The sequence below is a fragment of the Afipia felis ATCC 53690 genome, assembly GCF_000314735.2.
In the GTDB taxonomy this organism is placed as follows: Bacteria; Pseudomonadota; Alphaproteobacteria; order Rhizobiales; family Xanthobacteraceae; genus Afipia; species Afipia felis.
Map to the genome: position 1 here is coordinate 3,651,242 of NZ_KB375270.1, position 112,964 is coordinate 3,764,205.

At 59.1% G+C, this 112,964-nt stretch carries 106 protein-coding genes and 2 pseudogenes (2 of these 108 running past the window's edge); 64 read left to right on the forward strand and 44 right to left on the reverse strand.

Annotated elements, in window-relative coordinates:
• A protein-coding gene (locus HMPREF9697_RS17460; RefSeq protein WP_002718570.1) for a tellurite resistance/C4-dicarboxylate transporter family protein crosses the window boundary here: on the reverse strand, positions 1-662 show its 5' portion. It extends 388 nt beyond the left edge of the window; the window shows 662 of its 1,050 coding nt (coding positions 1-662); the start codon lies at positions 660-662; its stop codon lies beyond the left edge, outside the window.
• A 214-nt stretch (positions 663-876) separates the two neighbouring features.
• Here HMPREF9697_RS17460 and HMPREF9697_RS17465 point away from each other — a divergent pair, with 214 nt between their 5' ends.
• Complete coding sequence (locus tag HMPREF9697_RS17465; RefSeq protein ID WP_002718571.1) at positions 877-1,923, forward strand: FAD-dependent oxidoreductase; 1,047 nt, start codon at positions 877-879, stop codon at positions 1,921-1,923.
• A 29-nt stretch (positions 1,924-1,952) separates the two neighbouring features.
• On the opposite strand, the gene HMPREF9697_RS17470 is transcribed toward HMPREF9697_RS17465, so the two are convergent.
• Positions 1,953-3,452 carry a UbiD family decarboxylase gene (locus HMPREF9697_RS17470; RefSeq protein ID WP_081602598.1) on the reverse strand — a complete coding sequence of 500 codons (1,500 nt, stop codon included), beginning with the start codon at positions 3,450-3,452 and terminating at the stop codon, positions 1,953-1,955.
• Between the two features lie 135 nt (positions 3,453-3,587).
• Between HMPREF9697_RS17470 and ubiT the strand changes: the two genes are divergently transcribed.
• From ubiT to HMPREF9697_RS17490, 4 genes are read left to right on the forward strand one after another with little or no spacing between them, the layout of a single operon-like run.
• On the forward strand, positions 3,588-4,142 hold the full coding sequence (gene ubiT, locus HMPREF9697_RS17475) for a ubiquinone anaerobic biosynthesis accessory factor UbiT (protein ID WP_002718573.1): 555 nt from the start codon (positions 3,588-3,590) through the stop codon (positions 4,140-4,142).
• A complete protein-coding gene (ubiU, locus tag HMPREF9697_RS17480) occupies positions 4,133-5,110 on the forward strand; it encodes a ubiquinone anaerobic biosynthesis protein UbiU (RefSeq protein ID WP_040308006.1) in 978 nt (325 codons plus the stop codon). The genes ubiT and ubiU overlap by 10 nt, the downstream gene beginning before the upstream one ends.
• A gap of 49 nt (positions 5,111-5,159) precedes the next feature.
• Positions 5,160-6,095 carry a ubiquinone anaerobic biosynthesis protein UbiV gene (ubiV, locus tag HMPREF9697_RS17485; protein WP_002718575.1) on the forward strand — a complete coding sequence of 312 codons (936 nt, stop codon included), beginning with the start codon at positions 5,160-5,162 and terminating at the stop codon, positions 6,093-6,095.
• A gap of 17 nt (positions 6,096-6,112) precedes the next feature.
• Positions 6,113-6,517: a hypothetical protein gene (locus HMPREF9697_RS17490; protein ID WP_002718576.1), complete on the forward strand. Its 405-nt coding sequence runs from the start codon at positions 6,113-6,115 to the stop codon at positions 6,515-6,517.
• Positions 6,518-6,526: 9 nt separating this feature from the next.
• Here the strand turns inward: HMPREF9697_RS17490 and hemN are convergent, their stop codons facing one another.
• The 3 genes from hemN to HMPREF9697_RS17505 form a co-directional block, all read right to left on the reverse strand.
• Entirely contained in the window at positions 6,527-7,876 is a 1,350-nt protein-coding gene (gene hemN, locus HMPREF9697_RS17495; protein WP_040308007.1) for an oxygen-independent coproporphyrinogen III oxidase, read from the reverse strand.
• A gap of 52 nt (positions 7,877-7,928) precedes the next feature.
• Positions 7,929-9,245, reverse strand: a complete 1,317-nt coding sequence (locus tag HMPREF9697_RS17500) for a molybdopterin molybdotransferase MoeA (RefSeq protein WP_002718578.1) — start codon at positions 9,243-9,245, stop codon at positions 7,929-7,931.
• A gap of 221 nt (positions 9,246-9,466) precedes the next feature.
• Complete coding sequence (locus HMPREF9697_RS17505; protein ID WP_002718579.1) at positions 9,467-10,165, reverse strand: cyclic nucleotide-binding domain-containing protein; 699 nt, start codon at positions 10,163-10,165, stop codon at positions 9,467-9,469.
• Between the two features lie 204 nt (positions 10,166-10,369).
• Here HMPREF9697_RS17505 and HMPREF9697_RS17510 point away from each other — a divergent pair, with 204 nt between their 5' ends.
• The 11 genes from HMPREF9697_RS17510 (at position 10,370) to HMPREF9697_RS17560 (ending at position 24,309) form a co-directional block, all read left to right on the forward strand.
• Positions 10,370-13,111, forward strand: a complete 2,742-nt coding sequence (locus tag HMPREF9697_RS17510; RefSeq protein WP_002718580.1) for a nitrate/nitrite transporter — start codon at positions 10,370-10,372, stop codon at positions 13,109-13,111.
• 10 nt (positions 13,112-13,121) lie between these two features.
• Positions 13,122-16,865: a nitrate reductase subunit alpha gene (locus HMPREF9697_RS17515; protein ID WP_002718581.1), complete on the forward strand. Its 3,744-nt coding sequence runs from the start codon at positions 13,122-13,124 to the stop codon at positions 16,863-16,865.
• The gene (gene narH / locus HMPREF9697_RS17520; protein ID WP_002718582.1) at positions 16,862-18,382 is read left to right on the forward strand and encodes a nitrate reductase subunit beta; all 1,521 of its coding nucleotides are present in this window, start codon (positions 16,862-16,864) and stop codon (positions 18,380-18,382) included. The genes HMPREF9697_RS17515 and narH overlap by 4 nt, the downstream gene beginning before the upstream one ends.
• A complete protein-coding gene (gene narJ, locus HMPREF9697_RS17525) occupies positions 18,382-19,083 on the forward strand; it encodes a nitrate reductase molybdenum cofactor assembly chaperone (RefSeq protein ID WP_040308008.1) in 702 nt (233 codons plus the stop codon). The genes narH and narJ overlap by 1 nt, the downstream gene beginning before the upstream one ends.
• A gap of 13 nt (positions 19,084-19,096) precedes the next feature.
• Complete coding sequence (gene narI / locus HMPREF9697_RS17530; RefSeq protein WP_002718584.1) at positions 19,097-19,849, forward strand: respiratory nitrate reductase subunit gamma; 753 nt, start codon at positions 19,097-19,099, stop codon at positions 19,847-19,849.
• Positions 19,850-19,854: 5 nt separating this feature from the next.
• On the forward strand, positions 19,855-20,679 hold the full coding sequence (locus HMPREF9697_RS17535) for a peptidylprolyl isomerase (protein WP_002718585.1): 825 nt from the start codon (positions 19,855-19,857) through the stop codon (positions 20,677-20,679).
• Between the two features lie 14 nt (positions 20,680-20,693).
• The gene (locus HMPREF9697_RS17540) at positions 20,694-21,050 is read left to right on the forward strand and encodes a hypothetical protein (RefSeq protein ID WP_002718586.1); all 357 of its coding nucleotides are present in this window, start codon (positions 20,694-20,696) and stop codon (positions 21,048-21,050) included.
• Entirely contained in the window at positions 21,047-21,619 is a 573-nt protein-coding gene (gene mog, locus HMPREF9697_RS17545) for a molybdopterin adenylyltransferase (RefSeq protein WP_002718587.1), read from the forward strand. The genes HMPREF9697_RS17540 and mog overlap by 4 nt, the downstream gene beginning before the upstream one ends.
• Positions 21,588-22,154, forward strand: coding sequence for a DUF2478 domain-containing protein (locus HMPREF9697_RS17550; protein WP_002718588.1), 567 nt, complete (start codon positions 21,588-21,590; stop codon positions 22,152-22,154). The genes mog and HMPREF9697_RS17550 overlap by 32 nt, the downstream gene beginning before the upstream one ends.
• Before the next feature lie 72 nt (positions 22,155-22,226).
• Positions 22,227-22,949: a Crp/Fnr family transcriptional regulator gene (locus HMPREF9697_RS17555; RefSeq protein WP_040308009.1), complete on the forward strand. Its 723-nt coding sequence runs from the start codon at positions 22,227-22,229 to the stop codon at positions 22,947-22,949.
• A gap of 178 nt (positions 22,950-23,127) precedes the next feature.
• Complete coding sequence (locus HMPREF9697_RS17560; RefSeq protein ID WP_002718590.1) at positions 23,128-24,309, forward strand: NnrS family protein; 1,182 nt, start codon at positions 23,128-23,130, stop codon at positions 24,307-24,309.
• Positions 24,310-24,327: 18 nt separating this feature from the next.
• Here HMPREF9697_RS17560 and HMPREF9697_RS20205 read toward each other — a convergent pair whose 3' ends face one another.
• A complete protein-coding gene (locus HMPREF9697_RS20205; RefSeq protein ID WP_002718591.1) occupies positions 24,328-25,137 on the reverse strand; it encodes a GntR family transcriptional regulator in 810 nt (269 codons plus the stop codon).
• A gap of 177 nt (positions 25,138-25,314) precedes the next feature.
• Here HMPREF9697_RS20205 and dctP point away from each other — a divergent pair, with 177 nt between their 5' ends.
• Genes dctP through HMPREF9697_RS17590 form a run of 5 tightly spaced genes read left to right on the forward strand, consistent with a single transcriptional unit; the run spans position 25,315 to position 29,776 of the window.
• Positions 25,315-26,310, forward strand: a complete 996-nt coding sequence (dctP, locus tag HMPREF9697_RS17570; protein WP_002718592.1) for a TRAP transporter substrate-binding protein DctP — start codon at positions 25,315-25,317, stop codon at positions 26,308-26,310.
• A 48-nt stretch (positions 26,311-26,358) separates the two neighbouring features.
• Positions 26,359-26,844, forward strand: coding sequence for a TRAP transporter small permease subunit (locus HMPREF9697_RS17575; protein WP_002718593.1), 486 nt, complete (start codon positions 26,359-26,361; stop codon positions 26,842-26,844).
• Between the two features lie 3 nt (positions 26,845-26,847).
• Complete coding sequence (locus HMPREF9697_RS17580; protein WP_002718594.1) at positions 26,848-28,122, forward strand: TRAP transporter large permease; 1,275 nt, start codon at positions 26,848-26,850, stop codon at positions 28,120-28,122.
• The gene (locus tag HMPREF9697_RS17585; RefSeq protein WP_002718595.1) at positions 28,119-29,366 is read left to right on the forward strand and encodes an aconitase X; all 1,248 of its coding nucleotides are present in this window, start codon (positions 28,119-28,121) and stop codon (positions 29,364-29,366) included. The genes HMPREF9697_RS17580 and HMPREF9697_RS17585 overlap by 4 nt, the downstream gene beginning before the upstream one ends.
• Positions 29,363-29,776: an aconitase X swivel domain-containing protein gene (locus HMPREF9697_RS17590; RefSeq protein ID WP_002718596.1), complete on the forward strand. Its 414-nt coding sequence runs from the start codon at positions 29,363-29,365 to the stop codon at positions 29,774-29,776. The genes HMPREF9697_RS17585 and HMPREF9697_RS17590 overlap by 4 nt, the downstream gene beginning before the upstream one ends.
• Before the next feature lie 175 nt (positions 29,777-29,951).
• Here the strand turns inward: HMPREF9697_RS17590 and HMPREF9697_RS20610 are convergent, their stop codons facing one another.
• Positions 29,952-30,272: a hypothetical protein gene (locus tag HMPREF9697_RS20610; protein WP_002718597.1), complete on the reverse strand. Its 321-nt coding sequence runs from the start codon at positions 30,270-30,272 to the stop codon at positions 29,952-29,954.
• A 91-nt stretch (positions 30,273-30,363) separates the two neighbouring features.
• Entirely contained in the window at positions 30,364-32,124 is a 1,761-nt protein-coding gene (locus HMPREF9697_RS17605; protein WP_002718598.1) for an ABC transporter ATP-binding protein, read from the reverse strand.
• A 162-nt stretch (positions 32,125-32,286) separates the two neighbouring features.
• Between HMPREF9697_RS17605 and HMPREF9697_RS17610 the strand changes: the two genes are divergently transcribed.
• Complete coding sequence (locus tag HMPREF9697_RS17610) at positions 32,287-33,351, forward strand: glycosyltransferase family 4 protein (protein ID WP_002718599.1); 1,065 nt, start codon at positions 32,287-32,289, stop codon at positions 33,349-33,351.
• A 5-nt stretch (positions 33,352-33,356) separates the two neighbouring features.
• On the opposite strand, the gene HMPREF9697_RS17615 is transcribed toward HMPREF9697_RS17610, so the two are convergent.
• Both HMPREF9697_RS17615 and HMPREF9697_RS20615 read right to left on the reverse strand, forming a co-directional pair.
• Positions 33,357-34,613, reverse strand: coding sequence for an MFS transporter (locus HMPREF9697_RS17615; protein WP_002718600.1), 1,257 nt, complete (start codon positions 34,611-34,613; stop codon positions 33,357-33,359).
• A gap of 18 nt (positions 34,614-34,631) precedes the next feature.
• Positions 34,632-35,249 (reverse strand): PRC-barrel domain-containing protein, encoded by a 618-nt coding sequence (locus tag HMPREF9697_RS20615; RefSeq protein WP_002718601.1) that lies wholly within the window; start codon positions 35,247-35,249, stop codon positions 34,632-34,634.
• 128 nt (positions 35,250-35,377) lie between these two features.
• Here HMPREF9697_RS20615 and HMPREF9697_RS17625 point away from each other — a divergent pair, with 128 nt between their 5' ends.
• Positions 35,378-37,564: an amylo-alpha-1,6-glucosidase gene (locus HMPREF9697_RS17625; protein WP_002718602.1), complete on the forward strand. Its 2,187-nt coding sequence runs from the start codon at positions 35,378-35,380 to the stop codon at positions 37,562-37,564.
• 55 nt (positions 37,565-37,619) lie between these two features.
• Here the strand turns inward: HMPREF9697_RS17625 and HMPREF9697_RS17630 are convergent, their stop codons facing one another.
• On the reverse strand, positions 37,620-39,488 hold the full coding sequence (locus HMPREF9697_RS17630) for a mechanosensitive ion channel domain-containing protein (RefSeq protein WP_430644712.1): 1,869 nt from the start codon (positions 39,486-39,488) through the stop codon (positions 37,620-37,622).
• Positions 39,489-39,678: 190 nt separating this feature from the next.
• Between HMPREF9697_RS17630 and HMPREF9697_RS21745 the strand changes: the two genes are divergently transcribed.
• On the forward strand, positions 39,679-40,038 hold the full coding sequence (locus HMPREF9697_RS21745) for a hypothetical protein (protein ID WP_430644713.1): 360 nt from the start codon (positions 39,679-39,681) through the stop codon (positions 40,036-40,038).
• Between the two features lie 283 nt (positions 40,039-40,321).
• Here the strand turns inward: HMPREF9697_RS21745 and HMPREF9697_RS17635 are convergent, their stop codons facing one another.
• On the reverse strand, positions 40,322-41,845 hold the full coding sequence (locus HMPREF9697_RS17635; RefSeq protein WP_002718604.1) for a UxaA family hydrolase: 1,524 nt from the start codon (positions 41,843-41,845) through the stop codon (positions 40,322-40,324).
• Between the two features lie 193 nt (positions 41,846-42,038).
• On the opposite strand from HMPREF9697_RS17635, the gene HMPREF9697_RS17640 reads away from it, so the two are divergent.
• Positions 42,039-42,911, forward strand: a complete 873-nt coding sequence (locus tag HMPREF9697_RS17640) for a LysR substrate-binding domain-containing protein (RefSeq protein ID WP_002718605.1) — start codon at positions 42,039-42,041, stop codon at positions 42,909-42,911.
• Between the two features lie 33 nt (positions 42,912-42,944).
• On the opposite strand, the gene HMPREF9697_RS17645 is transcribed toward HMPREF9697_RS17640, so the two are convergent.
• A complete protein-coding gene (locus tag HMPREF9697_RS17645) occupies positions 42,945-43,871 on the reverse strand; it encodes a LysR family transcriptional regulator (RefSeq protein WP_002718606.1) in 927 nt (308 codons plus the stop codon).
• Between the two features lie 332 nt (positions 43,872-44,203).
• Between HMPREF9697_RS17645 and HMPREF9697_RS17650 the strand changes: the two genes are divergently transcribed.
• From HMPREF9697_RS17650 to HMPREF9697_RS17685, 8 genes are all read left to right on the forward strand, one after another.
• Positions 44,204-45,397, forward strand: coding sequence for an ABC transporter substrate-binding protein (locus tag HMPREF9697_RS17650; protein WP_002718607.1), 1,194 nt, complete (start codon positions 44,204-44,206; stop codon positions 45,395-45,397).
• A 111-nt stretch (positions 45,398-45,508) separates the two neighbouring features.
• The gene (locus HMPREF9697_RS17655) at positions 45,509-46,384 is read left to right on the forward strand and encodes a branched-chain amino acid ABC transporter permease (RefSeq protein ID WP_002718608.1); all 876 of its coding nucleotides are present in this window, start codon (positions 45,509-45,511) and stop codon (positions 46,382-46,384) included.
• Positions 46,381-48,180 carry a branched-chain amino acid ABC transporter ATP-binding protein/permease gene (locus HMPREF9697_RS17660; RefSeq protein ID WP_002718609.1) on the forward strand — a complete coding sequence of 600 codons (1,800 nt, stop codon included), beginning with the start codon at positions 46,381-46,383 and terminating at the stop codon, positions 48,178-48,180. The genes HMPREF9697_RS17655 and HMPREF9697_RS17660 overlap by 4 nt, the downstream gene beginning before the upstream one ends.
• 2 nt (positions 48,181-48,182) lie before the next feature.
• Positions 48,183-48,935: an ABC transporter ATP-binding protein gene (locus HMPREF9697_RS17665; RefSeq protein ID WP_002718610.1), complete on the forward strand. Its 753-nt coding sequence runs from the start codon at positions 48,183-48,185 to the stop codon at positions 48,933-48,935.
• Between the two features lie 17 nt (positions 48,936-48,952).
• On the forward strand, positions 48,953-49,651 hold the full coding sequence (locus tag HMPREF9697_RS17670) for a cyclase family protein (protein ID WP_002718611.1): 699 nt from the start codon (positions 48,953-48,955) through the stop codon (positions 49,649-49,651).
• A 114-nt stretch (positions 49,652-49,765) separates the two neighbouring features.
• On the forward strand, positions 49,766-51,184 hold the full coding sequence (locus HMPREF9697_RS17675) for an amidase (RefSeq protein ID WP_002718612.1): 1,419 nt from the start codon (positions 49,766-49,768) through the stop codon (positions 51,182-51,184).
• Between the two features lie 320 nt (positions 51,185-51,504).
• Positions 51,505-51,936: a CBS domain-containing protein gene (locus tag HMPREF9697_RS17680; RefSeq protein ID WP_002718613.1), complete on the forward strand. Its 432-nt coding sequence runs from the start codon at positions 51,505-51,507 to the stop codon at positions 51,934-51,936.
• An 82-nt stretch (positions 51,937-52,018) separates the two neighbouring features.
• Positions 52,019-52,219, forward strand: coding sequence for a hypothetical protein (locus HMPREF9697_RS17685; RefSeq protein WP_002718614.1), 201 nt, complete (start codon positions 52,019-52,021; stop codon positions 52,217-52,219).
• Between the two features lie 62 nt (positions 52,220-52,281).
• On the opposite strand, the gene HMPREF9697_RS17690 is transcribed toward HMPREF9697_RS17685, so the two are convergent.
• From HMPREF9697_RS17690 to HMPREF9697_RS17700, 3 genes are read right to left on the reverse strand one after another with little or no spacing between them, the layout of a single operon-like run.
• Positions 52,282-53,304: an ABC transporter substrate-binding protein gene (locus tag HMPREF9697_RS17690; protein ID WP_347329797.1), complete on the reverse strand. Its 1,023-nt coding sequence runs from the start codon at positions 53,302-53,304 to the stop codon at positions 52,282-52,284.
• A 28-nt stretch (positions 53,305-53,332) separates the two neighbouring features.
• Entirely contained in the window at positions 53,333-54,232 is a 900-nt protein-coding gene (locus HMPREF9697_RS17695) for an NAD(P)-dependent oxidoreductase (protein ID WP_002718616.1), read from the reverse strand.
• A 17-nt stretch (positions 54,233-54,249) separates the two neighbouring features.
• Positions 54,250-54,663 carry a carboxymuconolactone decarboxylase family protein gene (locus HMPREF9697_RS17700; protein WP_002718617.1) on the reverse strand — a complete coding sequence of 138 codons (414 nt, stop codon included), beginning with the start codon at positions 54,661-54,663 and terminating at the stop codon, positions 54,250-54,252.
• 135 nt (positions 54,664-54,798) lie between these two features.
• Here HMPREF9697_RS17700 and HMPREF9697_RS17705 point away from each other — a divergent pair, with 135 nt between their 5' ends.
• The 3 genes from HMPREF9697_RS17705 to HMPREF9697_RS17715 all read left to right on the forward strand — a co-directional run bounded on the left by HMPREF9697_RS17705 (position 54,799) and on the right by HMPREF9697_RS17715 (position 57,637).
• Positions 54,799-55,548, forward strand: a complete 750-nt coding sequence (locus HMPREF9697_RS17705; protein ID WP_169333036.1) for a GntR family transcriptional regulator — start codon at positions 54,799-54,801, stop codon at positions 55,546-55,548.
• Positions 55,549-55,654: 106 nt separating this feature from the next.
• Positions 55,655-56,566 (forward strand): ketopantoate reductase family protein, encoded by a 912-nt coding sequence (locus HMPREF9697_RS17710; protein WP_002718619.1) that lies wholly within the window; start codon positions 55,655-55,657, stop codon positions 56,564-56,566.
• Between the two features lie 57 nt (positions 56,567-56,623).
• Complete coding sequence (locus HMPREF9697_RS17715; protein WP_040308014.1) at positions 56,624-57,637, forward strand: LLM class flavin-dependent oxidoreductase; 1,014 nt, start codon at positions 56,624-56,626, stop codon at positions 57,635-57,637.
• A 10-nt stretch (positions 57,638-57,647) separates the two neighbouring features.
• Here the strand turns inward: HMPREF9697_RS17715 and HMPREF9697_RS17720 are convergent, their stop codons facing one another.
• Positions 57,648-58,484, reverse strand: coding sequence for an alpha/beta hydrolase (locus HMPREF9697_RS17720; protein ID WP_002718621.1), 837 nt, complete (start codon positions 58,482-58,484; stop codon positions 57,648-57,650).
• A gap of 106 nt (positions 58,485-58,590) precedes the next feature.
• Here HMPREF9697_RS17720 and HMPREF9697_RS17725 point away from each other — a divergent pair, with 106 nt between their 5' ends.
• The 3 genes from HMPREF9697_RS17725 (at position 58,591) to HMPREF9697_RS17735 (ending at position 60,546) form a co-directional block, all read left to right on the forward strand.
• Positions 58,591-59,349 carry an N-acetylmuramoyl-L-alanine amidase gene (locus HMPREF9697_RS17725; protein ID WP_002718622.1) on the forward strand — a complete coding sequence of 253 codons (759 nt, stop codon included), beginning with the start codon at positions 58,591-58,593 and terminating at the stop codon, positions 59,347-59,349.
• A 58-nt stretch (positions 59,350-59,407) separates the two neighbouring features.
• Positions 59,408-60,184: a hypothetical protein gene (locus tag HMPREF9697_RS17730; protein WP_002718623.1), complete on the forward strand. Its 777-nt coding sequence runs from the start codon at positions 59,408-59,410 to the stop codon at positions 60,182-60,184.
• A gap of 122 nt (positions 60,185-60,306) precedes the next feature.
• The gene (locus HMPREF9697_RS17735) at positions 60,307-60,546 is read left to right on the forward strand and encodes a hypothetical protein (protein WP_002718624.1); all 240 of its coding nucleotides are present in this window, start codon (positions 60,307-60,309) and stop codon (positions 60,544-60,546) included.
• Positions 60,547-60,719: 173 nt separating this feature from the next.
• Here HMPREF9697_RS17735 and HMPREF9697_RS17740 read toward each other — a convergent pair whose 3' ends face one another.
• The 4 genes from HMPREF9697_RS17740 to HMPREF9697_RS17755 form a co-directional block, all read right to left on the reverse strand.
• Positions 60,720-60,920 carry a cold-shock protein gene (locus tag HMPREF9697_RS17740; RefSeq protein ID WP_002718625.1) on the reverse strand — a complete coding sequence of 67 codons (201 nt, stop codon included), beginning with the start codon at positions 60,918-60,920 and terminating at the stop codon, positions 60,720-60,722.
• Between the two features lie 212 nt (positions 60,921-61,132).
• Positions 61,133-61,372: a hypothetical protein gene (locus HMPREF9697_RS17745; RefSeq protein ID WP_002718626.1), complete on the reverse strand. Its 240-nt coding sequence runs from the start codon at positions 61,370-61,372 to the stop codon at positions 61,133-61,135.
• Positions 61,373-61,439: 67 nt separating this feature from the next.
• Complete coding sequence (locus HMPREF9697_RS17750; protein WP_002718627.1) at positions 61,440-62,510, reverse strand: YcjF family protein; 1,071 nt, start codon at positions 62,508-62,510, stop codon at positions 61,440-61,442.
• A complete protein-coding gene (locus tag HMPREF9697_RS17755; RefSeq protein WP_002718628.1) occupies positions 62,507-63,970 on the reverse strand; it encodes a YcjX family GTP-binding protein in 1,464 nt (487 codons plus the stop codon). Before HMPREF9697_RS17755 ends, HMPREF9697_RS17750 begins: the two co-directional genes overlap by 4 nt.
• 175 nt (positions 63,971-64,145) lie before the next feature.
• On the opposite strand from HMPREF9697_RS17755, the gene trhA reads away from it, so the two are divergent.
• Together trhA and HMPREF9697_RS17765 are read left to right on the forward strand one after the other, a co-directional pair.
• Complete coding sequence (gene trhA, locus HMPREF9697_RS17760) at positions 64,146-64,847, forward strand: PAQR family membrane homeostasis protein TrhA (protein WP_040308016.1); 702 nt, start codon at positions 64,146-64,148, stop codon at positions 64,845-64,847.
• 130 nt (positions 64,848-64,977) lie between these two features.
• On the forward strand, positions 64,978-66,786 hold the full coding sequence (locus HMPREF9697_RS17765; RefSeq protein ID WP_002718630.1) for a glycoside hydrolase family 15 protein: 1,809 nt from the start codon (positions 64,978-64,980) through the stop codon (positions 66,784-66,786).
• Here the strand turns inward: HMPREF9697_RS17765 and HMPREF9697_RS17770 are convergent.
• From HMPREF9697_RS17770 to tkt, 7 genes are read right to left on the reverse strand one after another with little or no spacing between them, the layout of a single operon-like run.
• A complete protein-coding gene (locus HMPREF9697_RS17770) occupies positions 66,783-67,586 on the reverse strand; it encodes a Cof-type HAD-IIB family hydrolase (RefSeq protein WP_002718631.1) in 804 nt (267 codons plus the stop codon). The two genes, HMPREF9697_RS17765 and HMPREF9697_RS17770, sit on opposite strands and share 4 nt — an antisense overlap.
• Positions 67,583-68,125, reverse strand: coding sequence for a gluconokinase (locus tag HMPREF9697_RS17775; RefSeq protein WP_002718632.1), 543 nt, complete (start codon positions 68,123-68,125; stop codon positions 67,583-67,585). The genes HMPREF9697_RS17770 and HMPREF9697_RS17775 overlap by 4 nt, the downstream gene beginning before the upstream one ends.
• Positions 68,125-68,859: a 6-phosphogluconolactonase gene (pgl, locus tag HMPREF9697_RS17780; protein ID WP_040308017.1), complete on the reverse strand. Its 735-nt coding sequence runs from the start codon at positions 68,857-68,859 to the stop codon at positions 68,125-68,127. The genes HMPREF9697_RS17775 and pgl overlap by 1 nt, the downstream gene beginning before the upstream one ends.
• 2 nt (positions 68,860-68,861) lie before the next feature.
• Complete coding sequence (gene zwf, locus HMPREF9697_RS17785) at positions 68,862-70,388, reverse strand: glucose-6-phosphate dehydrogenase (protein WP_002718634.1); 1,527 nt, start codon at positions 70,386-70,388, stop codon at positions 68,862-68,864.
• Between the two features lie 14 nt (positions 70,389-70,402).
• Positions 70,403-71,437, reverse strand: a complete 1,035-nt coding sequence (gene gnd / locus HMPREF9697_RS17790) for a phosphogluconate dehydrogenase (NAD(+)-dependent, decarboxylating) (protein ID WP_002718635.1) — start codon at positions 71,435-71,437, stop codon at positions 70,403-70,405.
• Between the two features lie 9 nt (positions 71,438-71,446).
• Positions 71,447-74,290 carry a bifunctional transaldolase/phosoglucose isomerase gene (locus HMPREF9697_RS17795; RefSeq protein WP_002718636.1) on the reverse strand — a complete coding sequence of 948 codons (2,844 nt, stop codon included), beginning with the start codon at positions 74,288-74,290 and terminating at the stop codon, positions 71,447-71,449.
• Entirely contained in the window at positions 74,287-76,380 is a 2,094-nt protein-coding gene (tkt, locus tag HMPREF9697_RS17800; protein ID WP_002718637.1) for a transketolase, read from the reverse strand. Before tkt ends, HMPREF9697_RS17795 begins: the two co-directional genes overlap by 4 nt.
• A 342-nt stretch (positions 76,381-76,722) precedes the next feature.
• On the opposite strand from tkt, the gene HMPREF9697_RS17805 reads away from it, so the two are divergent.
• On the forward strand, positions 76,723-76,959 hold the full coding sequence (locus tag HMPREF9697_RS17805) for a DUF3297 family protein (RefSeq protein ID WP_002718638.1): 237 nt from the start codon (positions 76,723-76,725) through the stop codon (positions 76,957-76,959).
• Here HMPREF9697_RS17805 and HMPREF9697_RS17810 read toward each other — a convergent pair whose 3' ends face one another.
• Positions 76,960-77,697 carry a haloacid dehalogenase type II gene (locus HMPREF9697_RS17810; protein WP_002718639.1) on the reverse strand — a complete coding sequence of 246 codons (738 nt, stop codon included), beginning with the start codon at positions 77,695-77,697 and terminating at the stop codon, positions 76,960-76,962.
• An 87-nt stretch (positions 77,698-77,784) separates the two neighbouring features.
• On the opposite strand from HMPREF9697_RS17810, the gene HMPREF9697_RS17815 reads away from it, so the two are divergent.
• Positions 77,785-78,204 carry a DUF3175 domain-containing protein gene (locus HMPREF9697_RS17815; RefSeq protein WP_002718640.1) on the forward strand — a complete coding sequence of 140 codons (420 nt, stop codon included), beginning with the start codon at positions 77,785-77,787 and terminating at the stop codon, positions 78,202-78,204.
• 32 nt (positions 78,205-78,236) lie between these two features.
• Here the strand turns inward: HMPREF9697_RS17815 and wrbA are convergent, their stop codons facing one another.
• Positions 78,237-78,836 carry an NAD(P)H:quinone oxidoreductase gene (gene wrbA / locus HMPREF9697_RS17820; RefSeq protein ID WP_002718641.1) on the reverse strand — a complete coding sequence of 200 codons (600 nt, stop codon included), beginning with the start codon at positions 78,834-78,836 and terminating at the stop codon, positions 78,237-78,239.
• A gap of 147 nt (positions 78,837-78,983) precedes the next feature.
• Entirely contained in the window at positions 78,984-79,685 is a 702-nt protein-coding gene (locus HMPREF9697_RS17825; protein WP_002718643.1) for a pirin family protein, read from the reverse strand.
• Between the two features lie 151 nt (positions 79,686-79,836).
• Here HMPREF9697_RS17825 and HMPREF9697_RS17830 point away from each other — a divergent pair, with 151 nt between their 5' ends.
• From HMPREF9697_RS17830 to HMPREF9697_RS17855, 6 genes are all read left to right on the forward strand, one after another.
• Positions 79,837-80,766, forward strand: a complete 930-nt coding sequence (locus tag HMPREF9697_RS17830; RefSeq protein ID WP_002718644.1) for a LysR family transcriptional regulator — start codon at positions 79,837-79,839, stop codon at positions 80,764-80,766.
• A 233-nt stretch (positions 80,767-80,999) separates the two neighbouring features.
• Positions 81,000-81,125: a type B 50S ribosomal protein L36 gene (ykgO, locus tag HMPREF9697_RS17835; protein WP_002718645.1), complete on the forward strand. Its 126-nt coding sequence runs from the start codon at positions 81,000-81,002 to the stop codon at positions 81,123-81,125.
• 110 nt (positions 81,126-81,235) lie between these two features.
• Positions 81,236-81,865, forward strand: coding sequence for a tetratricopeptide repeat protein (locus tag HMPREF9697_RS17840; RefSeq protein WP_002718646.1), 630 nt, complete (start codon positions 81,236-81,238; stop codon positions 81,863-81,865).
• Positions 81,866-82,073: 208 nt separating this feature from the next.
• On the forward strand, positions 82,074-83,543 hold the full coding sequence (locus HMPREF9697_RS17845) for an MmgE/PrpD family protein (RefSeq protein ID WP_002718647.1): 1,470 nt from the start codon (positions 82,074-82,076) through the stop codon (positions 83,541-83,543).
• Positions 83,544-83,553: 10 nt separating this feature from the next.
• Positions 83,554-85,047, forward strand: a complete 1,494-nt coding sequence (locus HMPREF9697_RS17850) for an MmgE/PrpD family protein (RefSeq protein ID WP_002718648.1) — start codon at positions 83,554-83,556, stop codon at positions 85,045-85,047.
• A gap of 102 nt (positions 85,048-85,149) precedes the next feature.
• Positions 85,150-85,530 carry a hypothetical protein gene (locus HMPREF9697_RS17855; RefSeq protein WP_002718649.1) on the forward strand — a complete coding sequence of 127 codons (381 nt, stop codon included), beginning with the start codon at positions 85,150-85,152 and terminating at the stop codon, positions 85,528-85,530.
• A gap of 2 nt (positions 85,531-85,532) precedes the next feature.
• Here HMPREF9697_RS17855 and pyk read toward each other — a convergent pair whose 3' ends face one another.
• Positions 85,533-86,969, reverse strand: coding sequence for a pyruvate kinase (pyk, locus tag HMPREF9697_RS17860; RefSeq protein ID WP_002718650.1), 1,437 nt, complete (start codon positions 86,967-86,969; stop codon positions 85,533-85,535).
• Positions 86,966-87,538 (reverse strand): DUF1036 domain-containing protein, encoded by a 573-nt coding sequence (locus HMPREF9697_RS17865; protein WP_002718651.1) that lies wholly within the window; start codon positions 87,536-87,538, stop codon positions 86,966-86,968. The genes pyk and HMPREF9697_RS17865 overlap by 4 nt, the downstream gene beginning before the upstream one ends.
• 133 nt (positions 87,539-87,671) lie before the next feature.
• On the opposite strand from HMPREF9697_RS17865, the gene HMPREF9697_RS17870 reads away from it, so the two are divergent.
• From HMPREF9697_RS17870 to HMPREF9697_RS17880, 3 genes and pseudogenes are all read left to right on the forward strand, one after another.
• A complete protein-coding gene (locus HMPREF9697_RS17870) occupies positions 87,672-87,974 on the forward strand; it encodes a DUF1244 domain-containing protein (RefSeq protein WP_002718652.1) in 303 nt (100 codons plus the stop codon).
• A 179-nt stretch (positions 87,975-88,153) separates the two neighbouring features.
• A pseudogene (locus HMPREF9697_RS17875) lies at positions 88,154-88,312 on the forward strand (GapR family DNA-binding domain-containing protein); the annotation flags it as partial.
• A gap of 100 nt (positions 88,313-88,412) precedes the next feature.
• Positions 88,413-88,694: a DUF2312 domain-containing protein gene (locus tag HMPREF9697_RS17880; RefSeq protein ID WP_002718654.1), complete on the forward strand. Its 282-nt coding sequence runs from the start codon at positions 88,413-88,415 to the stop codon at positions 88,692-88,694.
• 102 nt (positions 88,695-88,796) lie between these two features.
• On the opposite strand, the gene HMPREF9697_RS21080 is transcribed toward HMPREF9697_RS17880, so the two are convergent.
• The 7 genes from HMPREF9697_RS21080 to HMPREF9697_RS17915 all read right to left on the reverse strand — a co-directional run bounded on the left by HMPREF9697_RS21080 (position 88,797) and on the right by HMPREF9697_RS17915 (position 99,123).
• The gene (locus HMPREF9697_RS21080; RefSeq protein WP_002718655.1) at positions 88,797-89,585 is read right to left on the reverse strand and encodes a hypothetical protein; all 789 of its coding nucleotides are present in this window, start codon (positions 89,583-89,585) and stop codon (positions 88,797-88,799) included.
• Complete coding sequence (locus HMPREF9697_RS17890) at positions 89,572-92,997, reverse strand: VPA1269 family protein (RefSeq protein WP_002718656.1); 3,426 nt, start codon at positions 92,995-92,997, stop codon at positions 89,572-89,574. The genes HMPREF9697_RS21080 and HMPREF9697_RS17890 overlap by 14 nt, the downstream gene beginning before the upstream one ends.
• Entirely contained in the window at positions 92,994-94,445 is a 1,452-nt protein-coding gene (locus HMPREF9697_RS21085; protein WP_002718657.1) for a site-specific integrase, read from the reverse strand. The genes HMPREF9697_RS17890 and HMPREF9697_RS21085 overlap by 4 nt, the downstream gene beginning before the upstream one ends.
• Positions 94,446-94,990: 545 nt before the next feature.
• Positions 94,991-96,430: a T6SS phospholipase effector Tle1-like catalytic domain-containing protein gene (locus HMPREF9697_RS17900; protein ID WP_002718658.1), complete on the reverse strand. Its 1,440-nt coding sequence runs from the start codon at positions 96,428-96,430 to the stop codon at positions 94,991-94,993.
• A 14-nt stretch (positions 96,431-96,444) separates the two neighbouring features.
• A complete protein-coding gene (locus HMPREF9697_RS17905) occupies positions 96,445-97,428 on the reverse strand; it encodes a CBASS cGAMP-activated phospholipase (RefSeq protein WP_002718659.1) in 984 nt (327 codons plus the stop codon).
• Positions 97,425-97,919, reverse strand: a complete 495-nt coding sequence (locus HMPREF9697_RS21770) for a type II CBASS E2 protein (RefSeq protein WP_002718660.1) — start codon at positions 97,917-97,919, stop codon at positions 97,425-97,427. The genes HMPREF9697_RS17905 and HMPREF9697_RS21770 overlap by 4 nt, the downstream gene beginning before the upstream one ends.
• Positions 97,920-97,923: 4 nt before the next feature.
• Positions 97,924-99,123, reverse strand: a complete 1,200-nt coding sequence (locus tag HMPREF9697_RS17915) for a nucleotidyltransferase domain-containing protein (protein WP_040308022.1) — start codon at positions 99,121-99,123, stop codon at positions 97,924-97,926.
• Between the two features lie 147 nt (positions 99,124-99,270).
• Here HMPREF9697_RS17915 and HMPREF9697_RS17920 point away from each other — a divergent pair, with 147 nt between their 5' ends.
• The 3 genes from HMPREF9697_RS17920 to HMPREF9697_RS17930 are packed head-to-tail and all read left to right on the forward strand — an operon-like array spanning position 99,271 to position 101,071.
• Positions 99,271-99,885, forward strand: coding sequence for a sigma-70 RNA polymerase sigma factor region 4 domain-containing protein (locus tag HMPREF9697_RS17920; RefSeq protein ID WP_002718662.1), 615 nt, complete (start codon positions 99,271-99,273; stop codon positions 99,883-99,885).
• On the forward strand, positions 99,882-100,307 hold the full coding sequence (locus HMPREF9697_RS17925) for a hypothetical protein (protein ID WP_002718663.1): 426 nt from the start codon (positions 99,882-99,884) through the stop codon (positions 100,305-100,307). Before HMPREF9697_RS17920 ends, HMPREF9697_RS17925 begins: the two co-directional genes overlap by 4 nt.
• The gene (locus HMPREF9697_RS17930) at positions 100,304-101,071 is read left to right on the forward strand and encodes an ImmA/IrrE family metallo-endopeptidase (RefSeq protein ID WP_002718664.1); all 768 of its coding nucleotides are present in this window, start codon (positions 100,304-100,306) and stop codon (positions 101,069-101,071) included. The genes HMPREF9697_RS17925 and HMPREF9697_RS17930 overlap by 4 nt, the downstream gene beginning before the upstream one ends.
• Positions 101,072-101,634: 563 nt before the next feature.
• Here the strand turns inward: HMPREF9697_RS17930 and irrA are convergent.
• Positions 101,635-102,138, reverse strand: a complete 504-nt coding sequence (irrA, locus tag HMPREF9697_RS17935; protein ID WP_051054000.1) for an iron response transcriptional regulator IrrA — start codon at positions 102,136-102,138, stop codon at positions 101,635-101,637.
• A gap of 322 nt (positions 102,139-102,460) precedes the next feature.
• On the opposite strand from irrA, the pseudogene HMPREF9697_RS21595 reads away from it, so the two are divergent.
• Positions 102,461-102,580 (forward strand): annotated as a pseudogene (locus HMPREF9697_RS21595) (S-formylglutathione hydrolase); the annotation flags it as partial.
• Positions 102,581-102,725: 145 nt separating this feature from the next.
• On the opposite strand, the gene HMPREF9697_RS17940 reads toward HMPREF9697_RS21595, so the two are convergent.
• The gene (locus HMPREF9697_RS17940) at positions 102,726-103,172 is read right to left on the reverse strand and encodes a VOC family protein (protein ID WP_002718666.1); all 447 of its coding nucleotides are present in this window, start codon (positions 103,170-103,172) and stop codon (positions 102,726-102,728) included.
• Between the two features lie 406 nt (positions 103,173-103,578).
• Between HMPREF9697_RS17940 and HMPREF9697_RS17945 the strand changes: the two genes are divergently transcribed.
• From HMPREF9697_RS17945 to HMPREF9697_RS17955, 3 genes are all read left to right on the forward strand, one after another.
• On the forward strand, positions 103,579-104,661 hold the full coding sequence (locus HMPREF9697_RS17945; protein WP_002718667.1) for an aromatic ring-hydroxylating oxygenase subunit alpha: 1,083 nt from the start codon (positions 103,579-103,581) through the stop codon (positions 104,659-104,661).
• Between the two features lie 126 nt (positions 104,662-104,787).
• Positions 104,788-105,138: a hypothetical protein gene (locus tag HMPREF9697_RS17950; RefSeq protein WP_002718668.1), complete on the forward strand. Its 351-nt coding sequence runs from the start codon at positions 104,788-104,790 to the stop codon at positions 105,136-105,138.
• Positions 105,139-105,185: 47 nt separating this feature from the next.
• The gene (locus HMPREF9697_RS17955) at positions 105,186-105,536 is read left to right on the forward strand and encodes a hypothetical protein (protein WP_002718669.1); all 351 of its coding nucleotides are present in this window, start codon (positions 105,186-105,188) and stop codon (positions 105,534-105,536) included.
• A 309-nt stretch (positions 105,537-105,845) separates the two neighbouring features.
• Here the strand turns inward: HMPREF9697_RS17955 and HMPREF9697_RS17960 are convergent, their stop codons facing one another.
• Both HMPREF9697_RS17960 and HMPREF9697_RS17965 read right to left on the reverse strand, forming a co-directional pair.
• Positions 105,846-106,355 (reverse strand): DUF1643 domain-containing protein, encoded by a 510-nt coding sequence (locus tag HMPREF9697_RS17960; RefSeq protein ID WP_051053954.1) that lies wholly within the window; start codon positions 106,353-106,355, stop codon positions 105,846-105,848.
• A gap of 52 nt (positions 106,356-106,407) precedes the next feature.
• Positions 106,408-107,943 carry an MFS transporter gene (locus tag HMPREF9697_RS17965; protein WP_002718672.1) on the reverse strand — a complete coding sequence of 512 codons (1,536 nt, stop codon included), beginning with the start codon at positions 107,941-107,943 and terminating at the stop codon, positions 106,408-106,410.
• 1,150 nt (positions 107,944-109,093) lie between these two features.
• Between HMPREF9697_RS17965 and HMPREF9697_RS17975 the strand changes: the two genes are divergently transcribed.
• The 5 genes in view from HMPREF9697_RS17975 to HMPREF9697_RS17995 are tightly spaced (at most 2 nt apart) and all read left to right on the forward strand, a layout consistent with a single transcriptional unit that may run on beyond the window.
• Positions 109,094-110,158, forward strand: coding sequence for an aromatic ring-hydroxylating oxygenase subunit alpha (locus HMPREF9697_RS17975; protein WP_002718674.1), 1,065 nt, complete (start codon positions 109,094-109,096; stop codon positions 110,156-110,158).
• Positions 110,155-110,994 (forward strand): hypothetical protein, encoded by an 840-nt coding sequence (locus HMPREF9697_RS17980; RefSeq protein ID WP_002718675.1) that lies wholly within the window; start codon positions 110,155-110,157, stop codon positions 110,992-110,994. The genes HMPREF9697_RS17975 and HMPREF9697_RS17980 overlap by 4 nt, the downstream gene beginning before the upstream one ends.
• Positions 110,991-111,605, forward strand: a complete 615-nt coding sequence (locus HMPREF9697_RS20625) for a Rieske 2Fe-2S domain-containing protein (protein ID WP_002718676.1) — start codon at positions 110,991-110,993, stop codon at positions 111,603-111,605. The genes HMPREF9697_RS17980 and HMPREF9697_RS20625 overlap by 4 nt, the downstream gene beginning before the upstream one ends.
• Positions 111,602-112,258, forward strand: coding sequence for a glutathione S-transferase family protein (locus HMPREF9697_RS17990; RefSeq protein WP_002718677.1), 657 nt, complete (start codon positions 111,602-111,604; stop codon positions 112,256-112,258). Before HMPREF9697_RS20625 ends, HMPREF9697_RS17990 begins: the two co-directional genes overlap by 4 nt.
• Before the next feature lie 2 nt (positions 112,259-112,260).
• A protein-coding gene (locus HMPREF9697_RS17995) for a PDR/VanB family oxidoreductase (protein ID WP_002718678.1) crosses the window boundary here: on the forward strand, positions 112,261-112,964 show its 5' portion. It continues 238 nt past the right edge of the window; the window shows 704 of its 942 coding nt (coding positions 1-704); it begins with the start codon at positions 112,261-112,263; its stop codon lies off the right edge, out of view.

A 112,964-nucleotide genomic window follows, 5' to 3' on the forward strand; every position in this document is an offset into this window, starting at 1 on the left:
TTGATCCAGTAGGGTGGCGCGAGATCTCCGGGTGAAAATTCGAAGAACGCATAGCGATAGAAGATCAGCGACATCATCCAGATGTACAGCATGCCGCCCCATAGCCACATCGACAGAGCCATCAGATTGAGCTCAAGCCGATAGGGCTGACCCATGCGCGCGGCAAGCAATGCGCTGGATATGGAAAGAGCTTGTGTCGCGACGACTGCCAGCAGCCAGCCGCCATTGATGCCCTTGTCGAGCGTCGGCTTGCTGCGCTTCACGGTGAAGGCGGTAAAGATGGTGTAGGTCAGGCCGACCCAAAGCAGGATGGCGAACATCCATAATATCAAGCCAGCTGTGGTGTTCTCGTGGAGCACCATGAATTGGCTGGCCAGAATACCGGTGCCGGCAACTGTTGTGAAATAGCCGGGTCCGCGGAGATGGGCGACCATGTCGCCGAAGAAGCGACGCGGATAACGCCACGCCCTCAGGCCATAGAGCAAGCACAGGACGATGTATTGCGCGATGTTCAGATAAAACAGCGCGGTGGCGATGCTCGGATGCTCCATCATGAAGGCAGCCAGGGACACGATGCCTGTGGCCATCACCAGCCCGAAATAGGCGGGAGACAAATCTTCAAGATTTAAGACCAAGCCCCCTTTGCGAGGGGTGACGGTCATTGACGATCTCCTGGCTTTCGACGGATGGGTCCGCGCCCGCTGTTGGGTAGTATGAACTATACGACAATGGCATCGATGGGAATTTGTGTATGCGCAAAGAACGGTTTGTCGTCGTGATGTAGGTTGGACCAATGTTCGTGATCCGGTCGGATGAAAAAAGCGATCACCAATGCGAAGTGGAGGCGGTAACCGAGGTATCCGGTTCGGGACAGAGATGACGTTGAAAGAACCGCCTTCCCCGAAGGGAGTGTCTTCCGTCACCGTGATCGGCGCCGGTGTCGCGGGGAGCTGGCAGGCGCTGCTGTTTGCGTGTGCAGGCTATGATGTCACGCTGCTTGATCGCGACGACATCAAGATGACCTATGCGACCAGTCACTGGGCGGGGGGCATGCTGGCGCCGTGGTGTGAAGGCGAGGTATCCGAGCCGCTCATTACGGATCTCGGGACACGCTCGCTGGAGCTCTGGCGCCAGCATCTTCCCGACACGTCGTTTAATGGCTCGCTTGTCGTGGCACAGCCGCGTGATCGCTCGGATTTCGAGCGCTTCGCGCGACTGACGACAGGACATGATCGTCTCGACGCGAATGGCGTCGGCGAGCTTGAACCGGCGCTGTACGGACGGTTTCACGCGGGTCTGTTTTTTGCGGGGGAGGGGCATGTGGAGCCACGTGCCGTGCTGCCGCAACTGCATGCAAGGTTCGTGGCGGCTGGCGGTATCATCCGGTTTCAGTCGGAATGCGATCTCGATGAGCTTGCCCTTGAAACCGAAGGTATCGTGATTGACTGTCGCGGTCTTTCCGCCAGAGACAAGTTTTCAGATCTGCGCGGCGTCAAGGGCGAGATGGTTGTCGTCGAGGTGCAGGACTTCACGCTGTCGCGCCCAGTGCGCCTGCTTCATCCGCGCTGGCCGATTTATGTCATTCCGCGCGAAAATAACTGTTTCATGATCGGTGCGACCAGCATCGAAAGCGAAGATACGGCCGTCAGCTTGCGCTCAGTCGTTGAACTTCTGACGGCAGCCTCCACCGTTCATCCTGCGTTCGGGGACGCTTATATCCTTGAGATCGGTGCGGGGCTTCGGCCTGCGTTTCCGGATCATCTGCCGCGCATCGTCGTGAGCCGCCGAAAGATATCGGTGAATGGACTCTACCGCCACGGCTTCCTGTTAGCGCCAGCTCTTGCAGAGATGACGCTTTCTTATGTGCAGCGCGGATTCATCCATAACGAGGTGATGCGGTCTTCCTTCGAGGTGATATCGTGATGGGAAAGAGGTCCGTTCGCGCCTGAGGGTCAGTTAAGGCCGAGACGCTGCCAAAGCTCGTTCACGCGGGCGACGACGGCTTCATCTATGTCGAGGGCCCGTCCCCATTCGCGGTCCGTTTCGGGAGGCATTTTCGTGGTTGCATCGATGCCGACCTTGCCGCCGAGGCCAGGCTTGGGCGATGCGAAGTCGAGATAATCGATCGGCGTATCAGTCAGCGTGACGAGGTCGCGCGAGGGATCGGAGCGCGTGGCAACCGCCCACATCACATCGGACCAGTTGCGGACATTGATGTCCGGATCGACGAGGATCAGAAATTTTGTGTAAGTGAGCTGTGGCAGCATCGACCACAATGCGAGCATGACCCGACGCGCCTGCCCCGGATAGCGCTTTGAGATGGATGCAATGGCGATCCGGTACGAGCATGCTTCGGGAGGAAGCCACAGGTCCACGATCTCCGGAATCTTCTTCCTGAGCAGCGGGACAAGGAGCTCGTTAAAGACTTCGCCGATCCGGGATGGCTCGTCCGGCGGACGTCCAGTGAACGTCGAAATATAGATTGGCTTCCATCGCATGGTGATGGCGGACACGCGCATCACCGGGAAATTCTCGACGGCATTATAATAGCCGGTGTGGTCGCCGAACGGTCCTTCGGGAGCCGTTTCGTCGGGAGAGACGGTGCCTTCGATGACGATCTCGGCCTCCGCAGGAACCATCAGCGGAACGCTGATGCAGCGCGCGAGCGGCAGGCGCGCTCCACGCAGGAGACCCGCAAAACGAAATTCCGAGAGCGTTTCCGGCAGCGGAAGCGCCGCCGTAAGCATGGCAGCCGGATCGGCACCGATGGCGATCGCGACCGGCATGTCGAGACCGCGTGACTTCCACAGATGATGATGCCGGGCGCCGCCGCGATGAGCAAGCCAGCGCAGGATCAGACGATTGCGGTCAAGCACCTGCATTCTGTAGATGCCGACATTGATGTTGGCGTCCGTCTCATCATCGGGCGGTCTGGTGATGACCATCGGCCATGTGACGAGCGGAGCCGGTTCGCGTGGCCAGCAGATCTGGATCGGCAGCCGGCTGAGGTCGACTGAATCGTCCCGCCATACGATGTCGTGTATGGGTGCGGCTTCGACATGCCTGGGGCGCATTGCCATGATTCCGCGAGCAAGCGGCAGTTTAGCCATTGCGTCTGCGAGGCTGCGCGGAGGCTCTGGCTCGCTCAATTCTGCGAGCGCCTGACCGAGGTTCGGCAAATTCTCAGGATCGACACCGAGTCCCCAGGCAACGCGCTCCCGCGTACCGAACAGATTTACGAGGACAGGTATCTCTGTGGCCGCACCGTCGGCTTTGATAGGCGTTTCAAACAGCAGCGCCGGGCCATTATTCTGAAGAACGCGTCTGTGAATCTCGGTCATTTCATGGACAACCGAGACCGGCTCGCGGATGCGGACAAGTTGGTCTTTTTTCTCAAGGTAGGAGAGAAAGCTGCGCAGGCTTTTGAAAAGTGGCTGGTCTCGGCGCAACAGAGGCGTGATCTCCAAAAACTGTCTTTATGAGAGGCTTCCTGCGCCTTTCCTGAAGCAGAAGCTGCAAACATTCATTGTCCTCGAACAAGGAATTCACTTGATGCCGATGATATGAACACTTCAGAGGAGACTCTGATGCCGGCGTCTGGTCCGTTCATTTCGAGAGTGCCGCCGGTGCTGGCCTTTGTCGGGCAATACCTGCCGCTTTTGCCGTTGCAGCCGCTGCTTGGCTCATGCCTCCACGGTGTTCAGAAGCGTCATCCGCAGATCTTTGACCGCCTGGGCTCGCACGCTACGAAACGATTTGGGCTTGATCCGACGGACTTGCCTTTTGTCTTCGTGCTCGAGCCCGCGCGCGTGAATCCGAAAATCGTCGCGCTCAGGTCCTTGCCGCAACAGATCGATGTCAGGATTACGGGGACCATCGCAACGCTGATCGGCCTCGTCGATGGCTCCTGCGATGGCGACGCACTGTTTTTTTCCCGGAATATTCAGGTCGAGGGCGACATGGAGGCGGCAATCGCATTGCGTAATGCAATTGACGAAGCCGGGATCGACCTCGTCGCGGAATCCGTCGCATGGCTGGGGCCGTTGTCGCCTGTTGCCGCGCAGCTTCTGCAAGGAATCATCGGCAGGCCGCCCGGTCGGCAACGGAACGGCCTGGAGCGCGAGAGCCGATCATGGAATTGATCTGCCCTGCCGGGACGCCTGCTGCACTCAGGGCTGCTGTCGACGCGGGAGCAGATGCAGTGTATTGCGGGTTTCGCGACGAAACCAACGCGCGCAACTTCCCCGGCCTGAATTTTAGCCACGAAGAGTTGACGGCTGGAATTGCCTATGCCCATCGACACGGCGTCAAGGTTCTCATTGCGATCAATACATTCGCGCGGGCGGGTGCGGTGGATGTGTGGAAACGAGCGGTGGATGCTGCTGCGGAGGCTGGTGCGGATGCGCTGATCGTTGCCGATATCGGAGTTCTTGATTACGCGGTCCTGCACCACCCCGGTCAGCGCCTGCATCTGTCGGTCCAGGCGGCTGCTGCCAATCCGGATGCGATCGAGTTTTACGTGGAAGAGTTTGGGGTCCGCCGGGTTGTTCTGCCCCGGGTGCTGAGTGTGCCTGAGATCGCGGCAATCACGAAGGAGATCAGTTGCGAGACGGAAGTCTTCGTCTTTGGCGGCCTTTGCGTCATGGAGGAGGGGCGCTGTTCGCTCTCCTCCTACGCCACGGGAGAATCTCCGAACATGAACGGCGTCTGCTCGCCCGCAAGCCATGTTCATTATCGCGAGCTGGATGGGCATCTCATTTCGCGGCTTGGTGCCTTCACGGTCAACAGATTCTCCGCTGGAGAGTCCGCGGGATATCCGACCCTCTGCAAGGGCCGCTTCCAGACGGAGCACGGTGTTGGCTACCTTTTCGAGGATCCAGTGAGTCTTGATGCAACCGCCATGTTGCCGGAATTGCAAAGGGCTGGCGTAACGGCGCTCAAAATCGAGGGGCGCCAACGTGGACGTGCTTATATCGAGCGCGTGGTCCGCAGCTTTCGCCAGACCCTTACCGGACTGAAAGAGGATATTGCCGCTCCAGCCAACGATCTTGTCGCTCTCACCGAGGGCCAGTCGACAACGGCCGGAGCCTATCGCAAGAGCTGGCGATGATATCGTGTCTCCCAACAGTTGACGGCTTATCCCATGAAAGGCCGTGCCTATGCAGTTGACCCTCGGGCCTGTGCTCTACAACTGGCAAGCTGAGCAATGGCGGGATTTCTATTTCCGCATTGCCGAAGAGGCCCCGGTGGATGTGGTCATCGTCGGCGAAATTGTCTGTTCGAAACGTACGCCATTTTTCACAGAGCATATGCCTGCGGTGATCGAGCGGCTGGCAGCCTGCGGGAAGCAGGTTGTGCTCGGGTCCCTCATTCTTGTGTCGCTGCAACGGGAACGCCGGCAGATGGCGGACCTTGCTGCAAATACGGATTTCATGGTGGAGGCAAACGATGTCACTTGCCTTGGGTCGATTGGGGATCGTCCTCATGCGATCGGGCCGTTCGTGAACGTCTACAACGAGGAGACTGCGGCTTACTTCGCGGGACGAGGAGCTAAACGGATTTGCTTGCCGCCGGAATTGCCGATGGAATCGATTCGGACCATTGCAGCCGCTTTGCCTGGCGTGACGACGGAGATATTTGCCTTCGGCCGCGTGCCGCTTGCAATTTCCGCGCGCTGTTATCATGCCCGCCTTCACAAACTCTCCAAGGATAATTGCCGGTTCGTCTGTGAGAAAGATCCGGACGGGCTGCCCGTGGCAACGCTCGACGGCGAACCGTTCCTTGCCATGAACGGTGTTCAGACGATGTCCCATGCTTGCGTGAATTTGCTGGGAGATGTTGACGATCTCGATATGGCCAGGGTCGGCGCGCTTCGTCTGTCGCCGCAGCGATGCGACATGGTTGCCGTAGCCCGGATTTTTAGGGATGTGCTCGACGGGTGCCGGACCTACGAAGACGGTATGAGCGAACTCTTGCGCATCTATCCGGATGTGCCGTTCGCAAATGGATTTGTGCACGGACGGCCGGGGGCGGTGCTGTGTCCGCCAGTTGCGGGTAGAGGGCACAACGCAGAAGACAGGACATTATTATTTTAATGTAATTCGGAAGGGAGATGGCTGTGGTTGAGGATAACCATGTCGGAGAAACGCTGGATTTGATGGGACGGTTACAGGTTGTCCTGACGCGGATGGATCTCGATTGCAACTGTCGCGAAATTCTAAGCGAGGCTCTGGAGCGTTTCTCGGATCTTGAGTCGCGGCGTCTTTCGAGGCGATCACTGCTTCGTGCGCGCGACCACAAGGATCGTATCGACGCCCTTCTCATGCTGCTCTCGGATCTCGATCAGCTGACCGAGAACGAGAAGGATCGCACGGTTTTCGTGGAAATGGCGCTTTTATTTGAAGAGATTGGCCGTTCTGCAGAGGCTGGCGCGGCTGCCTTGCGCAGCATCGATCCGCAGAATCTGAATTGCCGACGCGATGATCTCGCCCGTGCAGTCAGCGTGCTCCGGCGATAGTCGTCGGGTTCAGACTGCCCGGCTATAGACCGGGCCGGACGGCCCGAGATGAGCGTCGAAGGCAGAAGCGACGCTGCGCACGAGATGCCGTGCGTCATCCTTGACCGAAAGCACCGGTCCCTCGAGGCAAGCGACACCGTCGTCGATCAACATGTGCAGGCGCTCTGAGTGAAGCACAGTCTCCGGCATCGTGCCGTATTTTGTGCAAACCTGTTTCAGATCGACACGAAAATCGCACATGATCCGCTCAATGATCTCTGCGCGCAGGCGATCGTCGGCGGTCAGCGTATAACCTTTCCGGATAGCCAGGTTGCCTTCACGGATTTGCGCACAATAGGCCCGCGGTGCAACCTCGTTCTGGACGTAACCTTGATTCAATCGTCCGATGGCGCTTGCGCCAAAGCCAATCAGGATATCGCTGCTGTCGGTCGTGTAGCCCTGAAAGTTTCGATGGAGATGCCCCTCCGCCTGTGCCGTTGCAAGGCTGTCGTTCGGAAGGGCAAAATGGTCAAGGCCAATCTGTCGATAGCCCGCGTTGGTCAAGCAATAGGCAATCATGTTCGCCTGAAGGTAGCGCTTCGTTCCGTCCGGAAGTGCGGCTTCGTCTATCTTGCGCTGATGCTTCTTGAACGTCGGGACGTGAGCATAACCGAAGACGGAAAGACGATTGGGACGGAGCTGCAGGCATTTTTGGGCGGTATCGAAGCACGATGCGACTGTTTGAAGGGGTAAGCCATATATCAGATCGAAATTGATGCTGCGGATGCCGGCTGCTCGCAATCCATCGGTCACTGCGGCGGTGTCTTCGAAGCTCTGAATGCGGTTGATGGCTAGCTGTACTGCGGGGTCGAAACTCTGAACACCGAGGCTGGCCCGCGTGATGCCGCTCGCGCTGAGTTCGAGTGACATTTCGCGGGTGAGCCTGCGCGGGTCGATCTCGATGGCGATTTCGGCGCCGGACAGAAAACTGAACTTCTGTCTCAGAAAATCAACGAGTCCTGAGAATTGAGCCGGCGTCATGATCGTCGGTGTTCCGCCGCCGAAATGGACTGAACCGACCTTCGGTGTCTGTCCGATATGGCTCGCCACCATATCGATTTCTTGCCGCAGCGCTGCGAGATATTCGGCGACGGGCTCATTGCGCCGAACGATGGTGGTGTTGCAACCGCAATACCAGCACATGGATTGGCAGAACGGGATATGCAGATAGAGCGATATCGTTTTCCCGTGAGGAATTTCTGCCAGCCAGCGGCCGTAAGTGTGCCGGGTGATCGAATCGGAGAAATGCGGTGCGGTTGGATAGCTCGTATAACGCGGCAGGCGCTCCTCGCCATACCGGCTATTCAGGTCGGGTCGCATATGGATGATGGAGGGAAGGGTCACGTGCGGGCCTCGCCATGCACAACTGAAATCAGTGTTTTGTGAGGGGAAACCATTCGACGGCATCGCCGCGCTTGATGTCTGCGCGATGAGGACCGATCACGACAAATCCTTCGGCCCTGCTCAGAAGAGCGAGTTTTCCGGAATTGGCTTTTGGCAGCAAATCCACGATTGGGGCTCCATTGGCACTGTAGCCGGTGAGAATGGCGGGCAGATAGGTTGACCGGCCAGGATGCGATGGCCAGACAAAATTCGCGATCGCAGGAGATGCAGGTTCTATCGGCTGCCTCAGGCCGGCCCACGTTCCCAACAGTCCCTCAACCACGGCACAAAACGTGGTGAAGACCGCGCCGGGATTGCCCGGGAGGCCGATATAAGCGGCTTGGCCGACCCGGCCGAGCGTGAGTGGTTTTCCTGGTTTGATCGCAACGCCGGAGACTACGATAGCCCCTTCGCACTGGCGAACAACGTCAGCCATATGGTCTTCGTCACCGACAGAAACGCCGCCCGTGGTAATCACCACGTCGGCATTCGCAATTGCATCACGCATGCGGGCGGACAAGGCTTTCGGGTCGTCATGGCAGGACCCAAGGTCGACAACGCTGATCCAGGCTTTATCCAACAGGCCGCGCAGAATGTAGCGATTGGAATTATAGATTTCGCCCAACGCGATGGTTTCACCGGGCTGGCGCAATTCTGACCCCGTCGAAAAGATGGCGACGCGGAGTTTCCTGAACACCTCGATCTTTGCTAGTCCAGCTGATGCAGTGACGCCCATTGCGCGCGGGTCCATCAGGCTGCCGCGAGTTATCAATGTAGCGCCAGCTTGAACGTCCTCGCCGCGAAGCCTGATATTTTCACCGCGCTGCGGAAGCCGAGAGATGACGATTGTATCACCCTCACGCTTGATCTCCTCCTGAGCGATAACAGTGTTCGCCCCGGGCGGAATTGGTGCTCCGGTTAGAATCCGGATCGCAGTGCCAGCCTGCACGGCAATTTCTTTTTCCGTTCGGCTGGCGGCGACCCGTCCGATGACAGTCAGTCGGACTGGCAGAAAGCCATTGAGATCGTCGACGTTGACTGCATAGCCATCCATCGCGCTGTGATCGAAACGGGGCAGCGGCGTCGGGGCCGTGAGAGGTTGCGCAAGAACCCGTCCGGAGGCGTCCTGCAAATCCACGGTTTCCACCTCTATCGGAAGCCTCAGCCTCATTCCTTTCTGGATCGCGAGATCCACCGGAATCAACCTGTCGTTCTTTCGATCGGCCGGCTGAGTAAGGCTTTCGTGCGGGTCAGAGCGGCGCTGTGGAGCGGCCGAAATCTCCGGCGATTCGTAAGGATGCTCCATCTGCACGCTCCATATGTCTTGCAGAGAGCGTAGCTCGATCCCGCAAGAGACTGCCGCGGGACAGCATTTAGCAGGCCTCCCGCCGCGTGCCTTGCGTTAGCGCAAAATCGTCCTGCCATTTCGCAATGGCCGGGCGACCGGATATCAATTCAGGCGCCGTTCGGAGGAGGCAGTGTCATGACGCAGGAATTGCCCCGAATTTCTCGAGGATTCTCGGCGGTTCATGATGTTGGATCGTCGATGAGCCGTTGAGGGCGCGCGAAGAGAATGAGTTGTTCTTTATCGTCGATGACGATTTCACGCCCTCTAATTCGCACGCCGTGTTCCGTCAGACAGGCAAGGCTTCGCGACAGATTTTCCCGCGTGGTGCCGATATGCGATGCCAGCGTGCTGCGGTCGAAGGGGACGACGACGTTTTTCTGCGGAGTATTTTTTTGGGCTTCAGTCAGGATCCAATTGGCCAGCCGCTCGACGCTGGACCTTGCCATATATCCTTTGAGCTTCTTGACGGAGCCGCGGTAGGCGAGTGCAAGTTCGGTAGCGATCATGCGGGCGAAGGCGACATCCTGATCGAAAACCTCGCGGATGCGCTTCGCCGGAATCAGCAAAACGCGCGATTCGACCAGCGTTCTTACCGAACTCAAATAGGGCTGTTCGCTGACAATGGCTGCGGGAATGAACGTGGAGACCGGGTGGACTAATGAGATTCCACATTCGCCGCCATCCTGTTCGGTATAGATTTCGGCGAGGCCATCGATCAGCACATGCAGGAAGTCAGCCTGGGTACCTTCATGTGTCAAAACGACCCCGGCTGGAAACTTCTGCAGCAAAGCAGCATCCAGCAATCGCTCCAGGTTCTCCGGACGCATTCCGGAAAACAGCGATAGCTCTTTCAGCTGTTCGATATCTTGATGGCGCAACGCCAGTGCTCCGCTTCATGATGGATGAAGTGTGATTTTTATCAATTTCAAGTACGGCAAGCGTCACGTTTCTAAGAGTATAGGATCACACAAGGGTGTGTACTTTCATATAAGTCAGGGCCGATGATCTTGGCTTGATCCAACGCAAATCAATTCCATGGCCCGGAAAGCAATCTCCGATCGAAACTGATTTGGAGATGCTCTGTGGGTGGACCCAGTCAAGGTAGCGCAACGCGAGGGCGGGCGCTTTGGCTTTCAACGATCTCGTTCACGATCTGCTTTGCGGTCTGGACGATCTTTTCCATCATCGGCATCAGCATCAAGCAGAAGCTCGGTCTCAACGAGACTGAGTTCGGCCTGTTGGTTGGCTTGCCGATCCTGAGCGGATCGCTTATTCGCCTCGTCCTCGGAGCGTGGACCGATCAGTATGGCGGGCGCCGCGTCAATACCATCGTGATGCTTGCGGCTGCGGTGGCGACTTACTTCCTCACCTGGGCGCACACCTATCCGCAATTTTTGATCGCCGCGTTCTTCGTCGGTATTGCGGGCGGCTCGTTCGCGGTCGGCGTCGCCTATGTCTCCCGGTTCTATCCGGCTGGGAAGCAGGGCACTGCGCTTGGCATTTTTGGCGCAGGCAATGTTGGTTCCGCGGTCACCAAGCTCCTTGCGCCGTTCGTCATGGTCGCGTTCGGCTGGCAGGCGGTCGCGCAGGTCTGGGCTGTGGTTCTTGCGGTGATGGCGGTCATCTTCTGGATCTTCGCGGAGGAAGATCCGGTGATGCGCGAACGGCGCGCGCGCGGCGAAAAGCCGAAGAGCATGTGGCTCGAATTCGCCCCGCTCAAGAATATTCAGGTCTGGCGCTTCTCGCTCTATTACTTCTTCGTGTTCGGTGCATTCGTGGCGCTCGCACTGTGGCTGCCGCAGTACCTCATCAATGTTTACGGCGTCGATCTCAAGGCCGCCGGCATGATCGCGGCGATGTTTTCGATCCCGGCGTCGATCTTTCGTGCCTATGGCGGCCATCTCGCTGACCGCTACGGCGCGCGGCGGGTGATGTACTGGTCGCTTCTGGTTGGCGTCGCCTGCACCTTCATCCTGTCCTATCCGCCGACGGATTACGTGGTGCGGACCGTGACCGGCTCGATGGGCTTCCATCTCGAAATGGGCGTGGTGCCGTTCACGGTGACGGTGTTCGTGCTCGGTTTCTTCATGGCGCTGGGCAAGGCGGCGGTGTTCAGGCACATCCCGGTTTATTACCCCAACAATGTTGGCGTGGTCGGCGGCCTTGTCGGCATGATCGGCGGCCTCGGTGGTTTCGTGCTGCCGATAGCTTTCGGCGCGCTGAATGATCTGACCGGGTTGTGGACCAGCTGCTTTATGCTGCTGTTCCTTATCGTCACCGTCTCGCTGCTCTGGATGCATCTGGCTGTGCGGCAGATGGAGCGCGGCCTCGCCGGCGAGGCGCTGAGGAAGCTGCCGCAATTCCCCGAAATGGAGGAGATCCACAAGCCCGAGCACATCGGCGCTTTGGCTGGCGTCGTGCTCACCGACTGGCGGCCGGAGGATCGCGAGTTCTGGGAAACCAAGGGGCGCGCTATCGCGCGGCGCAATCTGTGGATTTCAATTCCGGCGCTGCTGCTGTCGTTCGCCATCTGGCAGGTCTGGTCGGTGGTGGTGGCGAAGCTGCCTTCGGTCGGGTTCAAGTTCACCACGGCGGAGTTGTTCTGGCTGGCGGCGCTGCCGGGTATCTCCGGCGCGGTGCTGCGCGTGTTCTACTCGTTCATGGTGCCGATTTTCGGCGGGCGACTATGGACGACGCTGGCGACATGGTCGCTGATGATCCCGGCGGTCGGCATCGGCTATGCGGTGCAGAACCCTTCGACACCTTACGTCGTGTTCCTGGCACTGGCGCTGTTATGCGGCTTCGGCGGCGGCAACTTTGCGTCCTCGATGGCCAATATCTCCTTTTTCTTCCCGCGTGCCGAGAAAGGCAACGCGCTCGCGCTGAATGCCGGCCTCGGCAATCTGGGCGTCAGCGTGGTGCAGTTCGTGGTGCCGCTCGTCATTACGGTTGGCGTACTCGGCTGGTTCGGCGGCGACCCGGTGATGGTGGCGGACGGCCCACGTCAGGTGCCGATGTGGCTGCAGAACGCCGGGTTCGTCTGGGTGCCCTTCATCGCCGCCAGCGCATTCGCTGCGTGGTTCGGCATGAACGATATCGCCTCAGCCAAGGCTTCGTTCTCCGATCAGGCGGTGATCTTCCAGCGCAAGCATAACTGGGTGATGTGCTGGCTCTACACCGGCACGTTCGGCTCCTTCATCGGTTACTCCGCGGGCTTCCCGCTGCTGGCGAAGGTTCTGTTCCCGAACATCAATGTGTTGCCGTTCGTCTTCCTCGGGCCGCTGGTCGGCGCGCTGTCGCGCTCGGCGACCGGCTGGATCGCGGACAAGTGGGGCGGCGGCCGCGTCACGCTGTGGGTGTTCGTGACGATGATGGCGGGCGTACTCGGGATTCTCTACTTCACCGGCATCAGGGAGCAGCCCGGCGCGTTCTGGGGATTCTTCGCGATGTTCCTCCTGATGTTCTTCGCCACCGGCGTCGGCAATGCGTCGACCTTCCAGATGATCCCGAACATCATGCGCAAAGAGATGGATCGCCTGATGCCGGAAGCCGACGCTGTCGCTCGCGCACGTCAGACGGAGAAGGAATCCGCCGCGATTACCGGATTTACCTCGGCGATCGCCGCATTCGGCGCGTTCTTCATCCCGAAGTCGTTCGGTACGTCGATCGACATGACCGGCGGCGTGGAAGCGGCGCTGTGGGGATTCTTCATCTTCTACGTCACCTGCGTAGCGATCACCTGGGCTGTCTACACTCGCAAGGGCGGCCTGCTTCATGACATCGAGCGGCGTGGTGCAACGGCGGTTGCCCAGCCGGCGCAGTAAGGAGAGGCTGATGAGCCATTTTCTAGACAGGCTTTCGTTCTTCACGAAAACCAGAACCGAGTTCGCCGGCGGTCACGGCATCACCACGACGGAAGACAGGTCGTGGGAGGACGGCTACCGCAAGCGCTGGCAGCACGACAAGATCGTGCGTTCCACGCATGGCGTGAACTGCACGGGCTCCTGCTCGTGGAAGGTCTATGTCAAGGGCGGCATCGTCACCTGGGAAACCCAGCAGACCGACTATCCGCGCACGCGGCCCGATCTGCCGAACCACGAACCCCGCGGCTGTCCGCGCGGTGCGAGCTATAGCTGGTACCTGTATTCCGGTAACCGCGTGAAATATCCGCTGGTGCGCTCACGCCTGCTCAAGCTGTGGCGCGCGGCGCGTGCGACGCTGACGCCGGTGGCGGCGTGGAAGTCGATTGTCGAGAATCCAGAAAAACGCGCCGCCTACACCAAGCGGCGCGGCCTCGGCGGTTTCGTGCGGGCAAACTGGGATGAGGTCAACGAGATCATCGGTGCGGCGAATGCCTACACGGTGAAGGCTCATGGTCCGGATCGCGTGTTCGGCTTCTCGCCGATCCCGGCGATGTCGATGGTGAGCTACGCCTCAGGCGCGCGTTACCTGTCGCTGCTCGGCGGCGTCTGCATGTCATTCTATGACTGGTACTGCGACCTGCCGCCGGCTTCGCCACAGACCTGGGGCGAGCAGACCGACGTTCCGGAAAGCGCCGACTGGTACAATGCGGGCTTCCTGATCCTGTGGGGCTCCAACGTGCCGCAGACGCGCACGCCGGATGCGCACTTCTACACCGAGGCGCGTTACAAGGGCGCCAAGAGCGTGGTGATCTGCCCGGACTATTCCGAGGCGTCGAAATTTGCCGACATGTGGATGTCGCCGAAGCAGGGTACCGATGCGGCGGTGGCGATGGCGATGGGCCATGTCATCCTGCGCGAATTCCATATCGACAAGAAGACCGCATATTTTGACGACTATATGCGCCGCTACAGCGACATGCCGATGCTGGTGCGTCTGGTGAAGCAGGGCGATCATTACATTCCGGATCGCTTCGTGCGCGCGTCGGATTTTGTCGACGGCCTCAACGAGGCCAATAATCCGGAGTGGAAGACAGTCGCCTATGACGAGGCCAGTGGCGGCATCGTTGCGCCGAATGGCTCGATTGGTTTCCGCTGGGGCGAGAAGGGCAACTGGAATCTCGAGGAGAAGGCAGCGGGCGGCGATACCAGGCTGCGAATGTCACTGATGGATATTCAGGACGATGTCGCCAAGGTCGGATTCCCGTATTTCGGTAATCGCGAGCATGACCATTTTCGCGGCACGGATCATCCGGGCGTGCTGACCCGCAACATTCCGGTGAAGATGCTGCAACTTGCCGATGGCGAGACGCCGGTTGCTTCGGTGTTTGATCTGTTCGTCGCCAATTACGGTATCGATCGCGGGCTCGGCGGCGAGAACATCGCCAAGGGTTACGACGAGATCGAGCCCTATACGCCGGCCTGGGCGGAGCAGATCAGCGGCGTGCCGCGCGAGCAGATCATCACGGTGGCGCGCGAGTTCGCGCGCAATGCCGAGAAGACCAACGGCCGTTCGATGGTGATCGTCGGCGCCGGGCTTAATCACTGGTACCACATGGACATGAACTACCGCGGCATCATCAATATGCTGGTGATGTGCGGTTGTGTCGGCCAGTCCGGCGGCGGCTGGTCGCATTATGTCGGTCAGGAAAAGCTGCGGCCGCAGTCCGGCTGGGTGCCGCTGACTTTCGGTCTCGACTGGAGCAGGCCGCCGCGTCAGATGAACTCGACCTCGGCTTTCTACGCGCATACCGATCAGTGGCGTTACGAGACGCTCGACGTCAAGGACGTGCTGTCGCCGACCGCGCCGATGGGGCCGTGGGATGGTGCGCTGATCGACTACAACGTGCGCGCCGAGCGCATGGGCTGGTTGCCGTCCGCGCCGCAGCTTCAGACCAACCCGCTTGAAGTCGCCAAGCAGGCGGCGGCATCGGGACTGGAAGCCAAGGACTATGTTGCCAAGGCGCTGAAGTCCGGCGAGTTGAAGATGTCCTGCGAAGACCCGGACAATCCGAAGAACTGGCCGCGCAATCTGTTCGTCTGGCGCTCCAACCTGCTCGGCGCGTCGGGCAAGGGGCACGAATATTTCCTCAAGCATTTGCTCGGCACCAGTCATGGCGTGATCGGCAAGGATCTCGGCGATGTCGGCGGCCGCAAGCCGTCCGAGGTTGCCTGGCACGAGGAGGCGCCGGAAGGAAAGCTCGACCTGCTCGTCACGCTCGACTTCCGCATGTCCACCACCTGCATGTACTCGGACATCGTGTTGCCGACCGCGACTTGGTACGAGAAGAACGATCTCAACACCTCGGACATGCATCCCTTCATCCACCCGTTGACCGCTGCGGTCGATCCGGTGTGGGAGTCGCGTAGCGACTGGGAGATCTACAAGGGCATCGCGAAGTCATTCTCGAAGGTCGCCCCCGAGGTACTCGGCGTCGAGAAGGACGTGGTGCTCACGCCGATCATGCACGACTCGCCGGGCGAGATCGCGCAGCCGCTTGACGTCAAGGATTGGAAGAAAGGCGAGATCGATCCGATCCCCGGCAAGACTATGCCGGCGGTCGTCGTGGTCGAGCGCGACTATCCGAATCTCTACAAGCAGTTCACCTCGCTCGGTCCGCTGATGAGCAAGCTCGGCAATGGCGGCAAGGGTATGAACTGGAACACCGAGCATGAGGTCGAACTGCTCAAGCGCCTCAACGGCGTCGTGACCGAGGAGGGTCTGAGCAAGGGGCTACCGAAGATCGAGACGGACATCGACGCCTGCGAGGTGCTGCTATCGCTTGCGCCGGAGACCAATGGTGAGGTTGCCGTGAAGGCGTGGAGTTCGCTGGGGACCTTCACCGGCCGCGACCATACCCATCTCGCGATCCCGAAGGAGGACGAGAAGATTCGCTTCCGCGACGTGGTCGCGCAACCGCGCAAGATCATCTCGTCGCCGATATGGTCAGGACTCGAGTCGGAAAGCGTCTGCTACAACGCCTGCTACACCAATGTCCACGAGTTGATCCCGTGGCGCACGCTGACCGGCCGTCAGCAGCTCTATCAGGATCATCTGTGGATGCGGGCATTCGGTGAGGGGTTCTGCGTCTACCGTCCGCCAATCGACACTAGATCAGTGCGGCCGGTGATCGATCGCAAGCCGAACGGCAACAAATCGGTGGTGCTGAACTTCCTGACGCCGCACCAGAAGTGGGGCATCCACTCGACCTACACCGACAATCTTCTGATGCTGACGCTGTCGCGCGGCGGGCCGATCGTCTGGATCAGCGAGGCCGACGCGAAGAACGCCGGCATCGTCGATAACGACTGGATCGAGGTGTTCAACACCAACGGTGCGCTGGTCGCGCGCGCGGTGGTGTCGCAGCGTGTCCGTCAGGGCATGTGCATGATGTATCACGCGCAGGAGAAGATCGTGAACATGCCGGGCTCCGAGCAGACCGGCCAGCGAGGCGGCATCCATAATTCGGTGACGCGGGTCGTGCTCAAGCCGACCCACATGATCGGTGGGTATGCGCAGCAGGCTTACGGCTTCAATTATTACGGCACCGTCGGCTCCAACCGCGATGAATTCGTGATCGTCCGCAAGATGACAAAGGTGGACTGGCTGGACGAGCCGGTCGCCACATCGGGCACAAGCCTGGAGGCCGCAGAATGAAAATCCGTGCCCAGATCGCAATGGTGCTCAATCTCGACAAGTGCATCGGGTGCCACACCTGTAGCGTGACCTGCAAGAACGTCTGGACCAGCCGCGAAGGCATGGAATACGCTTGGTTCAACAACGTCGAAACCAAGCCCGGCATCGGTTATCCGAAAGACTGGGAAAACCAGAAACGCTGGAAGGGCGGTTGGGTGCGCCGGCGCGACGGTTCGATCGCACCGCGCATCGGTGGGAAATGGCGCGTGCTGGCGAACATCTTCGCCAACCCCGATCTGCCGGAGATCGACGACTACTACGAGCCCTTTACCTACGATTACGAGCATCTGCAGTCCGCGCCGGACATGAAGGCGATGCCGACCGCGCGGCCGCGTTCGCTGGTTTCCGGTGAGCGGCTGGAGAAAATCCAGTGGGGGCCGAACTGGGAGGAAATCCTTGGCGGCGAGTTCGCCAAGCGCTCGAAGGACTACAATTTTGATGGCGTGCAGAAGGACATCTACGGCCAGTTCGAAAACACCTTCATGATGTATCTGCCGCGGTTGTGCGAGCATTGCCTCAACCCGACCTGCGTTGCATCATGTCCGTCCGGCGCGATCTATAAGCGCGAGGAGGATGGCATCGTCCTGATCGATCAGGATAAGTGCCGCGGTTGGCGCATGTGCGTCTCCGGGTGTCCCTACAAGAAGATTTATTACAACTGGTCGTCAGGAAAATCCGAGAAGTGCATCTTCTGCTATCCTCGCATCGAGGCGGGGCAGCCGACGGTATGCTCGGAGACCTGCGTTGGTCGTATCCGCTACCTCGGCGTCGTGCTCTATGATGCCGACCGCATCGCGGAGGCTGCCAGCAAACCGGATGAGCGCGATCTCTATCAGGCGCAGCTCGACGTGTTTCTCGATCCCAACGATCCCTCGGTGATTGCGGAAGCGGAGCGTCAGGGCATTCCGCATGCCTGGCTGGAGGCGGCCAAGGCATCGCCGATCTGGAAGATGGCGATGGAATGGAAGGTCGCGTTCCCGCTGCACCCGGAATACCGCACGCTGCCGATGGTCTGGTATGTACCGCCGCTGTCGCCGATCACCTCAGCAGCATCGGCTGGCAAGATCGGTCTCGATGGTGAAATGCCGGATGTCCGCTCGCTGCGTATTCCGATGCGGTATCTCGCCAACCTCTTGACCGCAGGCAACGAGGAGCCGGTGGCGCTGGCCCTCGAGCGCATGCTGGCTATGCGCGCCTACATGCGCGCCAAGACGGTAGACGGCGTGATCGATGAGGCCATTGCGGCGCGCGTCGGCCTCAAGGGCGCGCAGATCGACGAGATGTACAAGATCATGGCGCTCGCCAATTACGAGGACCGCTTCGTGATTCCGACCGCGCATCGCGAACTTGGCGCCGATGCCTACGACATGCGCGGCTCGTGCGGTTTTTCGTTTGGCAATGGCTGCGGTGGCGGTGAAACCGAGGTCAACCTGTTCGGCTCGCCTCGCAAGCCCAAGACTCCGATGGAGGTGGCATGATGAAAACATTCAAGGTGTTGTCTGCTCTTCTGACCTATCCTTCGGACGAGCTCGTCGCAGCCGCACCGCTGTTTGGCACCGTGCTGGATGATGAGGCGCTGGTGCCACTCGCCGCGCGCGAGAAGCTCGATGTGCTGATCGATGAGCTTGCGACCGGCGATCTCTACGATCTTCAGGAGCGCTATGGCCTGCTGTTCGACCGCAGTCGCTCGCTGGCGCTGCATCTGTTCGAGCATGTCCATGGCGAAAGCCGCGACCGTGGCCAGGCGATGGTCGATCTGAAAACGCTGTATGAGAACGCGGGCTTCTTCATCACCGCGAATGACCTGCCGGATTTCGTTCCGCTGTTCCTTGAATTTCTGTCGACCCAGCCGATTGCGACAGCGCGCGAACTCTTAGGGCAACCCGCGCACATTCTCGCTGCCATTGCCGAGCGCCTGGAGCGCCGGGAGTCGAACTACAAGGCTGTCTTCGATGCAATGGTTGCGATTGCCGAAGAACAGCCTGAGCGCGAAGCGGTCGAGGAGCTTTTGAAAGGACCGGACCCCGATCCGATGGACTTCGCCGCGCTCGACGCCGCGTGGGAAGAAGAGGAAGTCAAGTTTGGGCCGACCGCGCAGAGCGCTTCGTCATGCGGCCGCGACGGATTGCAGTCGCGGTTGCGACATGCCTCGCGCGCCATCAAGTCGCCGGCAGCCTGAGAAGGAGGGACAGATGTACACCACGCTCAATTCCATCGCCTTCGGCTGGTATCCGTATCTGTGCGCGTTTGTCTGCCTGTTCGGCAGTCTGTTTCGCTTTGACCGCGAGCAATATACCTGGCGCAGCGGTTCAAGCCAGCTTCTGCGCCGCCGTCAGTTGATGTGGGGCTCCAACCTGTTCCACGTCGGCATTCTGGTGATCTTCGGCGGCCATTTCGTCGGCCTGCTGACGCCGATCTGGGTGTTCGACATGATGGGCATCTCGCACAGCTTCAAGCAGATGCTGGCGATGGGCGCCGGTGGTATCGCCGGTCTGATGTGCCTTGTCGGCATTTCCCTTCTGACCCATCGCCGGTTGTTCGATCCGCGAATCCGCGCCAACTCGTCGTTCGGCGACACCGCGATCCTGCTGATTTTGTTCGCGCAGCTTTTGCTCGGCCTTGCCACCATTCCGGTGTCGGCCGGTCATCTCGACGGTCATGAAATGGTGAAGTTCATGAACTGGGCGCAGGCGATCGTCACGCTGCAGCCGGATGCTGCGAACTATGTTCTCGACGTGCATCCGATCTTCAAGGCGCACCTGATGCTCGGCATGACGATTTTCCTCGTCTTCCCGTTCACTCGCCTTGTGCACATCTGGAGCGCGCCAATTTGGTATCTCGGTCGTCGCGGCTATCAGGTTGTGCGCGCTCGTCCGGGTAATATTCCGGCGCCGGTCGCAGCAACCCGTATGCCCGCCCCACCGCCGATCCAGCCTGCGGAGTAGGGAGCATGGATTGTTCTGTCTCAAATGCCTTGCCGAAGCCAAAGGCAATCAGCGTCAACGGTGTGGTGATTTCCCGCGAGACCATCGCGCAGGAGGTACAGAACCATCCGGCGGATAAACCGATCCATGCCTGGCAGGCGGCGGCGCGCGCGCTCGTGGTGCGCGAACTGCTGTTGCAGGAAGCCACACGACTCGGAATCGCTACCGAGGCGCTGTCCGATCCGGATGGGCGCCGGGAAACCGCCGAGGAAGCCGCGATGCGCGCGCTGGTCGAGCGCGAGGTCAAAACGCCGGAGCCGGATGAGGCGGCCTGCCAGCGTTTCTACGAACAGAACATTCAGCGTTTCCGGCTCGGTGATCTTTACGAAGTCGCCCATATCCTCATCGCCGCGCCGCGTGGCGATCAGACGGCACGAGCATCAGCACGTGAGAGCGCCGAAACCATTCTTGCGGCGGTGAAGGCCGATCCGGCCGCCTTTGCTGACATGGCATCGAACCATTCGGCGTGTTCCACTTCGGCGGTGAATGGTGGCCGCCTCGGCCAGATCGCACGCGGCCAGACCGTGACCGAATTCGAGGCGGCGCTGGAGCGGATGCAACCGGGCGAGATGGCGATCGTCGAAACGCGTTATGGCTATCACGTGGTGCGACTGGATCGCCATGCGGTAGGGAAGACGTTGCCGTTCGAGCTCGCGAAAGAACGGATCGCGGGTTATCTCGCCGCCAGTGTCCAGCATCGTTCACTCGCGCAATACATCTCGATTCTTGCAGGCCAGGCCGAGATCACGGGTTTCTCGCTTGTCGGGACGGGCACGCCATTGGTGCAATAGAGGGAGCGCGGCACATGCAACTCGGTGAGGTGATACGCGGCTTTGAGGACGAAGCTAATGCCGCCGAAGCGCTGATTGCTTGTGGTGATGTGGCCTTGCTGGCCCGAGTCGATGCCATGACAAACCGGTTTGGCGAGACCGTCGGTGAGTATGCGTCCGGAGCGGTGCGCCGCTTTGCGAACCTTGCGGGCAGCGAGGACTGGCTTGGCTTGATGAACATCCTGGAGCGCGCCAGCGACCCGGGCAGCGGGTGCCTGACCTACATGGTTGGCTGGTCGCTGAAGCAGGATGAAGCGATGTCAGCCGTGTCGGACGAGGGTAGTCCTTCTCATGAAGGATGTACGTGCGGCGGACATGGAGGCTGCTCATGAGTCTTGACGGCGACAGGCCGGAAAATCTTGCCGGATCGAAAACACTGGCGCGGATCGGTGTCCTTGTCGTCTCGGATCGCGCAAGCGAGGGTGTTTACGAAGACAAGAGCGGAAAGGCGATTGGTGATTTTCTGAAGAAAGTAGTTCGTTCGAACTGGATCATCATCTTCAAGATTGTGCCCGACGGCGCCGAAAGCGTGGCCAGCGCATTGATCGAGCTATCGGACCGCGAAGACTGCGATCTGGTTTTGACGACGGGCGGTACCGGTCCGGCTCCACGCGATCTTACGCCTGAGGGAACACGAATGGTCATCAGCCGCGAGTTGGCCGGTTTTGGCGAATTGATGCGGCGGGTCAGTCTGGAGCATGTTCCAACCGCGATCCTGTCACGGCAGTTGGCTGGGACACGCAACCGCTCTTTGATTGTCAACCTGCCTGGCCGCCCAGCCGCCATTGAAGTCTGCCTCAATGCGATTTTTCCAGCCATCCCATATTGCCTCGAACTGATTGGGGCGCGCCGAATCGAGGTCGATTCCGATGTTTGCATTGCATTCCACCCGGGGAATTGAGCCAGTCCGGAAAAGTGCGTCCGATATTGGTGCGATCGTCTACGAGAACGACAGATATCCGGATGAGGTTTTCAAATGGATCGTCGGCGAATGCCGAGCCCGCGGTCTGGTACTGTCAGGCGTTCTGCAATACCCGGCGTTTGAGGGGGCGGACCAGAGTTGCGATGTTGTGCTCGAAGATATTGTAAGCGGGCGCCGTACTCTGTTGTTCGACGACCGTGGCCCGGGCGCGAGGGGATGTCGTCTCGATGTTGCGGCTTTGCTCGAAGCCGCAATGGAAATCGAGCGGAGCTTCGAGAATAACCCCTCGCTTCTTGTCCTGAACAAGTTCGGAAAAGTGGAGGCTGAGGGAGGAGGCATGTGCGGGCTGATCGCAAAGGCGCTTGAGCTCGGCATTCCTGTCGCGATCGGCGTTCCCGAACGTAACCTGGAGATTTGGCGAAGTTTCGCTGATGAGTTCTCGACCGAGTTGCCGGGAGACATCGATCAAATTGAGGGGTGGCTGGCGAGCCTCGGATATTGCTGTCCGCGATAGTAGAGAGGCTTTCTCGAAGAGTGAAGTGCGAGAACAAGAATGCAGAACGAACGTTCGTCACGGCAGAGATTGATGGCGCAATCGACCCGTTCGGAATCTTCCGGCGACTCTCATCGCCGATGCCTGCACTGCCAGGCGCGCTCACTCAGCATATGTGCCGCACTCAATGCCACCGAGCTTCATGATCTGGAAAACCTCGGTCCGGAAATCAGTTTTGCATCCAAGGATATTTTGTTCTCGGAAGATGATAAGGCGCGTAACGTATTTAATCTGACGCAGGGTGTCGCTCGACTATATAAAATCATGCCGGATGGACGACGTCAGATCGTCGGCTTCGCGTTGCCGGGAGATTTTCTGGGAGCGACACATTCTGAACGATACAATTTTTCGGCCGATGCTGTTACCCCCATTGCTGCCTGCCGATTTTCCAGAAGCAAGTTTTTACGGTTCGTCGAGGACAAACCAAACATCCTGCGTCGAATGCACGAATTCGAGACGCGGGAGCTTCATTTGGCCAGAAACCAGATGCTGCTGCTCGGAAGCAATTCGGCGGAGCAGAGAATTGCGCTGTTTCTCATCGGCTGGCGCGACCGGCTTGCGCGGTTAGGGGAAGTTCAAGAGACGATGCCGCTTCCGATGAGGAGACGGGATATCGCGGATTTTCTTGGCATGACGATTGAAACAGCCAGCCGCACGCTGAGGCGGCTTGAGCGGCAAAAGATCATTGTCATTGTCCGGAGGGGAGTTCGTTTGCTGAATCCCGCCGCGATCGAGGATCTGGCGTGGGCACGATGATGTGTTCGGATGACCTCCGCGATGAGATCGAGATGTTGATTCACGTCATCTCGATAAGCCCGCCTTTTCATTATTGCATAACGTGATCCGGCCGTTGATCGTACAGATGTAATTCTTCGTTTCCCGAAGTGTGCGGATCAGTGAGTTGCTGGAGCGCCGGTCCAGCGTAGAGTGCAAAATGACACAGCGTCCTCCGGGGTCGCGGCTCCGGGATTATCAGGGGCCCGCCATTTTATCCTTCGGGTTTCGGCCATTCTTCCTGTTAGGCGCAGTCTATGCAGGGCTCGCCATCCTGGTCTGGTTGCCGGTGTTTCTGGGCGAACTGACGTTACGAACTGCGTTCATTCCTCGCGATTGGCATGTGCATGAAATGCTGTACGGCTATCTGCCGGCAGTGATCACCGGGTTTCTGTTCACCGCGATCCCGAGCTGGACCGGACGGCTTCCGGTGCAGGGCACGCCGTTGCTTGTGCTGGTCATCGTGTGGCTGCTGGGGCGTTTTGCCGTGACATGTTCGGTCGAGATCGGCTGGCTCGCGGCCATGCTGATCGATGTTGGTTTTCTTGCGCTTATTGCCGCCGCTACCGCGCGTGAGGTTTTCGCTGGACGGAATTGGCGTAATCTCAAGGTTGTCGGGCTGGTCGTCCTTCTCCTCATCGGGAATATTGCTTTTCATCTTGAGGCACATATCTCGGGCACGGCGGATTACGGCATTCGCGTCGGGATCGCAGTCGTGGTCCTGCTCATCATGCTGATCGGCGGGCGCATCATTCCAAGTTTCACGCGTAACTGGCTGGTGCGTGAAAATCCCGGGCGTCTGCCGTCTCCCTTCGCAAGATTCGACATGGCGATTGTCATTCTGAGCGCCGCGATGCTCCTGGTGTGGGTTGTCCGTCAGGATGGTGGCCTTGTCGGCTGGTTGCTTGCAGCGGCTGGTGTTCTACACGTCATTCGTCTTGGCCGATGGGCCGGAGATCGCACATTGAAAGAGCGCCTCGTCCTGATCCTGCATGTGGGCTATGCCTTCATCCCGGCCGGTTTTCTGCTGGCGTCGGCGGCGGCCTTCGATCTTGTTCCCGCAAGTGCCGCCATCCATGCATGGATGGCAGGAGGCGCCGGGGTCATGACGTTGGCGGTGATGACGCGTGCGAGCCTTGGCCACACCGGTCAGCAACTGACTGCTTCGTTGTCCACGCAGGGGATATACATAGCTATCGTAACCGCTGCGATTGCCCGCATCGGCGCAGTCATTTTTCCGGCTTGGAGCATGCCATTGCTTTACGTTGCTGCGCTTGCGTGGGTAGCCGCATTTTTTGGGTTCGCAGTTTACTTCGGGCCGCTGCTCGTGAGACCGCGGTAGCCGCCCATCCGAACTCGCTCAGGCGTTTTTCTTCTTTGACCGTTCAGATGCGGGTTTTTGCTGAGGGCGTTTTGCCTGGACGTTGACGCTCAGTTGGTAGACTTCCGGCAGCAGGTAATGGATCGTTCGCTCAATGGCCTCACCCTTCGCGTCGTATGAAATTCGCTCGAGAGAGAGAAGAGGCGTTGTCGGCGAAACGCCGAGTCGCCCGGCGAGAATGTGATCCGGTAATGCGCTGCTGATGTTGAACGATGCGCGATAGGGCTCAACGCCAAGGCGCTCCCGCAAAATCTGATAGACGCCGAGGCAGGCGGTGTCGGCCTTGCTGATGCGCTCGCCGAGATGCGGCGGAATGGCGATTTGAAGAAAGCCGTGCGGCGTGCCGCCTGTCTCGTAAAGCCGTTCATAGAGAAGCACGCTTTGCGCCGGCGCGAAGCACTCTGGCACCTGTTTCTCGGTCCCCCAATAGAAATCGACGAGATGCGCCGTCACCTGTTCGCCTGACGCTGCAAAGGCATCCATGAACGGGCCGAGTCGGTCGATCTCATAAGTAATGTGCGGACGAGGCGGGGCGATGAAGGTCCCCTTGCCCTGTCGGCGAATGAGCAGGCCCTGATCGACGAGAGTTTGGATGGCCCGACGCACGGTGACCCGGCTCAGACCATAGGTCTGGCAGATGGCTTCCTCGGTTGGCAGTTGCTCACCCGGCGGGTGGGTCGCCAGAAATTCCGTCCGCAACCTGGCGCTGAGCTGTTCGTGCAGCGCACGCGGATCGCCGCGGCGCAAATTTGCGGCCTCGCCGGTCGCGGTCCTTGACTTGGCTTTCATAGTTGTCTCATATTGTATCTAATAGGTATTATAACGTCTTCCGATCATAAAGATAAGCCGGAAAACCGGCATCAGGAAACGCCAAATAGAGGGGAGGGAGTAGTGGGTAAAGTCCATACACGCCAGTGCAATCTGACTTCAGGATGGTTTCTCGAACTGCGCCGAAGGAGCGAGATCGTGCTCCGTTACGGGGCGCTTTCACTCGCGCTTGCTGTCAGCGCTGTCGCAAACGCTTCGGCACAGGAGAAGATCACGCTTTCGCTTGCGACCTGGGGTGCTTCCTCGCATCCGCAAGTGAAGGTCTACGCGCATGTGTTCATGGATGAAGTGAAAAAGCGCACGAACGGTCAGGTCGAGTGGAAGTTCTTCCCCGACGACACGCTCGTGAAGCAGGCTTTCGTGCCGAGCGCTGTGCCCGGTGGTCAGGTCGACATTTCGCTTACGACACTCGACAGCTGGGCCGGCCGGATTCCGCAGGTTTCGATTGCTGCAAGTCCGCTCTGGACGCTGACGATGGAAGACAGCCAGAAGGCGCTCGCGCCGGGCCAGCCGTTGTTTGTCTATTTCGACAAGCTCATGGCGAAGCAGAACACCAAGCTTCTTGCCCTGTTCGATATCGGTGCGCCGGCGTTCTTCTGTAAGTTTGCGTGCCTGCTGCCCGAGTCGATGAAAGGGCACACGATGCGCGGCTATTCGAAGGGCGCGTCGGAAAGCATGAAAGCGGTCGGAATCGCGCCGGTCACGATGGGCGTTGCCGACGTCTACTCCGCCCTGCAGCGTGGTGCGATCGACGGTGCACTCGGCGGTTTGCAAGGCGCTTACGGCTTGAAGCATTTCGAGGTCACGGATCATGTACTCGGCAGCGGCGGCATGCTTGGTGCGCTCGTGAATGGCTTCCTCATGAACAAATCGCGCTTCGAAAAACTGCCCGCGAACGTACAGAAAGCCCTCCTCGAAGCGAATGTTGTTGCAAGCGAAGCCAACAACAAGGAGCTCGATCGCAGCTACAAGGCCTATCTCGCCGACCTCAAGGCAAAAGGTTTGACGGTCAATGTCCTCACGCCTGGCACGCCTGAATGGAAGGCGTGGTCCGACGCGTTGAAAGAACATCGCGAGGATCTCACGAAGAAATTCCCCCCTGAACTCGTTGCGATGATGAAGTCTGGAAGCTGACACAGGCGGAGAGGGGCAATGCCCCTCTCATGAGGGGAGGAAAACGCCATGTTACTTCAGATGATCGATTTCGCGACGCGCACTCTGACGGTGATAAGTGCTGCCATCATCGGTGTGCTTGCTTTTCTTGTTTCGTTCGATGCGATTACCCGCACGTTGCGCATACCCTCAATTTGGGTATTCGACGTATCGCTTTATCTGCTGATCGCGGCCGGATTTCTCGGCAGCGCCTACGCATTGCGCTCCGGTTCGCATTTTCGGATGGTGATATTCGCCGATATGCTTGGGCCAGCCGGTCGCCGCTGGGCGGATCGTATCGCATATTTTGCAACATTCGCTTTTGCGGTGATGATGACGTGGCTGACCGCCGGTTACGTCCTCGACAATTATAACGCGGGATACACGTCCGGTACGATTCTGGACGCACCGCTTTGGATCCCGCAATCCGTCATGCCGATCGGTGCTTTTGTGCTGGCGCTCGAAGCGCTCAGCTCGCTCATCCGTGACGATTATCCTAGTGTAGTCGAGGGCTGAGCGATGGCGACAGGAATTCTCATCGTTCTTCTTTTTCTTTTGCTGATGGCCATGAGCCTGCCGGTTTTCGTGGCGATGGCTCTCGCGGGATTTGCAGGCTTTGTCCTGGCTCATGGCTGGACGACCGCGCTCTACGGCTTCACCGAGACGGTATGGCAGTCCACCCACGTATACGAATTGATCGCCATCCCGCTCTTCATTCTGACCGGCACGATCATGCAGCAGAGCGGGGCGGGCCGCGATCTCTATCTGGTCGTCAACGCTTTCGCCGGTCGCGTGCGCAATGCCTCGGGCATCGCCACGATCATTGCTTGCGGCATATTCGCGGCTATTTGCGGTTCGTCGATCGCCACGGCGGCGACGGTCGGCTATGTCGCCATTCCGGCGCTCAAGGAAGCCGGTTACGGTGATACGCGAGCCGGCGGCTTTGTCGCGGCGGGTGGAACGCTCGGGATTCTCATTCCGCCGTCCATCCCGATGATCCTTTACGGCATCATCACCGATACCTCGATCGGGCAATTGTTCATTGCCGGCGTCATTCCCGGCATTCTGATGATGATCGTGTTCGCGATCTATGCCTGGCGCTCGCATCCGCAGATCGAATCTGTCCCAGTTGCGAAAGGTCAGCATTGGGTGCTGCTTCGGCGCAGCATCGGCGTCATTCTGCTGCCGCCAGTGATCATCGGAGCAATTTACCTCGGCGTGTTTACGCCGACCGAGGTTGGTGCGCTTGCGGTGCTCTACGTGCTTGCACTCGGGATGCTGCAAAGCAGGTTGACCTTCGATAACACCTGGCGCGCCGTGCTCAGCGCCACACGAACCAGCGTCATGCTGCTGATGTTGATCATCTTCGGTCAGTATTTCGCGCATTACCTGACTTACGAAGAAGTGCCGCAGACCATTGCGAAGGCGATTGCGGGTGTTCCCGGCGGTCATTTCGTGACGCTCTCCCTCGTCGTGCTGGGTTATCTCGTGATGGGGATGTTTCTGGAATCAGCGGCGATGCTGCTGATCTCGGTGCCGATTTTCTTCCCCGTCGCGATGCATCTCGGCATGCATCCGCTGACCTTCGGTATATTTGCGGTGATGGCGATGGAAATCGCGCAAATCTCGCCGCCGGTCGGAATCAATCTTTTCACCATCCACGGCATCAGCCGCATTCCGCTCGAAAAGCTGGCGCGCGGTGTGATGCCGTTCATCCTGACGCAGATCGTCTTTCTCTACCTTGTCTACTACCTGCCGGAGATCGTCCTCTGGCTACCGGAGCGTATGAAATGAAGTTGACGGACTACGAACAGTCGCTGCTTGCTGGCGAAGCGGGCCCATTGCGTCAATGGGCCATGGATCACCAACTCAAGGTCGGCCGTTATCTTGGTGCCAAGGATATGGTGCCCGTACTGCAGGCGCATGTGATGGCCGATACTGAATCTCTCGGCAAGGCCGGCGTCGAGTGGCTCGAGGGCTGGGCGAAATTGCCTGAAAAGGAGCGGCTCGTCTGTATTCCGACCATCACGGACCCGCGCGGTACGGACTTCGCCGCGGCGAATCGCCTGAAGCAGCAATCGTGGATGGTCGATCTCGAACGTCGTGCGATCGACGCCTTTCAATCGCTCGGCGTGTTGATGACGGATACCTGCATCAATTATCAGACGATCATGCCGCCGGTTCGCGGAGAGCACGTCGCTTATGGCGATACGGGCGTCGTGATCTATTCCAACAGCGTTTGCGGCGCGCGCTCGAATTTCGAGGGCGGCCCGTCGGCCCTGAGTGCCGGATTGACCGGGCGGACGCCGCGTTATGGTTTCCATCTCGACCAGCATCGCCAGGCGACATTGGTGGTCAATGTCAACTGGACGCCGCGCGAACTCAACGAGTGGGGCGCGCTGGGCGCCTACATTGGCAGGCTCGCGGGCGACTATTGGCAGGTGCCGGCGGTTGTCGGCATCGATCACTCGCCGACCTCCGACGAGATGAAGCACTTTGGCGCGGCGATGGCGAGCTTCGGCTCGGTCGCGCTGTTTCACATCGTTGGGGTGACGCCCGAGGCGCCGACGCTCAAGGATGTCGCGCCGAATGCTGCATCGCTGCGCACTTATAATGTCACCGAAGCCGATGTGCGTGGCCTGCAGGCGTCTTACGGCGGAGCGATCGACAAGGTTGATATCGTGGTGTTCTCCGCACCGCAGCTTAGCCTCGTGGAACTGCGGCAGATTGCGATCCTGCTTGAGGGGCGCAAGACGAAAATCCCGACGCTCGCCATCACGAGCCCGCAGGTGAAGCCGGATGCTGACCGCATGGGTATCACCGCGAAGATCGAAGCCTCCGGCGCCAGCGTGTTGTCCGGCATGTGCTTCTACCAGAGTTACGCAAGAGAAATGGCGGAATCCAACGGCTGGAAGAGGCTGGCGACGAACTCCGCCAAGCTCACCAACATTCTCGGCGGTTACGGTTATACGCCCGCGCTGCTCTCGATGGAAAAATGCATTGATGTCGCGTGCGACGGCGGAAGGTTGAGCAAATGAGTGATCAGATTTTTTACGCAAAATCAGGAATGGGCCAGAAGATCGTAGGCCAGGCATTGGTCGCCAAGGACGGTTTTTCCGCGCGATATGATCTCGATCGGATCAAAGGTGTCTTCTCCAGGCCGGAACACAAGCTGGCAGGCGAGAATTACAATGGTCGGATCCTCATTCTCGATGCTGCCAAGGGCGGTGTCGCGACCGCGTGGATGCTCTACGAGATGGCATCGCGTAAAATCATTCCGGCGGCGCTTGTTCTGAACGCCGTGAATCCGATCATGGTGCAGGGTGCTGCGCTCGCGGGCGTGACGCTGCTTTCCGGATTCGATGTCGACATCACGCGCTCCATTGCAAACGGCGCGAAGGTTGAGATCGAGCCTGGCGGCGATCAGCCGTTTATTCGGGTGGTTTAACGAAGGCTTCTTGTGACGAGCGTCAGGCCGGGTCTTTCTCTGGCTGGCTCGGCGGTCGCCCAATTTTTGTGGTCAGTGCTGGATTGAAACGCCGGCTGCATGTTGCAGCCGGCGTTTCGCTTAGGAGTACACCGCGATAGGGTCAGCGAGGTTGTTGACGGTCAATCTTGCTTCCTTACCAGTGCCGGTAATACCCATAGTGGCGTCGATAATAGCGGGGCCCGCCATAGTAGGCGTACGGTCCGCCGTAATAGGCGGGGCCGTAACCGTAATACGCGGGACCGTAACCGCCATAGTAAGCCGGACCGTAACCATACCCGTAAGGACCGTAGGCGCCGTAAGCCCCCGCAGCCAACGCACCGGCTGCAAGGCCAAAACCAATGCCCGGGCCCCAACCCCAACCGCCTCGGTGCCAGCCACGTGCTTCTGCGGAGCCTATCGTAAGTGCTGAGGCAACCAGTGCGATGGCGACACCTGTTAATGCTGCCTTTTTCATGGATGCTCCTTTCGGTAGAGCATTGAAAACGGGCAAGACGCCATTTTGTTTCGCAAGTATCCGCTGATGGGAACCGGTGTGGGGGGGCATCTCATGCTGCCGCATAGGTCGTCAGAGCAAGGCGTTCCTTCTTCATCAGGTGGCTGAAATGCCCGTTCTGTTTCATAAGCTGTTGTGGGGACCCATCCTCGAGGATCGTGCCGGCATCGATCACGACAATTCGATCAAACTGCCGCAGCGTCGATATCCGATGGGCAATGGCGATGACGGTTCGTCCATCCATCAATCTATTCAGAGCCTCGCGGATTGCTTCTTCCGAATCTGCGTCGAGAGCGGATGTCGCCTCATCAAGCAGCAGGATCGGCGCATTCTTCAGAAAAGCGCGCGCGATTGAAATGCGCTGACGCTGGCCGCCGGAGAGAAGGAGTCCGCGGTCGCCGACAATCGTGTTCAATCCATCAGGCAAGGCTTCGATGAAGGAACTGCATCGCGCATCCATTGCCGCACGCCAGACCTCCTCGTTTGTCGCGTCCGGACGGCCGTAGCGAATGTTTTCCAGCAGCGAGCGGTTGAACAGGGCGGTGTCCTGCGGCACCGTCGCAATCGCATTCCACAAGCTGTCCTGTTTGATTTTGTCGATAGGATGCCCTTCGATCAGAATCTGACCGCTGTCGACGTCGTAAAATCTATGTAGCAGGGAAAACAAGGTTGATTTGCCGCCACCCGACGGGCCGACAAGTCCGAGCCGCTGTCCGCACGGCACGTGAAGGCTGAATTGGCGGAAAACCTGATTTCCCTTCGAGTAGGCGAAGTCGACCTTGTCAAAAGCAATATCGGACCCGCGCGGGACGATCGATATGGCTTCGGGATGGTCCGACAATTGATGAGGAACGAGCAGCGTGGAGATCGCCTCGGACAGCCGGGCGAAATGCTGTGTGATATCGACCAGTGCAACCGCAAGATCGCGGGTGGCGCTCAAGACCGATATTCCGAGCGTGCTAACCATGACCACGTCGCCAGCGCTCGCCTTTCCCTGTTGCCAAAGGAGAATGGCCCAAGCGAGCAGACAAAGCGTGAAGGTTACGGTGACGACGGCGTGGCCGAGGCGGAGCCGCTCGAGGTAAAGAAGGCTTTTGCGACGCGCGCTGAGTTCGTGCTGAATGGTTTGATCGAACCGGCTGTGCTCGCGCCCGACAGCGCTGAAGGCTTTGACGAGCCCCATATTCCCGACAACGTCGATCATTTCGCCGTCCACTGTCGAAGCCTTGCTGGCGAAATCGTGATGCAGCGGCTTTCCGCGCGACGCGATGCGAAACATGATGAAGACAACGATGGATGCTGTCAGAAGCAAGGCGCCGGCCATGTGCAGATTGACGCTCGCGAGATAGATCATCGCTCCAATTGAAGCGAGGCATGGTGGAAGCACGTTGTAAACGAACATGCTTTCGATCGTGAAAGTTGCGTTCGATGTCGCAGTGATGCGGCTTGTCAGTACGCCGGGTAGTCGATCGGAAAAGAAGCTGTGCGAATGCAAAGTAAGGTGGCGAAACAGATCCCTGCGAACGTCGCCGGTTACCTGAACGAACGTAAAGCTCGCAATCCAGCTCGCCAATCGCCAGAAAAGATTATCGGCCGCGATGAATCCGACGAGGACAAGAAATGGCTGCCAAGGCGGCCGTCCGTTCGATGTCAGCGCATCGACTAGAATCTTGAGGCCGTATTGTGTGCTCACGGAGCAGGCAACGGCTGCGAAGACGGAAGCCAAAATTGCGGCATGCGCAAAAGGGCGAGCGAACACGTAATGCAGCAGATAGGCAAAGGGCTTCTCTCGCCAGCTACAAATATTCTTCATTCGAGTTCCATTGAGGTAAGTATCGGCGGCCATTGCTAACGCATCAATTCAGGAGATGTTGCGACACGGAACAAATTTGATCGTTGCACGCTTTGAACACGGTATCGACGAAAACATCCGATTTCGTGACGGCTGATCAGTTCAGAGAGAAGGAGAATGAACGTGCGCATCGCTCAAATTGCTCCGCTTACAGAAGCCGTGCCCCCAAAATTGTATGGCGGAACAGAGCGAGTCATCTCCTGGTTGACTGAAGAGCTGGTCGAAATGGGACACGATGTAACGCTGTTCGCGAGCGGCGATTCCATCACTCAAGCAAAATTGAACGCGATGTGGCCGAAGGCGCTCCGGCTTGATGGATCGGTACGCGATCCAAATGCTCTTCACATTTCGATGATCGAAGAAGTCTGCCGGCAGGCAGCAAACTTCGATGTGTTGCATTTCCATCTCGATTATTATCCCTTCTCAGTGATGTCGCGGCAATCGGTTCCATTTGTGACGACTCTTCATGGTCGTCTCGACCTTCCAGAGCACCAGCCGGTATTCGAACGATTTTCCAAGGTTCCGGTGGTTTCGATTTCCAACTCGCAAAGACGCCCTATCCATCAGGCGAACTGGATCGGTACCGTTCATCATGGGCTCCCGATCAACCTACTGAAGCCTCAGTCGACAAAGCCGGGCTACCTCGCATTTCTTGGACGCATTTCATGCGAGAAACGTGTCGATCGTGCGATCCGGATCGCGGCGCATTGCGGTTTGCCACTGAAAATTGCGGCCAAGGTCGACCCCGCGGACGAGGATTATTTCAACGATGAAATTCGCTCGTTAATTGAATTGCCCCATGTCGAATACATTGGGGAAATATCGGATCATGAAAAGCCGGAGTTCCTGAGCGGCGCCATGGCACTGCTTGTGCCGATCGACTGGCCGGAGCCGTTCGGGCTGGTGATGATCGAGGCGATGGCATGCGGTACGCCGGTCATTGCCTATAATCGCGGCTCGGTATCTGAAATCGTCGAAGACGGAGTGACAGGATTCATCGTTGAGGATGAATTGAGTGCCGCCGGTGCCATCAATAATCTCACAAAGCTTTCAAGGTCCGCAATTCGTGGACGATTTGAAGAGCGGTTCACGTCTCGACGAATGGCGGAAGATTACCTTGCGATCTATAAAAGGCTGGCATCCGCGGCTGATCGCACAACTTTCAAACCGCAGCTGGTTGCGGGCTGATTCCGTCAAGCCTCATCCTGGTCGCTTTTCGTTTCGGGCATTGCGATCCATACGATCAGCAGTCCTGAGGCAGCGATTGCGCTCAGGCTGATGAGGGCATCCATCGTGTTGAACCGATCGGCGAGGAAGCCTGCCAATGTTGTGCTGAGGGAGGCGCCAAGCCCCATCGCGCACCCGACGAAACCCTGAACCAGATTGAAACGACCTGTCCGGCGCGTCAGATCGGCGATGGTAAGGGGGACAAGAACGCCGAGAACCGCGGCAGAAATACCGTCCAGTGCCTGAAGAAGGACAACAGTCGCCTGACTGCTGCTTAAAGCTGTCAGGAGAATGCGAACGAAAAGCGCACCGAAGCCAAGTATCAGGAAGGTCCGGCGCCCGAACCGCTCGGTCAAGCGTCCAACCACAGGCGAGATAATGGTAACGGTGAACTGCGGAAGGATCATTGCCAAGGCGATGAGAAATGTTGCGGTCGTACTTGATCGCGCCGTGAAATTGCTCGCCACGAGAGGGAGCACGCCGGCGTTCGCCAAATGAAACAAGAACACGCAAGATGCGAATAGGAAGATCGGGCGGTGCGCACTCGCGAACCGCATGATCTCGGTCAGGCTTGATAAATCCTGACGATCGCCGCCATGGGATCGCTTTGTATCGATATGACTTTCTTTGATCTGCAGGAGTGCGAAAAGAGCGGGCAGTGCCAGCAAGGCCGTGACGATGAAGACGGATTGGTTGGAGATATAGTAGCCGCACAACCCCATCACGGCAGCCGCGATACCTGTCCCGGCCGAAGCGAAAGCGGCGTTGCGGCCAAAGCGCTGTCCGACGGCATCTGGACGTGTGATGCCGAGAGAAATGGCCGCAATCGCGGGGCCCAGGATGCAGCTGGCGCCGGCCTGGAGCACCCGTGATGTGTAGACGCCGAGGTGAGAGGGCCAGAGCGCGAGGATCAGGGCGCTCAATCCGACAAGGCACACCGATATGGCGGCGGCTCGCCGTGGCGATGGAAGCGCATCAAGCAGGGCCCCGGCGGGAATCTGTCCAAATAGGGAAATGAGGCCGCCAACAGTGAGCACGAGCCCGATGTCGATCTGCGTCCATTTATGCGCCGTCAGATAAACCGCGATAAATGGCCCGAAGCCGGTCTGGACGTCTGCAACGAAGAAAACAAACCAATCAAGGCCGCGCAGGCTGCGTCGCCGATCTGCCGTCAGATCGGAAGACCGGTCTTCTTTGACAAATCGGCGGTCTTGGTCATCCATCGCATTCGCCGGTCCCGCTCATTTCGCCGGAGTTTCGGGAGATGCGGCTTGAGCCGGTGGATTCGCGGGAGCAGAGGCGGCGGATGTATCCGCTGGCGCGGGCGTGCTGGCGGGTGGGTGAAGCAGGACAACCTGTTCGCCGGCTTTGTAGGCAGGTGCTGCCTTGAGCTGATCTTTCGTGAAATCAACAATCAAAACATTGGACTTGTTTTGTTGGGAAAAGCGCAGCGCTTTCCACGCGACTGCGATTTGACGACTGCCCACTCCCAGAAAGCCGCCGAAATCGATCACTGCGCCTCGGACGGTTACGGATCGATCGACGATGATGTCCACAATGCGCCCCATGCTTTCGCCCGTGGGACTTTTGACTTCTTTGCCAAGGATGCTCTCGATTTTGTCGGTTGCCATCACCGTGGCCGGTACACCGATAGTGCTGTGCTCGCTGTCGTTTGGAAGGTTTGGAGCAGGAGCAGGAACGGGCGCAGGAGCAGGATTTTGACTGCTGCCCGGACGCGAATTTTGCTCAGCGCCCGGGGACGATTGCTGAGCCTGCGCGAAAGCAGGATATGCGGCAGTGAGCCCCAAAGCTGTCACACCGATGTGGACGTATAACTTGACGATTTTCGATCGCTGCATGCAGCCTCGCAATGCAATCCAAGGATGGTGTGAAGCTAATGCTGAAGCTGCTCGAGTGTTCCTTTTTCTCGATTTGATGGAACTTCGCCGTTCGCCCCGACGTTTCGCAAAAAAGCCGGGATATATCGATGACAACTCTGAAATTCCCGCGGCAGATCGGTCCGCCGCACGAGGCTCCTTTCTATATTGTGGCGAAAGGTTCTCCGACACGGCCTCGGTATCGGCTCAAGCACAACGATACATTCGCCGTCGTCGACAATCATGGAGATATCGGCGCATCATCCGGCGATCCGGACGGTGTTTTCAATAACGATACCCGGTTCCTGTCCCGCCTCGAGCTGCGGCTCAACGGCCACGAAACACTCCTGCTCGGTGCCGGAGTTCGCGACGATAATCTGACGATGACGGCGCACCTGACAAATCCGGATATATTTTCCGGCCAGACGTTGATGCTGGCGAAAGACTCAATCCATATCGCCCGAACATGCTTTGTGTGGAATGAAGCGTTTCATTCTCGCATTGCCATTCGCAACTTCGGATGTCGGGCCGTTGACCTCGAGATCGATATTCTGTTTGCAAACGATTTTGCGGATATTTTTGAAGTGCGCGGCATGCAGCGCCAGCAGCGCGGCCGTAGCGTGGTGCCGGAATCGGATGGATCGCGTGTTATACTTTCTTATGTCGGATTGGACGAGGTCCTCTATCGCAGCATCTTGAATTTCATGCCGCAGCCGACCGAATTTCGGCCAGGGTATGCAACGTATCGCGTCCGTCTCGAGCCCGGCGAACGTACCTCGATCTTCATTTCCACGGTGGTGGGCGAAGAAAGCCGCGTCGGTCAGCCGACGTTCTTTCAAGGCTTTAAAGCGGCACTGCGCCGAAACCGCCAGGACCGCCGTGGTGGCATCGGCATCGGAACGTCGAGCGACATTTTCAATCAGATTGTCGCTCGCTCGATTTCGGATCTCAGGTCTCTCATGACTGAAACGCCCGAGGGCGAATATCCATATGCCGGTATTCCCTGGTATTCGACAACATTTGGGCGCGACGGGCTGATCACTGCACTACAGTTGCTGTGGTGTATGCCGTCGGTCGCGAGAGGAACATTGCGCCGGTTGGCGGCGCTTCAGGCTACGGAATACGACCCGACCAATGACGCCGAGCCGGGGAAGATTATCCACGAAATGCGGGGAGGCGAAATGGCGCGTCTTCGCGAAGTGCCATTTGCGCGATACTACGGCAGCGTGGATGCCACTCCGTTGTTCGTCTTGCTCGCCGGTGATTATCTCGCGCGAACCTCGGATATCTCGTTATTGAAGGAGCTTTGGCCGAACATCAAGGCGGCGCTCGGCTGGATTGACGAGCATTCGCGAGATGACCCGCACGGTCTTTTGCGTCATTCGCGAAACAATGAAGGGGGGCTCGCCAATCAGGGATGGAAGGATTCTTATGACTCGGTATTTCACGCCGACGGAAGGTTGGCGGAAGGATCAATCGCCCTGATAGAAGTTCAAGCCTATGTAGTCGCGGCGAAGCGTTCGATCGCTGAAGCTGCTTCTCGTCTTGATGGGGAAGCGGCGGGACAGCGACTCCGCAACGAAGCGGAGCAGTTGATATCGAAAATCGACCAGCTTTACTGGTCGGATCGGATCGGCAATTACGGGATTGCGCTCGACGGGGCCGAGGAGCTGTGTGAAGTGCAAACTTCCAATGTCGGGCATTTGCTTTTTGCAGGCGCAATCCCGGATGAAAAAGCGCGTCAGGTTGCGTCCACGTTGATGTCATCGAAATTTCTGTCGGGGTGGGGCGTTCGGACGGTCGCCGATGGTGAGGTCCGTTACAATCCAATGTCGTATCACAATGGATCAATCTGGCCGCACGACAATGCGCTTTTTGGGATGGGTCTTGATCGGTATGGACTAAAATTGTCCGCCGCGACATTGTTCGAAGCGATGGTGGGCGCGGCCTCGCGGATGGATTTGCAGAGGCTGCCGGAACTGTTCTGTGGGTTTCCGCGCTCGCGAGGGCAGGCCCCGACACTTTATCCTGTGGCGTGCTCTCCGCAGGCATGGGCAAGCGCCGCACCTCTCGGTCTGTTGCAAGCCTGCCTCGGCATCCGTTTCAAGCCCGAGCAAAATCGCATCATTTTTGAAAAGCCAATCTTGCCGCCTTCTCTCAATATGATTGTTTTGCAGAACCTTGAGTTGAACGACAGAACTGTCGATGTCGGTTTATTCCGAGATGGAGAGACTGTCTCGGCCAAAGTGCTGCGAAACGATGGCGGCATCGAAGTTGAAGTCCAGAAAACGTCCTAGGATTTCAGACGCACAAGATGGATCGCGCGGGGCCTCGGCCAGGGATTCCCATCGCTCAAATTTTGTAGAGCTGACCAGATTTTCCTCGTCCGCTGCCGGATGAGGTATCCGCGTTGTCATCAGTTTCAGGCGATGTAAGCTGCAAGAAAACAGTTTGATTGGAGGACGCGATCTCGATTCCCTCTTCCTGGAAACGGATTTTTACACGCCGGTTAAACTCGCGCTGCACAGGCCAGCGCCCTGAATCCGTACAGCGAATCTGTCCAACGAGAGTCGCCATCTCCCCATTGACCTTGTCCACACCCCACAATTCGAGATCGCCGCGGATCCGTGGCTTGAAATCATCCTCGCGGCGCATCTGCGCAACGATGTCCTTGAGGACTGTGCCCACTCGGTCGGTATCTTCCTTGTAAGGAACGCTGACGGACACTGCCGCATTGCCGAGACCGCGACTTGAATTGGTGATTGTGGTCACGGCGCTGAACGGCACGATATGGACGGCACCATCGTCCGCGCGAAGCCGGATGGTGCGAATGGAGACGTTCTCGACTGCGCCGGAAAGCCCGGACAGCTTAACGTAATCACCAACCTGCACAGTGCTCTCCATCAACAGGAAGAGGCCAGTGATGACGTCCTGTACCAGTTTCTGCGAGCCAAAGCCGATCGCGATGCCGATAATGCCGGCGCCTGCCAGCAGTGGAGCGACGTTGACGCCGATCTCACTCAGCGCTGTCAGCGCCACGATCGCAATGATCACGGTGAGCAGTGTGGTGCGAAGCATCGGCTGAAAAGTCCGCAGGCGCGCGGCGCGGGAAAACTGGCCATTCCGTGTCAGGGATGAGAGCTGGCGATCCATCAGGGCATTGCTTCCCTCCCAGACCATCGCGGCAATCAATGCAGCGATGGCAACGGTCACGATCGCCGAGACGACACGGCTTCCAATCTGGCCGCCATAAAACCAGACGATCGCATCAACGCCCCAGACTTCGAGCAAGGCGATGAAGCCAATCGCCGTCACGATTGCAGTAACCACACGGCGAAGCAGGGGGAGGTAGCGATTGGCCCGTGCCTCCAGTCCGGGGAAACGCTGCAGGATTTCCGGCTTGATGCGGAAGCCGCGATCGATCAATCCCAGCGTGACCATCGATACGAGCCGCATGCCCAGCAGCACGACAATGGTGCCAACGAAGTATTGCAGCAGCAGAGAATATCCATTCTGGATGTTGAGCGCCCAAATCGTCCATAGCGCCAGATCCAGTGCAATAGCCAGAATATGCCACACCTTGGCAAAGCGATTGCGGAAAATGCTCATGACGCCGACCGCCCCCGCGGGGGCCTGCAATATTTCGGCTATCGGCCGACGACACTGCAGGATGATCACAACGATAAACAGATGAACGACGAGCATCACAAGCCGGATCAAGGCCAGATAGGCTGAGTGATAAAGGCCAAGCAACAGCGCGATATTCGCCGTCACGATGCCGGTGACGCCGACAGCGACGAGGCGGCGAGACCATATCTCGATATAGGCTGCGATCTCCGCCCGGACGGGAAAGAGGCTGAGCGGCCCGAACAGAGCACGCATCACGCAGATGATTGCGCGCGCGATCAAATAGCCGTTCACCACGGCGATGATAGCCAGCCGTGCGATGCCGACGTCGCCAATATCGGTGCCAAGCAGCAGCGCGACTGTCCCGGCAAACACGACCACCGGCAAGAGTTCGAGCGCCAGTCGCCCAATCGCAAAGGGGAGGCGCAGGAGAGACTGCCAAATTCTGGTCAGGCTGCGATGCCGGCGCCGGAAGTCTGGAGCTTCGGTGCCGTCTGCGGTGGAGGAGGGGGGATCAATACGATCGAGAACGGTAACAGGTGCGCGGGCAACGAAGGGGATCCGGGCGTCAAGCCACGCCAGCGGACGGCGCAACAGCCAGACCGCGAGCCATTCGGCGGCCAGCGCGCCTCCGAATACAACGGCAAGCCTCCAGGCGATGTCGAACAGCAACTGATATGTCGTCGGATCGTTTGCGCTGTTGCGAATCCAATGCCAGAGCGCCGAAAAACGCGTCACTGATTGTGCCGCCACCGCAATTTCATGTGCCGTATCGGTGAATTGCTTGGAGATGGTCAACAGAAGCTGGGCGCCGAGACTGTCGGCGGTGAGCGGAATCGCGGGTTTGCTTTCGGCGGGCGGCGCTGGTGTCGCGTTGGCGATCGCGCGCAACGTCTCGATCATCTCCTTGCGCTTGGCATCGTCCTGCAATGTCGCGAGAGCGGCCCTGGCTTGTTCGGGCGTCAATGGGCTCGCGGCGGGGGGAGACGCATCAGCCTTACCCTGCGCGAAGGCGGATGACGGCTGGCCGCACATCAAGGCGGTTGCAATCAACAGGCAAACAAAAGCGACGTGCCGCAACGATTTCAGTGCCAATGGTTTTCCTTTGAGGATCAAGAATCTCTCCCCTTTTTCGCCTCTTTGATGTGTCAAAAGTTTGCTTCCGGGACGACGATGTATTGACAATTTGCTTCCGTGATTTCTGCGCTGATCAAAATCGGCGCGGAATTCCGGCTCCCACAAGGGTTCCGTCGGCTTGGTAACGTGACGAAATATCGAGGGGCGCAATAATGGCGTTCCCAGATCCACGGGGCGGTCACGGCTTTCGCTGATACAAAAAAAGAGCGCCGTAGGGCGCTCTTTTCAGTGACGGATATGGCGCCGCTGGCGGTAGCAGCCGCGAAGCTGCGAAAGCAGTCGGTTTCGAATTACATCTGGGCGCCGATCATCCACGGTACGAATTCTTCCTCGCCGACACCAAGCGTCTCGCTCTTGCTTTGCTCGCCTGAAGCAACGCGGATGATGGTTTCGAAAATCTCTTGTCCCTTTTCCTGCACCGTCGCGTTGCCGTCCATGATCGAGCCGCAGTTGATGTCCATGTCGTCGCGCATGCGCTCAAACATCGGCGTATTCGTTGCGATCTTAATGGAGGGCGATGGCTTGCCGCCGAAACAGGATCCGCGCCCGGTCGTAAAAGCGATCAGGTTTGCGCCGCTCGCGATTTGTCCCGTGGTGCCCATCGGGTCGTATCCCGGTGCATCCATAAAGACGAGACCGGACGCGGTCACAGGTTCGGCATAGCGATAGACATCCATCAGCGGCGTCATCCCGCTTTTAGCGACAGCACCAAGCGACTTCTCGAGAATCGTGGTCAGGCCACCCGCCTTGTTGCCGGGGGTCGGATTATTGTCGATGCTGCCACGTTCGCGCTCGGCGTAAGCCTCCCACCAGTGAATCCGCTCCACGATCTTTTCGCCGACTTCCCTGCTGATGGCGCGGCGTGTAAGAAGATGTTCGGCGCCATAGATTTCCGGTGTCTCCGATAGGATTGCCGTGCCGCCGTGGGCCACGAGCTTGTCCACGGCCACGCCAAGGGCCGGGTTGGCGGTGATTCCCGAATAGCCATCCGATCCGCCACACTGCAGAGCGACCTTCAGATGAGACAAAGGCTGCGGGGTACGTTCAGCCTTATTGGCGGCGGGGAGCATCTTCTCGATGGCCGCGATTCCCGCATCTATCGTTTTCTGGGTTCCTCCGAGTTCTTGCATGACGAGTGGGACCACGCATGCATCTGCTGCCGTGTTTCCGGAGGCGAGGAGTGGCTTCAATTGATTGGCTTCGCAGCCGAGGCCGATGATCACGGCGCCGGCAAAATTTGCGTGAGTGACGAAGCCGGCGATGGTTCGGCGAAGCTGCCTCAGGCCTTCGCCATCGTGTTCGACACAGCAGCCGAAGCTGTGTGTCACAGGAACGATGCCGTCGACATTGGGATACTCGTCGAGACGGGATGACATATTGAAGTGATGCGCGATCTTCTTGGCGACGCTCGCCGAGCAGTTCACCGTGCTGATCACGGCGATATAGTTCCGCGTCGCGACGCGTCCGTCGGGTCGCTTGATCCCCATGAAGGTCAATGCATCATCGGGCGGAGCCACGGAAACGGCGCCTTCTCCGAAAGCATAATCGCGGTCGAACGCCGCCATTGCGAGGTTGTGGGTGTGCACATGCTCGCCGGGAAGAATGGGTGTCGTTGCAAAGCCAATGATCTGCCCATAACGCCGCACCTCTTCGCCCTTCGCGACTGGGTTGAGGCCGACCTTATGCCCAGCGGGTATTTCCTGCGTGGTCGTGACGTCGGTGCCCTCAAGAAGGGTGCCAGCCGGAATCGCGCCACGTGCGATGCCGACGTTGTCGTCGAGGTGAAGTTTCAAGATGTGTCGTGAATCCGCCATCGGCGCGTCCTCCTTGGTGCTCTTGATGCTCAAGTCGATTGCGATGGAGACATCCGTGCTCGAGCCGCCGGATCGACATTTAGAGCGCTTATAATGTAGAAAAATCTCATCTACGCCGGCGGTGAGTTTTTTTGACCGCAGATGCCAGAAACATTCACGCTGCGTGCGTGGTCGGACTTTATGGAACGGGACAATGGTCAAGAGGGCTCCGCCATTGCATGTGCTCTTCGCCTTTGAAGCGGTGGCGCCGCTGTCTTCTTTTTCAAAAGCGGCCGAGGAATTGAGCGTTACGCGCAGTGCGGTAAGTCACCGCATCCAAATGCTGGAGGAGATGCTTGGCAGTCCGGTTTTCGATCGCACCCAGCGATCGTTGATGCCGACGCCGACGGGAGCGGCTTATCTGATTGCTGTCAGAAGGGCGCTTGCCGCTCTGAATGATGTGGCGGCTCAGGTTGGAGAGACCTCGCGCAAGAAGCGGATTGCGCTGACGATGCCGCCCACCATCGCCAGAATGATCGTGCTTCCCCGGCTCAGGAGTTTTCTCGACCAGTATCCGGATGTTGAAGTGTCGATCGAACTCAGTATGTCGCAGCTCGACTATAAGGTTGGTGATACCGACCTCGACATTCGTTTTGGAACGGGAAACCATGCTGGCATGGAAAGCCGGTGCCTTCTCGGCGAGCCGATTTTTGTGGTGGCGAGCCCGCGCTATGCCGAGGAGAACGGTCTGCGGGAGCCGAAAGATCTGGCGCGTGCGCAGTTTCTGCGCAGTAAACTCGAAATATGGAGACCATGGTTCGTCGCTGCCGGTCTTGATTGGGACGAGCCGCGCGCCGGGCATCGCTTTGAGGATCTTTCGCTGCTCTATCAGGCTGCTGCGAGCGGGCTCGGCGTGGCTCTTGCGCGCGCATCGTTGGCGAAGCCTTTGCTCGACGCGGGAGCGCTCGTATCACTCTTCGATGTGACGGCAGCCTCACCCTACGCTTATTACCTCGTCTATCATCAGGCCGTAGTTGAACGGCTTGAAGTCGCGAGTCTGCTGGAGCATCTGCTGGAAGGCCACTGAGTTTCGTTGCGAGGCGTCGACCACCACTTTCCCTTAATTGGATAGCAGGCGTGCTTTCCAGGTGCCGCCCTGGATCAGGTCACGCATAAGGTCGACCAGAATCTTTGCGACTGCCTCGGTGGAGAGCATGTTGATCGTCCGCTGCGACACCACGACCGAGAAACTCCAGTTCGGCGTCGGGTCCATGATCGGAACTGCGCCGAACAGGCCGGCCTTGATTTCCTGCAACATCGCGAAGTGCGGCATAATCGTCATGTAGCCGGCCTTCACCATTTCGACGATCGCGGCGAAAGAATCGCTTTCGATCACGACGCGTGGTGTAATTCCGTTGCGGGTGGCAAGGTGCTCGATGTAGTTGCGCAGAACGTGCTGTTTTCCGGGCAGCACCACCGGAATGTTCTCCAGTTCGACGAAGCCGATCGAGTTGCGAAGCAAGATCTGGTTCTTGCGGTCAGCAATCAGCATCAGGTCTTCGACGCCGACAGGATACAACGAGATGTTGGCGAATACGCGCGGGTCGTACAGCACCGCGATATCGAGTCGCGCGGTCTGCATCCACTCGTCGAGCGTTCCGGTCATGGCTTCGATCAGATGGATCGAGATGTTCGGATAGGCCACCTTCACCTTCTCGATCAGGGGTGCCGAAAGGCCGCGGCACGCGGACGTGGGAAAGCCGACGGATACCTTGCCGCTTGGATTGCGCGATTGGGTGAGAACGGTTTCCTTGGCGAAAGCAACATCCTTCAGGATCGAACGCGCATGGGCATAGAGCGTATGTCCGACTTCGGTGAGAAAAACGCCGCGCGCGTGACGATGAAACAGTTCAAGGCCGAGTTCGGCTTCGAGGTCCTTGATCTGCTGGCTGAGTGATGGTTGCGAGGTGCGCAGGATTTCGGCAGCGCGCGACAGGCTGCCGGAATCGGCGATATAGACCAGTGATCGCAACTGTCTCAGATCCATATCCAAACTCTTTCAGCGATGTATTCGCCGGTGAAGGGCGATGACTTTTGATCGGCTGCTTCATGCCAAAGGATGCTGTCATCCGCGGCTATATCACACGGTTTGGCTCCGTTACGAGCTCTTCAGGGGTGCCTCTAAGTTTTGTGTATACCAGTCCGTGCGCTGATTTTGCGCACTTTTTGTCTATTCATTGTGCAGGTGCGGGATCGTATAGGAAGCGCCTATACCTAAGATAATGATTTCGTCTTTGTGCAGGCTGACGGCTTGGTCTTGAATTTGTGCAACAGCACGATGAACGGTTCTCAAGCGAGCTGACAAAGGGGGACGATAAAATGACTCTTGCGAAATGGTCGACATCACTTCTCGCCGTCGGTGCTCTGGCCGTCATGGCTGCACCTGCACAGGCTGAACAGCAGCCTTGTATCGGCAATAGCGGACCGCTGACCGGCCCGGCTGCATTCGGCGGCGCTGCGGTGAAATACGGCGCTGAAGTCGCTATCGACGAAATCAACGAAGCCGGTGGCGTGCTCGGCAAGAAGTTGCGGCTCATTCAGTATGACGACGCCGGCGCGCCGCCGCGTGGCGTCGATAACGTGCGCCGTATCGCGCTGTCGGACAAGTGCATCGCGATTTTCGGCGGCTATCATTCGACTGTCGGCCTCGCGCAGGTCGGCCCGGTGAACGAAATCGGCATTCCGTGGATCGGCACCACCGGAGCGGGCACCAAGATCACCGAGAACGGCGGATCGCCGAATTACATGTTCCGCGTGTCCGCCAAGGACAAATGGGTCGCGCAATTCCTTGCCAACGAAGCGCTCAAGGTCTCAAAGGCCGGCAAGGTCGCCATCATGTATGAAAACACCGGCTGGGGTAACGGCGCGCTGCCTGACTTCAAGGCGGCGATGGAAGCCAAGGGCAAGACCGCCGCGGCGATCGAGACCTTCAACTGGAACGACCAGGATATGTCGGCCCAGGCGATCCGTATCCGCGACTCCGGTGCCGATACCGTCGTCACTTTCGCGCTCGATCGTGAAGGCAACCAGATCGTCCGCAGCTTCGACAAGATCGGTTACAAGCCAACGATCATCGGCGCGTGGGGCATTGCCGGCAATCTCGGCGATCTCGCGGGCCCGCTCGCCAACGGCGTGCGTGTGATGCAGACCTTCACCTGGATGGGTGAGATGAATCCGCGCACCAAGGCGGTGTGGGAGAAGATCCAGAAGAAGTTCAAGCTCAAGGATCCATCCGAACTGAAGATGGGATCTGCGACCGCGAACTCCTACGATGCGGTCTACATCCTCGCCAAGGCGATCGAGAAAGCCGGTTCCTACGACTGGAAGAAGGTGCATGACGCACTCTACACCGTGAAGTACGACGGCCTCGTCGCGAAGTATGACCCGGCCTTCGATGCTTCGAATCCGGAACGTCAGGATGCGATCTTGCCGCAGTACTACAAACTGACGGTGTGGTCGGACGGCAAGCTTCTGCCGATCGAGCAGACCGTCTACGGCAAGGCTGGCAACTAATCCATTCACCTCGGTCGTCCGCAACCTTGCGGGCGACCTCCTCCCACACTCCGGACGTCGCGAGCGCCTGCGCGCCTCGCGATCGGGGCCGGTGTGCGCATGGCGGATCAAATGCAATCGATTATCCAGTACGTTCTGTCGGGACTTGCGATCGGGGGGTGCTACGCCCTCGTCGCGCTCGGCTTCCACATCATGTGGTCCACGGCGAAGGCCGTGAACTTCGCCCATGGCGACACCCTCATGCTCGGCGCGGTGCTGACGATCATGGCGCTCGACCAGGGCGTTCCGCTTCCGCTGGCAATTCTCGGCGCCATTGTCGCCTCGTGCGTGTTCGGCGTTCTGCTCGAGCGGTTCGCCGTGCGGCCCTTCGCGAAGACCACCAGCTCGATCGGCTGGATGCTCACCACGATCGCAATCGGCATCATGCTTCAGGCGTTGGTGACGATGGAGTTCGGTGGGTTCTCGCGCGCACTGCCTTCGCCGGGCGTGGAGAAGGCGATCTCGGTGATGGGTGCCGGCGTTTATCCGCAGGAACTGCTGATCCCGGTCTTCGCACTGCTGGCGATGCTCGGCCTTGGCTGGATGCAGCGGCATACGTTGATCGGCCGCGCCATGCAGGCTGTGTCGTTTGATCGCAACGCCGCCTCGCTGATGGGCATCAACGTCAACTGGATGTTCGGATTCTCCTTCGGTCTTGCCGCCGCGCTCGGCGGTGCGGCCGGTATTCTGATCGCGCCGATCACGCAGGCCTCCGCGTCGATGGGCCTGACTCTCGGCCTCAAGGGCTTTGCTGTCGCCATCATCGGCGGCATCACCAGCGCGCCCGGCGTTGTCATCGCCGGTCTCGGCTTCGGCATCGTCGAGAAGTTCGTCGAGGGCTACATCTCCACAGCTGCACGCGAGATTGTCGGCTTCGGTCTCACCATCCTGGTTCTCCTCGTCTTCCCGCAAGGGTTGTTCGGCAAGCGCGAGGTGTTCAAGGTATGACCCAGCGTCTTCTCACGCCTCTTGCCTTCGTCGCTCTGGCGATTTTCCTCGTCGCGCTGCCGTTCACGGCGGAGAACGAGTACTCGCTGCGGCTGTTCATGCTGTTCACGATCTACGCGATCGTGGCGCTCGGCCTCAACGTGCTGGTCGGTCTTGCGGGTCTGATCTCGCTCGGTCAGGCAGGATTGTTCGCGCTCGGCGCCTATACCGGCGCAATTCTCGCAGTCCGCCTTGGCTGGGATTTCATCTTCGCGGCGATGGCCGGCACTGTGGTCGCCGGCGCGTTCGGCGCGCTGCTCGCGTACCCCACGGTGCGGGTGCGCGGCGTCTATCTGGCCGTCATCACCATCGCCTTCGGCCTGATCGTCGAGAATGTCATCATTGAGTGGGATCATCTCACCGGCGGCACCACCGGCATCAGCAGCATTCCCAAGCCGGCGCTGTTCGGCTGGCCACTCGATGGCTTCCGCTACTATGCCGTGCTCGCCGCGCTTCTGTTCCTTGTCGTGGTCGTCACCCACAACATCAAGCAGTCGCGCTACGGCCGCGCCATGCTGGCGGTGTCGCAGAGCGAGACCGCGGCGCGCGGTGTCGGCCTCAACGCCACCGGTGTGCGCACGCTGGCCTTCGTCATCGCCGCGTCGACGGCGGGATTGGGTGGCGTGCTCTATGCGTACCTCAACCTTTACATCTCGCCCGACAGCTTCACCTTCAACGACTCCATCCGCTTCCTGCTGATGGTCGTACTGGGTGGGGCAGGGACCACGGTCGGCGCGCTGATCGGCGCGTTGATCTTGACCTATCTGCCGGAATACCTGCAGCAACTGCAGTACTGGCAGCAGTTCGCCTACGGTCTGTTGCTGGCACTTGTGATGTTCGTGCTACCGCATGGCATTTTCGGCACGCTCTCGCATTTTGCGGCGCGCTTCTTCAAGCGCAGATCTGCCTTCTCGCAGGTGGCGGACGGCGAGATCGAGAAGGTGATGAAGGACGCCAAGGCGGGATGGGCGCCTGCACCTTTCTCGGCGGAGGGGCTCACCATCCGTTTCGGCGGCCTCACCGCACTCAACAAGGCGTCAATGCAGGTAGCGCCGGGAGAAATCCATGCGCTGATCGGCCCGAACGGTGCCGGCAAGTCGACCATGGTCAACATTATCACCGGCTTTTACCGGCCGAACGAGGGCACCGTCACGCTCGACGGCACCAACTTCGCCGGCTCGCCGCCGCACACCGTGGCCCGCAGTGGCGTGGCGCGCACCTTCCAGAACACCGAACTGTTTGGTGACCTCACGGTGCTGGAGAACGTCATGGTCGGTTACCAGAAGCGGCTCTCTTACGGGCTGTTCGCGGCGGCCTTCCGCACCGGACGCTTCCACAAGGAGGAAGCCGAATGCCGTCATGCGGCCGAAGCGCTGCTGGCCTTTGTAGGCCTCACCGACTTCGCCAATGAACAGGCGCGTTTCCTGCCGTTCGGCATGCAGCGTCGCCTCGAGATCGCCCGTGCGCTCGCGACCGCGCCGCGCCTCCTGCTGCTCGATGAACCGGCTGCCGGCCTCACGACGCAGGAAATCGACGAGCTCGATCGCATGATCCGTCGCACCGCAGCGCTCGGCATCTCGGTGCTGCTGATCGAACATCATGTCGATCTCATTATGTCGGTAGCCGATCGCGTGACCGTGCTCGATTACGGCGTCGTCATCGCCAGCGACAAACCCGGCATCATTCAGAACGACCCGCGTGTGATCGAGGCCTATTTCGGTGTCGCTCCAGCGGTCAAAGTGGCGGAGGGAGCCTGACCATGAGCACAAGCGCAAACGACGTGCTGCTTGAGGTTCGCGGTCTCGAAATCCAGTACGGCGCCGCGATCGCCGTGCGGGGTGTCGATCTGGTCGTGCGCCGCGGCGAGTTCGTCTCCATCATCGGCAATAACGGTGCCGGCAAGACCTCGATTCTGCGTGGTGTCAGCGGCCTTGTGCGGCCGCGCGCGGGCAGCGTTCTGTTCAAGGGCGAGGAGACTGCGAATTTCCCAGCGCATCGCAAGGTCAGCCGTGGTCTGGCGATGGTGCCGGAAGGCCGCCTGATCTTCGCGGACCAGACCGTGGAGGACAATCTGATCCTCGGCGCCTATGGCCGCTGGAAGGCCGAGCGCGACGCGGTGCTGCGTGATTTCGAGAATATCTTCGAGCTCTTCCCACGGCTCAAGGAACGACTTCAGCAGCGCGCCGGCAGCCTGTCCGGCGGCGAGCAGCAGATGCTCGCGGTGGCGCGCGGTCTCGTGTCCAAGCCCGATCTTCTGATGATCGACGAGATGTCGCTCGGCCTCGCGCCGAAAATCGTCGAGCAGATGATGGGCATCCTGCGCGATCTCAACTCAGCGGGACAGACCATCCTGCTGGTGGAGCAGCTGGCAGCGCAGGCGCTTGCGATCTCGCATCGCGCCTATGTCGTCGGTCATGGAAAAATCGAACTTGAAGGGCGTGCGGACGAACTGGCGGGCTCACCGGCGGTGATGGAAGCATTTCTCGGAAAGAAACATCAACCGGTCCAATAAGCCGAAGGAGAAAGTGAATGAGTAAACGTATCGTCGATCTTAGCCTGCTCATCGAAGACAATATGCCGGCGCACAAGCTGTTCCAGCGCCCGGTGATCACGACCCACATGTCTCACGAGTCGGCGAAGGCGTTCAATCTCGGCGTGCCGGGCGATGCGATGACCTTCCAGACCAACTTCATTGCGATGCTCGACCACGTTGGCACGCACGTCGATGCGTTTCGCCATGTCAATCCGGAAGGCAAGCCGGTGGACGAGATGCCGCTCGAGATGTTCATGGGCAAGGCGGTCACGTTCGACCTGCGTCATGTCGGCGACCTCGAGGACATCACCGCCGAGCACATGGCCGAGGCGGAGAAGAAGTCGGGCGTGAAGGTGGATGGCCACATCGTGTTGCTGTGCACCGGCTTTCACAAGCGTAACTACCCGCAGCTCGAGTCGGTGTTCAAGAATCCGCAGCTCACCGTCGAGGCCACCAAGTGGCTGCACGAGCGCGGCTCGAAGATGCATGGCGTTGAAGGTCCGTCGACCGATCGTCCGTCGGACAACATCTTCTCCCAGCATCGCCTGTGCCGTGATCTCGGCATGAGCCACTGGGAGTGGCTGGTCAATCTCGAGGAGCTGATCGGCAAGGGTGAAGTGCAGTTCTTCGGCGTTCCGCTGAAGTTCAAGGGCGGCTCGGGCTCGCCTGTGCGCGCTTTCGCCATCGTTGGCTAATCAACAAACGGAGCGGTGATGCGGCAAAACATCACCGCTTCAACAACGACGTCATAGCCTGGGGCGGCGAAGATCGCCGCCCCATTTTTTCATGATTGTTGTCGGAGACGATTGATGTCGGCCAAATTCGACGCCCTGTCCGCCGTGAAGCTGAAGCGCCTGATCGCCTGCAAGGAGGTCTCGCCGGTCGAAGTCACGCTGCGCGCATTGGAGGCCGCGCAGGCGACGCAATCGAGTCTCAATGCCTTCAGTACGTTGATGCCCGAGGCTGCGCTTGCCGCGGCGGTGGCGGCTGAGGACGCGGTGATGCGCGGCCAGCCGCTCGGCTTCCTCCACGGCATTCCGGTCAGCGTCAAGGATCTCATCGCCGTGGGCGGCGTAACTTATGCGTCCGGGTCGAAAGCGATGGCCAACAACATTGCCGCAGCAGACGCTCCGGCAGTGGAGCGTTTGCGGCAAGCTGGTGCAATCATCATCGGCAAGACGACGACGAGCGAGTTCGGCTGCAAGCCGGTCGGCGACAATCTGCTCACCGGCATCACGCGCAATCCGTGGAATCAGGGCAAGACGCCCGGCGGTTCGAGCGCCGGTGCGGCTGCGTCGATCGCGGCCGGCGTCACGCCGTTCGGCCTCGGCACCGATGGCGGCGGTTCGATTCGCATCCCGTGCAGCTTCTCCGGCCTTGCCGGCATCAAGGGGCATTTCGGCCGCGTGCCGATCTGGCCTGCCTCGGCCACGCCGACGCTCGCGCATGTCGGGCCGATGGCGCGCTCGATGCAGGATGCGGCGCTGCTGTTCTCCGCCATCGCGGGTTACGACACGCGCGATCCGTTCAGCGTCGCCGGCCCGGTGCCCGACCTGCTCGGCGCGACGCAAGCTTCCGTGAAGGGGATGCGTATCGCCTACAGCCCGACCTTCGGTTACGCCAGGCCGACGCCTGAAGTTCTCGAGGTGGTGGAGCGTGCGGTGCGCACGCTGGAGGATCTTGGCTGCGAGGTCGAGCAAGTCGACCGGCTGTTCGCAAAGGACCCGATGGATCTGTGGACAGCGGAATTCTACGCCGGCGTCGGCATCAAACTGCGGGATTTTGTCGAGAACAAGCGCGACATGCTCGATCCCGCGGTCGCCGACGTACTGGAAGGCGCGTTGTCGCAGGATATGCGTAGCTACTACACCAAGGTGTTCGAGCGCTATGCGTTCCGCGACGAGGTCCGTACGCTGTTCGAGACCTACGATGCCGTGGTCTCTCCGGTATTGCCGGTCTCCTCGCTCGATGTCGGCGTGAATATTCCGACGCATCTGTCCGACCGCAATCTGGTGTCGTGGGTCTACTACACCTATCCGTTCAATCTCACCGGCCAGCCGGCAGGTTCGGTTTGCGCGGGCATCGCAGCGGATGGCATGCCGGTCGGCCTGCACATCGTCGGTCGGGCGCTGGGCGAATATGACGTGGTTCGTCTGGGCGCGGCCTATGAGCGATCCCAGCCTCCGGGCTACAACCTCTGCCCGGCGCTGAGGAGCGTTCTCGGCTGAGCGTGTTTCGGGCCGGCGCCGAAACAGGCGGCGACTGAAATCATCAAATATCGGTGCCCAGGAAACATCCGTCCGAATTAGCATTCGGGCGGATGTTGAGCGCCATTTCCGCTCGCCTGCCTCTATCGAGGCCCGCCCGAGGGCAGTCCCGCAGGCAGCCTCCGGCGCTTGTTCCGCTGCCAGTCGGAATTTTCAGGTTTCATCGGAACGCAATCGTGGCCGCGCGTCTTTAAGATAAAGGGAGAGAGACCCGACAACGCTGAAGGCGGCCACACCGCCTGATCCGCCGCGTTCGCGGGCTCCAAGCCAGGGAGGCTGCAATGCAGGTCAGGGATTTGATGTCGGAAGAAGTTTGCATCACGAGTCCCAACGACACGATTCAACAGGCGGCGACGCTGATGCTGGGACTGGACGTCGGCATGCTCCCGGTCGCGGAGAACGACCGACTGATCGGAATGATCTCAGACCGCGATATCGCCGTGCGGGCGGTGGCGCATGGCCGAGATTTCACGACGCCGGTTCGGGACGTGATGACGGAAGACGTCAGGTATTGCTTCGATCATCAGGATGCCGACGACGTCGCCCGCAACATGGCCTCCATTCAGGTGCGGCGGCTTCCGGTCGTGAACGACCAGAAGCGGCTCGTGGGCATTTTGTCGCTCAGTGACATCGCGAACTTCGCTGACGGAGACGGATCGCTCGCGCCGACATTGCGTGGAATTTCGAGGCCGGGTGGCGAACACCATCAGTAATGCGTGAAAACTGTTCATCGTGAATGCAGCGCCGAGGCGCAAAGCGCCAGTCGAGGAGCTGCATATATTTCAGGGGTTCGCAATGCTTGACGATCATGAAACGGAGCGCATGCTCGGTAAGGCCGTGCTGCAATGCTGGGGAAGGCTGCCTCACGATGTGCAGGAAATGATTTTCGAGGGGGCGGTTGATGGCGGCCCGAACAGGGCACGAAGCGATCTCGCCCTGCGTTTGCACGAGGTCCATCCCCGGACCGAACATAACTCGGCGTCGAAGCGGATTTGAGGGCGCCGCCGCTTGGACGTTGTGCGATTTGAATACGCGCAGCCTGCGCAATTTCAAAATATCTAATTGCCATCGGCAATAGACGGGTCATCGAAGAAGATGTCCGTGATGCTTGTCGCCTTCGTCTTGATTGATCCGGCCTTGTTCATGAATTGAAGAATGGACAGGAAGCCGCGCGGGGTGGTTGTCCATTGATTTTTCGGATCGCGGATGATTTTTTCGGCATCAACCACTGACATTTTCGAGTTTTCGGCTTTGACCCAGAGCGCGGCGATGCCAGCCGGGTCGGCCTTGATCATCTCCTCGCTTTCCCGAACCGCAGCGACAACTGCCTTTGTCACCTTTGGATTGGCCTGCACAAACTTCGATGTGGCCCAGAGGATGTTATTAGTGTGTTCGCCGCCAACCACGTCGTAGCTGTTCAGAACCATATGGGTCCGCTTGTCTTTCAGCTCGAGAGTTTGAAAGGGCTCGGTTCCGAAATGTGCATTGATCTCCGTATGCCCGCTTAACATCGCGGCCATCGCATCGGGATGGCCCATTGAGACGGTGAACGGGTCGAGCTTGCTCTGTTGGCCGGGACCGAACTGCTTTTCGGTAGCCATCTGGAGGACAACAGCCTGAATCGAAGTCTTGATGGCCGGGAGCGCGATTTTATCCGACGGTGAGAAGTCGGCTATGGTTTTGATCTTCGGGTTTATTGTGACCAGATAATACGGCATCAGGTTCAATCCGACGACGCCCTTCACCTTCAGATTGTTCTGCGTTTTATCCCAGATCGTAAGCAGCGGTGGAATTCCGCCCGCCGCGAAGTCGAGATTTCCAGCCAGCAGCGCCTCGTTCATTCCCGAGCCGGCACTGAAACGCAGCCATTCTGTCTTGACGTCGAGACCTTCCTGCTTGGCGTGCTTCTCGATGAGCTTGCGCTCCTCCATCACGGTGAGTGTCAGATAGGAAATCCCGAATTGCTTGGCGATCCTGACTGTCGAAGTCTCGGCCGGCGCTGTCGTCGAAAACGTGGAGACGGTCAGAAGAGTCAATAAACCAGCAATTTGCCGACGCATCATTTTTCCTCCAAAGGTCATGCTGGCCACTTCGATGCGGCTCTTTTGGTCACTTTCTTCGTTCGATCATGACGCCAGCGGGTTCCTCGATCATTTTGACAATGACGGTGTGGTCGCTGTCTGGGCCAAAGCGTTCGTTGGATTTTTTCCAGGTCGAGGCCACCGCCTTCGACACTTCGAGCTCAAGGCCCATCCGTTCGATCTCTTCGAGGCACAGCTTCACGTCCTTGAACATTAGGCCGGTCGCGAAGCCATGATCGAAGGTGCGGTTCAGGACGGCACGTGGAAACTTGTCTTGCGTCGCGTTGTTGCGCCCACTCGAGGCATTGATGACGTCGACCATGATCGACGGATCGATCCCCGCCTTGACACCTGCGGTGATCGCCTCGGCCGCGATCGCCATTGATGTGGCGGCCATCAGGTTGTTGCAGAGCTTCATCATCTGGGCGGCACCGGGCGCCTCGCCGATGAAGGTCGGCTTGCCGAAATGGACGAGTAGGGGCTCGACCTCTTCGAAGGTCTTTCGTGGACCGGACACCATCAGGGCAAGCGTGCCGTCGATCGCCTTCGCGACACCGCCACTCACTGGGCAGTCGATGAACGTGACACCGGTACCCTCCAGTTCGCGGGCGATTTCGGAGGCAACCTTCGGACCGGTCGTCGAAAGGTCGACGATCGTTTTCATCGCCCCGCCGCCGCTTATCAGGCCGTGTTCTCCAAGGATAACGGACTTGACGGTGTCCGGCATCGGCAGGCTGACGAAAACCGTCGAAGCCTGCTGAGCTAATTGTTGCAGTGAAGCGGCCTGCGTTGCGCCAGCGTGCAGCAGATCGGTCAAGGCGTCCTGCCGTGTGTCGTAAATGACGACGCTATAATTGGCCTTGAGTAAGCGGCGGGTGAGCGGATCGCCCATTTTGCCGAGGCCGACAAATCCAAGAACTTGTGTCATGGCAAGTCCGTGCAGCGTTAAACGCCGCGCTCCTTGAACACGTCAGAGGCGCGCTTGAAGGCGTCGAGCGATGCGGGGACGCCGCAATAGATTCCAACCTGAAGGAGGATTTCCTTGATCTCTTCCTTGCTGACGCCGTTCGTCAGAGCGCCCGCGATATGAAGGCTGAGCTCGGGACCCCGGTTCAGGGCGGCGAGCATCGCGAGATTGAGCATTGACCGGGTCTTTTTTGACAGGCCGGGCCGCGACCAGACGTAGCCCCAGCAATACTCTGTCGTGAGATCCTGGAAGGCCATCATGAACTCGTCGGCTCCCGCGAGGACCTTGTCCACGGACGCCGCGCCTTGCACTTCCTTGCGAGTTTGCAGGCCTTTTTTGAAGAGTTCGCTCTTTTGGCTGAGATCGATTCCGTTGGCGCTGCTTGTGGTCATTGTGGGTTCCTTCTGCAACAATTCATATGACATATGTCATATATATGAATTTGAGTCGAGTCGAAAGCTGTGCGAATCTGTGCTCACTCGTCGATCAATCTTTGCGGGCGAAACGCCCCGTGCGAAATGTCATTCATGAAACGAGCCGCGACAAAGGTGCCGCAAGCACCGCCGATGCTTGAAAACCGTCCGCTCTATCTGCAGGCGCGGGACGCCTTGATGCGCCAGATCGCGGAAGGCACGTTGCAGCCGGGCGATTTCCTGCCGAGCGAGCAACAACTGGCGGCAACCCTTGGCATTTCAGTCGGCACGGTCCGGAAGGCGACCGAAGAACTCGTTGCGCAGGGCATTCTTGATCGGCAGCATGGCCGTGGCACCCAGATAGTGCCGCATACCAGCGATCGATCCCGGTTTCGGTTCTTCCGGTTCATTCATCCCGACGGACGGCAGGCGCGGCTGACAGCGCGGTTGCTGACGAGAAAAACGCAGAGCCCCAATCGGGAAGAACAGCACCGCCTCTCATTGAGCAAAAATGATCAAGTGATCGTTATTACACGAGCGCGCAGCGAAAACGGCGTGCCGCTGGTGTTCGAAAGGATTTGCATTCCAGCCAAACGCTTCGAAAGGCTCTCCGTCGAATCCGACCGCGACATGGTGGAAGAAATTTATGTTCTCTACCAGAAGCAGTGCGGTGAAATGGTTCGCAGTGCGACGGACGAAATCGAATATGATTTGGCGTCGAGTTCAGTCAGCAAGGAACTGAAGATCGCCGCTGGATCGCCCGTCTTGCTGGTGAAGCGTGTTGCAGTGTCGCTGGCCAACGAACCGCTCGAGTTTCGCCAGAGTTGGACTCAGGCGCTTCGGTACCGGTCGCATCTCGAATAGCGGCGCTCCGCATCCATCGACGACCACCCAGCCATGCGAAGGCGTAATATCGCCGGAGCGTGCGATCGGCTACATCATGGTCCGAAACTGGGAAAGGTGAGCGCGCATGAAGATCGCCGTCATGGGAGCCGGAGCTGTCGGATGTTTTTACGGCGGAATGCTGGCCCGGGGTGGGCATGAGGTCGTGCTGATCGGCCGGCCGGCGCATGTCGAGGCGATCGCCAAGCGCGGCGGGTTGCGGTTCGAGAGCGCTATCTTCGACGGCGTCATTCCCATCGGCGCAGACACCAAGGCATCTGCCGTTGCTGGCGCCGACGTCGTACTGTTCTGCGTGAAGTCCGCCGACACGGAGGAGGCAGGGCGCGAGATCGCGCCGTATCTCACGAACGAGGCCGTCGTCATCTCGCTGCAGAACGGCGTCGACAATGCCGAGCGTCTGTCAGCCGTCCTCAAGCGGACGGCGATACCCAGCGTCGTCTACGTCGCTGCCGGAATGGGCGGCCCTGGCCATATCCAGCACCACGGGCGCGGCGATCTGATCATTGGGCCATCGCCGCGCAGCGACGAGATCGCCAAAGCCTTCACGGAGGCGGCGATACCGACCGTCGTGTCCGGTGAGGTGCTGGCGCGGCTGTGGGACAAGCTCATCATCAATTGCGCCTACAACGCGCTGTCGGCGATTGCGCAACAGCCCTACGGACGCCTGTTCGAAGTGGAAGGGGCGAAAGAGGTGATGGATAGCGTCATCATCGAATGCATCGCGGTGGCGGCGGAGCTTGGCATCGCGGTCTCGCCCGACATCCGTGAAAAGACCCTCGCGCTCGTGAAGGTGATGCCGGATCAATATTCCTCCACCGCGCAGGATCTGGCGCGTGGCAAGCCGAGCGAGATCGATTTCCTCAACGGTCATGTCGTCCGCAAGGGAGCCGAATTCGGCGTCCCCACGCCCTCGAACCTTGCGCTTCAAGTTGCCGTGAAGCTGCGCGAACTGGAACACGCGGGCCGAGTGCCTAGATAAGGGGCGCGGCTCCCGCCGTACTCATTATGTCTGACAGGAGCGTGCCCCTTGCTTGAAATGGGACTGGATACGTTCGGCGATGTGACCGCCGATGCGTCCGGACAGATGCTGCCTCATGCGCAGGTGATCCGCGACGTGATCGAGGAGGCGGTGCTCGCAGACAGCCTCGGTATCGATTTCATTGGGCTTGGTGAGCATCATCGTGCCGACTTCGCGATCTCCGCCCCGGAAACGGTGCTGGCCGCGATCGCGGGGCGGACGAACCGCATCCGTCTCGGTACCGCCGTCACGGTCCTGTCCTCGGACGATCCGATCCGCGTTTTTCAGCGTTTTGCGACGCTCGATGCCGCCTCGAACGGGCGTGCCGAGGTCATTCTCGGCCGTGGTTCGTTCACCGAATCCTTTCCGCTGTTCGGTTTCGCGCTCGATCAATACGAGCGGCTGTTTCAGGAGAAGCTCGATCTGTTCGTCGAGGTGCTCAAGCAGGAGCCCGTCACCTGGGAAGGCTCGATCCGTCCGCCGCTCGCCAACCAGCGCGTCTTCCCGCCGGTCGAACACGGGCGGCTGAAAACATGGATCGGTGTTGGCGGCACGCCGGAATCGGTGGTGCGCGCGGCCTATTACCAGTTGCCGCTGATGCTTGCGATCATCGGTGGCGATCCGCAGCGCTTTGCGCCTTATGTCGATCTGTATCGTCGCACGCACGAGCAGCGCAAAACGCCGATGCAGCCGGTTGGCGTGCATTCGCCGGGCTATGTGGCGGCGACCGACGCGCAGGCGCGCGAGGAGTTCTGGCTACATTATAAAGGAATGCGCGACCGTATCGGCGCGGAACGCGGCTGGCCGCCGATGGAGAAGGCGGAGTTCGAGCGCGAGATCGCGCACGGCTCGCTCTATCTCGGCTCGCCGGAGACGGTGGCACGCAAGATTGCGGCGACGGTGAAGGCGCTCGGCGTGTCGCGCTTCGATCTAAAATACAGTGCGGGCACGCTGCCGCATGCAAAGCTGATGACCTGCATCGAACTCTATGGCCGCGAGGTGATGCCGCGCGTGCGTGAGCTGCTGGGGTGAGAGGCTGGGGTTACCGGCCGCACAAATTCACGAGTGTCTCTGTCAGCAGACCCTGCGGCTTCGCCAGTTCGTCGAGGATCGAATAATGATGGTGGCCCGGCAGCACATAGAGCTTGGCGTCGAGTCCCGCTGCCTGCGCGGTGCGGGCGTATTCATCCGATTGCCGCTGCAGTTCGGGCAGTTCGCTGCCGCCTGACATGATACGCGCTGGGGGCAGGCTCGCGCGCAGCCGATGCAGCGGGCTCAGATCGCGGATGTCGTCCGGCGTCAGTTGCAGCGGGTCGTTGAGATAATTCAGCGACAGCGGTTCGAGATCGAAGATGCCGCTGATCGGCATGGTGCCGCGTACCGCCGGATGGTCGGCCGTGATCGCAGTGAGATGACCGCCCGCCGACCAGCCGCCGACGTAGATTTTGCCGGGGTCATAACCGAGATTGGTCGCGCCCTGCAGATGCGTCAGGCCGCGGCGGATTTGCTCCACGATCTCGCCGAGGCGGACGTCCGGTGCAAGCGTGTAGCCCAGCGCCGCGAAATCGATGCCGCGCGCATTCGGCCCTTCGGCGAGAAACGAGAACAACTCGATCGCATTGCGCACCCAATAGCCGCCGTGGATGAAGACGAACAGCGGCGCACCGGAACGGCCGGAAGGGAAATAGTCAAAACGCTCGCGCTCGCGCGGACCATAGGCTTCGCCGAGCACGGCGTCGGAGCGGCGGCGCATGGTGGCGCTTCGCTGCGCCCAGCCGACGATCCATTGCGAACTGTCGGCGACGGCCTTGCCGTTGTTGTAGGCATCGTCGAGCTGGTCGCGCGTCATGCCGCGGTAGACGGTCTGCGAAGTATTCATTGCTGCCATCGGGAAAATTGTTCTGGAAGGAGAGAAACACTAGCAAAGCAGTCCGGCCCGGCCAACAGCCATTGACGCCGTATTGCTGCATCGGCTTGATGGCGCGATGTTGACAGCTGCTTCCGATTCGAGGCTTGCATCGCGCTTCGTCGCTTCGCCGAATTTCGACGAGCGCGGCGGCAGCGTGGTCGATATTCTCGTGCTGCATTACACCGGTATGCCGGAAGAGGAGGCCGCGTTGGCGCGGCTATGCGACCCGGCGGCGAAAGTCTCCTCTCATTATCTCGTCCGCGAGGGTGGCGAGATCGTGCAGCTTGTCGCGGAGGACAAACGTGCCTGGCATGCGGGCCAATCCCGCTGGCGGGAGTGGAGCGACCTCAACGCGCGCTCGATCGGCATCGAGATTGCCAATCCGGGACATGACGGCGGCTGTCCGGCGTTTCCGGACGTGCAGATCGATGCCGTGATCGCGTTGTGCCGTGACATCACGGCGCGCTGGCCCATTCCGCGCGATCGGGTGCTGGCGCATTCGGACATCGCCCCGCTGCGCAAGCAGGATCCCGGTGAGTGGTTTCCCTGGGACAGGCTCGCGGCGGAAGGCGTCGGCCTGTGGGTTACGCCCGCGCCACTCTCCGCCGACAGGTTCGAGCCGACCCCGCATGAGCTGGACGTATTCCTCAAAGCGCTCGTGGCTTACGGCTACGGAGTCACGCATTCGGATTCATGGGACACGAAGCAGGCCGTGGTTGCCGCCTTCCAGCGGCATTTCCGCCCGGCACGGGTTAGCGGGCGGGTGGACCATTCGAGCATCGAGACCTTGCGGCGGCTTTTGAGGGCGCGGCAGGCTCCGACGGAGAAGTCGTAACCATTCGTCAAGCAATTCATGGTTACCAAAGTATCTAACAGCTTTGGGATTAACGGCCATGAACGCGCAGGACGACAGTCACCATACCGGCAATTCGCAGGATCATGGCGGCGGCCAGTCGCTCGTCCCCGCCGCATCGGCACACACCGAGAGTGAAGACAGGGTCGAGAACAAGGCCCAGGATTCGTCCGAAGGACCCAAGGCTGAGTCTAAGAACATCACCCTGCAGCGGCTGCCCCCGCAGGGTTCCTGGGAGGATATCGTGTTCGGCGATGCGCCTCCCCAGCCGCAGACCCAGCGCCAGTTCTCTTCGATCGCCCTGATGATCGGGGTGGCCGCGTTCGTCGGCGTGATGAGCAGTGTGGGTACCACCTGGCTCTCGACCGGGCATTTCGGCAAGGACGACAAGGCACAGACTGCCGCGGTGGAGCGCAACCGCGCCATCGACAACGCCTTCGCGCAGGTCAATTCCGAGCTACAGTCATTGAAGTTGTCGGCTGAAAACGCCGCCAAAATCAATGCCAGCAAGATCGCCAAGTTCAACGAGGCAATCGAGAAGCTGAAAGCGGCGGACGCCACCGGCAGCATTCCGGCACCGGCGGCAACGCCCGCACCGGCACCGAAACCCGCACCGCAGATCGCACGGCTGCCGACCATCGATGGTTGGGTCGTGCGCGCCGTCGCCAATGGCGGTGCGCTGATCGAAGGCCGGGATGGTATTTTCGAGGTCTATGCCGGCGATCCGCTGCCGGGTGTGGGCCGCGTCGATGCGATCCGCCGGCAGGATGGCCGCTGGGTCGTGGTGACGAGCCGTGGGCTGATTGTCGCACGATAGGTTCCCGCCTGGCCGGGGAACAATCGGAAACCGAAAATCTCCGATAAAATTTGAGCCTTTGCTTGAACGCTACGGCATGATGTTGCTGGCATGGTGCGCCTCATCGACAATGAGGTACGTGCATGACGGGCGATATAAATTCTTCTCCGGACAACGTCGTTAAATTCTTTGCAGAGGAAGTGCGTGACGACGACGTCTGGCCCTCGCATGCGAACGACAATGCCTGTCCGTATTGCGGCGGAGTCTTAATGCCCGGCGACAAGGCGACCGATTGCTCAAGCTACAATCCGCGCATGCCGCGGATGACGCCGAACGCCTGGCGTGCGCTCGAAGATCGCCTGATGGGGCCGTGCTCGTATTGAGAGCCGATGCATCGTGGCGTTGCGCCGCGTGCAGGAAAAATAAAAAGGCCGATCGACCGGATGACGGTGGATGGCCTCGGGGACGTGCCCAGTCGGTTTGATTTAGTCTAACAACGATCTTGTGCCGAATTAAACGCGGACCGGAAGAGTCTTCTGGTTCGCGAGGGCCGGGATCAAACCTTCAGGTTTTCCGCCGACGTCTTGCCGCGATTGGCGACTTCCTCGAACTCGATCGACTGCCCTTCGTTCAGCGAGGTCAAGCCGGCCTTTTCAACCGCCGAGATGTGCACGAACACATCCTTGCCACCGCCTGCGGGCTGGATAAATCCGTAGCCCTTGGTGGGGTTGAACCACTTCACAGTCCCTTTAGCCATTCGTCACTCTCCAGAAAGATATTGTCGGCGCGCGGATGCGTGTCCAACGGCGCACACGATACGCAATTTATGCATGGGGTAAAGCGTCAAAGCCCGAATTCGGCGGCTGGTACCGCGCCGACGCCCTCGCAGCAGAGTGATATTGCAATGCGAAGAGACCGCCTTCCGGCCGGGGACAGGGCCGGAAAGCGGTCTCCCTGCCGTACGGACGATCAATAGCAGACGTTCACCGTCCGCCAGCGATAGCCGTAACGGGTCATGATGCGCTGGCGCCGCAGGCAGTCGTCATACACGGGGCCGCCGACGTAGACCGGGCCGACGCCGAGGCCGAAGCCATAACCGCCGTGCCAGCCGTGATGATGCCAGCCATGGGCGGATGCGGCGGTGGGTGCGAGGGCGGCAATGGTGAGGGCGGTCGCGGCGGCGAGTCCAAGAGCAAGTTTGCGGGTCATAGTCGTTCTCCGATGAAAGGGCCGGGCTGGCCCGATATCGGTTGGTTGCGCCACCCGGCGCGGTGGTTCATTCGCGTTCGAGGGAATCCAGATTTTTTTGCGCCTCGATCCGGGCGGCCGGATCGGCACGGCGCATCAAGTCCTTCACCAGATCGGAGAGCACGGGGCGGGGCAGCGCCGAGAACGGCAGCGGCCGTGTCACGTCTACGGCAGCGAGGCCGAGCCTCGCGGTGAGCAGTCCGTTCAAAATGCCTTCGCCGAGACGTGCTGACAATTTTGCCGCCACGCCGTGTCCGAGCACCTGCTGGATCAGACTGTCGCTCGCGGCCATGCCGCCGGTGACGGCGAGATGTGCGATGACATGTCGCATCAGCTTGAACATGCCGAGTGTGCCGGGTCGGCCGCCATAGAGGCGCGCGAGTTGCCGTACCAGCCGCAACGCGGCGGCGAACACGAACAGCATGTCGATCACTGCGCCGGGACTGACAGCGGTGACGATGGAGACGCGCGAGGCCGCGCTCGAGATCAGCCGTCGCGCCTCCTGATCGAGCGGCGCCATCAATGTGCGTTCGGCAAGCCGCAGCATGTCGGCGCCGTCGATGATGTCGGTAGCGTGACTCTGCATCACCGCGCGGGCGTGGGCGAGATGCGGATTGTCGTGTGCCACTTTAAGAAGATCGCGGACGATGACATCGCTCTGCGCGCGGTCGTCCGAGGTGAGCACGGCATCTGCGCGGGCATGCAACTGCTCGATGGTGTCGAGCCGGGAGAGCGCCAGCGCCTCACGCGCGACGATTACGACGAAGGCCAGCGCACACAGAACTGCGAGCGCAATGCCGGTGAAGCCCAGCGCCTCGCTGCGCGCGAACAGGTCTTCGATCAGATTGGCCGCACCGAGGCCTAGCCCGAGCACGACAAGGCCGCCGAGTGTGGTCCAGAACAGCCCGCCCCACGGAAAGCGCTTGCGGCGCGGATGGATGACCTCGACCGGCGCGGGCAGTGCCGGCGCATCGGGCTCCGGCGTGATGCGGATGCCGCCATGCGGCGGGCGTCCGCTTTCGCCCGCTTCCGCAACCGTGACGCGCGGATCGTCGAGCCGGAACGACGCCGGTTTGCGCGGATGACTGCGCTCATTCATTGCAGTTTGTCTCCGATCAGGAATTGCAACGCACGGTCGAGGCGGATGTGCGGCAGCGCGGGCTCGCCCTGCGTGGTGTCGAGTCGGGGCGGGCGGAAACGCAGGAAGCGGTAGTCGGCCTCGCCAGGGTGCGCGGAGCCGGAGCCCCTGAACGTCCCCTCGCTGAACAGGGCATCAGGTGACGCGGGAAGATCGCCAGGAAAAGTCGCGACCTCGGTCTCGCCGTCGAATGTTTCTTTGCCCGCGACTTCACCCTGCATCGGCGTGCCGACAATGGAGGGCAGCGTCTCGCCATGATGCTGCACGCTGGCCTCGCGGGTTGCACGCACGGCGGCGAGCGCCACCACGTCGGTTTTGGCGCCCGCGAATTCCGCGCGGGAGGCAGCACGCTCCACCATTCGCCGCAGGATCGCCTCCAGCCGGTCGTGGCTGGTACGATGCAGATGGTCGGCCTTGGTTGCCGCGAACAGGATGCGGTCGATGCGCGGGCGAAACATTATGCTGAGCAGCGTGCGCCGCCCGGTGTTGAAGCAATCGAGGATGCCTGCGAGCGCGCCTTCGAGATCGTGCAGCGCTTCAGGTCCGGCGTTGAACGCAGCGAGTGCGTCGACCAGCACGATCTGGCGGTCGAGCCGCGCGAAATGGTCGCGGAAGAACGGCCGCACCACGATGTCTTTGTAGGACTCATAGCGCCTGCGCATCATCGCCCACAGCGAGCCTGCTGGCGGTGTGCCGCCTGCGGGCAGATCGAGCGGTGCGAAGGTGAGGGCGGGCGAGTTGGCGAGCGCACCCGGCATCAAGAAGCGGCCAGGCGGCAGCAGGCTCATGGCGAACTGCTCGTGGCGGCAGGCGCGCAGGTAATCGGTGAAAAGCCTTGCTGCGACTTGCGCCACTGCTTCATTGCCCGGTGCGACCGGAGCGAGGCTTTCGAGATGCTCGTGCCACGGCTTGGCGAGCGCGTTGCGTGGGGCCTGCCGCGACAGCGCAAGGCTTTCCGCCGACCACTCCTCATAGCTTTTATGGAGCAGCGGCAGGTCGAGCAGCCATTCGCCGGGATAGTCCACGATATCGAGCGTCAGCGTGCGCATCGCGCCGTTTTCGCGCTGATAGTCGATGGCGAGCCGCAACTCGCTGATGTCGGTGGTCGATTGCGGCCACAGCCGATCCTCGATCAGGGTGCGCAGATGTGCCTCATAAGCGAAGCGCGGGATGCCGTCGTCCGGCTGCGGCTCCAGCCGCGCCCGTGCGATCCGCCCACTGGAGAGCGATTCGAACACCGGGAAGCGGCCCCCGCGCAGGAAGCCGTGCACCAGCGCGGTGATGAATACCGTCTTACCCGCGCGCGACAGGCCGGTGACGCCGAGGCGGACGGTCGGGTTGAGCAGGCTCTCGCTGTAGTCGAGCAGCGAGCGTGCCGACAGCCGCAGATCGTCGAAAATGTCAGATAGGCCGGGTGCCATAATTCGATCAAATGAGAGAGGAGGATAGCGTGAGTACCTCCAAAAAGCTGGCGATGATGGAACCCAAAATCAAGATTGCGTGGATCGCCCTGAATTGTGACCGCGTTGTCATGGGTTGGTAGGATTTTGTTGTGGGTCAAGGCGTACGGTTGGGTTGAAGCATAGTGGTTGCGTGATGTCGGTTTTCCGGTTGAAAGAATTGGTCGCTTTGCCCCCGCTGCCCGGCCGGGGTGCCATTCACTGGACCTACGATCGGGCCGAACTGATCGCCGACAGCATCGTGCACATTACCGGCGTCTCGCTTGGGCTCATCGCCTCGACCGCGCTGATCGTGCTCGCGGGCGTGTATGCCTCGACGCTCGACCTCGTCACCGTGTCGATATACGCGATCGGCCTCGTCGCCATGCTGTCTTTCTCGGCGGTCTATAATTTGTGGCCGGTCTCGCCCGCGAAATGGATTTTGCGGCGGTTTGATCATTCAGCGATCTATGTGCTGATCGCCGCGACCTATACGCCGCTGCTCGCGCAGATGAACGACCGCGCGCTGGCTTTTGCGCTGCTGGGCGGCGTGTGGTCCGTCGCGCTGCTCGGCATTGCGTTGAAGATCGCCTATCCCGGCCGGTTCGACCGCCTCGCCGTCGGCCTTTATCTGGCGCTCGGCTGGAGCGGCGTGGTGGCTTACGATTCTATTGCGGCTTCGCTCACTCACACAGCGCTGTGGCTGATCGCGATTGGCGGCGTGCTGTATTCGGCGGGCGTGATCTTCCACGCCTGGCAGCGCCTGCGCTTCCAGAATGCGATCTGGCATGGCTTCGTGCTGCTCGCGGCTGCCTGCCATTACAGCGCGGTACTCGATACGGTACTCGCGGGCGGCTAGCGTCGGACTTTCTCTCTATTCACCTGAAACGAAATTCAGGTGCGAACGTTGAACTTTTCAACGTCCCGGCGGTTATGGCCATGCGCGTCGTTTTCGGCGCAGTTTTGTTATGCCGTTTGCGAGGTCGTTTTTGCCTTCTCCCATTGAAGACTATGCCCTTATCGGAGATTGCCTCACCACTGCGCTTGTGAGCCGCGACGGTTCGATCGACTGGCTCTGCTGGCCGACATTCGACTCTGATGCCTGCTTCGCCGCGCTGCTCGGCACGCCCGAACACGGCCGCTGGAAGATCGCGCCAAAGAGCGAGGCATTCAGCGTCAAACGCGGCTATCGCGATGGCACGCTCATCCTCGAAACCACATTCAGTTGCGAGAACGGCACCTGCACGCTGATCGATTTCATGCCGCCGCGCGGCGAGGCCTCCGACATCGTGCGGATCGTGCGCGGGGATGCCGGCGTCGTCGACATGCGAATGGAATTGCTGTTGCGCTTCGGCTCCGGCGCCAACGTTCCGTGGGTGCGAAGGCTCGATGACGGCACGCTGCAGGCGGTTGCGGGGCCGGACATGGTGGTGTTGCGCAGCAATGTCGAGATGCACGGCGAGGGAATGACGACCGTCTCCGACTTCCAGGTGCATGAGGGCCAAACCTTCCACTACGTCATGACCTACGACCCCTCGCATCTTCCAGTGCCGGAGGCGATCGATATCGAGATCGCGCTGGAGGAGACCGAGTCGTTCTGGACCGAGTGGTCCTCGCGCTGCAATTTCAAGGGCAAGCATCGCGACTTCATCCAGCGCTCGCTGATTACGCTCAAGGCCATGACCTATGCGCCGACCGGCGGCATCGTTGCCGCGCCGACGACATCGCTGCCGGAAAAGATCGGCGGCGCGCGAAATTGGGATTATCGCTTCTGCTGGCTGCGCGACGCGACTTTCACGCTGCTCGCCTTGATCGATAGCGGCTATGTCGAGGAGGCGGTTGCATGGCATGAATGGCTGCTGCGCTCGGTCGCGGGGGCGCCCGCCGACATGCAGATCATGTACAGCATCACCGGCGCGCGCCGCCTGCTTGAATGGCAGGCGGACTGGCTGCCCGGCTATGAGGATTCGAAGCCGGTGCGGTTCGGCAATGCCGCGCACGCGCAGTTGCAACTCGATGTCTATGGCGAACTGATGGACGCCTTCCATCAGGCGAGGGTCCACAAGATCCAGCTCAACGGCGAAACCTGGCCGGTCGAACTGGCGCTTCTCGAACATCTCGCGAAGGTGTGGAGCGAGCCCGATTGCGGCATCTGGGAGCGGCGAGATGTGCCCCGGCATTACGTGTTCTCCAAGGCGATGTGCTGGGTGGCGTTTGACCGCGCTGTGCTCGCCGTCGAGAAATTCGGCAGGAAAGGTCCGGTGGAGGAGTGGCGGGTGCTCCGCGATCTTATCCATAACGACATCTGCGCGAACGGCTTCGATGCGCAGGAGAACACCTTCGTCGAATCCTACGGCTCGAAGATGCTCGATGCGAGCCTGCTGCTGCTGCCTGCTGTTGGCTTTCTCAAGCCTGACGATCCGCGTGTCCTCGGCACCATCGCCGCGATCGAGCAGCGGATGATGCCGGACGGTTTCGTACTGCGGCATGATCCGCAGGAGGTGCACAACGACGAGACACAGCCAATCGAAGGGGCGTTCCTCGCTTGCACGCTGTGGCTCGCGGATGTCTATGTGCTGCTTGGCCGCGTCGACGATGCGCGCGAGCTCTATCTGCGGGTGCACGGCATCGCCAATGATGTCGGATTATTGTCGGAAGAATACGATCCCGGCCTGCGGCGGCAGACCGGCAACTTCCCGCAGGCGTTGACGCACATCGCGATGGTCAACACCGCGCAGAACATCTTCGCGGCGCTTCATCCGGACAAGCCCGCCGTGCAGCGGGCGAAGAAGAACTAGGCGAGCGCCAGGATTTTGTCGATGGCGGCCGCTACGCCGTCTTCTTCGTTGGATAGGGTGGTATAAGTCGCGCGCTTCCTCACCGCGTCGCTGGCATTGCCCATCGCAAACGATATCCCACTTTTGAGGAACATCGGCAGATCGTTGGCCATATCGCCGATGACGGCGACCTCCTTAGGCGGAATGCCGAGCCGGGCGGCGGTTTCTTCGACGAAGGTGCCCTTGTCGAGGCTGGGCGGCGTGACATCGAGATAATAGTTCTGTGAGCGCGCCGCATGAGCGGCTTTGCCGAGCGCGGCCTTGAGATCCGGCTCGCAGGCTGCCAGCAGATCGAAATCCTCGCTGACGCCGACGATCTTGCAGATGCCGTCGCGCGGTATGGCATCGTCGCCGACGATCTCCGGCTCGAAATCGATGGTGTGACGCTCGCGCGCGACATAGGAGGTGTCGCCGCGCCGGACCAGCCAGCGCTCCGCGGTGAACAGCCAGATATCCGTGCCGCGCGCGTTGAGGAGGTCGAGCGCGACATCGACTGCGTCAGGCGGGATGGTGTGGCTCTCGAGCACGGAGCCGTCCGGATTGAACAGCGTGCTGCCGTTGAATGCCCCCATCGGCACCGTGAGCTTCAAGGGCGCCGACAGCATTCGCATGCCAAAGGGGGGGCGGCTGCTCACAGCGGTAAAGGCGATGCCGCGCGTATGCAGGCGATGCACAGCGGCGATAACGCCGGGCGTCAGTTGTTTGTCACGCGTGACCAGCGTGCCGTCGACATCGGAAATCACCAGGCGGATGGGGTTCATGAGACGCGGGCTCCTGCGTTGTCCGGCAGGTGCAGGGTGATAATGATGTCGTCCACGATGCGCTCCACCGGTGCGTCGATATCGACCGTGAGAATATGTTCGTCAGGCTGCGGCGGTTCCAGCGCGTCAATCTGGCTGTCGAGCAGTTTCGGCGGCATGAAATGACCGCCGCGCTGCGTAAGGCGCTGTGCGATCAAATCGGCTGGTCCTTTCAGGTAGACGATCCGCACGTCCTTGCGGCCGTGCACGAGAATGTCGCGGTAGGATCGTTTCAGTGCAGAGCAGGCGATGATAATCGGCGTATTGCTGTTCGCATAATTGTTGATGGCCTCCGCGATCGAACGCAGCCAGGGTAGGCGATCGTCGTCGGTCAACGGAATTCCGGCTTTCATCTTTTCGATATTGGCGGCGGAATGGTAATCGTCGCCGTCCCGCTCCGCGAATCCGGTGCGCGCGGCGAGTGCCTGCGAGATAGTGGTCTTGCCCGAACCGGACACGCCCATCAGGATCACGACATTGATGCCGGGGCTTGGTGCCATCACGCCCCGCTTGGCTCGGGTGCGGCCGCTTTGTCGATCAGCCACCAGGTTTCGCCGCGTGACGATTGCGCATGGGCGGCGGGCAGATCCTCGCCAGCAAACACGCGCGAAAGGATTGTGCGCTTGTCGTGGCCTGACGCCATCAGCAGCATCTCGCGGCATTGCGCGAGGCAGGGCAGTGTCAGGCTGACGCGCGGCACGAAGGGCGCGACATGGGCCTGCGGCACGCCCGCAACCCAATGCTCCGTCTCAGCCGCCGCGGGATAGCCGGGAAACAGCGAGGCAGTGTGACCGTCCGGCCCGACACCGAGCAGCACGAGATCGAACAGCGGCGCGCCGTCAGCTCGGTGGTGGGCCTGGAAATGGCGCAGCGTCTGTTCGTAAAGCCGTGCGGCTTCATCCGGCGAGGCGGCATCGGTGGGGATTGCATGAATGTTCTTTGGCGGCGCGCAGCCATCCAGAAACGCGTGGCGCGCCATGCCGATATTGCTGAGGTCGTCGTCCGGCGGAACGAAGCGGTCGTCGCCGATGAACCAGTGCAGCCGCGCCCACGGCAATTGCGTTCGCCATTCCGGCGTTGCCAGCAACTCGTACAACCGTTTCGGCGTCGAGCCGCCGGTGAGGCAGATCGCAGGCTCGCCGGTGTTCTCAGCGGCGCGGGCGACGAGGCGCGCGGCGGCGTGTTCGGCAAGTGCCGCCATGTCCGGCTCGACGATGATGCGGGAGCGTGACATTTTCATTCGCCGTCGATCGCGCGCCAGCGACGGCCGTCGCGCTCCAGCAATTCGTGCGCTTCCTCCGGGCCGTCGGTGCCGGCCTGATACATCGCAAGCCCCTTGCCGCCGGCATTCTTCCATGCGTCGAGGAAGGGCTGCACGGCGGCCCATCCGGCTTCGACGCCATCGGCGCGCTGAAACAGGATGTTGTCGCCGATCATGCAATCGTAGATCAGCGTCTCGTAGCCGGTGTTCGGCGAGGCCTTGAAGTAGTCCTTGTATTTGAACTTCATCTCGACGCCGTCGATGGTGACCTGCGGGCCTGGCACCTTGGTGTTGAACTGCAGCATGATGCCCTCGGTCGGCTCGATGCCGATGACGAGATAGTTCTGCGACAGCCGCTCCACCTCGGTGGTGCGGAACATCGAGAACGGTGCCTGCTTAAAGCGGATCGCGACTTCCGTGCGCTTGGCGGCGAGCGCCTTGCCGGTGCGCAAATAGAACGGCACGCCCGCCCAGCGCCAGTTGTCGATGGTGAGCTTCAGCGCGGCGTAGGTCTCCACCGTGCTGTCTGGCGAAACATCCTTGGTCTGGCGGTAATAGCCGACCTGCCGGTCGCCAATGCGGCCCGCGAGATATTGCCCGCGCACGGAGTTCTTCAACGCTTCTGATTCACTCTGGATCTGAATGGCCGCCAGCGCCTCACCTTTTTCCGAGCGCACCGAGTGGGCATCGAAGCGTGAGGGCGGCTCCATTGCCACCAGCGCCATCAACTGAAACAGATGGTTCGGCACCATGTCGCGCAGCGCGCCGGTCTGCTCGTAGAAGTTGCCGCGTGTGCCGACATCGATGGTCTCCGACACGGTGATCTGGACATGATCGATGTGATTGCGATTCCAGATCGGCTCGAACATGCCGTTGGCGAAGCGCAGCACCAAAATATTCTGCACCGTCTCTTTGCCGAGATAATGGTCGATCCGGTAGATCTGATGTTCGTCGGCGAGCTTCAGCAGATCGGCATTCAGTTGCTTGGCCGACTGCAGGTCGGTGCCGAACGGCTTTTCGATCACCAGCCGTCGCCACGCGCCGTCTTTTTCTTTGAGCAGGCCTGCCGCGCCGAGCATCTCGCTGATCGGCTTGAACGCGCCGGGCGGCACGGCAAGATAGAACAGGTGGTTGGTGATGCCTTTGTCCTTGTGGGCCTTATCGAGTTGCGCCTTCAGGCTCTCGACCGATTTCGGGTCGCGAGGGTCGACATGGATCGAGGTGAGACATCCGAACAGCCTGTCGGCGACCTCCTGTTTCACCGGGCGGGTGGCGAACTTCTCCAGCCCCTTCATCAGGTCGGTCTTGAGCGTCTTGCTCTGCGTTTCGGTGCGTGTCACGCCGATGATGCAGAATTTCTCTGGCAGCAGTCCCGACTCCGCGAGATTGTAAAGGGCGGGAATGACGAGCCGGTGAGAGAGGTCGCCGGTGACGCCGAAGATCACGAAGCCGCACGAATCCGGAATCCGTTCGCGTGCGTTCACGGTATCGGCATTCATCATGGGCAGGCTCCTGCTTAGTCGTCTTTGGGCTTGAGCTTCTCCGGTGCCTTGGCGCCGGGCGCATCGGGATGCTGCTGCGGCTCCCTGTGGCCGCCGAAGCCTGCGCGCATCGCAGAGAGAATCTTTTCGGCGAAAGTGTGTTCCTTGCGCGAGCGGAAGCGCGCGAACAGGGCGGCGGTGATGACTTCCGCCGGTACGGATTCGTCGATCGCCGCGGCGATGGTCCAGCGGCCCTCGCCGGAATCCTCGACGAAACCCGAATACTGATCGAGCGTGTCGTTGCGCGCGAGCGCGCTCGCGGTGAGATCGAGCAGCCATGACGAGATCACGCTGCCGCGCCGCCAGACTTCCGCGACATCGGCGACATCGATGTCAAAACGATGTTCGGGCGGCAGCGCCTCGATATTGGCGTTCTTGAGGATGTCGAAGCCTTCAGCATAGGCCTGCATCAGCCCGTATTCGATGCCATTATGCACCATCTTGACGAAATGCCCGGCGCCGACAGGTCCGGCGTGAATGTAACCCTGTTCGGCGCGCGGATCGCGCTTGTCGCGGCCCGGCGTGCGCGGCACGCCGCTTTCGCCTGGCGCGAGCGTTGCGAAGATCGGATCGAGCCGATCGACGTTGGCCTTGCCGCCGCCGATCATCATGCAGTAGCCGCGCTCAAAGCCCCAGATGCCACCGCTGGTGCCGACATCGATGTAGCTGATGCCTTTTTCCCTGAGCGCCTGCGCGCGGCGCACGTCGTCCTGCCAGAAGGTGTTGCCACCATCGATGATGGTGTCGCCCTTCTCCAGAATCGAGGAGAGCGCGTGAATGGTGTCCTCTGTGATCTTGCCGGCCGGCAGCATGATCCAGACGGTGCGCGGCGCTTTCAGTTTCGCCGCGACTTCCTTGAGCGAGGCGGCGGCGATGGCACCGTGCTGCGCCAGTTCGCCGACCGCCTTCGGATTGACGTCGAACACGACGACCTCGTGCTTGCCCATTTCGATCAGGCGGCGAGTGATGTTGCCGCCCATCCGGCCGAGGCCGACAAGTCCGATCTGCATGCGTCCTCCTTAAGACAGCGCTTTCGTGACTGCGCTGTTGATGGCGGCAAGTCCCTTGGCGACATCTCCCTTGATGTGAAGCCGCAGGGCGCGGCGGTCACGTTCGGTGAGCACGTCGAAATCGCCGCGCGCCTGCGCGGCCTTGATGATGCCGAAGCTCGCTTTCTGGCCCGGCACCGGCAGGTCCTTGGCATCGTCGGCGGTGATCTGCACGAACACGCCGGTGTTCGGCCCGCCCTTGTAGGCCTGCCCGGTGGAATGCTGGAAGCGCGGACCGAAGCCCGTGCAGGTGGCAACGCGTTTGGTGTCGCGGATAGCGATGCGCGCCTTCTGGAGGGCCGCGATATCCTTGTCATTATGGTCGATGTAAGCGAGCAGGGCGGCGTAGTCGCCGGACTCGATGCGGGAGAAATGCGCCTTGAGCCACGATGCCACCGTGCCGTCTGCGCCTGCCTCGCGCAGCGCCTCGGCGTTGTTGTGGTCGGTATAGACCACGAGATTGCCATCGGTGACGAGCGGTTCTTCCTGCGGCAGCGTGCCGGATTTCTCGAACGCGGCAGTGAGTTCGCGTGTCTTCACCTTGGCGGCCTCGACGTCGGGCTGGTCGAACGGATTGACGCCGATCACGCTGCCCGCGACCGCGGTCGCCATTTCGAAACGGAAGAACTCCTGCCCGATATGAGCGGCGTCCGTCACCGCAATGCGGATGACGGGGTGGCCTGCCTGTTCGAGCGCCGCGAGTGCAGCTTCGCGCGAGGTATCGCCCTTGAGTGCGAGATCGACGAACACGCGGTCGTCGCCATAGACATTGGGTTGTCCCAGCGGCTCGTCGGCGAGCGGGATCAGCGCGCGGCCGTTCTTGCCGGTGGACTCGGCGATCAACTGTTCGGTCCATGCGCCGAAGTCTTCGATCTGGTTCGATGCCGACAGAGTCACCTTGTCACGTCCGGCACGTGCCGCCGCGCCAAGCGCGAGGCCGAGCTGGATGCCGGGGTTCTCATGCGGCGGCACGTCAGCGCCACAGGCATGCGCCATCGCACCGGCTGCTTCGAGGAATTTCTTAAGGTCGATGCCGGCTGCAGCCGCCGGCACTAGGCCGAACGGCGAGATCACCGAATAGCGCCCGCCAATGCTCGGCTCGCCACGGAAAACGTGGATGAAGTTGCGCTCGCGTGCGACCCTCTCTAGCGACGAACCAGGATCGGTGACGGCGACGAAGTGCACGCCGGGGCTCTCACCGCTCACTTCCTCTACGCGGTTGAAGAAGTAATCCATCAGCGCGTTCGGCTCGGTGGTGCCGCCGGACTTGCTGGAGACGATGAACAGTGTCCGGGTCAGGTTGATGGAGTTCTCCACGCGCTTGATCTGCGCAGGGTCCATGGAATCGAGAATGTGCAGCTTCGGGAAGCCCTTCACCGGCTGGAAGGTGGTGGCGAGCACTTCGGGGCCGAGGCTCGATCCGCCCATGCCGAGCACGACGGCATCGGTGAATTTCGCGCGCTTCACCGCGTCGGAGAAGCGCTGGTAGAGCTTCAGCGAATCCTGCTCGCGCTCGACGGCATCCAGCCAGCCGAGCCATTTGGCTTCGTCATGATTGGTCCACACCGAGGCGTCGCGCTTCCAGAGCCTGCGGCCCTTGCCTTCGGCGCGCCAGTCGTCGGTCAGTGCCTTGGTGGTGCGGGTGAGATCATCACCCAGCGCGAGCGCCTGCGTGTCGATCTTCGCGCCGAGCATCCGCGCGCGCTTGGAGGCCACTGCGCCAAGGAGCTGGTCGGCAGCTTCGGAAAACAACCGCACGCCGTCGTCCACCAGATGATCCGTAATGGAGTCCAGCGAGATACCTGCGTCCGCAAGGTCGGCCAGCACCTGCGCGGCTTCAGGGACGTTCTCCTCCAGCGTGTCGCGGACCTTGCCGTGGTCACGGAAGGCATCGAGCGTCGCGGGCGGCACGGTGTTGACCGTGTCCCGGCCGATCAGCTCCTCGACGTAGAGCACGTCGCTGTAGGCTTTGTTCTTGGTGCCGGTCGAAGCCCAGAGTAGGCGCTGCACGCGGGCGCCCTTGGCTTCCAGTGCCTTCCAACGATCAGAGGCGATAACTTTCTTGTAGTGCTGGTAGGCGAGCTTGGCATTGGCGACGGCGACCTTGCCCTTGAGCGATGCAAGGTGCGCCTTGCGGTCCTCGTCATTGGCGGCGGCGATCTTGTCGTCAAGCTGGCGGTCCACCGCGGTGTCGATGCGGCTGACGAAGAACGAGGCGACGCTCGCGACTTTGGACAGGTCGCCGCCTTTTGCTGCGAATTTCTCCAGCCCGGAGATGTAGGCCTCCAGCACCTGCGCATAGACCTTCTGCGAGAACAGCAGCGTGATGTTGATGCTCAGCCCCTCGGACGTGAGTTGCTCGATCGCGGGCAGGCCTTCGTGAGTGCCGGGCACCTTCACCATCAAATTCTTGCGGTGGACGGACTTCCACAGCCGCCGCGCTTCATTGAGCGTGCCTTCGGTATCGAGCGCGAGATAGGGCGAAACCTCGAGGCTGACATAGCCGTCATGGCCGTGGAGTTCATCGTACACCGGCTTCAGCACGTCGGCCGCGTTCTGGATGTCCTCGATGGCGACGGATTCATAAAGGTCGATCACCGAGCGGTCGCCGCCCTTCAGCAGCTTCTCGAACGCGGCATCGTATTCGTCGCCTGTGCCGATGGCCTTCTCGAAAATGGACGGGTTGGATGTGACGCCGCGCACACCGTCGCGCTCGATCAGCGCTTTCAGCTCTCCCTTGGCAATGAAGCCGCGCGCGAGGAAATCGAGCCAGATCGACTGGCCATGGTTCTGCAATTCTTTGAGAGGATTCATGATGCCTTGTTCTGTTCGATTTGACGCAATGCCGCTTCGACAACCTTATCCGGTGTGAAGCCGAATTTCTTCAACAGATCCTTCAGCGGCGCCGAGGCGCCGAAAGTATGCATACCGATGATGGCACCGGAAGGGCCTGCGTAGCGATCCCAGCCGATGGCGGAGCCTTGCTCCACAGCCACGCGCGCGGTGATGTGCGGGGGCAGGACGGTGTCGCGGTAGGATTTGTCCTGTTTCTCGAACAGATCCCATGACGGCATGCTGACCACGCGGGCGCGGATGCCGCGGGATTTCAGATCCTCATAGGCGGCGACGCACAATTGTACCTCGCTGCCGGTGCCGATCAGGATCACCTGCGGCTCGCCGTCGCCATCCGCCATCACATAGGCGCCGCGCGCGAGGCCGGAGGCGGAGGCATATTTGCCGCGGTCGAAGATCGGCAGAGCCTGGCGGCTCAGCACCAGCGCGGCCGGTTCGTCCCGCAACGTGAAAATCACTTTGTAGGCCTCGCGCACCTCGTTGGCGTCTGCCGGACGCAGGGTCACGAGGCCTGGAATGGCGCGCAAACCAGCCAGTTGTTCGACTGGCTGATGGGTCGGGCCGTCCTCGCCGACGCCGATGGAGTCGTGGGTGAAGACATGGAAGATCGGCAGCCGCATCAGCGCGGCGAGCCGGATCGGCGGGCGCATGTAGTCCGAGAAGATCAGGAAGGTCGCGCCATATCCGCGCAGATGGCATAGGCCGAGCCCGTTGACGATCGCGCCCATGCCGTGCTCGCGGACACCGAAATGCATGTTGCGACCGCCTGGCGAATTCTTCTCCAGCGCGCCCATGCCCTCCGTGGTGAGCTTGGTCTTAGTGGACGGCGCGAGGTCGGCCGCGCCGCCCAGCACCCACGGCAATTCCTCGGCGATGGCGTTCAGCACTTTTCCTGAAGCCTCGCGGGTGGCGATGCCTTTCGCGTCCGGTTTGAAGACGGGCAGGGTGCTGGCCCAGTTCTCGGGCAAGCCGTGCTTCAGGCAGCGTTCGATCTGACCCGCCTCGCGGGGATATTCCTTCGCATAATCCTTGAAGCCTTTTTCCCAAGCTTCGCGCGCGGCTGCACCGCGTTTGCCGATGCCATCATGGAAGCGTTCGCGCACGCCGTCGGGTACGTAGAAGTCCTTGTCCTGCGGAAAGCCGAGAAATGCCTTCGTCTTCTTGACCTCTTCGACGCCAAGCGCGTCGCTGTGGATTTTCGAGGTGCCCTGCATGTCGGGCGCGCCGTAGCCGATCACGCTGTTGACGATGATGAGGGTCGGGCGGCCCTTGGTCTCGCGGAATTCTTCCAGCGTGGAGCGGACGCGGTTGCAGTCGTTGGCGTCGGCGACATTCGTGACGTGCCAGCCATATCCGCGGAAGCGCTCGGCGACGTTTTCATCGAAGGCGAGTTCGGTGTGACCTTCGATGGTGACGGTGTTGCTGTCGTAGATCCAGCACAGGTTGTCGAGACCGAGATGGCCCGCGAGCGATGCCGCTTCCGAGGCGACGCCTTCCATCAGATCGCCATCGCTGCAGATGGTGTAGACATTGAAATCGAAAACGGTGTGGCCCGGCTTGTTGTAATGTGCGCCTAACCAGCGCGAGGCGATCGCCATGCCGACGCTGTTGCCGCAGCCCTGTCCAAGCGGGCCGGTGGTGGTCTCGACGCCGGTGGTGTGGCCATATTCCGGGTGGCCCGGCGTCACGCTGTCGATCTGGCGAAAGTGTTCGATGTCGTCGAGCGTCACCGCGAGCTTGTCGGTGACCTTGCCGTCCTTCAGCCGCTTGATGCCGGCGAGATGGATGAGGGAGTAAAGCAGCATTGAGGCGTGGCCGCAGGACAGCACGAAGCGGTCGCGGTTTGGCCATAGCGGCTCATTGGGATCGTAGCGCAGCACCTCCTGCCACAGCGTATAGGCGACGGGAGCGAGGCCCATCGGCGCCCCGGCATGGCCTGAATTGGCTTTCTGCACGGCATCGACGGTGAGGGTGCGGATGGTGTTGATGCAGAGCTGATCGATGTCGGTCTGATGGGTGCGATCACCCGATGTCGAACGCGGAGCATCCATTGGAATTTTCCCGGCGTGGCTGAAAATTATGTCCTGCGCCCCGAGCCCCGGCGGCAAAGCTATAACTGGAATAAAACGGGCGTAAGACGGGAAGGTTCCGCTGTCTCACGGTGTCGCGGCGATGTGAAGATGCGGCGGGATTGTGCTGTCCGCTTGTGCAGGATGCGGACTTTTCGCAAGATAACAGTCGCGGAGGCACGTATGAGAGTAGCAATAGGTGTGGTGATCGGGTTGGCGGTCGGCTATCTCGCGATGTATTATTTCAGAAGCGGACATTTGCCGTTCTGATCTGCGGCCATAGCAGCCATGCTTGGTGGCCGTAGCGAAAGTTAAAGGATGATGATGAGCGACGAACTTCCCGACCGCCTTTCGGTCGACCCCAACAGCCCGTTCTACGATGAGAAGATTCTGTCTCGCGACATCGGCATCCGCTTCAAGGGTGTCGAGAAGACCAATATCGAGGAATATTGTGTCAGCGAGGGCTGGGTGCGGATGAGCGTCGGCTCGGCGAAGGACCGCCACGGCAATCCGATCACCATGAAATTCTCCGGCCCCGTCGAGCCTTATTTCAAGAGCTGATTATTTCCCGACGAGCTTCGGCAGGTCGGACAAGGCGCGGATGCGGTGATCGGGCAGAAATCCCAGTTCATCCATCTGCGTCCGTGCTGCTTTGAACATCGTGACGGGCGCGACAGGCGCGCCGGGCTTGATCTCGGCGGCCATCGCCTGCGGCGTGACTCGCTCGATCCACGCGACGTTGAGGCCGAAGGATTTCGCGCCGGCGACGTCGAACGGGTTCGACGACACGAAGATCACCTCATCCGGTTTCACGCCGAGTTTCTTTTCGATCAGCGTGTAGGCCTGTGGCGCGGGCTTGAAAATGCGTTCGCTATCGATGCTGATGGTGGCATCAAGCACCTGATCGAGGCTGGTGTTCTTCACCAGATCGTTCAGCATCTGAGTGCTGCCGTTCGACAGGATGGCGAGCTTGTGGCCGCTCAGCGCCGCGAGTGCCGCTTTAGCGTCCGGGTACAGATCGAGATGGACATACTTGTCCATGATGCGTTCGAATACGGCATCGGAATAAGCGAGGCCGAGCAGCTTCAGCGAATAGACGAGCGATTCCCGCGTCACCACCGAGAAGTCCTCGTAGCGCTGCATCATGCTGCGCTGCCAGGTGTATTCGAGTTGCTTCATCCGCCAGATCTGGGTGATGAAATCGCCATAGCCGGGGAAAGCCTCCTCGGTCACCGCGGCGACCGACTGGATGTCGTAGAGCGTGCCGTAGGCGTCGAACACGAAGGCCTTGATGGTCATGAAAAAATCCGTTCTGCAAAAGGCGGCTGCGAACCTAACGCGGTGCGCCGCGTTGAGGCTTGGTCTCATTCGCGAAGGATGCAAACCATGGCAAAAACCGCGACACGGCGCAAACGCACAACGGCATCAAAATCGCGCGGCACCCATGCGCGCAAGGCACGTAACAGAAAGACTGCTCTCAAATCCACGGCGCGGCGGGTGCGGAAAACTGGTGCGCATTCTGCAAAGCGCCCGGTGAAGAAATGGTCGAAGCAAGTCACGCAGACCAGCGACGCGCTCGATCTCAAGCATGATGTGTTCAAGCAGGACAGCCCGAAGGCGATTGCGCGGTCGCTGAAGCGCTCGGCCGAGCAGAGCCATCGCCGCAAGAGCGATCCGTATCGTTCGGCGATGTCGATGCTGGTGTTCTATATCAACCGTGCGGGCCAGAATTTACCCGCGACGCGGCGCAAGAAGCTGGAAGCGACGAAAGGCGAATTGCGCAAGGCGTTCGGCAAGGCGGCGTAGGCAAAAGATTGCGATACGCCGCCTTGTGAAAATCAGCCGTGCAGCTTCTTCGCGGTCTCGGCGATGGTGCGGCCCTGATAGCGGGCGGCATTGAGTTCGTTCTCACTCGGCATGCGCGAACCGTCGCCATCGGTGATCGTGGTGGCGCCGTAGGGTGCGCCGCCGTGGACTTCCTTGACGCCCATCTGGCCGGCGTAACCGTAGTTCAGGCCGACAATCACCATGCCGAAGTGCAAGAGGTTGGTGATGATGGAAAACAGCGTCGTTTCCTGTCCGCCGTGCTGGGTCGCGGACGAGCTGAATGCGCCGCCGACCTTGCCGTGCAATGCTCCCTTCATCCACAGGCCGCCGGCCTGATCGAGGAAGCTCGCCATCTGCGAGGAGATGCGGCCGAAGCGCGTGCCGGTGCCAACGATGATGGCGTCGTAGTTCGCGAGATCCTCGATCTTAGCGATCGGAGCGGGCTGATCGAGCTTGAAATGTGCGGCCTTCGCGACTTCGAGAGGGGCGGTCTCAGGCACGCGCTTGATGTCGACGGAGGCGCCGGCTTCGCGCGCGCCTTCGGCAACGGCGTTGGCCATGGCTTCGATGTGGCCGTAGGTGGAATAATAAAGGACGAGAACCTTGGGCATGGGAATCTCCAGTTATGAGGGGAGGGTGCCATGGCCCGTTCGGGCCACGGCGTTGTTGTCAGGGCAGGTGCGCGCGGCAGTGCCGGGCGCGGCCGAGCAGGGTCCGCAGGCTTGCGGTCACCGCCGGCATCACGAGCAGCAGGTCGATCATTGCGCCGTCTCCACAAGTACGAGTTCGGAGTCGGCGAGTGCGGTGATGCGCAGGCTCTTCTCTTCGCTGATGGCGATGCCGTCGCGGGCATTGGCGCGCACGCCGTTGACCTCGACCGAACCCGTCGCGGGCACGAGGTAGCCCTTGTGGTTGTCGTTGAGTGCGACCTCGGCGCTCTCACCGGCCTTCAGCGTGGTGGCGAGCACCCGCGCTTCGGCACGGATTGGCAGCGCGTCGGCGTCATCCTTGAAGCCGCTGGCGAGCGTCACGAACTTGCCGGAACGATTGTCCTTCGGGAACGGCTTGGCGCCCCAGCAGGGCTGGCCGCCATGCTGCGTCGGCTCGATCCAGATCTGGAAGATCCGGGTCGTGACCGGCTCGAGATTGTACTCGGCGTGGCGGATGCCGGAGCCCGCGCTCATCACCTGAACGTCGCCGGCCTCGGTGCGGCCCTTGTTGCCGAGCGAGTCCTGATGGGTAATCGCGCCTTCGCGGACATAGGTGATGATCTCCATGTCCGAATGTGGATGCGCCGGAAAGCCAGTATTGGGGGCGATCTCGTCGTCATTCCAGACGCGCAGCGCGCCGTGGCTCATGCGGTCTGGATCGTAATAGCTCGCGAACGAGAAATGATGCTTGGCGTTGAGCCAACCGTGGTTGGCGCCGCCGAGGGAATTGAATGGACGAAGTTCGATCATGTCATCTCCTCCATTGCCTGGGGTTGTGGACTTCGATGGGGGTGGTTTTAGGGTCTTTCGTTTGATCTAAAAATAGAAACTATTGAAACTAATTGTTTCCAAATATACGCTAATCTCTGACGGGCGACGGCTCGTCCGTCAGGGAGGCCGTATGGCGAAACTTCCCGATTTTGAGGCGATGGCGATCTTCGCCAAAGTGGTGGAGTTGCGGTCGTTCGCTGCGGCAGCGAGCGAGCTCGCGCTGTCGAAGGCGACGGTTTCCAAGGCCGTCACCCGGCTGGAGGAACGGTTAGGTGCGCGGCTGTTCAACCGCAGTTCGCGGCGCCTGGCGCTCACGGACGCGGGGGGCGCATTGTCGGTGCGCGCGGCGCAATTGCTGGCGGACGGCGAGGAGGCCGAGAACGAGGCGTTGTCGCAGGCGGCCTCGCCGCGTGGGCTGGTGCGGCTCGCGGTGCCGATGACGTTCGGCCAGCGCGTGATCGCGCCGCTATTGCCAGAATTTCTCGCACAATACCCCGACGTGTCGGTCGATCTGCATCTGAGCGATGCCATGGTCGATCTGATCGGCGAAGGTTTCGACATCGGTGTGCGCATCGCGCGGCTGCCGGATTCGTCGCTGGTGGCGCGGCGGCTTTGTCCGATGCCGGTGCATACCGTCGCTGCGCCGTCCTATCTGAAGAAGTATGGGCGGCCGACGCACCCGATGCATCTCGCCCAGCACCGCTGCTTCACCTATGCCTACCGGACGACGCCGGAGCTTTGGCATTATGCGAACGCTGCGGGAGAGCAGGTGTCGGTGCGCCCGTCGGGGCCGTTGCGGGTCAACAATGGCGAGGCAGTGATCCCGGCGCTGATCGCAGGTCTCGGTATCGCCGATCTGCCTGATTTCATCATCGGCGAGGCCATCGCCAAAAAGCAGGTCGAGGTCATCCTCAAGGGCTGGAAGCAGCCGGAGGGGGCGGTGCATCTGGTGATGCCGCCTGGCGGCCCGCGTCCGGCGCGGGTGGAGGCGCTGATCGAGTTCCTCGCCACCCATCTGGCCCGGCTGGGCAAGGTGGCCAGTACGCGGCCGAAGGGGTAAATCGCTGCCCGGAGAAGAGGGAGGCGATTTTCTCAAGGATTTCAGTGGGGGAGAGCGGGAAAAGGCCGCTTTTATCCCGTCAGCCGAGCGGAAAAAGCCTTGATTGCATTGACATTCCAACCGGCGCTCTCTAGAAACCGGCCATCCCGGCGATGGCTTTGCCGCCCGGGCGCCCATGAAATAACTGATGCAACTCGGCCTGTCGAAACGGCCTTTCGCAAGAGCATTGTCCCATGAAGGTCCGTAACTCGCTGAAATCGCTCCGTGGCCGTCACCGCAACAACCGTCTGGTCCGTCGCAAGGGCCGGGTTTACGTGATCAACAAGGTGCAGCGCCGCTTCAAGGCGCGTCAGGGCTAATCGCCTTTGACATGCGCCGGGTTCGCCCGGCGGTTCCTCACATCATCACATCCGTTTGACGCCGCTTGCTCTTTGCAGGCGGCGCTTTGCGCGTTTAGAGTCCGGGAATGATGTTGCTCCGGCGTAATGCGGTGAATGTGTCTGCTGGATTTGCGCTCGTGGCGCTTGTTGGCCTCGCGCCCGTGGCCGCGCAGGCCGACTCTCATTCTAAACAGAAATTGCCGGAAGCACCGAAGCAGCTTCCCTCCGTCAAGGCTCACGGCAAGAGCCTCGATTTCCTGTTCGATGCGTTGAAGGCCGCGCCCGACGAGGAAAGCGCGCGAGCGGTCGAGGCGCGGATCTGGGCGATCTGGATGAAGACGCCGAGCGACACCGTTGCGCTGTTGATGGCGCGCACCCGCGTCGCGCTTGAGAACGACCAGTCCGATGTCGCGATGAAACTGCTCGATGCCATTATCAAGCTCCATCCCGAGTACGTCGAAGCCTGGAATAAGCGCGCGACGCTCTATTACATGAAGAACGACTACAACCGCGCGATGGAAGACATCGAGGAAGTGCTGCGCCGCGAGCCGCGCCACTTCGGCGCATTGGCGGGGCTCGGCGTCATCCTCGAGGAGACCGGCGACGACCGGCACGCGCTGGAGGTGTTCCGTCGTGCGCTCGTCATCAACCCGCACCTCGACAAGGTGCCGGAGATGGTGAAGAGCCTGTCGGAAAAAGTCGAAGGTCGCGACATCTAGCGATGTCCCGATTTCGTGCGGTCGCGTGAGCGATACGCAAGTGGATTTTCACATCCTGAAATTCTGTTGGGGCGGTCGCAGAGTGTTTCGTGACACGATGCAATTCGGTTTGTTCGTCGTCTAGACGATCAACAATCGGTGTGTTGACGCCCCCATAACGGTCGACAGGATCGGGCTCCCAAAAAATAAATCACTCCGGGAGAGAACCATGCCGTTCACGACACGTCGGACCTTGTTGCGCACTGCCGCCGCGCTGCCGCTTGCGGCTTCGATGACAGATAGAGTGTTCGCACAGAGCGCCGACAAGGCAGTGCCTGCTGCCGCACCGAAGGCTCCGGTGAAAGACGTCACCCGCACGCTGGCGCATTATCTTGTCACCGCGAAATATGACGACCTGCCCGAGAACGTCCGCAAGGAAGGCGTGCGTACGCTCTTGAACTGGGTTGGCGTCGCCATCGGCGGCTCGCACCACCAAACGGTCGACATCGCGGTGTCAGCGCTGCAGCCGTTCTCCGGCCCGCCGCAGGCGTCGCTGTTCGGGCGCAAGGAGCGGTTCGACATCATGAACGCCGCTTTCATCAACGGCGTCTCGAGTCACATCTTCGACTACGATGACACGCACCTGAAGACCATCATCCACCCCGCGGGGCCGGTGGCCTCCGCGATCCTGGCCTATTCGGAAATGCAGCCGGTGTCGGGCAAGGATTTCCTCAACGCGCTGGTGCTCGGTGTCGAAACCGAATGCCGCATCGGCAACGCAGTCTATCCGAACCATTACGATGTCGGCTGGCACATCACCGGCACCGCGGGCGTGTTCGGCTCGGCGGCGGCGATCGGCAAGCTGATGAACCTCAACGAGCAGCAGATGGTGTGGGCGATCGGTCTGGCTGCATCGCAGCCGGTTGGTTTGCGCGAATCCTTTGGCTCGATGAACAAGAGTTTCAATCCGGGACGCGCGGCCGCCAACGGTATTTTCGCCGCCGTGCTTGCCGCGAAGAACTACACGAGTTCGGACCAGATGCTGGAAGCCAAGCGCGGCTGGGCCAACACCATTTCCACCAAGCAGGATTACAACGAGATCACCGGCGATCTCGGCAAGCGTTACGAGGCGGCGCTCAACACCTACAAGCCGTTCGCCTGCGGCATCGTCATGCATCCGGCGATCGATGCGGCCATCCAGTTGCGCAACGAGAACAAGCTCACGGCGGACCAGATCGACCATGTTGATCTGAAAGTGCATCCGCTGGTGCTGGAATTGACCGGCAAGACCGCGCCGCATGACGGGCTGGAAAGTAAGTTCAGCATCTACCATGCCGTCGCTGTCGCCATTGTCGAAGGGGCGGGCGGCGAGAAGCAGTTCAGTGACCGCGCCGCGACCGATCCGACCATCGTGGCGCTGCGAGGCAAGGTGAAGCCGGTGGTGACGCCCGGCATCACGCCCGCGCAGGTGGACATGACCATCGTCACCAAGGACGGCCGCACGCTGCACAAATATATCCAGCATGCCATCGGCAGCGTCGAGGTACCGATGACCGACAAGCAGCTTGAAACCAAGTTCGCCGATCTCGCCGAGGGCGTCATTCCGGCCGATCAGGCCCGCAAGGTCATGGACCTGTGCTGGAAGGTGGAAACGCTGGAAAACGCCGGCGACATCGCTCGAACCGCGGCAACGGCCTGAGGGGGCGGCGATGACATTCAGATTGGAAGAGATGCCTCCGTCGCTGCGGCGGATGCTGTCGCGGCGCCGCGCGCTGCAATCTGCGGGCGCGATGGCGATGCTGGCCGCGAGCCCGATGCGGCTCGCTTTCGCGCAAACCAAGACGCAAGCCTCGGCGGACGTCACAGGGCGTCTGGCCCGCTACATGGTCTCGGCGCGCGACAAGGCGCTGCCGGATGCCGTGATGACGGAATGCAAAAACCGCATTCTCGATACGTTCGGCGCCATGGTGTCGGGGTCGCGCATGACGCCCGGTGAGAAGGCGGTGAGCTACGTCAAGTCGCTCGGCGGTACGGAACAGGCGTCGATCATCGGCGCGAACTTCCGCACTACCATGATCAACGCAGCACTGGCGAATGCGATGTGCGCCCATGCCGACGAGACCGACGATTTCGAGCCGGTCACCAAGGCGCATCCCGGAAGCTGCGTGGTCCCGCCCGCGCTGGCGCTTGCGGAGCAGCAGGGCAGCAGCGGCATGGAATTCATCCGCGCCGTTACGCTCGGCTACGATCTATGCTGTCGCCTCTTGATGGCGCTCGGGCCGAACATCGTCCGTGGTTCGCATCGCAGCGCCGAGGGCACCAGTTCGACCTTCGGCGCGCTCGGTTCTGCCGCGTCGCTGGCGAAGCTGGATGAGACCGGCATGCGCTTCGCGATCTCCTATGCGGCGCAGCAGGTATCCGGCCTGTGGAGCTGGGTGAAGGACAAGGACCATGTCGAGAAGGCATTCGACTTCGCCGGCATGGGCGCGCGCAACGGCGTCACTGCCGTCACCATGGTGAAGTCGGGAATGACCGGCGTCTCGGACGTGCTCGACGGCACGCACAATCTCTTTATCGCGCTGTCGAGCAATCCGAAACCCGAGGCGATGCTGGAGGGGCTCGGCAGCCGCTTCTATGTCACCGAGACGGCGATCAAGACCTATTCGGTCGGTTATCCGATCCAGTCGCCGCTGGATGCGATCCTGACGCTGCGGAAGGAGCACAACCTTACCCCGGACAATGTGAAAAGCATTGTAGTCAAGCTGCCGACCGATGCGGTGGGCATTGTCGGCCACAGCGCGATGCCGGACGTGAACTGCCAGCATCTGGTGGCGGTGGCGCTGGTCAAGGGCGCGGTGTCGTTCGTCGACAGCCACGATCAGGCGCTGATGCATGATCCGGGGATCATGAAAGAAACCGCGAAGGTCGCCATTCAGGACGACCCGTCCCTGATGGACCCGGCTGCTCCGCGCAGCGCAAGGGTCGAAGTGACCATGACCGACGGCAAGGTCGTCAGCCATTTCACCAAATTCCCGCCCGGCACCAAGGAAAACCCGTTGAGCATCGAGGCGGTGAACGCCAAGGCGCGCGACCTGATATCGCCGGTTCTCGGCGCGGAGAAGACCGAACGGTTGATCGAGCGGATCAACAAGTTAGAGACGCTCGACAATATGAATGAACTGCGGCCGCTGTTCACGGCCTGATCCGGGCGACGATCCTCCTGTTGTCCCAACTTTGCCCGCCGGCCCGCTTCATGCGGGGCGGCGGCTTTGCTATGTAAGGGCTTTATTTAGAGGAATTGCATCATGAGAGCTTCGTCGCTCAGTTTTCTCGTCGCCGCCTTGATCCTCGCGTTCGGCATGCTCTGGGGCCTTGCGATGGCGATCTCGCAGAATCATTCGACCCTGACGGCCCACGCCCATCTCAATCTGCTCGGCTGGGTGTCCTTGTTCCTGTTCGGGCTGTTCTACCGCCTGCATCCGGCACTGGACGCCGCGCGCGTGGCGCGCCTGCAGGTGCTGATCTGGATCGCCGGAACTATTGTGATGGTGATCGGCGTCGCCATGATCCATATGGGCAACCACCAGGGCGAACCGTTGGCCGGGGCGGGCTCGGTCATGGTGCTCGTGAGCGTCGCGTTGTTCGTGTGGCAGGTGATCCGCCATGAGCGAACGAGCGCCGCCTGAGATCAGATATTGGCGTCGCTGTCCGAACCGATGGTGGCGATACGCACCATGTTGGTGGTGCCGGGTGTGCCGAACGGCACGCCCGCGACGACGATGACGCGCTCGCCCGCCTTGGCAAAGCCATCGCGATAGGCGATCCGCCCGGCGCGCTGAATCATGTCGTCGCCGTCATGGGCGTCTTCCGCCACCACGCAATGCACGCCCCACAACAGGGCGAGCTTGCGCGCGACCGTGGCATTCGGCGTGATCGCGACGATCGGGCAACGCGGCCGCTCGCGCGCGACACGTACGGCGGTCGAGCCCGAACTGGTCCAGCAGATAATGGCCGGCAGATGCAGAGTTTCGGCGATCCGCCGCGCGGCGTCGGCGATGGCGTCGCCGGCCGTTGCTTCCGGCGCGGGGCGCTGCCCGTCGATCACGCTGCCGAAGGTCGAGTCGCGCTCTACCTCTTCGCCGATGTGATCCATCATCATCACCGCGTCGGAGGGATATTTGCCCGCCGCCGATTCCGCCGACAGCATCACGGCGTCCGCGCCTTCGAACACCGCGGTCGCGACGTCGGAAACCTCAGCGCGCGTCGGCACCGGCGAGGCGATCATCGATTCCAGCATCTGGGTGGCGATGATGACAGGCTTGCCCATGCGCCGGGCCATCCGTGTCATCTGCTTCTGAAGTCCCGGAACGCGCTCGACCGGCATTTCGACGCCGAGATCGCCGCGCGCCACCATGATGGCGTCGGAGGCTTCCATGATCGCCTCGAGGCGCTCGATCGCCTGCGGCTTCTCGATCTTCGACATGATCGCCGCGCGGCCACGCACGATGCGGCGCGCCTCATGCACGTCATCGGCGCGCTGCACGAAGGAGAGCGCGATCCAGTCGGTGCCGGCTTCGAGCGCAGCGGCGAGGTCGGCATGGTCTTTTGCGGTCATCGCCGAGACGGGCAAGTCGGTGTCCGGCAAGCTCACGCCCTTGCGGTCGGAGATACGGCCGCCGATCACGACGCGCGTCACCGCACGGTCGTGCGAGGTCTTCTCCGCGATCAAGCGCAGCTTGCCATCGTCAATCAGGAGAGCATCGCCGGGCTTCAGCGCGCGCAGGATTTCGGGGTGGGGCAATTGAACGCGCGTTTTGTCGCCGGGCGCGGGATCGGAATCGAGCACGAAATCCTGCCCGTTGGCGAGAACCGCCGCGCCGTCCTGAAAGGTGCCGAGCCGCAGCTTCGGGCCCTGCAGGTCGACGAGAATGCCGATCGGCCGGTTGTAGCTCGCCTCGACGCTGCGGATGGTGGTGATCAACTCCCGCATCTTGTCATGCGAGGTGTGGCTCATGTTGATGCGGAAGACGTCGGCACCCGCTTCGAACAGCTTGCGGATGGTGGCGCTGTCGGACGATGCAGGCCCGAGCGTTGCGAGAATACGGACGCGCCGCAGCCGCCTCATTGCGTCTTTCCGGGCGCGGGAAGCGGGGCAGGGGTGGGAAGGAGGCCGCCCGGCTGGCCCGCGTCGGGTGCGTTCGGCAGCCCCGGCAAGGTCGGTTGCTGACGCTGGAGATTCTGCTCGTTGGTCTCGGTCAGTTGCACCGTCCAGGAGCGCTGCTCGCCGGTGTCGACTTCGTAGAAGCCGGTACGGTCGAAGCCGCGGGCAAGGCAGTTCTCGGTGCCCTTGATGGTGAATTCCTTGTCGCGCGAACACATGAAGGCCTGGCCGGACCATTCGCCGCCGCGGTCGTAATCGAGCCCGTAGATGTAATAATAGCGTGCGACCAGCGTGCCCTTCAGCAGCGTCTCGCAGGCGTGGGAGGAGATATTCCACCAGCCCTCGGTGACCCAGCCTTCGGCGTCCTTGTAGCCGAGCGCGATGCCGACGCGGCTGGAGGTGTTGTTGCACAAGCGGAAATCGGCCCGCGCCGGCGCGGTGGACGCGCACAACGCCGGAATGGCCAGGGTGAATCCGAACAAAAGGGGCAGGATCAGGCGCAAGACAGGTAACCGCACATTCGCTTTCGGCATTGGCGCAGGCTATCTCAAACGCGGATTGAATTCCAACCGTCCGGCCGGGACCGGTAAAGGGACTGGTAAAATCCGCTGCCGGGGTTATGTGCTTGGGCAGGCAACTGAAGCAAGCCGGAGAACGAGGAGCATCATGGCCATCGACAAAGCCACCCAAACCGAGCTGGAAGCGGCCGTTTTCCGCCGTCTCGTCGCGCATCTGCAGAAGCGCACCGACGTGCAGAACATCGACATGATGAATCTGACGGGATTTTGCCGCAACTGTCTGTCGAACTGGATGAAGGACGCCGCCGACGAGCGTGGCGTGCCGATGACCAAGGACGAGGGCCGCAAGGCCGTCTACGGCATGCCCTACGAGGAATGGAAGGCGAAGCACCAGAAAGAGGCAACGCCGGAACAGATCGCGGCGATGAAGCAGGCGGCCGCGGGCCACTGACGCGTCGCGGGATCGCTGAAAAAAGCGTGAAGCAGTCAGGCTTTTAAACACAGCCTGTGGGCATTGTGGACGGCGCGGTGCGTTGCCTTGACGCAACCTGCCTGAGTGGATGATGTGACCGTCCCAAGACGCCCAGGCGAATGGCCCGCGTGCGCCTCATCAAAGTTCAGGAGTATCCGATGGCCACAGCCGCCGCCGTGAAGGAAGACGTCGCCCACCGTTTCGCCAAGGATCAGCTCAAGGCCATCATCGAGCGCATCGAGCGGCTGGAAGAAGAGAAAAAGACGATCTCCGACGACATCCGCGACGTCTATGCCGAAGCCAAGGGCAACGGTTTCTAATCTTCCCCCTTTTCAGACTATGACAATGAAATCAGATAGTTAATTGGAGACGTGTCGCCTAAGTCGTCACGGTCAGTTTGCTACTAAGGAAAACCACATGTCCGCTACCGCTCCCGCCGAAACTGCCACTGCCTCGCCTGTGAAAGGCAATGTTGCGGCCGCTGAACTGCGTCAATTTGTGGAACGCGTCGAGCGGCTGGAAGAGGAAAAAAAGACCATTTCCGATGATATCCGCGATGTGTTCGCCGAAATGAAGGGTCGGGGGTATGACGTTAAAGCGGTCCGTCAGCTCCTTAAAATCAGAAAGCAGGACGCCAACGAGCGTGAGGAGCAAGAGGCCATTCTTGATGTGTACTTGCAAGCACTAGGAATGATTTGACCGCATAGCTGGCGCACCGGCGCACGCGAATTGGAATGAGGTTTGTTTGAGCGAGGGTTCAATGCTCACCCCGACGAATATGACGCGTGCACCGCGCAAGGCTCAGGCACCGACCTTTGCGAGTGATCGAAGAAGCGCCAATTCATCTTTGGAAATTAGTGCCGCGCCGGTTCCATCTGACATTTTCACGCGAACCTTGTCGTAGATCAAATCGAACTGACGTAGTTCAGCGTTCGACGTTAACTTCATCAAGAGCCGACGAAGCGCCAAGCGATCATCGTCTGTCAGTTCGCTGGCGCTGCCGCGCATTGCCGCGGCGCTACCGTCAATCACAGCGTCGAGATCAACGGCCCACAACTTTGGCACCGCCTCGACGGCCAACCGAAGCTTGCGCTGTGCTGCGCGGCCTTTCTCGATTTCAGTCATGATCAAATGCCGGTCGCCTTGGTCTGGAATTTTCGAGATTATTGCTTCGACGCTTCGGGCTCTTGGGTGGTTTGGATGCCGCTTTTTTTGAAAGCCGTTGGCCTCGATCCGCCGCGCGTCGAGATATTTTTTGAGATTTTCATCGGCACGCAACGTGCTTGCGTTAGGACCCGGCCACAATTTAGCGCCATCTTGTCCCTTCGCAGTTTGACGGCGAATTTTTATATATTCACCCACGCTTACCGAGTTGATCCGGCGGGGTTGAATTTTAAATAATGTTGAGTCAGCACCAACCTTATCCGCATAGTCAGCAGCTTTTCCCGATGCAATGTCGTCGCATGCGGTTTTTAGCCGGTTTAACGTCTCAAGCCGTTTTTGTCCCCGCTTACTATCTATCGCCGCACGCTCAAGTTCGGCCATGATGGTCTCGGACAGAAGCATACCGACGTTGCTATCGCTCTTCATCACTATGATCCGAGATGGATGTTTGTGGTTGGGCGATAGCCTGCCGAATTTTTTGGCCCACATCCTGCAGGGCGGGCACATCTGTGAAGAGAATTTTTCCTTCGATGAACGCCTGTAGTTGGCTCGGATCACCGGCGTTCGCGATCAGTAAGTCTCCAAGTATATTTAGAGCCCGTCGAGCCGTATTTTTATCGAGGCGGTAGAAGAGATTGTCGAGGTCGTTACGAGGTATAAGGCGATATAGGGTATTGTCGTGAGCCTCCTCTGTCCCAGACGGCAGGTCGACTCGAGTCTCCGGGAGCAAGTATGTACCCACGACAAGATGATGCGCCAGCTCGAATTCGTGCACCTGTTTAAAGCTGAAGTCGACGAGAGCCGGATCGAAGTCAGAGCGTGCGGGCATTAACGCCTGATCAAGTCGGTTTTCGGCATTACTTGCTTCAAGGGCAGCTTGGCAGGCTTTGATGGTTTGAAGCTCGGCGCACCACTCTTCGTAGAGTGAGTCACGGCATTCTCGTTCTCTGCGGGCCTGCGCACGAAGATCAGAGGCAGTCCTACCGCTATCTTCAGCGATGTCGGCTTCCGCATTGATCTGCTGCTCCTTGTTCAGCGACTGCTTGATTTCAAACATCAGGCAGTTAAGCCGATGCACCAAGCCATTCAGGAACCTTGGCCCCGTTACGCGGAACCGGCATCGAGAACAGGCTCGCTGCCGGAACACCGGGGCATAGCGGCCCTCGGCCAATCGCTTGCCGCCTCTCGCACAGACGCCGCCCGGGCAAATGCCGTGGGCGAAAACATCTATCGGGGCGGATTTAGCTGACCGATGTTCTTGCAGTAGTGCCAAGCCCACTGGATCGTCGACTCCAACGGGTGTGATCGCCTCACTAATTATTTGGTCTCTGATTGCGTCGCCCTCGGAAGTATCATGGTTACCTAACTCGGCGTACGCTTTGTTCAACCGACGGTGTAAGTCGGCGTGTCGGACCTGGCGGTAGTACCATGTCATCATCACCGACGAGTGCCCCACCAAGGCTTGAATGATATCGATCGGAACGCCCGATTCATGCAGGACCGTAACCGTCGTGATTCGGAGTGAATGGATGTCGAATACGGCCGTGTCACCATTTACAAGCGGATAGGAGTATCCAAGCTCTTGTTCTACGATCGGCTGGCAATGCTTGAGTAATGCAAGCCAATAGCTGCTGGCCATCGAGTCCGATACCGGCAGATGTCTGTCGTAGTCGGGATTGCGGAATAGGGGAAATACGTTGGGTACTGAACCGTTATAACCGTAGAGTTCGCTGATGTCGGGGTCTCTCGCGGGAATCGGTACTTCGATCGGATTGTATGTTGTCTGTAATTTTGCGAGACGCGCGACGTTTGCCGCGAGTTCGCGGTCGATCCAGGGCACCAAATAGGGCGTCCCCGTTTTGTTGGTATTGACGAACATGCCGAGTTCGCTGCGCCGCCCACCCTTCTCGACGAATTCGCATATTCGCAGAAATCCTTGACGACGTCCCTTTGTCGCCATCGGCAACAAGTTTGGACAATCGGCTTTCGCTGTGAGGTCAACGCCGAATTCGTCACCCTCACCGGAATCGAGCCAGCGCGCCTGGTGTTTTCGAAGGCCGCTATGGAGAATGATGTCTATGAGAATGGGCAAAAGGGGAAAGAACACCTCTTCATAGGCCTGCGTCCTCGTATTCTTTACGATGTAGTTGTACGTTGGGCGCTGCTTTCCGAGTGTTCGAGCAAATTCAAAGTCGTTTTTCCTGTTTTCCCTAACAATGATTTCCATCACGGTTTGGTCCAATGGACGCCGTACCGATTTGGCATGTCGCGTAGGGGCTTTGCTGGCCCGATCTAACGTGACGTCGAAGGGGCAGCTACCCGTAAAGTTGTCGCGTGTGGCCGCCAACTTCCAGGCTTTTGCGAGGGTCGCAGCTCCCCGATAAGCAGTTTGGGACTTTGTTTGGGAAAAGTGACGTTTGAGGAAATTCACATATGTATCGCCATCCGGCCTCAGATTGTTAATGTGACGGGATCTCGATATGTCCGGAAACGTCTTAGGCGCCCGCCTTTCACCGAGGTGAAGAAGAAAAATCAGCCATGTATTCAAATCTCCGATCGCATTGTCGACGGATGTTGTGCCGAACGATCCCAGAAGCTCGCGGAAATATTCCGCCCAGTCTCTGACGTAGATCGGCACGTCCGACACCGGCCGGCCAAGGCACCGCTCGACAAGCACGGTATTGCGCTTATTCGGTTGATCACACCAAGAGAACGCTCTTACGCCAATTTTCCCAATTCGTCGGTTGCCGAAGAAAAATCCCGCCATGGGATGTGATGCCGCTGTCACTCCAAAATAGGAACACAGAAGCTTGAAAAGATGAGTGGCGGATGCAGACCGAACCTCGCTCGAACCGCCGCCGTCCGATGCCCATTCCTTGAAGAAGACGAGCGGGCAAGCGACTAGCTTATCACTCGCAAAGGCGTTGGACGATTGCGCGAGGGACAGAAACACGTTGAGGATATTTGCAGCGCTGGTGCTCCGCGAGACTTCCATTCGGCTCCACACCAAGTCCGCAAGCTCACGGTGCATTGCCGGTACCGCCATCCAAGCTGCGACCGGGCCCAGCTTCCGCGGATAAAGGTTTAGGATATCTTTGATGTGTGCGACTGGTTGGAGCCACACTCCTCGCATTGAAAGATACTGTGCAAACCAAGCCCATCCGAATGTTCTACCGGCCCCGCGGGCGTGGCTCCCGCGGCCAGCGGTCTGCTGGTCGTTAAAGAATGAGTGGGTATTCCGAGCGATACACTCCAACGCTTTGGCAGCGTCGTTCGTCGACGCAAGATACTCCATGATTTCACGGTCGCGTATTAGGCTTGTCTGATTGAGCTTGAGAAGCTCATCGAGGCTCGCGTCCGACTCGAGTAAAGTTGCGATTAAGCCGAGTCGAAGGTCACGCTCCAAACTTTCGACGAATGAGCCAACGCCGCCCACGTCATGCATGCGTTTGCGGGGCTTGCCGTGTGGTGTTCTGGGAGGCACGGCGCCAATCGCTACCAAGCCTTGAACTATTTGGCGTTGATGGAAGTGGGTGAATCTCGCGGCGGCGGGGGAAAAGGTAAGTCCGAACTCCATGTCTGCGCGACCTGAAATGTCTTTTTCAGATATATCGAGGGCGCCATACAATCTCCTTACCTCGGACGTTTTCATCCAGAATAGTTCGACTAACGTTCTGCGAAGCAGCATATCGAAGGCATGCCATTCTTGTCTCAGCTCCACCATCGATAGCGCGCGGAGCTGCACGTAGATGTTGGATGATGGATTGAACATGCTGCCCGGTTCATCGGGATGGCGGCGGACATTGTCGTCGTCGATGAACTCGAGAATAATTTTCATTCAGTTCGCTCGCGCGCAAAGGCTTCCCTCAGTGCCTTATGTACAAACGCATATTCGCAGTTGCCGTAATCTTCTTGGCTAACAACGCTCTTGTGGTGCATCATTACTTGAATAATTTCGGGAGGCAGCTTGAGGCGTTTTCTCAAATTGTCTCTGTAGAAATGTCTAAATCCGTGGAGTGTGCGGCCCGCCATATGCGGTTCCAAATCGACACGTACACAGGCGCGCTCAAAGGCCTTCATGGTGTTGCTGTACTTCAGCGGTTGGCCTCCGTATTCGTTGTTGGAAGTATTGATAAAAAAATATGGATGGTGGGTGGTCGTTGGATGTTGTCGTCGCAGATTTAGCAGCATTGCCGTGAGTTCTAGAAACTCTTGCGCAGGCTGCGGTTCAGACCAATAAACCCAAGACAACGACAATGCTTTATTGCTCACAAGCACGCTCTTCCAGCCAGCTCGCATCGGATGCTTGTCGGGATAGTAGGGCCGGGGAACGAGTCCGTATTTGTCGCGTAGATACTTGAGGCGTGTCCTTGAACTATCGCCGAAATCACCTACGAAGCGTGACTCAACCGGGTCAGCGAGAATGACAAGTGGCTCAGCTTGGGTAAAACCTCTTTCGAATTGAGCGATCATGCTCCCAGGCATGATGTCCACGCACCAGATGTTCAGAGCTTCGCTTACCCTCATCCCACCATAAGCAAGCAAAGTCCAAAGTGCCTTAAACGAGGGGTTCTTTTCGGCGCCGATGATCAGATCTACCTCGTCTTGAGGCATTGTACGACCTTGGGAAGAGCGTCTGGTAGCTAAGCTCGCCGATGGTGTTACGCGTGGTGGATGGTAGCGCTCGACGCCAAGCAATTTTCGATATCGCTCGCGATGGCCTCGCAGATGCAGAAAGAAGTCCCGTTTCGAGGTGGTCGGAATATCGAGGTGCTGGATATTCTTTAAGCCTACTGGGCGGTCCAGCAGCAAAAGCGATTGAAAACGATCATTGCAAAACTGCAGATAACTCACGATGGTTCTGAATTCAGAAATTGCTGTAGATCGTTTCACCGGATTCCAGAGCGTAAGCTGTTGGCTATCTGGATCGTCAGGCATTCGCTCGCCAGCTCGAAAGGCTGTGTAATTCCAGACAGCGGTTGGCAGAGTTTCTGCCGTTAATTCGAAATCTCTAAAAGCGATTGACGTGTACTCATAGAGTCGTCCAATCGTGCTGAGCATCATCTTCGCGGGCGATTTACTATCAAACGTTAGGACGTTGCGGATCCATTCTATCGGTTCTCGCGGAATTGCAGCTTCTCCGTCTTGATCCCTCACGACCAGAACGGGCCGAAGATGAGGCTTTCTCCTCGCTCGCACTGTCAGCACAACAAAAGCCGGTCCTTTGTTGTCTAGACAAATAACCGTCGAGTTGCGGGGGGCATCGGAGGGATTTTCAGAGGACATCTGTTGTCTCTTCAATCGCTGCGTGCCGGAAGTATTTCCGCACGACGGTGTACAGAGTTGTCGGAAGTCATTCGTGGGAAAGTTGGATCCGCAAATTGCTCCTGGCGGAGATAAATCGAAAGCACTTTTGCGCGCCGGTCTTCACGCAAACGAAATCCTTCGCTCTGCTTGCATGATCGAGCATTGCCGTAAAACGGCGTTCCGGGATATTTTTTGAAGACCGAGGCGACACGATGCCAACAAGATGAGCGAGATATTCACCCGCGTCCCGACGCTAAACAATGTTGTCAGTCCCGCCGACGGCGACTCAACCAAGTGTTACGTTACTTCTATGAATTTGGCGAGGCAAGCATAAAGTTAATAATATCAATCTGTTATCGAGTACTTGAAAATCTTGCGTCTTCAGGAGGCTTTATTCCAAGGATTCGATTGGGCTTTGCTGCTGTTGGTGCGGTCGCCCGGGGTGTTTCCTAAAACTGCGGAAAGAGTCTCGCTGGAAAAGTGATGTGAAGTGCGCAGCAGTGTGACGGAGCCGGCGTAATTTTTCAGGATCTTTCATCTGCCCGTTCTAACGGAGACACGTAATACCCCTTGACCTTGACATGTGATCTTAAGTTTTCCGGGCGATATGGCATCCGTTTATAATAGTGCTGGACCCCGCCGTTAGCAGCAAATCGTTCTAGCACGGTTGAGTGCAGGATCGCTTCGTTCTGAATTTCACGAAGACCTTCATTCCATTTGAAGCGACCACCGACGTATCCAGGCTCTCGCTCGTCGTGCTGAGGCCCGAGCGAATCCGGGTTTAGCCTCAGATAGCTATCGTCGATCTTGATGCCGAAGCCATCGAGTGTATTTCCATCGGGCAGATTTTTAGCAGCGTGAACCATCCATCCAAGTGAAATATCGGAAAGACGTGCTTCGTTCTCCGGATAACTTCCCCCGACGTCGGAATGGTTTCCGGCGAACCACACCTGTTGTAACCAGTCCGGATACTCGTCGGGGCGTTCTGGCCCCTTACTGTGCGATCCGCCCCAAGGAACGCGTGCGAAGTCAGCGCGGTTCTCGTCGATCGACATGGCGTGGCGAGCGTACCAAACGGCATTATTCAGATGTAGGTCGTAGAACTTCATCTTCGGCGAGGCGATATGGAGTGTCTCGTAGAACGAATAGCCGGGCAGGTCGTGGGCATATTTTAGGTGTGTAGCGACGTAGCCGCCCGCCGCCGTAATCGCTGCAGCGACAGTTGCCCACAGGACGGTCGGAAGAAAAGGAAAAAAGAAAAATGATTGCATATAGCTGAGGATTGCAATGAAGCCGGCGGCCCCAGCGACCAGCGCGGCGGAGAGCGTATAGCTGCCGAGGGACGCAACGGTGTCGAACACCCCGATGAAGAACGGAGCGGCGTTGGCCGCGCTCCCTGTGTCGCTGCCATATCGCTGGCGGAAGCGTGTTGCGAGCGCTTCGCGTTGCGGCAGGTACACGGTGTCTTTCGGGGAACTGACGTGCTGGTACACATTCTTCACGGCCTCGCGTGCTACGCGGGTTGTCGTGCCGATGTCACGCCGGAGCGGTGACCCGTCGGCCATAGTCGTCGGAATACCGCACTGGCCCAGCATGGCGGCAAGACAGCGGACTGTGTAGGCGCCACGGCTGAACCCAAAAAGAAAGATGCGGTCGCCTGGCTCCCACATCCGGATGATGGCAGCATAGCAGTCGATGATGTTTGTCGTGATGCCGAGTCCCGTCGCCTGGCTGACCACGTTGTGTAGCCAGCGGTAGGCGCGCGTGACGAAGAGCGTACTATCCGGCGGTTGGGAGCCGAGGCCAGCGTCGTAAAAGGCAAGCTGTTCTCGTGGGTTGATCCCAGTGTCGGGCCCGCAACGGGTCGCCCTATAGAGCTTGTAGATGTTGGAGCGGTTCTCGTCCGGACGCAGGCCGCCTGCCTGGCCGGTGCCGTCTGAGAAGATCAGGATATTCTTGGGCATGTCGTCCTCGCCGGTCAGAGAGAGTGAAAGGGAACAAAGGGCTCGACCTCGCGGTCGAAGAAATGGCGCCGAAGTTCGGGCAGTTGCTCGCGGGCTTCGGTGAATCCGCGGTTCTTCATTTCCGCGATGCGTTCTGCGTCGTCCATCGTGTAGCGGCCGGCTGGTGCCGTCTGGTCAATGCGCCAGATCGCACGATGGTCGTGGCCGTCGCCCGTTACGATCTTCGCCGTGCCCAGTGCGCTGTGCGATTGGCCGGCCATGAACAGGCGCGCGACCGACGAAGCCATCGGGATCTTGCCCTTCCAGCGCGGTGCAGCCTTCGCGTCGTTGATGGTGCCGATGCTGAGAATCTTCAGCCTGTCCGCGGGCCAGTTCAGCATTCCTACCGCTTCGATCGTGGCCACTCCGATCGGGTTGTTCGCCCAGACGCCGCCGTCGATGAGTTCGATCGCATCGTCGGTCATGTGGGGTTTGAGGAAAGTGGGTGCGGCGGCGGTAGCCATCGCTGCATCCAGCGCCCGAACGCGAAAGTCGGTCTCGAGCCGGGGATGATGGGCGGTTTTGTAGATGTAGACGCGCTCAAGCATCGGATGCCATGCGGGAACGACTAGACGCGTGCGGCTATCGCCGAGCCGTCGCTCGCCGAGTACATCGGCGAGGGCATCATGAAGTGGTTGCGAGGAGTATTTCGTTCCGAACCAGTGCATCGCTCCGCGCAGCCGCCGCCGCACGAAATTGCCGATCAACCCGTGCTGTTGATCGAAGATCGATGGTCCCCGCTCCTCGTAGAGCTTCAGGATATCCTTGGCCGACAGCCCGAGGCCTAGGCCAATTGCAATGATGCCGCCCGTCGATGTCCCCGCGATCAGGTCGAAGTAATATCCGATCGGCGAGTTCAGATGATCTTCCAGTTTGGCGAGGAAGGCCGCGGGAAACACGCCGCGGATGCCGCCACCGTCAATCGACAGAATCTTGTAGGTGCCCGCTCCGTCGTTCATTCTCCACTCCCCATCTCCAATTCGTCGGGCTGGTGTACTCCCAGCTGACGTCGGCTTCGCCGGGTCCGGGAGGCTTCCGTTGGATGTATGCCCCCGCCCTTCCATTCTCCCGAGTCGAGCCAATCTTCGAAATAGAACAGCCAAAGAGAGGTCCAGGGTACGACTGTCTGGTCGAGCCGCATCCACGGCTGCCACTCTCGTGTCCCCGGCAGGTAAAGACAGAGTCGCGTGGGGTTACGGTATACGTGAGGGAGGCAGCGGTTGCCGGCGAGAACCTCGATGTCCGGTTCGTCGACGAAGACCTTGGGCGATGTGCCGCAAGCCATTTCGATGCGGATCAGGTAGTCGCGGCTCAACGGCGACGGCGACGTGGCGTAGCTCCACGTGAAGCGGCCGCCTCGCAAGGTACCGTCTCCCGCGCTGAGAGGATTGCTCCGCAGGTTCACATATTGCTGCGCAACCGTCAGCGCTTTTGGCCGCCCGAGGCGCATGATGTTACGGACCGTCGCCGAAAAAGGTGTTGGCGCGAACCGGCGTCGCGCTCGCCGCGGTGCTCATGATCAGTCCTGCCGACCGGGTGGCCAAGAGGCGGTTGGTGCGGCGCGCTATGTCGACGCGTTCTGTCAAGGTGTCCATCACCTTGTTCGCCGGTGCCGTACCGAAGATATCGCCGAGGCCCCGCCGCACCTGGTCGAGACCCCGTGCAGCGGCAAGGTGTTCAACGTCGGCAACAACCTTGCTGTGCCACTCGAAGAAAGCCGTCGCCCTCTCGGGATGCCTGTTCCACTTTTCGCAGAAGTTTTCGCCGGCAGTGGTCTGATTCCACAGGCACCACATCACACGACCCTCGGTCATGCTAGTCTGCAGCATCTGCGGCATCCGGCGGAGCACGTCAACGATCAAGTCGAGTTCGTGATCGTACTCGAAGTTGCTGACGCACGTTTCATAGGCCCGCGAAGCCAGCGTCGTGATGATGATCGAGAGCGGGGCGAGCCCTTGGTCGTCGTCGATGAAATGGATGTCACGGTGGCGCTTGGCGATCTGCACGATGCGGCGCAGGATGCCCTTGAGCCGTTTCTCCTCTGGATACGGCTCGACCTGTGCGTTGGCATGTGCGCTGTCAAAGGCTTTGCCAAACACGGATCTGATGCGAGGCAGCAGGGCCGCGCGCCGTTCGAATTTGGCGCGGTAGCCCTGCGGATTTGATGCCTTCCACGTCTTCAGCGTCTTGTCGGGAACCAATTCGCCGCAGAAGCGGCATTCAGGGTTCGGGATCGAGGGGGTGATGTCGAGGTGGAATTCGTTGGCATAGTCAAGACGCCAGCAGCGCGGCATTTCCACCAAGAGGGGAGCGTAGTGGCCGTTGCTCCGGAGACGGTCTCCAATACGTTGCTTCAGCAGAGCTGGCGACACCGTAAGGTCGAGGTCTGCAACATGGGCGACCAGGTCGACGTCATGCTCGTTCTTTCCAATCGGCTTCACCGTGGTGCCGATGGCGACCGAGCCCTGGAGACGGATCGCGATGGAGGTCAAGAGCCAATCGTCGGCCGCAGCGAGCCACTCGCCGACGCCTTCGTAGCGCTGCTTCGCGAGGTCACGCTGGTGGGCGGATGGCTCCAGATGCTGGCAGGCCTCTTCGATCAGGTCCACCAGTTGCGATTGGCGCAATCGCGCTCGTTCAGCAATGTAATTCATTGTTCGACACCGTTTTTCGACTATCGTGCTTCCGGATTCGTCTCGAAAACCGGCGCCTCTATAAAGTCATGCCCCCGAGACGGCCCTTTCGGACTCGATTATTTTTGTCCGAAACAAAGGCTTGCCCGGCATAGGTAGTATGGAGCCATGGACGACGTGACTCACCCGACCATCACGGATCCGGCGACACACGACGCGGAGTACCTGGACTATGAGCAGGTGGTCGCGGCCGTGGACGGGTTAACGGATCTCGAACGCGCTCGGCTGGCCAAACTTGAACAGCGGCATCTGGAAGGGACCGACTTAGCAGCCGGCGATCTAGTCCAGGAAGCCATCTGCGTCGCCCTTTTCGAAAAGAAGAAATGCCCTCACACCACGCCGTTCATCGCCTTCCTCGCCCAGTCCATGCGGAATATCGCGAGTAGGAGGCGCAAGAGACTCAAGCGCCAGGTACCGATCGCCGGCGGCGCAACAAAGGATGAAACCGATGATGAGTTCGACCTCAAGGACGATGCGCCTGACGCTGAAGACCAGATCATTCAGGCCGAAAGAGAGAAGCGCGCTGTCGAGATTTGGAGCGTGCTCGAGCCCCTTTATGGAGTCGATGAGGAGATCAGTTTGGTCCTTCTCGGATGGGAAGAGGACATGAGGGGCAAGGAACTGCGCGAATTCGCAGGAGTAACGCAGGACCGCCTCGACTACATCATCAAGAAAATTCGTAGGATCGCGGCCAAACACTATCCGAAAGGATGGCAGTTATGAGCAAGGTGCCAAGCGATAGAGAGCGGTTGTCTAAAATAAGCAAAGCGATCGACGACAGCATTCTCGATGTGTCCGAGAAGGACCTGCGGGAGGAGTTCGCTCAAGATGGGGACGACTTTGATAAGGCGGTTACCCGCGTCGATTCCGCGATCGAACGTGCGAAATTTCGCGCAGCGAGGGTGAAGTTCGATCGCGCTAAGAGCGAGGCGAAGGCCTATCGCGAGGGGGGCAACATCACGCCGTTGGACTTGGACAAGGCCCGCCGGCGATTGGACGAGATGCGAACCGGCGATCTCACCGACACCATGATGGCGGCGAGAAAGGGAGGCAAGCTGTCCGATCGCGATGAAGCTGGCATCGTCGACGATCTTGCTCGACTGCAGGCGCTTGAAGACGAAGCTGAAGAAAAAGGCGAAGAATGACGAAGCCGACACCTGCGGAAAGGATGCTCCTCGATCTTGGCATTATCGAACCGAAGGACATCGATCTCGACGCGATTGCTTGGACCCGCGGTGCGGTGGTCAACTATCGCCCCATCGACAATTGTGAGGCAACCATCGTTGGTTCGAAACGTCGCGCTGTCATCTCCGTAAATAACCGGAGTACGCCGGAACGCAGGCGGTTTTCGCTGGCTCATGAGCTAGGTCATTGGCACCACCATCGCGGCCGCGTTCTCTTCTGCGGTAAGAACGACGTATGCAATTTCGCGAACGATGCCTTGAACCCAGAGCGCCAAGCGGACGGCTTCGCTTCCGACCTCATCCTGCCAAACTACATGGTAGACCCACGTCTGCGGAAGATGAAGAGGCTCACGTTGGCCGCAGCGCGAGACCTCGCCAATGAGTTCTGCACCAGCCTGACTGCGACCTTGTTCAAGATGACACTCTTGAATCGATTCCCGATGATGATCGTCTGCCACAACAAGACTAAAAGGCGCTGGTTCGAATCCGCGCCGATGCTTCAGCCGTGGTGGAAGTGGCCGACCAAGACGTTGGATCGTCAGACCTTTGCTGCGGACATGCTCTTCAACGGCGCCGCGGAGCAGAATTTTCCTCGCAAGATGCCAGCCGACGCCTGGTTCGACTTCAAGGGGTGCGACCGGTATGAAGTCGAAGAGCAGTCGTTTCTTCTTCCGGATGACGAAATTCTAACGATACTCAAGCTTCCGGACGAAGCAGTCGCCTAACGAATGCGGCGTATTTTGCAATCGCTCTCTGCTATACCGAGGTCCTTCCACCGTTCCCAGAATGATGTCAGTCGGCTGCGCCCGGAAATTTAAAGTTGGGCTACGAACGCAAGATCTTCTAGCGGCATTGAGCCGAAGAGAGCGTAGCGTCTTCATCTGGTTCTTCATCGACGGAAGGAATCATACGATCATCATGCGTACAGCGCTCACCGAATATACGCCAAAGGACAGATGATAATTTGATTGGGGCCGCTCTGGCACGTAGCTAGTCCGGCCTTCGGTGCTAAAAGTAAGAAGCTGATCCAAATAAGCACGAAGAATCCAAGAAGACAAAAATTCAGTATTGCCGACCAGTTTTTCATTTAGAGTACCGCTACGCAACTTGATGCCGGATTTGGCCCGTCTATGCATAAGGTTAGCCCGCACGGTCCAAAATGGATTTCAAAGAGAACCAGAAAACAATTATTGCGACTGAACGAAAATGATTTTTGACGGTGCTACGCGCAGGCGTGAACAATCCGTTATTGACACTTCGGATCGGGACTTTGGGTGAATTTGAAAGTTTATGCAGTGGAACGCGGCGTTCGCTGCTTCTTGCGTAGCCGGACGACCATATCGAGGCGGGCGATCTCGTAGCCTTCCGGCACTTCCGGCACCTGCTGCAGCATCAGGTTCTGGTCAGGAATATCGACCAGCTCGTGATTGCTCTCCAGGTAGAAGTGATGGTGCGAGGTGACATTGGTGTCGAAATAGGTCTTGGTACCGTCGACGCTGACCTGACGCAGCAGGCCCGCTTCGGTGAGCTGGTTCAGCGTATTGTAGACGGTCGCGAGCGATACCGGCACCTTGGCGAGCGTCGCTTCTTCGTAGAGCATTTCCGCAGTCAGGTGACGATCGCCCTTGCCGAACAGGAGCCAGCCGAGCGCCATGCGCTGGCGGGTGGGGCGCAGCCCGACCGATTGCAACATCTCGTTGACGTCATGCCACGGACAGCCGGTGAGCGTCGGCGTATGACCGGCATCACCTCGGCGATAGTCCAGCGCTTCTGTGTCGCGAGAATGCTCAATGTGGCTAATACTGTACTCGATGCTCTTCAATTCAAACTCCTGTAGCAGGCAATACCTGAAATCCAATTGCAACGCTGTGATACTTCGAAGGGAGAGAAATAAGTTAGCCTGATCGGGTGAGATAATTAGGCGGAGAATCGAAAAACTGTTTCGCATTTTTCTGCGAAAATTCATCCTGATGGGTATTGTGCATGAATGGGTCGATCGAAATCGAGCCGATGATTACCCACGTTCTGAAACTGGAAGAAATCAACAAAGGATTCGACCTGATGTATCAGGGGAAGTCGATCCGTTCGGACTAGAATTACTTGAGGGCGCTTGAGCACAGGCAGGCATCCCGCTGACGCTGCGCCGTCAGAGTGGCTATAATCATAGCTACTACTTCATCTCCACATTCATGGATGCCCATCTTCGCTGGCATGCAGCCCGGCTGAAATCATAACGCGGTTGCTTACTGCGATAGCGGTGTACCGTGGAGCAAGTGACAAGAGGTTAGTTAGCCTTCACTGCGTGCTCGATATTGCCGTAATAGCCCGTTTTGGTCTGTGGCGTTTGCCGCAGACCAAAATTAGTCCCTGGATATTCAGTCAGAGATCGAGATGGGGGGCAGTTTCTCCATCGGGCAAGCTGGTCGCAGTAATTCTTGCGATATTTCCCTCGGGATCCTGAAAGACCAGTTGCCAGTGTCCGTAGTAGGTCGGAAAGGGTTCTTTGACAATTTTTCCACCCAGTTCGGGTAACCGACGAGCAATGCTGTTCACGATGGCCGGATCGTCGACGACAAAAGTCAGCATCGTGCCAATTGGGAAATCGTTTCGGCTTTTCAATTGCCGCTTGCCAAGATTCAATAACGGATACGCGGCAGTACCGTTGAACGCAATCTGTACTCCGTTCTGGGTCAATACGGCGTATATCGAGGTGGATGCTTCTTTGATTTCCTCCCACCCTACGATCTCTGCATAAAAATTCTTCTGTCTCGTGACATTTTCGCAGAAAAAATTGAACATGGGTTGGAATACTACGTCATGTGCCACAGCATTTTCCTTCCTTTAGTCGGCCATACGGCTCTTTGCATATTCTTGTGATGCATTCGCCTGTTACGCGAGCCTTTGAGGGCTATTCACGTTTGCGGCGATGCTCCAGCATTCTCAACCTGAAAGCCGCAGAGCGGCTCGGGAAGCTCGATGTTCTGGACACACCGTTCCGCTTTTTGAACGGTGAATAGGAAGCGCCGCATGAGGAGGATCAGCCGCCAAGTCGTTCCACTATCTCAGATAAGAATCGATCAATTCTTTGGACACGGTGTCTCAGATTCCAACCTTCCAATGGCGCGCTGATAATGACACATCTTATCAGATGTTTAGGTTGTCCTTAGTGGGCAGAACCTCAACTCCATAATGAAGCTTCACAAGAAGCACGAGCCATCTACAGGAGGATGCAATGCCCGAGCCGACCCCCCTTATCAAGGATCCGACGTTTCTTCGCCACTTCTGGCATCCCGTAGCGACAGTTGACGAATTCGAGCAAGCTCACCCATTGGGCAACGGTCCAATGGCGGTAACTCTCCTTGAGGAGAGGATCGTTCTTGCTCGACTCAATAACGATCTCGTCGCGATGAAGGATCAATGCGTCCATCGATACGCGGCCCTGTCCAAAGGAAAAGTGCAGGGCGATCAGCTTCAATGCCCGTATCACGGTTGGAAGTATAATGCGGACGGAAAATGCACCTACATGCCAGCGTGCCCGACACAAAAAATCGCGTCTCGGGCGCGAGTCGATAAATATGAATGTCAAGCTAAGTATGGCCTCATCTGGGTCCGCCTCGATAGCTCTTGGGGCGTAACCGAGATTCCGTATTTCAGTGTCGCCGACGATCCAAAGATGAAGATCGTGGTGCAGGAACCATACTGGTGGAACTCAAGCGCGCCGCGGCGTTGGGAAAACTTCACCGATTTCTCTCACTTTGCGTTCGTTCATCCGGGCACGCTATTCGATCCAAATAACGCCGAGCCACCTGTCGTGCCGATGGATCGCGTTAATGGACAGTTTCGTTTCATCTATGATACGCCGCCAGGTATGGACGTGCCGGATAAAGCTCCGATTGGTAATTTTACGTATCATTGTAGCATGCCGTTCGCGATCAACCTTGCAGTTCAGAAATATGTAGGTAACACGCTGCATGTTCTGTTTAACGTTTCTTGCCCTCTTGATAGCAAGCGGACAAAGAATTTTCTTATATTTGCCCGAGAGAAGAGTCTGAACGATTCGGATCATCCTCATATTGCTTTTAATGACCTGGTGTTCGCGGAAGATAAGCCTGTCATTGAATCGCAGTGGCCTGAGGAGATTTATGAAGACGAGCTCTCTGTAGTAACGGACAAAGTTTCTGTCCAATACCGCAAGTGGATGAAGGAGCTAGAGGCTGCGCACGCGCAGGGCAAGGAAGCGTTTCGACGCGCATTATATGACTCTGTCATCGAGAGCGACCGTACGTATCCGGATGCGATGGCGGTGGCGAAGTAGGGCCGGACAGTATAGACCTCCGCAATTTCCTGAAGGAAACTGCGGAGGTCCCGCGGGTCTTTGGCTTCGATCCAGGTGGTCCTAGCGACAGCCCTATCCTTACCCAATGATATAAGGTGATGAAAGATGGCGGTCCATTTCGCTACCGATCGCGCGAGTCTTTTGCTTGATGAATTTAAGGCGAGAATTAATCAGTCGGAAGAATTCGGTCGCATTGAGACTTGGCATCAAAGTGATGACGGGGTGTCTTATACCCACAAAGACAAAGACTGGAAGGAGCGGGCGTGGTTTAGGCCTCGTGTAGAAAATGACAAATTGACCTTTAATATAATTAGATCTAGCGACTGGGATGCGTCAGCGGCGGTCTATTCCTTCTATCATAGCGAGATCATCGAAACTTTCTTGAGGTATTTAGATTTGCGTTTTGAAGGCGCGATAATTACGCCGCGGTGCTCGGACGGGGACGAGTATCAGTAGAGTTGTTCTGCGCTTCTACCTCCCGGTCAAAAAAGGGTTATAAGGAAATGGCCGTTTACTTCTTTACTGATCAGCCGCAAGCTCTGCTCGATAAGTTTAATATCCGAATCCGACAAGGTGAGGCGGTCGGGAGAATCCATACCTGGATAAAGGGCTCTGATGGTTCGTCCTATACGCATTCAGACGACAATTGGATAAACAAATCTTGGTTTAAAGCTCGTGTGGATCAGGATGCTCTCGTTTTTAATATTATTAGACCAGAAGATAGGTATGTGTCGGTGAAAGCCTATGCTTTCTATCATGGGCAGATAATTAAGACGTTTCTAAATCATTTAGACCTGAACTTTGAAAGCTTGGCGCTTTCGCCGAGATGTGAAGACGGCGATATTAACGCTTGAGATTAAAGATATCGATTGTGGATGCACTAACTGAAAACTAGCTTTTGGCGAATGTCTGAAAGGCTTCTGAACAAATATGGAAGTCTTGCGATGATCGGAAGTCGTATAAAACTGACGAAAATCCCAAGTGGAGCAATGGCTATCACCGCCGTGAAGCTTCTCGCGCCCGGGTTCATAGTGCAGAATATGATTGTGATGGCTGGTGTCCCGGTAATCGTAAAAACCGTTATGGAGAACTTTGTCCCTCGGCCTTTAACCGACAGTTTCGCCCTGTCGTTTTAACAGCCATTTTGAACGCCACTCACGACGCTAAAAGCGAACCAAAGGACTATTCGATTTGACGTATAGGGGATGCCGGGGAGCCGCGTTGCGCAACGTCCGGCCTAGGCACCACAGTTCATGCCCTTCAGATTCCAGGCATCTCACCGTTTCAGTTGCAAACGTCTGGAAGGATCTGTGAAGATCTCCGTGACATACAATGATCCGGGCAGCATTAGCCGCCAACTTGATGATGACTGGGAGATTTCGCTCGCTGCGAGCGGGCTCCTCAAGCAGCGCGAGATCGCGTGGCTTTGTTGCGCGATAATCCAAGATGTTGACTTTGAAGTAACGCTTGAAGCTTAGGGCATCATTTGTAAACTTCATCTCGCGAGCGACAGTTGGGTCGTTGGCGTAGGCGTCCGCCGTGCTGGGGTTCATGCCAATCCACAGAGCATACGGATCAGTTGGCTGTCCCCATTCGCGCGACAGCCAGAGACGATATTGTCGGCGCGCGCCGAAGTATTCAGCGTCGCCTTTTACCCCGTCGGGGAGTCTCATTCGCCGCTTCCCGCCGGGATCGTGGTGCTTCGATTCCATTCTAATAAGCCTATTACTGTTCCGTCGCAGCGGGTGATGGCTTGCCGCCATCAAGCGGACGTTCTTCCATCAAGGCGAACAGCATGGCGGATATCGCCATCAGAACCGCCGCCGCGAGAAATACGAAGCGGAAACCGGTGATCATATCGCCGGACGCCACGCTGTGAGCGCCGGTGGCTCCTTCGCCGATTGGAATATCCTGTCCGACGGCCGCGAGCAGGATCGCGGTGAACATGGCCACCGCGAAGGACGACATCAGCGCACGGAAGAAATTCATCGCGCCCGTTGCGGTGCCGACCTGCGAACGCGGCACCGCATTCTGGATCGACACCACGCTCACCGGGAAACAGGTGCCGATCCCGAGCGCAAGCATGGCGAGCAACGAAAGCAGCACCCAGAGCGGCGGCGCGGCGAGATGCGCCATCAGCAACAGGCAGCTCGCGGCCACCGAAGCGCCGCCGACCGCAGCCCACTTGTAGCGCCCCGTCACCGCCATGAACTGTCCCGCGCTCCATGCGCCCAGCACCGACACCGCGACCAGCGGGATCAGTGCGATGCCTGCTTCGCTGGCGCTCAGTCGATAGACGGATTCGTAATAGATTGGCAGGTGGACGATCATCGCAATCATCGTGCCCATCGCGCTACCGCCTGCGACCATCGAGTACGGCACCACCGAGCCGCTGATCAGCGGCAGCGGCAGGAACGGCTCGTCCGTCGTGCGCGCATGAACCACGAAGGCCGCCATCAGCACGGCAGCCGATCCCATCATGGCGAGGATCGTCGGCGACAGCCACGCGAACTTGTGGCCGCCCCAGGTTAGCGCCAGCAGGAAGATCACGGCGGACACCATCAGCAGAAGGCCACCTGCCCAGTCGAGCTTGCGGCGACGGTGGTAGTCAGGAATTTTGCGCAGCCGGGGCAGCAGCAACATCAGCGATCCGACGCCGATCGGCAGGTTGATCCAGAAGATCATCGACCAGTGCAGATGCTGTGCGAACACGCCGCCGAGCACGGGGCCGCCGATGCCCGCCGTCACCCACACCATGCTGATGTAGCCCTGATAGCGGCCGTAGTCGCGCGGCGTCACCACGTCGGCGATCAGCGTCTGCACCAGCGGCAGGATGCCGCCGCCGCCGAGGCCCTGCAGGCCGCGCGCGAGAATAAGAAACAGCAAGTTCGGCGCCACCGCACACAGCAGTGAGCCGACCAGAAACAGCACGTTCGCCGCAACGATCATCGCGCGGCGGCCGTAAATATCCGCCAGCGCGCCATAAACCGGCGCCACCGCTGTCGAGGACAGCAGATAGGCGGTGATGACCCAGGACAGATTCGACACGTCGTGGAATTGCGCGCCAATGGTCGGCAGCGCGGTTGCGACGATGGTCTGGTCGAGCGCGGTCAGGAACAGGTTGCACAACAGGCTCAGCACGATCGGTAGCACTTCACTGTGCGGCAGCATTGTCCGGCCGCGTGGCATGGAATCCTCGATCAGGACAGCCTCACCAGCGATAGCAGCCAGATCGTCCTGCGCCAGCGGTTCGCCCTGCATTGGATGCTCCGATTGTTGAGTTCTAATCATGCGACCCGCGCGCGTCTGCGCGAATTACCCGTTCAACTAGGTGGGGTGGAATGAATAATGTTTCGCTTAGGCCGGCCTGCGTCGTTAGTAGAGCGTGAGCATGGGGAAGTTTTGCCCATCGCGTGACGGCTAAGATATCGGGATTGGGAATCACGCAGCATAGAAGGACTTCGTACAGTTATCGTTGCCCGTATGAAAATCCAAAAATTCCACTCCGGACAATTTCAGGTTGGTGCTTCGCCTCTGTCGTCGTTTCGGAAGGCGGGGTGGCTGCTATACTGGAACAGCTCATTCCGTAGACAAGCTTGCCGTCCTCTGTGCGTCCAATAGGTTTACAAGGATCAACTACGGCCCGAGGGTGGCTGGTTCTCGTAGTCGAGTTCGTCTGCGCCTCTGCGACGAGAGGCACGAGCAGTTGTGTTATTACTGCGAGCCCCTGAATTAAGTATCTCATCGGATATCTCTCCTCATTAACATTGTGCGTAGATTGAAGCCAAAGCCCACACTTGCAGCCGATGCTGATTGACAGGCTGCTTTTAAATCACGGAATTCAGAAAACTGCCCACCGTGATTTCGGCTTGCTGTTTGAAACAGTTTCTGGAAATTCGCAGAATGGCGATTCAGCAGCCGAAGCTATAATCATTTCGGCGCTTGAGACATGCCGACCCGTGCCTCTCCCGGGCTACTTGCGGTGGTGCGTGGCTGTGCAAGTTGAGATAATCGAACGAATGACCCTCGCTCGATTGGTGCAGCAATACGCTCAGTGTCAGTAGGCCAACAACTCGCTCCGTCAGCTACGGCGGAGTTTTTTTTTGAGAAGAGATTGTTCGCTTTCGTTCCCGAGGAGGTGTGAGCGGCAGCAGGCTCTACGCCCATCAGAGATCAACCGTTCGCCACCTCGCAGCCAATTCGCTGGAGGTCTAATTAAGCCCGTGTACATATTTGTGATGCGTTTCCTGGGAGGAGCAGTCTGATCTCGTCTCAAAAATTGTCCGAGGTGCAAATCAGCGTTCAAGCATTTGAACGATCAGTTTAACTGCGACGTCTATGCTTCGGGCCAGCTTCAACGATATTCTGGTGTCATAAGAATGTTTCTCGTCAATACGAGAAGGAGGAAACCATGTTAAATACGGCTTCGGTAATTCCATTAGAGCAGACCGCAAATTATCTGCGGCACTTCTGGCATCCGGTCTGCACCTTGGATGAACTCAAGGCGTCGAACGATGAGGGCGTCGGCCCAATCGGACGTGTCCTTCTCGATGAACCGCTCGTTATTGCCAAATTGGACGGAAAGATCGTGGCTATGGGCGATCGGTGCGCGCACCGTTTTGCTAAGCTTTCCGGTGGCAAAGTTATCGAGAATAGTAGGCTTCAATGCCCGTATCATGGCTGGCAGTACGGCAGCAGCGGGAAGTGCGCATTTATTCCGGCGGCTCCGAACGACCCTATTCCTCGGAAGGCGATGACCCCGGCTTACGAATGCGAGGTGAAGTACGACATCGTGTGGGTCCGGCTTGATTCTTCCTGGAATGCCACGAGCATTCCTTATTGTAGCGCATGGGATAATCCGGACTTTAAGAAGGTAATAATCGCTGAGCCGTATAATTGGTCGAGCTCTGCGCAACGGCGATGGGAAAATTTCACCGATTTCTCGCATTTCGCTTACGTGCATCCAGGCACGCTCTACGATCCCGCTTATTCAGAACCGGCAATCGTTCCGGTCGATCGCGTTGGTGGAGAGCTTCGCTTCTTTATGGAGCCGGGCAAGGACATGCTCGATACGCTTCCCCCAGATAGCCCACTCGGATCTTGGGATTATCGCGCAACGATGCCGTTTTCGATCAATCTAGATATCCGTCTCTACCGCAACGGATCGCCATTTCTGCTCTGGACAACATCGTCTCCGACATCGGAAACAACATGTCGCAACTTTATGATCATCGCTCACACCGATGATAAGATGCCAGATAAGGTGCCTCTGGATTTTCAAAAGCTGGTATTGGCAGAAGATCAGCCGGTCATCGAGACCCAGCCGGGTCCACTGTTTTTGGATGAGATTTCATTGCCTACTGATAAGATATCCAATCAATACCGCAAATGGCTTCGCGAACTTTCGGCGGCCGCCGAAGCTGGTGAAGAACCCTTCAAAAAGGCTTTGTTGTCGGACGTGATTGAATCACGATGACGGAGATCGATGCTAAGGACGATAAGGCAGTTTGGAACGAGTGGTATCCCTTAGGCTCTCCGATCGACTTGCGTCGAACGAATAGAACTAAAACGTGGCTGCTCGATCGTGAAATTGACCTTACCATCCATAAGACTTGGATAGCGGCCGCGTGTGGTTCGCGGCCGCTCCCCGTCACAGAGCGCCTAGGATACGTGTGGACGACGCTAGGCGAGCCTCAGCGCGGTCCGCAATCGGTGACCGAGTACTATGAGGTCGACCGTATGGCGATGAACATTTGGTCGACACCGATCAAATGTTCTGGACTTCGCATCGTCGATAATGTCATCGACAATGCTCACTTCCCTTTTGTTCATCCAAATATATTGGGCGATGAAAATCATCTAGAACTAGCCGAGTATACTAACACCGTTGATGAAAATGGGGAGCTTTGGTCGCGCAGCCATCGCGCATGGCTGCCGTTAATCGATGGTGTGGCAGAGTATACCTATCGAATTGCTTCCCCATATACAGTTCTGCTTCTGATTCATCGTCTGGATGACAATGGTCGAAAGAGATTTGATTATCTCGGCGTTTTTGCTCAACCGGTTACGCAAGATAGTTTTATCGCACATAAAATGTTGGCGTTTGTCCGAGAGCCTTGGATGAATGAGCGGCAGGTGCGTGTGGATCAGCAGTGCATATCGGTGCAGGATAAGTATGTCCTCGAAAGGCATAGCATCAAGCGCCTTCCGCTCGATGGAGAGTTGGAGAGTTCGGTCGGCGTAGATTCAGCATCTCTAGCCTATCGCGCGTGGCTCCGTGACAAAGACGTCAGGTACGGAGCGCTTCGATGATCGAGACGAATTTGGAGGGGTGGTACCCGGTCGCGTTGGAGCGCGATATCGTTCCTTTACGTTTAGCCAGATCTAAAATTGGAAATAAGCCGCTTGTCCTTTGGCGAGACGATGAGGATCAAATTCACGTCTGGATTGATCGTTGTCCTCATCGATCAGTTCGATTGAGCGCGGGTAGAAATTTCGGAGCGTATCTTGAAGGCGTTTATCACGGATGGCGCTTCGGAAAGGATGGGCGCGTTATGGCGGTGCCAGCCGAAGGATATTCGGCAAAGCCGGACATTTGCGTGGAAGTCGTGGCTGTCTCCGTCCAAAACGGATTGGTGTTAGCAAATCCATCCAAGCAGAAAGCATTGGACGCGCCGAAGGTGGATGTCAAAAAAAATGAGATTCTTATCCGCCCTATGCCTATCGGAGCAAAGCAAGACATCGTCTGTGGTTCTCTCTCGAACTGGCAAGGCCTCAGATCTATCGTGACGCCGACCGGCGAGGAGAGCTGCTGGGTATATGGCTTAATGACTCCGAATTCAAAGGAGCCGGCATCAAATGGACTGCGTCGTATCAACGGACGCCTGAACGATCTACGCAAGTCCTTGGAGTCAAGTTCGTGATTACACTTTACGATTATGCGCTGTCAGGAAATTGCTTCAAGGTCCGCTATTTACTTAAGGCACTCCAATTGGAGTTCACCAAGCAGCCTGTAGATTTCTATCCAGGGTTCGAGCACCGTTCTGACAAATTTCTCAAGCTTAATCCGCTCGGGCAGCTTCCTGTGTTGGACGATAACGGGGTCATCATCAGAGATGCCCAAGCCATTCTCGTCCATCTGGCGGCGCAATATGATCCCTCATTCCGGTGGTACCCGCTCAATCGACCCGGCATGCTCGGTCAGATCCAGATATGGCTTGCGTTTGCAGACTCGTTGACATCGACGATCTCTGCTGCGCGTCTACACGATGCAATGTTTTTTAATTTGGACGCGGTCGCGGCTCGATGCGGTGCCGATCGATTGCTTCGAGTATTAGACGAGCACCTTTGGTTTAATGAGCAATCCGGGCACAGATGGTTATGCGATGGAGCGGATCCGACCATTGCTGACGTCGCTTGTTTTCCTTACGTGGCGCTGAGCGAGGAAGGTGGAGTTTCGCTCGAGGAGTTTCCAGCCATCGTGCGGTGGTGCGATCGGTTCATGTCTTTGGACGATTTTGAACCGATGGCCGGGATGATCCCACTGCCATTGCCAAAGAGCTCGAGGAAATCATAACAATGCGATTGCGGGTCGAGAATATTCGGGAAGAAACGTCCGAAGTTAAATCGTTTAGGTTAGCACCTACGTCATCTGATGCCTTGCCGATCTTCGAGCCGGGATCGCACATTAGTATACATTTGGCAGGCAACATAATCCGCCAATATTCGATCACGAACGGTCCGGATCATGTGGATCATTATGCGATCGCCGTAAAGAGAGAGCCTGCCTCCCGCGGTGGTTCCATCGCGATGCATGCGCTCAAGTTGGGGGACGAGGTCACGGTTGATCCGCCTCGAAATAATTTTCCGATGTCGCAAAGTGACGGGAAGTGCATTTTTTTGGGAGGCGGAATCGGGATTACGCCATTGCTTTCGATGGCGCGGCATCTCTCTAAGTTGAATCGGAACTTTGAGCTCCATCTCTTCGCGAGGTCGTCGGATTTAGTGCCTTTCAAGAATGAGCTTGAAAGTCAGCTAGAGGCTACGCTCCATCTGGGTTTAGTTCCGCCAAAACTGAATGAAACCATTGCCAATTTGCTGTCAAATCGGGATGCGAATACCCAAGTTTATATTTGTGGACCTGGGCCGTTTATGGAGCTCTCGCGCCAGAGCGCGGAAGACGCTGGGTGGGAAGATTCAAGAATTCATCTTGAATATTTTTCTGTGGCCACTGACGAGTCGCTGACATCCGGAGACTCTTTCGATGTTGAGTTGCGACGGTC

Bases quoted from the DNA above. Each gene is read 5' to 3' on its own strand.
- HMPREF9697_RS17625 (WP_002718602.1), top strand. From the start codon at position 35,378: ATGACAACTCTGAAATTCCCGCGGCAGATCGGTCCGCCGCACGAGGCT.
- HMPREF9697_RS17840 (WP_002718646.1), top strand. From the start codon at position 81,236: ATGTTGCTCCGGCGTAATGCGGTGAATGTGTCTGCTGGATTTGCGCTC.
- HMPREF9697_RS17710 (WP_002718619.1), top strand. From the start codon at position 55,655: ATGAAGATCGCCGTCATGGGAGCCGGAGCTGTCGGATGTTTTTACGGC.
- HMPREF9697_RS17675 (WP_002718612.1), top strand. From the start codon at position 49,766: ATGTCGGCCAAATTCGACGCCCTGTCCGCCGTGAAGCTGAAGCGCCTG.
- HMPREF9697_RS20205 (WP_002718591.1), bottom strand. From the start codon at position 25,137: ATGAAAGCCAAGTCAAGGACCGCGACCGGCGAGGCCGCAAATTTGCGC.
- HMPREF9697_RS17855 (WP_002718649.1), top strand. From the start codon at position 85,150: ATGAGAGCTTCGTCGCTCAGTTTTCTCGTCGCCGCCTTGATCCTCGCG.
- HMPREF9697_RS21085 (WP_002718657.1), bottom strand. From the start codon at position 94,445: ATGTCCTCTGAAAATCCCTCCGATGCCCCCCGCAACTCGACGGTTATT.
- HMPREF9697_RS17715 (WP_040308014.1), top strand. From the start codon at position 56,624: ATGGGACTGGATACGTTCGGCGATGTGACCGCCGATGCGTCCGGACAG.
- HMPREF9697_RS17945 (WP_002718667.1), top strand. From the start codon at position 103,579: ATGCCCGAGCCGACCCCCCTTATCAAGGATCCGACGTTTCTTCGCCAC.
- HMPREF9697_RS17890 (WP_002718656.1), bottom strand. From the start codon at position 92,997: ATGAAAATTATTCTCGAGTTCATCGACGACGACAATGTCCGCCGCCAT.
- HMPREF9697_RS17900 (WP_002718658.1), bottom strand. From the start codon at position 96,430: ATGCCCAAGAATATCCTGATCTTCTCAGACGGCACCGGCCAGGCAGGC.
- HMPREF9697_RS17770 (WP_002718631.1), bottom strand. From the start codon at position 67,586: ATGAACCCCATCCGCCTGGTGATTTCCGATGTCGACGGCACGCTGGTC.
- pyk (WP_002718650.1), bottom strand. From the start codon at position 86,969: ATGAGGCGGCTGCGGCGCGTCCGTATTCTCGCAACGCTCGGGCCTGCA.
- gnd (WP_002718635.1), bottom strand. From the start codon at position 71,437: ATGCAGATCGGACTTGTCGGCCTCGGCCGGATGGGCGGCAACATCACT.
- HMPREF9697_RS17850 (WP_002718648.1), top strand. From the start codon at position 83,554: ATGACATTCAGATTGGAAGAGATGCCTCCGTCGCTGCGGCGGATGCTG.
- ubiV (WP_002718575.1), top strand. From the start codon at position 5,160: ATGCAGTTGACCCTCGGGCCTGTGCTCTACAACTGGCAAGCTGAGCAA.
- HMPREF9697_RS17755 (WP_002718628.1), bottom strand. From the start codon at position 63,970: ATGGCACCCGGCCTATCTGACATTTTCGACGATCTGCGGCTGTCGGCA.
- HMPREF9697_RS17865 (WP_002718651.1), bottom strand. From the start codon at position 87,538: ATGCCGAAAGCGAATGTGCGGTTACCTGTCTTGCGCCTGATCCTGCCC.
- HMPREF9697_RS17575 (WP_002718593.1), top strand. From the start codon at position 26,359: ATGTTACTTCAGATGATCGATTTCGCGACGCGCACTCTGACGGTGATA.
- narJ (WP_040308008.1), top strand. From the start codon at position 18,382: ATGAAAACATTCAAGGTGTTGTCTGCTCTTCTGACCTATCCTTCGGAC.
- HMPREF9697_RS17655 (WP_002718608.1), top strand. From the start codon at position 45,509: ATGCAATCGATTATCCAGTACGTTCTGTCGGGACTTGCGATCGGGGGG.
- HMPREF9697_RS21770 (WP_002718660.1), bottom strand. From the start codon at position 97,919: ATGCGCCTCGGGCGGCCAAAAGCGCTGACGGTTGCGCAGCAATATGTG.
- trhA (WP_040308016.1), top strand. From the start codon at position 64,146: ATGTCGGTTTTCCGGTTGAAAGAATTGGTCGCTTTGCCCCCGCTGCCC.
- HMPREF9697_RS17830 (WP_002718644.1), top strand. From the start codon at position 79,837: ATGGCGAAACTTCCCGATTTTGAGGCGATGGCGATCTTCGCCAAAGTG.
- HMPREF9697_RS17775 (WP_002718632.1), bottom strand. From the start codon at position 68,125: ATGGCACCAAGCCCCGGCATCAATGTCGTGATCCTGATGGGCGTGTCC.
- HMPREF9697_RS17980 (WP_002718675.1), top strand. From the start codon at position 110,155: ATGACGGAGATCGATGCTAAGGACGATAAGGCAGTTTGGAACGAGTGG.
- HMPREF9697_RS20615 (WP_002718601.1), bottom strand. From the start codon at position 35,249: ATGCAGCGATCGAAAATCGTCAAGTTATACGTCCACATCGGTGTGACA.
- HMPREF9697_RS17605 (WP_002718598.1), bottom strand. From the start codon at position 32,124: ATGAAGAATATTTGTAGCTGGCGAGAGAAGCCCTTTGCCTATCTGCTG.
- hemN (WP_040308007.1), bottom strand. From the start codon at position 7,876: ATGCGACCCGACCTGAATAGCCGGTATGGCGAGGAGCGCCTGCCGCGT.
- HMPREF9697_RS17555 (WP_040308009.1), top strand. From the start codon at position 22,227: ATGGCGCAATCGACCCGTTCGGAATCTTCCGGCGACTCTCATCGCCGA.
- HMPREF9697_RS17870 (WP_002718652.1), top strand. From the start codon at position 87,672: ATGGCCATCGACAAAGCCACCCAAACCGAGCTGGAAGCGGCCGTTTTC.
- HMPREF9697_RS17745 (WP_002718626.1), bottom strand. From the start codon at position 61,372: ATGACCCGCAAACTTGCTCTTGGACTCGCCGCCGCGACCGCCCTCACC.
- tkt (WP_002718637.1), bottom strand. From the start codon at position 76,380: ATGGATGCTCCGCGTTCGACATCGGGTGATCGCACCCATCAGACCGAC.
- HMPREF9697_RS17720 (WP_002718621.1), bottom strand. From the start codon at position 58,484: ATGAATACTTCGCAGACCGTCTACCGCGGCATGACGCGCGACCAGCTC.
- HMPREF9697_RS17955 (WP_002718669.1), top strand. From the start codon at position 105,186: ATGGCCGTTTACTTCTTTACTGATCAGCCGCAAGCTCTGCTCGATAAG.
- HMPREF9697_RS17880 (WP_002718654.1), top strand. From the start codon at position 88,413: ATGTCCGCTACCGCTCCCGCCGAAACTGCCACTGCCTCGCCTGTGAAA.
- HMPREF9697_RS17660 (WP_002718609.1), top strand. From the start codon at position 46,381: ATGACCCAGCGTCTTCTCACGCCTCTTGCCTTCGTCGCTCTGGCGATT.
- HMPREF9697_RS17490 (WP_002718576.1), top strand. From the start codon at position 6,113: ATGGCTGTGGTTGAGGATAACCATGTCGGAGAAACGCTGGATTTGATG.
- HMPREF9697_RS17635 (WP_002718604.1), bottom strand. From the start codon at position 41,845: ATGGCGGATTCACGACACATCTTGAAACTTCACCTCGACGACAACGTC.
- ubiT (WP_002718573.1), top strand. From the start codon at position 3,588: ATGCCGGCGTCTGGTCCGTTCATTTCGAGAGTGCCGCCGGTGCTGGCC.
- HMPREF9697_RS17685 (WP_002718614.1), top strand. From the start codon at position 52,019: ATGCTTGACGATCATGAAACGGAGCGCATGCTCGGTAAGGCCGTGCTG.
- HMPREF9697_RS17670 (WP_002718611.1), top strand. From the start codon at position 48,953: ATGAGTAAACGTATCGTCGATCTTAGCCTGCTCATCGAAGACAATATG.
- mog (WP_002718587.1), top strand. From the start codon at position 21,047: ATGAGTCTTGACGGCGACAGGCCGGAAAATCTTGCCGGATCGAAAACA.
- HMPREF9697_RS17665 (WP_002718610.1), top strand. From the start codon at position 48,183: ATGAGCACAAGCGCAAACGACGTGCTGCTTGAGGTTCGCGGTCTCGAA.
- HMPREF9697_RS17725 (WP_002718622.1), top strand. From the start codon at position 58,591: ATGTTGACAGCTGCTTCCGATTCGAGGCTTGCATCGCGCTTCGTCGCT.
- HMPREF9697_RS17590 (WP_002718596.1), top strand. From the start codon at position 29,363: ATGAGTGATCAGATTTTTTACGCAAAATCAGGAATGGGCCAGAAGATC.
- HMPREF9697_RS17690 (WP_347329797.1), bottom strand. From the start codon at position 53,304: ATGACCTTTGGAGGAAAAATGATGCGTCGGCAAATTGCTGGTTTATTG.
- HMPREF9697_RS17540 (WP_002718586.1), top strand. From the start codon at position 20,694: ATGCAACTCGGTGAGGTGATACGCGGCTTTGAGGACGAAGCTAATGCC.
- HMPREF9697_RS17560 (WP_002718590.1), top strand. From the start codon at position 23,128: ATGACACAGCGTCCTCCGGGGTCGCGGCTCCGGGATTATCAGGGGCCC.
- HMPREF9697_RS20610 (WP_002718597.1), bottom strand. From the start codon at position 30,272: ATGAAAAAGGCAGCATTAACAGGTGTCGCCATCGCACTGGTTGCCTCA.
- HMPREF9697_RS17700 (WP_002718617.1), bottom strand. From the start codon at position 54,663: ATGACCACAAGCAGCGCCAACGGAATCGATCTCAGCCAAAAGAGCGAA.
- HMPREF9697_RS17825 (WP_002718643.1), bottom strand. From the start codon at position 79,685: ATGATCGAACTTCGTCCATTCAATTCCCTCGGCGGCGCCAACCACGGT.
- HMPREF9697_RS17465 (WP_002718571.1), top strand. From the start codon at position 877: ATGACGTTGAAAGAACCGCCTTCCCCGAAGGGAGTGTCTTCCGTCACC.
- HMPREF9697_RS17805 (WP_002718638.1), top strand. From the start codon at position 76,723: ATGAGCGACGAACTTCCCGACCGCCTTTCGGTCGACCCCAACAGCCCG.
- HMPREF9697_RS21080 (WP_002718655.1), bottom strand. From the start codon at position 89,585: ATGAAGAGCGATAGCAACGTCGGTATGCTTCTGTCCGAGACCATCATG.
- HMPREF9697_RS17920 (WP_002718662.1), top strand. From the start codon at position 99,271: ATGGACGACGTGACTCACCCGACCATCACGGATCCGGCGACACACGAC.
- HMPREF9697_RS17550 (WP_002718588.1), top strand. From the start codon at position 21,588: ATGTTTGCATTGCATTCCACCCGGGGAATTGAGCCAGTCCGGAAAAGT.
- HMPREF9697_RS17580 (WP_002718594.1), top strand. From the start codon at position 26,848: ATGGCGACAGGAATTCTCATCGTTCTTCTTTTTCTTTTGCTGATGGCC.
- HMPREF9697_RS17950 (WP_002718668.1), top strand. From the start codon at position 104,788: ATGGCGGTCCATTTCGCTACCGATCGCGCGAGTCTTTTGCTTGATGAA.
- HMPREF9697_RS17515 (WP_002718581.1), top strand. From the start codon at position 13,122: ATGAGCCATTTTCTAGACAGGCTTTCGTTCTTCACGAAAACCAGAACC.
- HMPREF9697_RS17650 (WP_002718607.1), top strand. From the start codon at position 44,204: ATGACTCTTGCGAAATGGTCGACATCACTTCTCGCCGTCGGTGCTCTG.
- HMPREF9697_RS17795 (WP_002718636.1), bottom strand. From the start codon at position 74,290: ATGAATCCTCTCAAAGAATTGCAGAACCATGGCCAGTCGATCTGGCTC.
- narH (WP_002718582.1), top strand. From the start codon at position 16,862: ATGAAAATCCGTGCCCAGATCGCAATGGTGCTCAATCTCGACAAGTGC.
- HMPREF9697_RS17645 (WP_002718606.1), bottom strand. From the start codon at position 43,871: ATGGATCTGAGACAGTTGCGATCACTGGTCTATATCGCCGATTCCGGC.
- HMPREF9697_RS17705 (WP_169333036.1), top strand. From the start codon at position 54,799: ATGAAACGAGCCGCGACAAAGGTGCCGCAAGCACCGCCGATGCTTGAA.
- narI (WP_002718584.1), top strand. From the start codon at position 19,097: ATGTACACCACGCTCAATTCCATCGCCTTCGGCTGGTATCCGTATCTG.
- HMPREF9697_RS20625 (WP_002718676.1), top strand. From the start codon at position 110,991: ATGATCGAGACGAATTTGGAGGGGTGGTACCCGGTCGCGTTGGAGCGC.
- HMPREF9697_RS17735 (WP_002718624.1), top strand. From the start codon at position 60,307: ATGACGGGCGATATAAATTCTTCTCCGGACAACGTCGTTAAATTCTTT.
- wrbA (WP_002718641.1), bottom strand. From the start codon at position 78,836: ATGCCCAAGGTTCTCGTCCTTTATTATTCCACCTACGGCCACATCGAA.
- zwf (WP_002718634.1), bottom strand. From the start codon at position 70,388: ATGATGAATGCCGATACCGTGAACGCACGCGAACGGATTCCGGATTCG.
- HMPREF9697_RS17925 (WP_002718663.1), top strand. From the start codon at position 99,882: ATGAGCAAGGTGCCAAGCGATAGAGAGCGGTTGTCTAAAATAAGCAAA.
- HMPREF9697_RS17695 (WP_002718616.1), bottom strand. From the start codon at position 54,232: ATGACACAAGTTCTTGGATTTGTCGGCCTCGGCAAAATGGGCGATCCG.
- ubiU (WP_040308006.1), top strand. From the start codon at position 4,133: ATGGAATTGATCTGCCCTGCCGGGACGCCTGCTGCACTCAGGGCTGCT.
- HMPREF9697_RS17535 (WP_002718585.1), top strand. From the start codon at position 19,855: ATGGATTGTTCTGTCTCAAATGCCTTGCCGAAGCCAAAGGCAATCAGC.
- HMPREF9697_RS17640 (WP_002718605.1), top strand. From the start codon at position 42,039: ATGGTCAAGAGGGCTCCGCCATTGCATGTGCTCTTCGCCTTTGAAGCG.
- HMPREF9697_RS17680 (WP_002718613.1), top strand. From the start codon at position 51,505: ATGCAGGTCAGGGATTTGATGTCGGAAGAAGTTTGCATCACGAGTCCC.
- HMPREF9697_RS17815 (WP_002718640.1), top strand. From the start codon at position 77,785: ATGGCAAAAACCGCGACACGGCGCAAACGCACAACGGCATCAAAATCG.
- ykgO (WP_002718645.1), top strand. From the start codon at position 81,000: ATGAAGGTCCGTAACTCGCTGAAATCGCTCCGTGGCCGTCACCGCAAC.
- HMPREF9697_RS17965 (WP_002718672.1), bottom strand. From the start codon at position 107,943: ATGCAGGGCGAACCGCTGGCGCAGGACGATCTGGCTGCTATCGCTGGT.
- HMPREF9697_RS17845 (WP_002718647.1), top strand. From the start codon at position 82,074: ATGCCGTTCACGACACGTCGGACCTTGTTGCGCACTGCCGCCGCGCTG.
- HMPREF9697_RS17730 (WP_002718623.1), top strand. From the start codon at position 59,408: ATGAACGCGCAGGACGACAGTCACCATACCGGCAATTCGCAGGATCAT.
- HMPREF9697_RS17810 (WP_002718639.1), bottom strand. From the start codon at position 77,697: ATGACCATCAAGGCCTTCGTGTTCGACGCCTACGGCACGCTCTACGAC.
- HMPREF9697_RS17915 (WP_040308022.1), bottom strand. From the start codon at position 99,123: ATGAATTACATTGCTGAACGAGCGCGATTGCGCCAATCGCAACTGGTG.
- HMPREF9697_RS17585 (WP_002718595.1), top strand. From the start codon at position 28,119: ATGAAGTTGACGGACTACGAACAGTCGCTGCTTGCTGGCGAAGCGGGC.
- HMPREF9697_RS17740 (WP_002718625.1), bottom strand. From the start codon at position 60,920: ATGGCTAAAGGGACTGTGAAGTGGTTCAACCCCACCAAGGGCTACGGA.
- HMPREF9697_RS17960 (WP_051053954.1), bottom strand. From the start codon at position 106,355: ATGAGACTCCCCGACGGGGTAAAAGGCGACGCTGAATACTTCGGCGCG.
- pgl (WP_040308017.1), bottom strand. From the start codon at position 68,859: ATGTCACGCTCCCGCATCATCGTCGAGCCGGACATGGCGGCACTTGCC.
- HMPREF9697_RS17615 (WP_002718600.1), bottom strand. From the start codon at position 34,613: ATGGATGACCAAGACCGCCGATTTGTCAAAGAAGACCGGTCTTCCGAT.
- HMPREF9697_RS17500 (WP_002718578.1), bottom strand. From the start codon at position 9,245: ATGGAGCATCCTTACGAATCGCCGGAGATTTCGGCCGCTCCACAGCGC.
- HMPREF9697_RS17975 (WP_002718674.1), top strand. From the start codon at position 109,094: ATGTTAAATACGGCTTCGGTAATTCCATTAGAGCAGACCGCAAATTAT.
- HMPREF9697_RS17930 (WP_002718664.1), top strand. From the start codon at position 100,304: ATGACGAAGCCGACACCTGCGGAAAGGATGCTCCTCGATCTTGGCATT.
- HMPREF9697_RS17750 (WP_002718627.1), bottom strand. From the start codon at position 62,510: ATGAATGAGCGCAGTCATCCGCGCAAACCGGCGTCGTTCCGGCTCGAC.
- HMPREF9697_RS17905 (WP_002718659.1), bottom strand. From the start codon at position 97,428: ATGAACGACGGAGCGGGCACCTACAAGATTCTGTCGATTGACGGTGGC.